Genomic DNA, 114,938 nt, shown 5'->3' with positions numbered 1-114,938 from the left:
ACTCCGGTACGCAGGTCGACACCCGCGGCACGCTGCATCCGTGCGGTGATATCGGCGACGACCCCGCCCAGCGGGCCGGCCAGCGGCCCGCCGCCGCGTTCGGTGACGGTGACCGGGAGCCCCAGCGCACAGCACACCGAGGCGATCTCCGAGCCGACGAATCCCGAGCCGACGACGAGCACCCGCTTCGGGCCCTGGCGCAACGCCGCCTGCAGCCGGGCGGCGTCATCGCAGGTGCGCAGGGTGAACACGCCCTGCAGGGCGCCCTCGGCCGGATCGGGCCACGGCCGGGCCCGGACACCGGTGGCGATCAGCAGCCGGTCGTAGGGCACCGTATCCCCGGTGGCCAGCAGAACCTGCCGGTTCACCCGGTCCAGACCGGTCGCGGCCACACCCAGCCGCCAGTCGGCATCGACGGCGCGCATCCGGGGTAGCTCGGTGTGGTCGGCGCGGACCCGGCCCCCGAGGACCTGTTTGGACAACGGCGGCCGGTCGTAGGGCGGGTGCGGTTCGGCACCTATGAGGGTCAGCGGCCCGCGAAAACCGCGCTCCCGCAGCGCTTCCGCGGCGCGGAGTCCGGCCAGTGAGGCCCCTACGATCACAATGCGCCCTTCGGCGCGGAACGCCCGGACCAGGTCTGTCAGCAATGACGCGGCGCTCACCTCGCGGGCCCCTGCCCTTCGGGGATGTAGTTTTCCACCAGGATCGCCTGGACCGGGCAGGCCGCGGCCGCCCGTAACACGCGCCGGCGCTGCGCGTCATCGGGATTGGGGTCGTAGGCCAGCCCCTCTTCGCCCAGCAGTTCGAGTACCTCCGGCGCCAGCGGAACACACTGCGCGTACCCCTGACACCGATTCAGATCGACAACGATGCGCATGATCGAGTTCTCATCCGAGGTGTGTTCCGATATGCCCCCGGCGAAACCACCGCGGGCAGCGACACACCGCCCGACGAGGTCGACGTGAACATCCGCTGGACGATCACGCCCGGATATCGTTGCCGGGGGCTACCGCGCCGCGGTTTCGGACACCCTGTACCGAGTTCTGTGCGCCACCGACGGCAACCACCCGCCTTCTACAGTCTCCCACACACCGCTGTTCGAAGCCGCTCTGTCTCGTGGCCGTACCGGCTGTCACGACACCGTCTACCGCTACCGGCAGGGTCAGCTGTTCATACCGCCTGCGAAGGGCATCGTCTGCCACAGTTCGAGAGCCGGCTCGAGGTACCCGATCAGCTCGGGCAACTGTGGGACCAGCGTGAGGGTGGCGACGACCCGGAGCATGCCCACCGCGTTGACGAAGCCCATGACCTCCCCGTCGAGCAGCCTTGTACCGTTACGCCGCGCACCGCGATTGTAGGCGGATTCGTGCTCCGGCCCGAGACCGGCGAGGTCCCACTCGACGGGTCCCAGCGTAACGAGTTCGAAGTCGGCGTAGCGGTCTCCGTCCAGCCCACGGAATATGTTCGCGGGGGGTGAGTCTCCGTGGATCGGCTGGAGGCCGACCCCCGGGAACCGGGCCTCGAAGACCGTGCGTGAGCATACGAGAGGTTCCAGGATCTGCCATTCACGGCGGGCACGGTCCAACGCGCCGGCATCGATCAGCGTGGGATGCCTGTCCAGCCGGTCCAGGCTTTCCGCGATGAACCGCGGTTCGGCCGCGGACAGGAACTCCAGCCGGCCCGGGTAGGCGCGCAGTACCGCGTGCAGATCGGCGACACTCTCGGCATTCGCCACGTAGTCGGGTTCCCGCGTCCGGTCCTCCGCGACGAAGGGCCAGAACGTCATCGAGAAACCACCCCGCTGAACGGGTTTGCGCGGCACGATCGGACTGGGCGCGATAACGGAGATCCCCTGGTCGGCGAGCCAGCGGGTCACATCCAGCTCATCCTGCTGGCGGCGCGCGAGGCCGGCCGGGTCGGCCGGACGGGGGATCACGGTGGGAATCCTGGCCACGACCGGCGCAGGTGCCAGGTGGACAACGACGGAGAAGACGTCGTGCAGCACCGTGGGGTCGCTGACAGTCAGTCCGACCTCGCGCCCCGCCGCGACGGCCGCGTCGACGGCGGCGGAGGTACGGCCGGCGCGCTGCTGCGGTGTCAGGAGGGTGGTCATGACTTCCATCGCTTCAGCATGATTTCCGAACCGCCCGCACAACCCGTCCCCAGGCCCCTCCGGCAGGTGGCTGTGCCCGTAACGGTCGACGGCCCGTCTTCCCGATATTGACAGCGCGGGACGGCGGGCGTGTACTGAAATTCCGACAGGTCGAGCTCGTTGCAGCTGGTGGTGGGTGTGGTGAGCAGTATGAGCAGTGCTTGTACCGTCGCCGGAGAAGCCACGGCGCACGGCGCGCGCAACACCGGGGTCATCGGATCTGCGTGTCGCGAACTCGGCCATCGCCATCTTGTAACAGACCGGCCCGAGGGCCGAGGGCCGCGGTATCCGGCAGCCGAAAAGCCGGCTACGGTCCGCACGTCCTTCCGGCCGCCGATTACCGTGGCTCGCAGCCGGACGAGACCGCATCGCTGTGGGGAAACCGGTGGATCACTACAGCCGATACGGACCACGGGGACGAACCGGAGCCGGCGGCCCCGCGAGTCCCATTACCGAATTCAGGTTCTGTCATGATCATTCTCGGAATCATCCTGCTCGTCGTCGGATTCGTTTTCGACATCCAGATTCTGTGGGTTCTCGGAGTAATCCTCCTCGTCATCGGGCTGGTGCTGTTCGTATTGGGCTCGATGGGCCGCGCGGTCGGCGGGCGACGCCACTACTACTGAAGCCGTCGGATCCGCGACCGCGGCCCCGCCGGCCGATGGCCGTCGTCGATCGCATCCGGGGCAGATCACGCTCGAGATGAGGAACAGGCATGGAAACCAGCACAGTTGTCATGATCGTTGTCATCGCGGTGGTCGTCGTCCTGATCATTGCCGCACTGATCTGGATGGTGACGAAACGCAGGGAGCAACGCCGTATCCAGGCGGAGCATATTCGCGCCGAAGCGGGAACGAGCGCTCACCGTGTCGGTCAGCGTGAAGCACTCGCCGACGAAACCGCGGCCAAGGCCCGGGCGGCAGCGGCCGAAGCCGACGCCGAGGAAGCCCGGGCGGCGGGCCTACGGCAACAGGCAGCCGAACATCGCGACGACGCGGCGGCATCCCGCGAAGAGTTGGATCACGCGTTCGAGCGCGCCGACGAGATCGATCCGGACAAGAAGCGACGCGGAAACCCCTAGGAATATCCCCTGGAACGCCGGGACGGCGCGGCGCATACCGCACCCGCCCCGGCGTCACCGGCTCACGAAGACAGCGCGCGGTTGTCGACCAGCTTCTTGAATTCGGAACCCTGGTCGATCAGGCCCCATTTGAGCAGCCAGCGGTAGGTCTGATCGAACTGTTCGGGCGCGTACGGCTGCGGGTCCGCGAAGCGCAGGCGCCACGGACTGATATCCGACTCGTCCAATGTGCCCAGATCCGCCGGAATCTCCTCGGTGAAGTAGTGCAGGTACGGCCGCACATCGGCATTGATATCGGCGACCGCCCGCCGGACACCGCGGTCGATCGCGGCGTAGACCTCGGGATCGACCTTCTCGTCCGCGATCTCGGCGCCGGTGTAGAACGCCTCCGCGATCAGCCGGTACCCCTGTTTCAGCGCGAGGCTGATGTAGGGCTCCATCAGCGCGACGGCTTCCACCGTGCCGTCGCGCAGGGCCTTGAACCGGTCGGCCGGACCACCCACGTGCACGACCTTCAGCTCGTCGGGTTCGACGAATCCCTCGAGTGTCTGGATGGCGAGGTAGTGTGAGCCGTGGTGGAAGTTGACGGCGACCTGCTTGTTGCGCAGGCTCTGCGGGTGGAAGACGTCGGAGTCGGGCCGGACGAAGATCGCCTGGCTGGCGATCGCCGCGCGCTGCGTCACGATCTGTCCGCCGCGGCCCGAATCCTGTGCTCGCCGTACCTGTCCCCATTCGCAGGCCCGGTACAGCGAGACTTCGCCGTCCTCGAAGCCGCGCGAGATTCCACCGAACGAGCTCACCAGGTGGTGGTCTTCGATCGGTTTGACGCTGACGTTGTAGGCGCCGGGCGCGACGAGCTCCAGATCAACGCCCTCGTCGAGGAAGTAGCCCTTCTCCAGGCCGACCAGGTAGGGGAGCGTGAAGATCGCTCCGGTCCGGACGCTGGTGATCTTCGGCAGGGGTGTCTTCGAATCCTCGGTGGTCATCGGATCGTTCCTTTCGTGGGGTGTTGTCGACCGAGGTGACGGCCGAGTTCGGGGTCGCCGGGAAACAGCGGTTCGCGGCGACGAGTGCGAGGACGGCGGCGACCGCCGTGGCGGCGTACGCGATACGCATTCCGGAGGTGAAGTCGGGCGCCGATACGGGTCCCGGCCGGGCGAGAACCCCCGCGACGGAGACGGTCACCGCGCCGAGCGCGGCCGTCCCCAGGTTCATCCCGACCTGCCGGGAGGTACTGGTGATCGCGCTGGCCGAACCGGCCCGTTCCGGTGGCAGCGCGGTCACCGCCGATGCTGTCGCGGGCGGGTTGGCCATGCCCATTCCGATCCCCAGGAGAGCGAAGGCCACCAGTACCCAGCCGATGGACGAGGTGGTCGACGCCACCAGCGCGAGCGACGCCATGGCGGCGACGAAGAAGAGATAGGCCAGCAGAATCGGTTTCCGCGGGCCGTACTGCCCGAGCAGTCGCCCGGAGACCTGCGCGGCGACAAGTGTTCCGGCCGTGAGCGGTAATGCCATCAGCCCTGCTTCCCACGGCGCGTACCCGCGTACCTGCTGGAGGTAGAGCGCGTTCACGAAATTCATCCCGGTGAGGCAGAAATAGGAGAAACCCGCTGTCAGCACCGCCCCGCGCAGTTGCGGCCGGGCGAATACCGTCAGATCCAGAACCGGATCGACCGCCCGGCGCTCCACCCGCACGACGATCACCGTCGACACCGCGGCCGCGATCAGCGCGAGAACCGTCGGGGCCGACAGCCAGCCGTCGCGGGCGCCACCGGACAGCGCGAAGGTCACGAAGAACAGTGTCGCGGCGATGGATATGTGACCGGCCGGATCGAACCGGCGCCGCAGCCGTGGCACCGGAGACTCCGGCACCCAGCGCAACCCCACCACGACCAGCGCCGCGAACGGCAGGCAGAGCAGGAAAACACTGCGCCACCCGGTGGCCGCGACCAGCACACCGCCGATAACGGGTCCGAGCGCTGTCGACACCCCGGCGGTCGCGCTCCAGGAACCCAGGGCCCTGCTGCGCGCGACCGGATCCTGGAATACCCCGGTGAGCAGCGAGATCGAGGCGGGAGTCATCAGCGAGCCGCCTATTCCCTGGACGACCCGCCAGAGGATCAGTTCGGCGAAGCCGGACGAGACGAAACACAGGAGCGAGGCCGCGCCGAACAGCAGGACACCGAGCCGGAATATCCGTCGCGGGCCGTAGCGGTCGGCCAGCGCACCCGCGAGGAACAGCGTGCTGCCCCGGGCCAGGGCATTGGCCACCACGACCCACTGCAACCCCGCCACGTCCAGACCGAGATCCGCCTGCAACGCGGGCAACGCGACCACGAGCGCCGAAGTGTCGAGCGAGGAGAGGAACAGACTCGCGCAGCACGCCAGCAACGCGGTTCGGGGATGCCGCACGGATTGCGGGGCCCGCGTGTTGCTCAACTCAGGCTTTCGTAGACCGGCCGCTCCGCGGTACGCGACAACAGACCGATATCCAGGGCGACCTGGATCTGCTTGTCCATATTCGCGAATACGCTCGGATCCCAGGCGGACGGATAGATACCGCGCAACCGTTCGGGCAGCAGATCGATGGCGGCCTCTTCGTCGGCCGGGATACCGAACGCCTCGTAGTGCGTCGCCAGTAGTGCGGGGTCGGCGCTGATGAGCGCGTTGGCCTCCGAACGCAGGGCGACGAACCTCGCCGCGGTATCGCGGTTGGCCGCCAGCCACGAGCGATTGAACGCCGCGCCGTTGAGGAACAACGGGTTCGCGTCGCCGGTACCCTGCTGCCACAGCTCCGATACCGTCGCCACCTGGCGGTTGCCCTGCGCGACGAGGCGGGTGGCGTTGGGTTCGATGGCGATGATCGCGTCGAGGTCGCCGCGCTCGTAGAGCGCCAGATTCGCGATCGGCTGTCCGGGGAAGATCTGGAATTCGCGTTCGAAATCGATTCCGTTGACCGCCAGCCCCAACGCGGCCGCCTTATAGGTATCCGAGCTCGCCGGTTGGACGCCGATCCGCTTGCCCCGCAGATCTTCGACCGAGCCGATATCGCTGTCGGCGGGCACGAGCCAACGTCCGTGATTCCAGAGTTGCGGGCCCACGATCACCACATCGTGACCGGAGATATTGGCTTCGGTGGCGCCCAGCGGCCCGAAGGCGAAAGTATCGAGCAGACCGGTCAGCAGGTTCTCCTGGCCGGTGCCCACCCCGCCGCCACCGTCCCGGAGCAGGTCCAGCCCGTGCTTCGCCTCGAGCCCGAATTGTTCGGTGATCGGATCGATCACCGAACCCGCGGTTCCGGGCTGTACGGCACCGACTTTGATCGGGCGCAGCGGGTTACCGTTCGCGTCGACGGCGGCGGTGGTCGCCTCACCGCAGGCGACCAGGAGCGCGCCCAGGCCGAGTCCGCCGAACAGCGCGGCACCGGCCCGGAGTGCCTGCCGGCGCGATACGGCCGGCCCCAGTGCGGATTCGCGAGTGAAGATGTTGCCACGTGGTGCGGACACGGGGTCTCCGTTTCTGGATCAGTACTGTCTCAGGCGATATGGGCGACGATGTCGCGATGCAGGTCGAACAGGGTGCCGTCTTCGGTGGACCGCGGGCGCGCGAGAGTGACGCGGATGTCCTGCACGATCCGCGCCGGGCGGTCGGCGAGCACGACGACCCGGTCGGACAGGAAGGCCGCTTCGAGCGCGTTGTGGGTGACCAGCAGTCCGGTGACCGAGCGTTCGACGAGCAGGGTCTGCAACAGCAGGCGGAGTTTGCGGCCGGTGAGTTCGTCGAGCGCGCTGAACGGTTCGTCGAACAGGACGATATCCGGGTCCACGGCGAACGCTCGGGCCACTGCCGCCCGCTGGCGCTGCCCACCGGACAGGACCGAGGGGTAGGCATCGGCGTAGTCCGTCAGGCCGACCGCTTCGATGAGCTCCGGGACGGCGGCCACGCTCCGGCCGGCCGCTTTCGCGGCGATCTCGATATTCGCGGCGACGCTGACCCAGTCCAGCAGGCGCGGCTGCTGGAAGACCATCCCCGTCCGGCCGGGCGCCGCGTCGGTGCCCACCCGGATCACACCCGCGTCCGCCGTCTCCAGTCCCGCGACCAGGTGCAGCAGCGTCGTTTTACCGGTGCCCGATGCACCCACCAGTGATACGAGCTCCCCCGGCGCCACCTCGAGCGAGAAATCGTCGAACACGGTCTGGACCGTGCCGTCCTTCTTGCTCACGAAGGATTTGGCGATATTACGAAGTTCGATTCCGGCGCTCATACCGCGGACTCCTTACGCCAGCGGGAGACCCGCCGTTCCAGTGTCTGGAGGACGCCGTATTCGATCGCCGTCATCACCAGCGCGAAGGCGATCGTCCAGGCGAGCACGCCCGCGACGTTGTGATTGGCGAACTCCAGGTTGAGTTGATATCCGACACCGCTGGCCAATCCGAAGATCTCGACCAGGACGATCACCTTCCAGGCCATCGCGATACCCAGCCGCGCGCCGGTGAACAGCGCGGGCGCGAGGGCCGGCAACCAGATCCGGCGCAGGCGGGTCCACGGGCTGAAGCGATACACATGAGCCATCTCGTGCAACTGCGGATCGACGCCGCGTACGCCCTGGGTGATGTTGACGATCAGGGCCGGCGCGGCCGCCAGGGCCACGGCCAGAATCGGATTGACGACGCTGATCCCGAACCAGATAACGCACAGCAGTGCCTTCACCAAACCCGGCGTCACCAGTCCCAGCAGCACCGCGGGTTCGAGGAAACGCTGCACATATTTGTTGCGTCCCATGGCGATTCCGAGCACGACGGCGACGACGAAGGCCACCGCGAATCCCAGGAGTACCCGCGTCAGCGTCACCTGGAGATTCGTCCACAACGCACCGTCGGCCGACAGCGCCACCAGCTCGTCGGCGATCGCGCCGAGCGAGGGCACCAGCGGACTGTCCATCCGGGCAGCCATGAGATTCCACCCCACCGCCAGCAGGATGATCAGCGCCAGTGGCGGAGCGATCACTTCGGCGAGTGAAGTGGCGCGCGAGACCGGGGTCGGTCGGCGGATCGGGGGTGTTCGGCCCGCCCGTTCGGCCGCGGGCTCGGCACTCAGCACGGTCATGAGAATCCGTTCGATCGGCCGGCGTCGCGGAGGGCGCCGGCGGAGCAGGGTGGGGATCATGGGTGGAGCCGGTCTCGGCTCCGGATGTCAACGAGTCGGATCGTGGCGGCGCACCGGGGTGGCGACGATCGGACAACCGGACGGGGTCGTCACGAGGAGCGCGGCTCCGTCGCCGATACCAGGAGTTCCAATCCGTCGCCGAGGGCGACGATCGTGGCCAGCTGCTCGGGCGACAGGGTCGAGATACGGTCCAGAATGATCTCGGTGAGCTGCCGGCGGCTGCGCAGGAAGAGCTCCCGGCCGGAATCGGTCACCTCGATCAGGTTGACCCGCCCATCGGCGTCCGAGGTACGGCGGACGACCTCCCCGGACTCCTCCAGCCTGCGCACCGTACGGGATACGCTGGCCGGGTCCACGCCCTCGTGCGCCGCGAGTTCGGACATCGACAGCGGCCCGAATTTGACGATCGCCGCGAGGGCGCTGCGCGCGGACTGATTGATACCCGCGCGGTCCATCGTCCGGAATTGGCGGGCCGCCTGGATGAGTGCGACCTGCACTCGCTCCACCGCTGCCACATACTCCTCGCTGGTTGTCGACGAGTCGGGCAGGGGCATCGGCAATCCCTTCGTGCGGCGGCGTCCCGGATGGGGTGACCTGACACATTGTCGCCATGGTGCAGGTTCCTTCGCTCGCAGGTGGCCGGTCGCCCGAGTGGAACCGACAGCAAAAGGTTAACAATGATCAAGTAATTGGCTCTCCGGATCGCGGGCGGTCCCCGCGCTCCCCTACCGGCGGACCCGGCCCCGGAATTCGGAAATCCCCAGTTCGGGAACACAATCCCCGTACCCGGCCCGGTCCGGCGCGACGTTCGGATCGCGGCGATCCGAATGTTCGTGCACTGCTCCGGCCCCACTCGAGATCGACCGCCGCGGCCCGTTTCGCGGGCGCCTTCGTACCCTGACTTCGTCCGTTCGGGCTCGTCAGCGCACCGTGCGGAGTGTTCGATCTCGTAATCCATCGGTCGTGGACTCGGGACCCCACCCGCTCAACAAGAGTAAGTCCAGTTCAGGGTGTTTTGCGCCCCGGCTGGGACGCAGTAGAACGGTCGTGGGACAGCAGTAGCCGAACTGCTGTCCCACCGGCCGTTTTTCGGGTCGGGCGGCCTACGCGGGCACTGCGCCGACCCGCTGGGCGAGCTTTCCGAGGTCGCCGGACGTGAGGTCGCGCCGGGCCGTGCGCATCATGTGTCCGACCAGCTCGCGAACCGGTGTCATGGTGCGTACGTGCTGCGGGGCCGCGTGTTCTGCTCGCAGCAGCGCATAGAGCGATTCCCGGTGGTTTCGCCGCATTGCGTGCGCACGGCCGATCTCGACGAAGTACTGAGCCCTGCGGCCCTCGTTGGGAAGTTCGGCCGGGTCGAGACCGGGCGCGAGTGCGAGCACTTGCCCCGGCTCACGCCGCTCGATTGCCGCCGACATCCGCCACAGGGCCACGTTCGCCGGGCCGAAAGACTCGTTTCGAGCCACGGACGTGCTCGGCCCGGCCGCTGCGAGCCTGCTCGCCTGTTCGGCCGCCTCGGCAAGGTGGGGTTCGGGGTCGGTGCCCATCGTGGCGGCCACAATCGACCCCTGCAGGTGGAGCATCCCGAACGTTTCGATTTCGCCGACCGTGCGGACGTCGGCGGCGATTTTCTCGGCGGTGCCGACGGTGGTCGCCAGTGCGGCCGAGAGCGCGCCGGGCCGGGACAGCATGATCTGCCCTTTGCTGAATGCCGCTGCCGCGAGTGGGGCCGGGGCGCCGACCTGCCCGGCGGCCCGCGCGGATTCCTGCGCGGCGTTCCACGCGAGGGCGTGGTATCCCCGGGCTCGCAGTGCGGAGGCGACGCCGTAGGTGACGGTGCCGAGTACGTCCCAAGCCCGTTCGGCGTCGGCGCTGTCCGCGTCGCGTACGTGCCGGTATGCGTCGGTGAGCATCGGGACCAGCATCGGGCCGAGCGTCGCGTAGTCGCAGTCGTTGCGTAGCCGCGTGGCGCGGCGCGCGTCGGTGGCGAGTTCGTCCAGGCTGCGTGGCGGCCGGGTGTCGGTCACGTTGCCCTCTGCCCACAGCACCGTTTCCAATTCCGGTACAGCCGCGTGGAACCCGGCGACGGCCGGGTTCCACTTCTCCTGCTCGTGCCCGGTGAGGTCGCCGACCGTGACGCCGAGCGCCCCCGCCAACGCGAGTAGCGTGCGGCGGCTGTCGATCGGCCGCAGTCCGGTCTCGAACTTCGCGACGGCGCTACGGGACAATCCGGCACGGTCGGCGAGCACCTGTTGCGAGATTCCGCGCCGCGCGCGGATGGTGCGCACCCGACGGCCGACATAGCGGTCGTCTTCTGGCTGGAAATCGCTCATACCTCCACTGTTCCACAGGGGAACAGTTTCCGGTGGTCGAGCTGTAAAGCTTCCCGATCACGCCCCGCCGCCGGGCGATCGAGTCCCCGGCGGCGGGTGCACACCAGCGACCGCAGGGGACAGGGGCACCGATGCGCAACCGGCCGACCGCACTCGGATATGTAGATCTGGACATCAGCACTTCGCCGGCGTGGGACCGGGCACAGGTCCGACGTCTGGCGCGCCATCTCGGCTACCTCGTGATCTGGCCCGGTGTGGCGTCGGTGCTCCCGCTGTTCGACCAGGTCCGCGCGGCCGAGGTGGATGCCGTCGTGATTCCCGGCCCGCACCACCTCGGCCCGCTGGAGTTGAACCGGGTAATGGACGTGGCCGACGTGGAAACGGTGCTGCCCCGCTTATCGTTCGCGCGCTGGTCGACCGTGCGAGCCGGGCGTTGATCGCGCTCGGGTTCGTGGTCGCGGTGGGTCTACCGCTCGCCGTGCTGGTCTGGGCGATCGTGTGGCCCGAATCGACCGTGAGCGAACAGCGCGACATCCACGGCGGCAGGGATTCGCGATCGCGTCGGCCGAGTGCCCCGGTTACCGAATGTAGAACGGGATACCGGGGAACGGCCCTACCTGCCCGACCCGATCGGCACCCCCGTTGCAGCTACCACCGGCCGTGGCCGAGAATCGGCTCATGGACGTACCCGGACTGCTCGGCAGAGCCGTCGGTATGGTCCCCGCGGCCCAGGAAAGCGGGATGGGCGCGACCAAGGTGGATATCGCCGGATATCTCCGCGACGACGACTGGGAGAGCGCCCTCGCGATCCTGCAGGAGTTCGACGGCCTCGAGTGGCAATCCGTCGAGTACTGGGACCTCCTGGCCGAAGTGGCACAGCAGTTGTGGCTCGGTGCCGACGCGCAATGGTGTCGCTGGCGTAGCGCCGAGACGCGATCCGGCCGCATCATCAGAGCCACTCTCGATCTCCTCGCCCCGGAAGCCGGCGGACGCCGAATTGCGATCCCCGGAAGCGGAGAACTCGGGCCGCTGTGGGATATCGGCGCGTACGCAGCCGGAGGCACCGATATGCGCATCGCCCGAATCCGGGTCGAGTCGGCGCCGGAGATAGTGCCGGGCGGACGCGGCCGGATCCGGTTACTGCCGCTCACCCCGGCAGCGTGGGAGCGCCTCGCGCCCGGTGATGTGATCACCATGCACGAACGGCGGCCGATCGCCGGTATCGCCGAGATCACCGAGATCCGGTCCGCGGACCGTTCCACCCGGCGGGCCTGAGCTTCCCCACCGGACATCCCGTGCCGAGCAGTGTGATCGAACGGAGCATCGGGGACGTCCACTACACAACGGCTTCCGCGCGATGAGTCCGCCGGTGACCGATATCGACTGTTTGTGAATACATCGCGCGGTGATCGAGCGGAACCTGTGGTTCATTGTCGAATTCCGTAGTACGGCACTACGGAAAACACCGCCGAGTAATGTATCGGCACCGATCTGTTCGGTGCCGCTCCGGTGCGGGATAACCTTTCGCTGCCAGCATCATCGAGCAGAAAGATGAAATCATGCGCGCAATTTCCGGAATTCTCGCCTCCGCGGCGGTCGTGGGCACCCTCGCCCTGGCCGCGACACCGGCCCAGGCCGCGCCGGTCCCGGCGCCCGCCGATGCCGGCGCCGGTCCCGCTGTCACCGATCCGGCACTGCTCCCTAGCACCGGCTCCGGCATCATCGACGCGGGAACGGGCGTGGTGGAAACTGGTCTCGACATGGCGCTCGACCTCGTATCGAGTCTGTCGGGCGGAATGTCCTGACCCATTCGGCCCGGTACGGCACAGCGCGTTTCCGCGGGGCGCGATACCGCCCGGACTCCGGCGTATGCAGTACGCAGGAGTACCGGGTACCGGCCGTCCGGACCGCACCGGGCGGAATTACGCACTGCCGATCCGTCCGGCGGACACGCAATTCTCCGCATACCGCCGAACGGATAGATTCGCTGTGAAAAACCCGAGTCCGGAAAAATCGAGAAAGGGCAGGCAATTGTCGAAGAAGTATCGCGTCGCGGTCACCGCGGCACTCGTCTGCGGTACCTGGTTCGCGCTGACGCCCGCGCAGGCGCAAACGCCCACCACACCGGAACCGCCGACCTCGACCGTCCGCCCGTCCACCGGGTCGCCGGTGCCACCGACGACCTCCGCCACCGGGGTTCCCGAGGCCGCAGCGGACGAATCGGCGGTGTCGGTGCTGACCCTCGCCGCTGTCGCACGGTCCGGGAAGCCCGAATTCCGCACGACCACCCTGCTGTGCGCACCGAAGCAGGCCGGTACCCATCCGCAGCCCGCCGAAGCGTGCGCCGAACTGACCGCGGCCGATGGCGATCTCGCGCAGCTCACGGGTGACCCCGCGGCCGCCTGCCCGATGATCTACGAGCCGGTATCCCTACTGGTGGTCGGCCTGTGGAACAGCCGGCCGGTGACCTATCAGCACGATTTCGCGAACTGGTGCGCACTGGCCGGTGCCGCCGAGCACGTGTACAAGTTCTGAGCAGGCCACCCGGTTTCCACCGCGGAGTTCACCGCCCACCCGGTGAACTCCGCGGTTCCGGCCGTTTCCCCGGGCTCAGGCCGTGTTTCATGAGCGGCAGCACGCCCGCCCGGACGAAGGCGCGTGCCGATTCCTCATCGTCGAATTCGGCACCGGCCGTAGGGGTGAGCATCAGCGAGTGCGCGAAGCGGGCCACCAGTTCGGCCACCGGTTCGGCGTCGTAGGTGTCGATCTCACCACGCCGCTGCGCCGCAACCAGAATACTGACGATGAAGGCGATGCCCTGCGAGACGAGTTCCTCGCCCCGCACGGTGTAGAAGCTCAGCGCTTCCTCCGGGGCGACCTCGAGCAGCTGGGTCACCAGCGGATGAGTTCTGGTGAGCCGCAGGATGAACAACACCGTCTCCACGATCTGATCGTCGATACCGGGTGTGGTGGTGGCAATCGCGGTGGCCTCGGCGAGCACGCGCTGGATCTCCCGGGACAGCACCGCGTCCACCAGATTGTCCTTACCGGCGAAGCGCCGATAGATGGTGATCCGGTTGAGCCCGGATCGGCGCGCGATATCGTCGAGGCTGCTCCGCCTGATCCCCACCTGCAGGATCCGCTGCAGTGCCGCGTCCAGGATCGTTTCCTCGACCTCGTCGAATGCGCGCAACATGTATCAAAATTATAGAACTTGTTTCATGGTGTCAAAGGTTGCGTGCACAACATCACGAGACCCTCAGCTCCGGGTACTACCCGTAAGTTCCGGCGCCAGTGGATATTCGAACACATCCGGCGGACCCACCACGCGGGTACCACCGCACAGGTTGTGTAACAAGGTATCGATACTTGATACGTAGGTCAACAATGAAAACGTTATTGATGCCCTGTTACATCCGCGTTATCGTATCTCTTGAACCCCTTGCCACCCAATATCATTCACCGCCCCGCACATACCGGTCCGGCGGTCGCCTCCGACCACCGCGTCCCGGATCGTCACGGTCCGTACGTTCACCCGGACCGTCCGCCGAACGGAGCTCGATATGGCCGTCACCGCCGACGTTCACCGAAGCAGCGATACCGTAGACCGATCCGCCGGGACCGGCCGGGACCGGTCGCCCATCGTCGCGGCCTGTACCCGAATTCTCGCCACGGAGCCGGCCACTGACCGCCCTCCGGAACCGACCGTATCCCCTGATCTCACCCTGCTCCACGATCTGGCGGCCGATTGGGTCCAGCGCGGCGGCACGGCCGAAACATTCCACCGCGCGGTGCGTTCGGCGGTCGACGTGGCATTCTCCCGAATCGCGGCCACCGGATCCGCCACGGCACTGGTCCCATCGCTGCGCCGGCTTGTCACCGCGCACGAGGTGATCACGCGGAGTATTTCCGCCGGACTCACCCGGCCGCTCGTGGCAGGCACCGGCAGTCCGATTCCGGCACTGCGCAACATCGCCGGGGCGGTCGCCGACGATCGCCCGGAGGCGCTACCGCCGGGGGCCCGGATCAGCACGTCCTACGCTGTCCTCGCACTGACGCTGCAACCCACCGAGCCGGGCGACCGATCCCCGCGCGAAGCGCTCTCCACCGCAACCGAACACGCATACGACGCCCCGCACCGCATCCGCCTGATGCTCGCCGCCGAACACGGCCCCTCGGCCCTCAGCGCGCTCGGCCCGCACGGGGGCACAATCCTGCTGCCCGCCGAATCCCGGGCGACCGCCGCCGAGTTGATGGCCGATCTCGTCGCCGCCGCCGGCTTTCCGGTCACCGCGATCCTCCTCGAAGCCCCCCGGACCGCCATCGTGACAGCCGCCGATATCGCGCACGAACTACTCGACCTGGTCCGGCGGTTGCGGTACGCCCCCGGGATCTATCGATTCCGCGATCTGGCGCTGGAGTACCAGCTGACCCGGCCCGGCGCGGCCCGCGCTGAGCTGGCGGCCCTCGTCGCACCGCTCTACGACCATCCGGAGTTGCTCGACACCCTGCGGCTCTATATCCGGACCCGGCTGCGGCGGCAGGCCACCGCCCATATCCTCGAACTACATCGCAATACCGTCGACTATCGCCTGCGGCGGATCCAGGAGCTGACCGGTTGCGATCCGGTCCAGCAGACGGGCCTGTGGTATCTGCAGTCGGGCCTCATCGCCCACAGCTACGAATCCGGCGCCACCGGACAGTGTCCGGGCAACCGCGTCGAATCGAGGTGTCCGGCCGGCTGCGACAGCGCCGCCGGATCGGAGTCCGAACAGAGCAGGTGACCCTCGATGCCCGTCGACGACAACACGCCCGCGCCGAGCCGCCGTCCCGGCACGACCGAGCCGACCGGAGCCGCCGGACCGGTACCGGACGCCGGGCGGGCCGGGCCGAGGACCCTGGCGGCCGCGCTGCTGGCGGGCCGCGGAGTCGCGGCGATCGCCCGCGCGTCCGGGACGGATATCGCGGATTCCTATCATGTGCTGACGCTGGAAACCCGGCACGACGGCGACCCGGCGGCCCGCCTCGCACCGGTCGACGCCCGGGCACTCGCCGATACTTTCGCCGCTGTCCTCCCGGGACCGGCGCTGGCGCATATCGATACGACCGGGCCGACGATCCTGGCCCCGGCGGATACCGTCACCCGTGGCGAATTGGATACCGCGATCGAGTGCCTGGGCCGGACACTCGGCGCGCGCCCGAGCGTACTGGTCGCGGTAGCGCCTCCGGCCGATATCCCGGAAGTCGCGGCGCATTCCCGGGAGTTGCTCACGATCGTGCGGCGGCTGGGTCTGCCACCCGGTTTCTACCACTCCGACGATCTGGCCCTGGAGTATCAGCTCACCCGTCCCGGACCGGCCCGGGACCAGCTGGTGACCCTGCTCGATCCGCTCGTCGCACATCCGGAACTGGTGCACACCCTGCGAACCCATATCGCCAACAATCTGAATCGCCAGCGCACCGCGCGGGCACTGCACATCCACCCCAATACGGTGGACTACCGGCTCAAGCGGATCGGCACGCTGACCGGATTCGACGCCAACGAGGCACCGGGCCTGTGGTATCTACGCTCGGCGCTGGTGGCCAGCGGCTACGCGGCCGGCGATGCGGACTAGCGCTGGGCCGGCCGCGGCCGGTCGATCAGCTGTCCTCGCGCAGCGCCGCCGATCGGGCAGCGGTGTGATGTCACAGTTTTTCTCGACCGATCCCCGTAATCCCCTCGGGCGCAGAAGAAAAAGCAGAGAATTCGGTATCCCGCATCCGCGGATCGCGTCGGAAAGAAAAGGGACTCCCGCCCGGCGGCCCCGGTCGGTGCCTGTTCCATTCGTTCGAAACCGCCGGGCGAGAAAGGCACCGGCCGCGCGTGCGGTGCCCGGTTCGAACGGTACCGATTTCGCGGCGATTCGCGAATACTGTGCGCCGCCGCCCGGATATTCACCTGCCGGGGAAGCCGTTCATTGCGGCGGGTTCACAAAAGGTCGCCGACTCGGCACGCCGCCGTAGCCGGGGGCGGCGGCGACGGAATACGAAAGCGGCGGTTCGGGAAGCCTGCTTCCCGAACCGCCGCCGCGCGGTGCACATCTCGCCGCACCGGCAATCGTTCACCGGCTGTCGTCACGTCCGAATCATCGGTGGGGCCTTCCCGTCAGGCCCCTTCGGTGGGGCCGGGACTTTCCCGGTACGTCGTTTCCCATGCCATCACCGAGACGACATAGGCAACCGAGTTGTTGTAGCGGAGAATCGCACGTTCACGCTGTTCCCGCTGTGTCAGATCGGAGCCGCCGTCGCAGAGATACCGTCCCGCGGCCACGGTGGCATCGAAGATGTTCTGTGGATCCACGACACCGTCCCCATTACCATCCGAGGCGTAATTTCCCCAGGTCTGCGGGATGAATTGCATCGGCCCCACGGCCCGATCATGGGACACCGTTCCGTCGACGATTCCGCCGTCGGTATCGGTGACGACCTCGTTACCCGCCACGCTGCCGTCCAGCACCGGTCCGTAGATCGGCCGGACCGGATTGCCGGCCGCATCCGCGAAAGCGCCGAAGGCGTGCCCGGATTCGATCCGGCCGATCCCGGCCAGTAGGGTCCACGGCAGGCCGCAGCCGGGAACCTCGGTGGCGAGTACCTGTTCGGCGTTCCGGTAGGCGGCGACCGCGACGGCCGGAATACCCGGCGATTCCGTGGTGTCCGGAACAACAGGTGGCGGGTCCGGCGGCGGCGCCTGTCTCGCCTCGCGGAGCGGCTCCAGTGGCGGCGGCGGGGCCGGCGGTACGAGCGGAGTGCGGGCCGGATTCCGCTGCTGCCCGAACATCTCCCGGGCGACGGGCCGGTCGATACCGCCCGCCGCCCGGTCCGGCGGCTGAGCGACCGCGAAGACCCCGGTAGGAACCAGGCTGGTCAGCGTGACCACCGAGATCCGCGGCAGCGCCCGCCGGCGCCGACGGCGATGCCTACCCATCACCGGTCCGATGCGGTGTGGGGCACTCCGGCCGCGCGGTGCCCGGACGGGCAGGTCGCCGGTAGCGGATATCCCGCTGTGCCGCAGGGCCGGGCACGCTCATCCGAACCCCTCGACCGCACCACCGATCACCGCCGACTCCGAACCGGTGAGTGTCCACATGAAACGCCGCTGGGCCCGGCGGCCGCGTACCGCCGCGCGATCGGCGCCGCCGGGTAGCCGGATCGAGGCCGAACGCAGGAGGTTCACCGGCAGCCGGGCCAGTGGATACCACGGCGGCATATAGGGAGGAAGGCCGAGTTTGCGCATGGCCTTCGGGCCCAGGAACGCACTGGCGACCGAGAGGTGGCGAGCCCGGGCGATCCGCCCGCGCAACCACGGGAAATTCTGGAAGTGCCAGTTCAGCGGATCGTCGGCCATGGGCACGGCCAACTGCGGCGTGGTCTCGTCCGGATCGGTGATAGCCGCCAGCGTGTGGTAGAGCACCCGTACCGCGCCGGCGAAGTCGGCGGGCAGGAAACTGTCCTGCACGCCGATGAGCCAGCCGACGTAGCGGACGAGATGAGCGGCCGCGTCCAGATCCCGGCGTGGCGGGACGATCCCCATCGGCACCGCACCGACAAGTGGCGCGATCAGCGCCCCGACCAGCGTGGCGGCCATATCGGTCTGATTGATCGGCAGACCCCACTCGGCGCCGCGCCAATCCGGCATCGCCGCCACCTGCCGCCGGACCAGTGCGTGGATGAGCCGGACCTGGACAGTGGACCGAAACCCCGGCCCCCCGGGCCGCATCCCGTTCTCCTCGGTGACATGCAACGCCCACTGCATCGTCTCGGCGAAACGTTTGGCCGGTCCCTTCTCCAGCGCACCGGTGCGCAGCAGGGTCTTGTTGAACCCCGAGGCCAGATAGCCGCCGAGGAAGGAGACGTCACGTGCCACGTAGAGCCCGTCCACCCCGCCCAGGCGGTACACGCGGGCACCGCGGCGCAGCAGGTCGTGATCGAGCCAGGCGGGCGGGGTCTCCACATGGACGAAGAAGTCGCGGAGCGCGCGGGGTGCGCCGCGCAGCTCGGCTATCCCGTCGCGGAGCGCCGACTCGAAGACGGGCCTGGTGGTCTCCAGTCCGTCGTGGTACATCCAGTCCACCACGGCGTCCATGAGCGGATCCCCGAGTGTGAGAGCTGCGCCGAGTTCGCGCCACTGCCCGGAGGTGGGCGCGGAGACGCCGAGAAGGGCGGCGAGGGCACGGATCGCCGGAACCCGGCGCGGTAGATCGGGGTGACGGACAGGAACGGTCACGGCCATACAGAAACTCCTTCGATCGGTCGGATGAGATATCGGTGGCGACGGCGCACACCGAAAGGCATCGGCCGCGGGCGGTCACCGGCCGCCGGCGAGCGCGTCCCGGAACAGCGGCCACGATCGGTACAGGTCCTGCTCCCAGTAACCCCAGGAGTGCGTACCGGTCGGCCGCAGATCGAAAACAGCCGGAATCCGCAGCTCGTTCAATCGATCCCGGAGGGCGTACGCGCACTGGTTCGTCACGGCCTCGAGCAGGCCGCCCACCACCGTCTGGTCCACGAGTTTGCCGATATCACCGCCGATTCCCGGGCCGTTCGGTGTATCGAACGGTCCCGGTAGACCGGTGCCGGTCGCGACGTACATCGTGGTCCCCCGCAGTTCCTCGGCGCGCAGATAGGGATCGTTGGACGCCCATGCCGGATCCGGCGGCGGACCCCACATATTGTTCGCGTCGCCGCCCCAGCGTCCGACCACCGCACCGACCATGACCCGGCCGACCGGATCCGAGGTGCGGATACAGCCGCTGTAGGAACCGATCGCCACATAGCGCCGCGGATCGGCCAGCGCGAGCTGGAACACCGAGGTGGCCGCCATGGAAATTCCCGCGACAGCGCTGAGCCCCGTCCCGTTGAACGCACGGTCGATCAATGGTGGCAGTTCGCGGGTCAGGAAGGTCGTCCACCGTTGCCGGCCGAGCACCGGATCGTCGAACCGCCAATCGGTGAAATAACTACCCGAACCGCCCAGCGGAATGACCACGGTGACCTGTTCGCCCGCGAAGAACCCGGCGATTCCGGTCCGCTGATGCCAGCTGCTGTTCCCACTCCCGCCGGCCGCACCGTTGAGCAGATACAGAGTCGGTGCCGCCACGGTGACATCCCGGGCCGGGATCACCGCGACCGAGAGCACGGTATCCATCGCCGCCGAGTACACGTGGACCGTGCGCAACCCGTCGGTACCGTCGTCGATTCCGATGATTCGAGCGGGTCCCGCACCGGGCGTGTCGTCCGCCGGTACCGCCGCCACGGGCCCGGCCACCGCCGTGCACCAGGTGATCGCGGACAACACCGCGGTGGCGACCCGGCTCCATCCTGTGCGGCGGCGCCGTACCGGAGGGTGTGCCGGGTGGGTCCGGGCGCTCACCCGCGCTGCCCCGTCGTACCGTGGGCCGGCCGGGCCGGGCCGAAGGACTGCGTCAACGCCGGTCGATCCGCCACCGAGACACCGCTGGTCACCCGTTGCCAGCCGGTATCGCCGGGTACGAACTGGACCAGGCCGAGTCCGGAATCCGCGATTCCCAACCGGTCGAACATGGTCGCGATGACCTGCCGGCTCATCACCGCCAGTTCCCGGGTCCGGCGATTGCGGTGGATCCGCGTCCCGAGATCCACCTGACCGATCGCCGACGGCCCGAATCGCGACCAGGTGTCCAGCAGGATGCCGATATCCACCCCGTAGCCGGGCGCGAACGGTATAGCGGTCAGCAGCTCCCGGGTCGCCGCGTACTCTCCGGCCAGCGGCTGTGCCAGGTCCGAGAGCGACGGCACCAGCGCGGCCAGCAGCGGACGTGCGACCAGCTGGGTCACCCGCCCGCCTTCGTCACCGCCGGCGGCCCGCAGCGGCCGCCGGTAATAACCCTTCACCAGCCGGAGTTCCGGATCGAGCAGTAGCGGCTCGAGCAGCGAGGGAACGATATCCGGATGCGGGTCGACCAGATCCGCGTCGACGAAGACCACCAGATCGCCCCGGGTCACCAGCAGCGAACGCCACAGTGCCTCGCCCTTGCCCGAACGGCAGGGCACCGCGGGCAGTGCCTCCGCCGCACTGCAGACGGTCGCGCCCGCGGTACGGGCCCTGCTCGCGGTGGCATCGGTGGAACCGGAATCCAGGACGACGAGTTCGTCCACCAGGCCGCCGAGCAGCCGGCGAATCGACGACACCACCGTCGCGACGGTGGCCTCTTCGTTCAGCGCGGGTATCACCACCGAAACGGTGCGTCCCTGTTTGAGTTCGAGTAGTTCGGCGAGTGGCCGACGTAGCAGATGGTCCGTGGTATCCGGTGCGTACCGGGTCATTGTCACTCCTTCGGGACGGGCACGCCGGTATCGCGCGGTCACGCGATACCCATGTCGAGAGCCAGTGATCGCAGCCGCGACCAGGTTTCGGGCCAGGGCCGTACCGGGTCGTCGCATCGCGCGACGACGACGAACCGGTCGATACCCGGAAAGCCCAGCGGATCGTCGGCGGCCGCCACCGGGACGACGGCGCGGAAATGCCCGCGCAGTCCGGTCGTCCGCTGCGGCGGGCCGATATAGAGGACGTTGCGCGCGGATTCCGGTGGTGTGCCGAAGTAGGCGTAGCCGCGATTCGGGCTGTAGACCGGTGGCAGATCCGCGGCGGCGAAATACTCGAGCGCGGCTGCCTGCCAGTACGAATCGGCGACCACGACAGTCCGGTCACGGACAGCGGGCGGTAGATCGCGGTAGGCCCGGGTCACCACCGCGACCAGATTCGGCCAGCCGCTGGTCCCGTACACCCGCATCCGGGCATACATCTGGCCGGCCGAGTCGCTGGGTTGCCGGGGCGCCGAAGCGAGCGGGAGCATCAGCACCAGCGCCATCGCGGCGGCCGTCGATACCGCGGCGAGCCCGAGCAGTACCCGGCGAGCGGACCGGTGCGAGCGGGACGCGAAAGCCACCGCCCCGGCCGCGAACAGCGCCGGCAGTAGCGCGGCCGTGTAGTAGGGGCGGGTCCCGGTGAGCAGGACGAAAACGATCGCGACCAAGGCCGCCACCGCCACGAAGCGGTAGCGGCGGAACTCCTCCGCACGCAGGAAGGCCCAGATTCCCGCACCGAGCAGAACGGTGCCGAGTACACCCGCCTGCAGCACCTGCTGACCCAGCAGTCCGGCCGGTCCCCCGGTGGCCAGTTGCTGCTCGGCCCGTATCACCGCACCCATCGACCACTGCGGCCAGCCGTGTCCCGCCTGCCAGACCAGACCGGGCACCACCGTCGCCACCGCCGCGACCGCGGCCGGCCGCAGCGCCCGGTTCCCGAAGAGTCCGCGGGGGCCGGCCAGCAGGAAACCCGCCACCATACCGAGCAGGACAAGAGCCGCGAGCCATTTGATCTGCAGGCCCACCGCCGCCACACCGGCCGCCACGGGTAACAGACGGTCGTCGTGGGTCCGGACCCAGCGCACCAGCAACCAGATGACTGCCGCCGAGCAGGTGCTTTCCAGCGCGAAGGTGGACAGCGAGGCCGCCTGCGATACGGCGAACGGTGTGGTCGCGTAGGCCACGGCCGCGAGCAGTTGAGCATAGGCGCCACCACCGAACTCGCGCGCCACCGCCGCGGTCAACGCGATGGCCACGACGGCCGCCACAACTGCCGGAAAGCGCAGTACCAGCACCGAGCCGGGCGCGAGCATATCGGCCGCGCGCGCGAGCAGCGCGACGACCGGGCCCTGATCGACATATCCCGGGCCGAGATGCCGGCCGGCGGCGAGGAAATACAGTTCGTCGCCGAAATATTCGTATCGATCGGCGCGCAGCAGCAGAATCAGCCCGGCCGTGAACATCAGCAGCGATACCGGGACCACCGCCGCGGGCGGAACCCGGTCGGCGCACGGCACGGAAGTGGAATCGGCCGGGGTGATCGGCGGCACGGCGCGCATCACCGTCCCCGCGGCAGTACGAGCGTCGCGGCGGCCAGCACGGCGGCCGCACCGACGACGGTCCACAGTGTGGTGACGCAGGCCGCGAGGTGTTCCGGAGCCGCGGCCTGTTCCCCACGCGCGGCCGCACCGCCGAGCAGCCCGAGCAGCACCATCGGCCCCAGCGCACCGCCCAATTGCTGGAGAGTCGGCACCAGGCCCGAGGCCGCACCGGTTTCGGCGCTCCCGGCACCGGCCATGAGCAACGCGGGCAGCGGCGCCACGAACCAGCCGAAACCGATTCCCGCGGCCGCCAGCGGAACCACGAGGGCGACCGGCTCCAGCCGCCCCGACCCCGGATCGATGAGCAGGGCCGCGAGTGCCAACGATATCGCGAACGCACTCGCTCCGGCGGTGAGGGACGCATTACCCCAGCGCCGCAACAGCATCGGCGCGGTGATCGCGCCCAGCACGGCGCCCACCGCGCTCGGCATCAGCAGCGCGCCGGCCTGCACCGCCGTATATCCGAGGCCGAGTTGCACTGTGGTGGAAACGGTGAGCGGAACCGCGGTGATGATCGCGGCACAGCCCAGCACCGACAGCGCGCCCACCGCGAAACCGGGGCGGCCGAGCAGACCCACCGGGAGTACCGACACCGTGCGTGCGCGGCGCCGGCGGCGAAGTAGGACCGCTACCGCCAGCACCGATACGCACGACCCCGCGACCACCGCGGCGACCGGATACCGCGACCACACCGGCGGTAGCGAACAGCCCAGCAGCGCACCGACCGCCAGCGCGCACAGCGCGACGCCGGGGATATCCGAGGGCGGCCGCGTCGCCGGCCGGGCCGGCGGGAGCACCCGCAGGATCACCACGACGGCGACCGCACCGGCGAATGCCTCCACCAGGAACACCGGCCGCCACGCACCGCCTGCCGAGCCGGCGTCCACCACGAACCCACCGAGCACGGGACCCACCGTGGCGGCGATCGCTCCGGTGGCGCTGTGGGCCGCGAACGCCGTCGCACGCCCGCGCGGCCCGGTGGCGGTGTCGATGATCGCCAGCGACTGCGCCGCGACCAGCGCCGCGCACAACCCTTGCGCGCCGCGCGCGACGAGCAACTCGATCCCGTTTCCGGCTGCCGCGCCGGCCAGCGCGAACACGACCGATCCCGACATCCCCGCGAGATACACCCGCCCCCGGCCGAACCTGTCACCCAGGTACGCGGCGGCGAGCAGCGAACAGCCCAGAAACAGGCTGTAGCCGGAGAGCACGAACGCCTGCTGGATCGCCGGCAACCGCAGGTCACGGGTGATCGCCGGGAGCGCCGCGGTCAGCATGCTCGTATCGAGCATGAGGACCGCCACCGCGCACAGGCAGGCGAGCACCGGACCCCGGAACGTCTCGCGCAATCGGTGCGGCGCCGGCGCGGCGACCGGTACGGCGGGCGCGTTCACGGTACGGCTTCCACGGCGAGCCGGTAATCGCCGGTGGCGCAGACGGTATCGACGATCCGGCGCAGGGTGGCCAGGTAGCGGTCCGCGGCCGCGCGGGCGTGTCCGGTATCCGGGAACAGCAGGGTGATCCGGGTGGCGTCGGCGAAACGGTTCACCCAGATATAGACATCGCTGGGGCTCAGCGGATTGGCGTAGATCCCCCCGTTCACGGCGGTGAACATGGCGGCACCCGGAATACGCCGGATATCCAGATAGGACAGCATCGGTGTCGAACACCCCGGTTCGGCGGTGATCACGGGATCGTCGGCAGCGAGTTCGAGCACCCGGTGCAGCGAGATATCGGTCAGTTCCCGGCCGCTGTCCGCGGCCCGCTGCGCGGCGGTGACGAGGGAACGGAAACCGTCGGCCGCCCCGACCGGGAACGATACCGGGATCAGATTGGTGTACCAGCCCACCGATGCCGCTTCACCGGCGTCACGCCGTGTGTTCACCGGTGTCAGGGCCAGATACCGTCGCCGGCCGCCGAGTTCGGCATCGGCGCAGGCCGCCACCGCGAAGATCCCGGCCAGGAACCGTCCGCCCTGGGCGGCGCACAATTCGTCGAAATCCGCGGCCCGCGGCTCGGTCATGAGTATCGCGGTCGTCTGCGCGCCACGGGTGTAGCCGCCGCGTGCGATACCGATATCGAGTGGGAATGCCGGAATATCGCCACCGTGCCGGTAGAGGATGTTCCGCCATTCGCGCACTCCCGGCGAGCCCGGGGTGAGCGCTCGGTTGGCGGCCCGGTCGCGGGCGCAGTACGCGATATGGCCGGTCACCGGTGGGAGTTCGGGAGTGTGGTCGGCGCATTCCGCGGAATAGATCGTCAGCAGGTCCACGAAGGTGAGCGCCTGCGCCACCCCGTCGGTGTGCAGATGGTCGACAGCGGCGTAGATGGTGAAAGAACCCGCGCGCTCGATGGTTCCGAAGGTGAAGCAGTTCCAGTGGAAAGGCCCGGGAGTCTGTGCCTGCACCAGCTCCCGCACCGCCGCGCTGTCGGTGATCTCGCCGTGCCGGACCGGGCGGAACTCGATGGTCCGGGGATCGGTGCGGTGGCGGGTGAAGGTACCGTCCGGCTCGCGGACGAAGGCACTGGCGAAGGTATCGTGCCGGCGCAGGAAGGTGCGCACCGTTCTGGTCATCGCGTCGTGGTCGGGCGTGCCGGGCAGGTCGAAGGCGATCATGCACAGGCGCGCGGCCCGGAATCCACTGCCGCCGTCCCGATGCGCGGCGCGCAGATAGACCTCCTGCTGATACGACGGCGGCGTGGGATGCGCCGGCGCGGATGCGGCCGCCGCGCGCGATCTCGGGGACGCGGTCCAGGTGGTGAGCTGGCCTCCTGCGGGATCCCAATCTTCGAAGAAGCCGTAATTGACCACCGTTGCCTCGATTCGTGGCGACTGGGACCGGCGACACGTCGGCGTCCGGCCGGTCCGGGAATCGGCGACCTGACCGGCCGCCGGGTCGGCGTCGCGGACGCCGGGGCCGCCGGTGACATCGCGTCGCCGGCGAACCCGTTCACGAGTTAACGACACGAATCCGGGCGCGGGGCGCGAGCCGTACGGATTCTGTGATCAACTCCAGGAGGTCGCGGCACCCCACTCGTTCGACTATCCAAATTGTGTTGCCGGAACGCCGTTCCCATTCGTTCCGCGTACCGCACGGCCATTGATATATACGTAGCTGTGACAGTGAACAAACATCCGTTACTTTGTAATCCCACTCGCGGAACCGCCGATATTCTCGGCCTGTGTTCAGCAGTATCGGATGGGGCGAAATACTGATCCTCCTCGTCGCGGCGCTCGTCGTTCTCGGCCCCGAACGGCTCCCCGAAGCCGCGCGCTGGACGGCGACGACCCTGCGCCGGGCCCGGGACCACGCCACCGGCACGGCCGCGGAACTGAAGCGGGAATTCGGCCCGGAGTTCGACGACCTCCGGGCACCCCTGGCCGAATTACGCCGGCTGCGCACCATCGATCCGCGCGCACTGGTCACCTGCCATCTACTGGACGGCGAACCGCTGGTACCCGACGAGGTCACCGCGTTCCTGGCCGGCCAGAACGCCGAGAAGATCGACCCGGGAAATTTCGGATCGTTCGACTTCCCCACGCCGGCGATCGATCTCACGAAAACCGCGGAGACCCGAATGCCGGACGACGCGGGGCCACCGGCCAACCTCGTGACCCCCGGGTGAGCCGAAACCCCTGGATCCCGCGACCGGCACGGTCCGGATCGCTGTCACCCGCCGAAGATCGGAGCCCGAATGACCGGACCGACGCGCCACGATTCCGCCGCCACCCGCGACCATCTGCGCCGTACCCGCCAACAGGATATCGGCGCGGAGGTGGCCCGGTCCCTGCTCGCGCCACCCCGATCGGCCGCGGCAGAGCGGCTCGCCGGATACGCCGGTATCGACCGGTACGGGATCGTGGCTCTGGCCGTACCCGATCCGAGGTCACCGCATCCGGCCACGGACGACGCGCTCGTCGCCGACCGGATCCGCGCCGAACTGCTGTTCGGCGGCCCCGGCGCGCTCCCGGCACAATGGGGGCCGGACCATGCCACGATCCTCGTACCCGGAATCGGCCGCCACAGCCGATACCCGGACGAACTGCTGTCCCAACTCTCCGATGCCGCGGACCGCGCACTGACCGCCACCGTGGTTTCCGCCGCACCAGGGCAGGTGCCCCCGGCCGCGGATCTGGCCCACGAACTGCTGGAAGTCGCGGTCCGCCTGAACTTCCCCCCGGGCGCGTACCGATGGGAGGATCTGGCGCTGCAGTATCACCTCACCCGCCCCGGGCCCGCCTTCGACCGGCTGTCCACACTGCTCGATCCACTCGCGTCCCACCCGCATCTGCTCGACACCCTCGGACACCATCTGGATACGGGCTTCCAGGCCCGGCGCACGGCCCGGCGGCTGGGTCTGCACGTGCTCACCGTGCGCCATCGTCTCGAACGCACCCATCAGCTCATCGGACTCGATCCGAGCTTGCCGGAGGACAGCTGGCTGCTGCGCTCCGCACTCATGGTCCGCAAATACCGTCTCGCCGCCGCGCGACCATACGGAGACCACTGAATCGACGGTTCTGTATCGGCATTATGACAATTACGTCTAACAATGAACCGAATGCTGATACATTGTTACATCAAGCTACCGAGGCATTATCCGAAGGCCGTCCGGCCTCAGTACACCGGAGCAGATGTGATCATGACCGCCGCAGCCCATTACCTGGTCGACACCCCGGTCCCGCGGAACACGCAGAACATCCCGGCCCCGGCCCGGGAGGTACGGCCGCCGTATCGCGACGACCGGCTCCACCGCGGTCCGTCCGGTTCTGCCGGCATCCATCCGGTACACAGACCGGTGATCGCCCTACTGCTGCACCTGCTCACCCCCGGCACGGGCGCGGGCGACAGATCCGAGGAGCTCATCGCCGACCTGCACCGGGCCGTGGAAGTAGCGGTCACGCGGGACGAAACGGCCGACGAGGTGGGTGGCGCGGTACGCGGGGCGATTGAGGCGACCGTGGCGGAACTGCGCGGCGCCGGAATATCCGCACCGCAGATCGCCTCCTACGCACGCCGTCTCGGCCGAATCCACGAGTTCATCGCCACCACCGCGACCAGCGCGTACCGCCGCGCCGCCCGCCGGGCGGAACAGCTGCCCGCGGACCCGGGGCACGGCCGGGCCGACGCGGCCGATCAGGAGATCGTCGCCGTCGTCGCGCTCGCATTCTGCCGCGCGCCCGGCACTTCCGAGACATCGATGCGCCGGCTACCCGGTGTACCGATCGAAACGTGTCTCACCCGCGAATCGGACGCGCGGGCGATATCCCCGCTCACCGAGCACGGCGGCACCCTCGCGATCGGCACCGCCACCGATATCGACAGCACGGTGGCGCGGATCGTCTCGTCGCTGAGCCGGGCGCTGCGCGCCGATATCAGCGCAACCGTGCTGCGCCGCCCGGCGAGCCGGATCGAGGAGTCGGTCGACGAAGCGCACGAGATGCTGGATGTGGTGCGGCGACTGGGCTATCCGCACGGGATCTACCCGTTCGAACAGATCGCACTGGAGTACCAGGTGACGCGGCCGGGGCCGGCGCGGGAGAGTCTCGCCAGGATCGCGGCGGCACTGGACGGTCACCCGGATCTGATCGACGCCCTCGTGCTCTACATCCGGTGCCGCGGTAGCCGGAAGAGCACCGCCCGCATGCTGCACGTACATCCGAACACGGTCGACTACCGCTTCCGGCGCATCCACCAGGTCACCGGGTACGACCCGGCCTCGGTATCGGGGCTCTCGAAATTACAGGCCGCGCTGGTGGTCGGCGCGTACACCGACGGCCGTTACCCGGGGCCGGCGGCATCGCTGCCGGTGACCGGGTCGCTCGCCCGGACCGCCGGGACCACCGGCCGGAAGGCCGTTTGACCAACGACGGCGGCCGGTCCCACCCGGGATCACGAGCCGTGCGGTCCGGCAGCGGCCCGAGTGGACCACGGAGGAAATATGACGCAGTTCGTCGACGACTGGCACCGGTCGGCGCGGTCGATCCCGCGGGCCGACTCGCTACCGCGACTTCGTGACGCGGCACGGCCGGCCGACCACTGCCGGGTCCGCGCCGACAGTCCCTATTTCGTCACGCGGGAACGTATCCGGACCTTCGCCGGCCTCACCCACAACGACCATCCGATCCACCGGCGCGATGCCGCGGCGCGCGATTACGGGTATCCGGCGCTCGCCGCGCCGCCCACCTTCGCCGCGCTGATCATGATCCGGGCCCAGCAGGACGCCGTGCGCATTCTCGCCCCGAGCATCCGCCACTGTCCGCTCCTGCATACGCGGCAGACCTTGGATATCCGCCGCCTGCTGGTCGCGGGCGATATCGTGACCACCGATATCCGCATCGATTCGGTACGTACGACCACCGACTACGCCTGTGTCGAAGCACATCTGATACTCACCGACCGCGCGGGGGAGATCGTGCAGTCCGGTTCCAGCTCCCTGCACATCTGTACCTCCGCCGCCGTCGCGAACCTGCCCTGGGCACGTCGCGACAGTGGCCGCGACGATACCGGGCCCACCCCACCCCGTGCCCGGATCACGACACCGGACAGCACGGGCCGGGGTCTGGCACTGCCGCGGCGCCTGTTCCGGGTGGAGCGGACCGCGATGGCGGATTTCGCCGCCCTCGGACACCCACCGCGCGCACCGCTCGGCCCCGATCCGGGCGGCTCCATGGGCCCGCCCACCGGGATGATGCGGCTCGCCCTCGCCGCCGGGTACCTCTCATCCGTTCTCGGCGACCCCGCCGCGGTATACCGCTACGAAGCGGAGTTCACCCATTTCGAGATGCGCGCCGGTCGCGCGTTCCAACCGGTGGAGATATCGGGACGGCTGGTGTCGGTCGACGAGACGGCCGGGGCCCGAGTGGAATTGGACGGTCGCTGCCTGGATCGCAGAATGTTCATCCGCGCGAGCGCGGCGCTGCGCCCACCGGGCCGCTGAAAGCCGCGCCGCCGAAGACCGGCGCCCGGAATCAGCGGGTGTAGGTCCGCTCCGTGGCGGATGTGTCCCCGCCCGGCCGGATCCCGGCCGTCGCACCGTATTTCACCAGCGGGACAACGGCCATTCGCACGAAGGCGGCAGCCTGCTCCCCGTCCCGGAAGTCGACACCGCCGAGCGGGGTCAGCAGTAGTGAATGCGCCAGCCGGGCCAGGAGTTCGGCGACCGGGCGGGGGTCGTACTCCTCGATCGCGCCCGTGGCCTGCGCCCGCTCCAGGATCGTCACGATATATCCGATCGCCGAGCTCACCATCTCCGCGCCGCGGACCGTGTAGAACTCCATGGCCTCCTCCGGCGAGACCTCGATCAACTGGGTGAGCAGCGGATGCGAACGCGCCTGGCGGAGCACGTACAGCGCGGTGCGTTCGATCTGATCGTCGACATCGGCACCTTCGGCGGCGATCCGGCCCACTTCGGCCAGCATGCGCTGGATCTCACGCATGATCACCGCCTCGATCAGATTGTCCTTGCCCGCGAAGCGGCGATAGATGGTGATCCGGTTCAGCCCGGAGCGCCGGGCGATATCGTCGAGGCTGGCCCGCCGGATACCGACCTGCAGCAAACGCACCAGCGCAGCATCCATGATCTTCTCGTCGACCGCGTCACCCTGCCTCACCATGATTTCAATCTACCAACGGAAACAGATCGAGAGGCGATACAATCCGGCCCGCTCGGGCACACCGTTGCACAGTCGATATCAACCGCTGGTAGATCCGGCCGCGCGGACGAGGTTCGATTTGTGCTCCGCCACAATCACACTCGATACCCCGAACGAAGGATACCGCACACCGCCCGGCGCCGGGCAGCCGAAATGCCGAACGGGCAAAGTAACGGCAATCCGGCATGATTCATACGGCACAGTGTCTTTCTACAAACTTATTGACCACATGTAACGTGATTCGTATGTTCGTTTCATGAATGCCGGGCTCCGTATTCCCTCCCGCCATCCCGCGGCACCCGGTGGCGTACCCGGGCTACGACCGTTCGCCCTCCTGCTGGGTATCCGGAAACCGGATACCGCGCGATGGCGGGATCTCGGCGAATCGCTACTTCGCGCCGACCCCGCCATGGACGCGCTCGCCGAGTGGATGTGCGCCCCGGGCAATTCCGTCGGGCGGATGCTGTTCGAGCAGGCGCTGGAATCGGGTATCGCGGCGGTACCCGATGCCCCGGAACCGCTGCGCACGTTCTTCGCCCATATCGAAACACCCCCGGGCTGGGTCGACGAGGAGACCCTGCGCCGTGGTGCGCAGATCTATCGCATGGGCGGTGCGGACGGGCTCTACCTCGCACGCGATGTCTCCTTCCTAGGCGGATACCTCGCTTCGGGGTTCAACCGGACACTGCTGCGCACCGGCGCACTGGAGAAGGGACCGGCCGCCCGGTTCGCCGAAACACTACGCTGGGCCATGGATGTATCCGGCACGGACGCCATGACCCGTTTCGGACCCGGATACCGCTCGACCGTGCGCGTACGACTGGTACACGCCATGGTCCGCAGACATCTGCTCGCCCGTCCGGATTGGCGCACCGAGGACTGGGGGCTGCCCATCAATCAAACCGATATGGCGGCCACCCTGGTAGGGGCACTCCTGGCACCCTTCGTCGGTGGTATGGCCATGGGCATGCTGCCCACCCGGGCCGATCTCGAAGCCGCCGCACACCTCACCCGCTATGTCGGCTGGCTCATCGGTGTGGAAGATCGCTGGCTGCCCACCGGATTCCGCGACGGCGTCCGGATCCTGTACCACTGCCTGACCGCGATCACCAACCCGGACGATACGAGCCGCCGGCTCGCGATTCCGCTGGCTCGGGATCCGCTCACCTGGGCATATCCGAATCTGCCCGGACTGCGTGGGCAGTTCGCCCGCGCCCAGCACCTGTCGATCGCCGCTGCCTTCCTGGGGCCCCGGTCACTCCACCGCCTGGGCCTGTGGCCGTATATGCCGCCCTGGTATCCGATCCTGCGGTTCCCGGTGAACATGGTCCGCAGCGGCAGCGCCCGCCTCGGCGCAGCCGGGCGGCCCCGGGCGGCCGCCCGGGGCCGCCGGCAGCAGGAACGTTTCCTGACGCTGCTCACCGGGCCCGCGTAGCGCACGGCGGGCGCGTGATCCGGGGCTTGTATCCTCGGTCTCCGGATCCGGCCGCGCGAATTGTGATATCGCCGAGGGACGATCCGGTCATCCGTATCATTCGCGGAAATTCCGCCGCGCCGGGGAAACTCGAAACCCGCCGCGACCGGTCGTCGAATTCATCGGATTGTGCAGGGGCCCAGCCGGTTCACCGAGAAATATGTCGATAGACCGGGAACCGACACGGCGAACTTTTCCGGACATACACTGCGAGTACCGATCGGTCATCGAGATCTCTTATTCTCCGTAGCACAACAGCAAGGATTCATGATGCCGATAACCTTCCGCAGGCTCGCCTCGTTCACGATCGCGGTCGCGGCCGCCGGTCTGGTGGCTCCCTTCGCCTCGGCCGAACCCCCGGCCGAGTCCACTCCGGCACCCGTACCGACCACCCAGGCGCCGGTCGAACCCGGCCCGGCCACCGGAAGCGAGGATCCGACGACACCGGTCGAACCCGCGAATCCCACAGAGGAATCGGAGATCGCGCCGACCACCGACCCGGCACCACCCACGGACGAGGAGCAGACGCCGCCGGCCGAGGAAGAGACGACGCCGCCGAGTACCGAACCCGCGCCGCCGGCCGACGATACCGATACGGCACCGCCGGCCGAGGGCGAGCAGACCACGCCGCCCGGAAGCCCCGCGGAGGGCACTCCCCCGACCGGGCTGGAGGGCCAGGTGGCCTGCATGTTCGACGATGCCTCGGTCGAGGTACTGCCCAGCGAAGAGGAGGCCGGGCAGGTCGCCCAGGACAAAGGCGTGAAGATCCTCGCGTGCGCCACCCATCCGGTGACCGAACCGGACGCCGAGGAGCAGCCCGCCGAGTAGGCAGTGCCCGCCCCGAGCGAATCGGGACGACGGCAGAAACCGGCCCCTATCGCCCATTCGGTGATAGGGGCCGCACCGTTGCCACCGGCACCTCGATCACAGACCGGCCCGGATCAGGGCGATCGCCCGATGCAGCGCGTGCGCGATCCGCGCCTGGTCCAGCGGCGGGCCCGGTCCACCACTGCTCGGCGACGGCGATCCGGCGCTCGGCACCGTTGTCCACCAACCGGATCAGCAGATCGTTCTTCCGCGGGAAATGGCGGTACACGGTCGACCGCGCCACCCCGGCCGCCGCTGCGATCCGGCGCACCGGCAGTCGGGTGAACCTTCTCCGGCGGCCGGCAGCCGATCCGTGGCCGCCAGAATGCGGTGTTCGGCCGGCGTGGCAGCCGGATTCATCGGGATCGGTCCCGGACAACCGCTACCGCACGGGATACCACCCGGTAGTTCTCGGCGTCGAATCGTCTGGTGCGCCGTCGATACCCGAGCATCGACCCCGGCCAATTGTTCGTATTGAGCGGTCCCGCGGCGGTATCGGCCACATACCAGCTGTGGCAGCCGCCGGTATTCCACACCGTGCCCGCGAGCCGTTCCCGGGTAGCGGTGTCGAACCGGTCCAGTGCCTCCGGGCGGATATCGACACAGCGAACCCGGGCGATCTCGTCGACGGCGGCCACGATGTAGTTCATCTGGCTTTCCAGCATGTGGACGATCGAGCCGGAGCCGACATTGGTGTTGGGACCGTACATGAGGAAGAAATTCGGGAAGCCCGGGACCGTGAGCCCGAGATACGCGCGCGGCCCGTCCTTCCAGGCGGCGGCGAGATCGCGGCCGGCGAGCCCGGTGACCCGCATCGGCGCGACGAAATCGTGGGACCGGAATCCGGTGGCGTAGATGATCGTGTCCACCTCGAAGCGGCGACCGTCCTCGGTGACGACGGCAGTGGGCTCCACCGATCGGATCGGCCGGGCCACCACCCGCGTGCGCTCGTGGTCGAGCGCCGTGTAGTACTCGTTGGAGGTGAGAATGCGATTGCAGCCCAGTTCGTAGTCGGGCAGCAGTGTCCGGCGCAGCGCGCGATCGCCGACCCGGCGTAGATTCCAGCGGCACCACAGCCGGATCGGAGCCGCCATGACACGGCGCCCCCGAGGCGAGACCAGCAGCGGGTTGAGCACGCATTCGAACCAGACGAAAACCGCCAGGCGGGCCAGTTTCTGCAGCGGTGGCAGCCAGCTGTTCGCCCGCCGGCGCAGTGCCGAATACTCGCCGTCCGGTTTGGGACTGATCCAGTGTGCCTGCCGTTGGAAGACGGTGACACTGCGCGCCGCGCCCACCAGATGCGGGACGAACTGTATCGCGCTGGCGCCGTTGCCGATCACCGCGATATCGCGGTCGCGGGGATCATAGTCGTGGTCCCAGCGGGCGGAGTGGAACTCGGCACCCGCGAAATCCGCCAGCCCCGGAATAGGCGGATACGCCGGCCGGCTCAGTTGCCCGCAGGCCGCGACGAGCACATCCGCGTAGGCGGTGGCACCGGAGGCGAGCTCGAGCTGCCAGCGGGCGCGCCGGTCGTCGAATACCGCGGCGACGACCTCACTGGAGGTGCGGATCCGCTCGAGGATTCCGTATTCGACGGCCACGCGGCGCAGATAGTCGAGGATTTCGGGTTGCGGAGCGAAGCGCCGGGACCAGTCGGGGTTCGGGGCGAAGGAGTACGAATACAGATGCGACGGCGCGTCGCACGCCGCCCCGGGATAGGTGTTGTCGCGCCAGACCCCACCGAGATCGGCGGCCCGTTCGTAGATCGTGAGATCGGTGAACCCGGCTTCGACGAGCCGGATCGCCAAGCCGATACCGCTGAACCCGGCGCCGATGACGGCGACGGTGGGACGATTCGATTCTTCGATACTCATATTCCGCTCCTGTCGGATCGAACTCGCTTCCGGAATCGCGGCGCGAAGCGCACGAGCCGCGACGCGGCTTCGCCCGGTCGCCGGGGCACGGCGGAACCCGGCCCGGAAACCGGGGATCCGTAGCCCGATTCGAATCGGAAACAACGCCGCGGGGAAGAGTTCATCCGCAGCTTCGTGACTATCTCCAACCGCGCCCGGCGTGATATCCGTTCTCCACGAACGGTTCTCCGGGCCGCGTACGTGCGGCTACAGGTCGAGGACGAGTCGCGCGACGGTACCCGCGCCGGTGACGCACAACCGGACCGGCTCGGCACCGGCACCGGCTCCCCGAGGGGCGGCGCCCGGGGCGGGTTCGACGGTCAGGGCACGGTGCTCGCAGACTCCGCATATGCCGGTCCGGCACAGCGAGGGCAGCTCGAAACCGCGGCGCTCCAGCGCCTCGAGGACCGTCGAGCCGGGTGGCACGGTGAACTCGGCCCCGGAGCGACGGAGTTCGACCACGAGCACGCGCTCCGCACCGGCGCGCGCCCGGCCACGCCTCCACCTCACCGCTGACGGCGGGTCGACCCGCCGCTGGCCGAATCGTCGTGCTGATCCCCGGTCGTGGCCACCGTGTGGCCGACCATCGTCATCCCCTCCACCGCGGAGTTCGCCGGCCGCGGCAGTGGTCGTACGGATGCCGGACGGGCGCTGCGGGTGCCGGTTCCGCATCGCCCGTTCGGTCGTTCCTGTGGCAGCATGGGCGAATGCTGACACGACTGTTTGCTCGCGTTCAATTCGCATTCTGACCGTGCCCGCCACTCCACGTGTCACCCTGCGCCGGACACCACGCCAGCAACGGTCCCGCGAGATGGTGCGGCGGATCATCGACGCCGGCCAGGCGGTTCTCATCTCCCACGGCTACGAGGGAGCTTCGACGAACCGCATCGCGGCGGCCGCCGGGATAAGCCCGGGCTCGCTCTATCAGTACTTCCCCGACAAGGACGCGGTGCTCGGGGCCGCGATCGACCGGTACAACACCCAGGTCGCCGACCAGGTCCGGGCCCGGGTCCTGGAGAGTATGCGGGAGCCTCCGGAGATCGCGCTGCGGCAGTCGCTGTCGGCTCTGCTCGACGCGCTGGGAAACCATCCGGAACTGCTGCGTGCGGTGATCGAGCAGACACCGCGGATCGGCATCGGACATACGGTGGCCGGCTTCGAGGAGCAGATCGGCGAACTCACCCGCGCGGCACTGACCCTGCGTGGCTACACCGACACCGAGATCCCGGCGGCCGCGTGGATGCTCGTGCGCACCGCCGAACACCTGACCGTCCGCTACATACTGGACCAACCGGCCATGGACCGGGATGTCTTCCTCACCAACGTCACCCGCATGATCGTCAACTACTTCCGCGGACCGTGACCGGCACGGTTCCCGATCGGAATCGAGTACGACGCGAGTACCCGGGAGGCCCTCCGGCCGCGGCCGCCCGGGGAGACGGTCGCGGACCGAGACGAAATCCGCGAAGGACACTCGCGTTCACGACATCGTGGGAACACGGACCCCGGCCGCGCATCCGGCACCGGATGCGCCGGCAGCGCCACCCGGGAACGAGTGACCGTGCCCGGTTCCCGTTCTCAGCCGCGGACCGGTTGGTCGATCAGCTCGGACGGAGCCTCCCCCGAAGCGAAAGCGGCCACCGCGGCCAGCTCTTCGCCGACCGACTCGTGGACCGCCTCGTCGGCCGGCTTCGCCTTCCCGTGTCCATCCGTGAAGAGTGAGAAGATCGCACCGAGAACGCAGCAGACGAGCGCGAAAGTGAAGGCGGCGCTGAGACCGTCGGCGAACGGGTCGCTGATCAGGTGCGGGAAGAACTCCAGCCCGGTCAGATGGTCGATACCGGCCTGCGACAGCCCGTGCAGGGCATCGCCACCGACCTGCTGGATCGGGTTGTAGCCGAGGAAGGCCGCGAAGAGGATGGCGACCGTCGGCAGCTGCGCGATGCCCTGGGCGGGCGCTTCCGCCATTCCGCCCCCGGTCAGGCCGGCGAACATCGCACCCGGCAGATGCGCGCTCAGGCCGGCGATCATCAGCGAGAAGAAAAGGCCGATCGACAGCACCATCGCCGCGTTCTGGAATGTCGTCATCATGCCGGCGCCCGAACCGCGAGAGGTGACGGGCAGCGAGTTCATCACCTGGGCGCGGTTCGGTGAGGAGAACAGACCCATACCGATACCGTTGATCAGCAGGATCAGCGCGAAAACCCAGTAGTCGAAGTCGACGGGTGTGGCGATGAGGGCGCCGAAGGTCCCCGCGGTGATGAACATTCCGGTGGTCGTGAACCCCTTGGCACCGAACCGGTCCGACAGCGCGCCGGAGAGCGGGGCGCTGAGCAGGAACCCGATCGTCATGGGCAGCATGTAGATACCGGCCCACAGCGGAGTGCGGGAGTAGTCGAAGCCGTGCTGCGGCAACCAGATGCCCTGTAACCAGATGATCAGGGTGAACTGCAGGCCACCGCGACCGATCGATCCCATCAGGTTGGCCGCGTTACCGAACGCGAACGACCGGTTCCGGAACAGCGAGAGTTCGAAGAGCGGGCTCTCGACCTTCGTCTCGATGTACACGAACGCCCCCAGGACGACGGCACCACCGATGATCGCCGTCAGCACCCAGGGGTTCGCCCAGCCCATATCGGAGTCGCCGTAGGGCTGGATGCCGTAGGTGATACCGACCAGGATCGCGATGAGACCCACGGCGAAGGTCGCATTGCCCCACCAGTCCATCGTCGCCCGTGTACGAACCCCGGTGTCGCGTAGTTTCAGATAGGCCCAGACGGTGCCGACGACCCCGAACGGGACGGATACGAGAAATATGTAGTGCCACTGGATGGGCGCCAGTACACCGCCGACGAGCAGGCCCAGGAACGAACCGGCGATAGCGGCCACACCGTTGATACCCATGGCGAGTCCGCGCTGGTCGGCCGGGAACGCGTCGGTGAGAATGGCGGAGCTGTTGGCCATGAGGAAGGCACCGCCGACCCCCTGGACGATCCGCCAGGCGATCAGCCAGATCGCCGCCGGGGCGCCGTCGAACCAGGTGACCGCCAGGAAGATCGAGGAGACCGTGAAGACGGCGAAGCCCAGGTTGTACATCCGGGCCCGGCCGAACATATCACCGAGGCGGCCGAAACTGACCACGAGTACGGCGGTGACGACCAGGAATCCCATCATCATCCACAGCAGGTAGCTGGTGTTCCCGGACTCCAGGGGATCGAGGCCGATACCTTTGAAGATATCGGGCAGGGCGATCAGCACGATGGAGGAGTTGATCGTGGCGATCAGCATGCCGAGGGTGGTGTTGGAGAGCGCGATCCACTTGTAGTGCGGACCGGGATCTGCCGATACCGCGGTGGATGCTCGTGTGGTGGTCATGGACAGGTCCTCTGCGCGATGGTCCGGAGCGGAGCCGGCGGCCGCGTGGTATCGCCGGCCCGGTTCGGACGGGCTAGTTCATTCCGAGCGCCGCGGCCAGGATCGTGATCCCGCGGCCGACCGTCACGCGATCGGCCGCGTCGAGACCGTCGATGGCCTCGGCGAGCAACTGCGCTCGCCTGGTCCGGGCGTCGGCGATCAGGTCGATTCCGGCCGGTGTCGGATTCAGCAGGCGGGCGCGGCCGTCGTCGGGGTCCGGGGTGCGTTCGATGTACCCCCGGTCCGCGAGCACGGCCACGATCCGCGACATCGTCGGCGCGGAGACGGATTCCCGTTCGGCCAGGGCGGACAGCCGGATCGGGGCGTGGTTGACGATGGTCCACAGCGCCGAGGCGACACCCGCGCTGAGATTCCGGCGCTGATCGCGGGTGCGCAGCGTCCGGTTGATTCGGGTGAGTAGGTGATAGAGGGTCGCTACCTCGTCGGAGGTACCGGACGCGTCGGTGGCCGGTATCGCCTCCATCACGCCCCGTCCTTCGAATTCGATCACAAGGGTTGGTTGGTTTACGCCGGTAGAATAGTTGCTTCTGCTAAACAAGTAAATCGTAGCCGGTGGAGAACCCGGGACCGCGGGGTCGCGCCGGTCGCCGGATACCTCCCCGCTACGCCGGGCACCCGGGATTCCCCGGCGCAGTCGCTACGGCGGATATCGCGGCTCGCGGCCGAGGCCGCAGACTGTTCGGTGATGAAAACGCCCGAACTTCCCGACCTGCCGATCCGCGGCGCTCTCGGCCATATCGTCGAGACGCTCGCCGAGCACGGGGCTGCCGTCCTGATCGCGCCGCCGGGTACCGGCAAAACGACCCTGGTGCCCTTGGCCCTGGCGGAATCGGTCGCCGGGCGGGTCGTCGTAGCCGAGCCCCGGCGGCTGGCGGCGCGGGCCGCGGCCGCACGCATGGCCGCACTACTGGGCGAGCAGGTGGGCGGAACCGTCGGCTACTCGGTCCGGGGAGATCGACGGGTGGGCCGGGCGACCCGGATCGAGATCGTCACATCGGGACTGCTGGTCCGGCGGTTACAGGAGGATCCCGAGCTGGCGGGGGTCGATACGGTCCTGCTCGACGAATGCCACGAACGGCATCTGGACGCGGATCTGCTGCTGGCGTTGCTGCTCGACGCGCGGGCCGGATTGCGGCCGGATCTGCGGGTGCTCGCCACCTCGGCCACCGTCGCCGCCGAACGTCTCTCGGCGCTCCTGGGCGGGGCGCACCCGGCACCGATCGTGCAGGTCGAGGGCCGGACCTATCCCGTGGACACCGCATATGTCCCGCCGCTGCCACGGGAGCGGACCGAAGCGCAGGTCGCCCGCGCCGTCCGCACCGCCCTCGCCGGAACCGAGGGCGATGTACTGGTCTTCCTCCCCGGCGCGGCCGAGATCCGGCGGACGACCGCGCTGCTGTCGGATCCGGCGGACGTGGATATCGTCCCGTTGCACGGCAGACTCTCCGCCGCACACCAGGACACCGCGTTGCGGCCCGGCCCCCGCCGGCGCGTGGTGCTGTCCACGGCGGTGGCGGAGTCGAGCCTGACGGTGCCCGGCGTACGGGCGGTGGTGGATTCGGGGCTCGCCCGTGTCCCCCGGATCGACCGGGCACGGGGGCTGTCCGGTCTCGCCACTGTCCGGGTCTCCGCGGCGGTGGCCGAGCAGCGGGCCGGGCGAGCCGGGCGGGAGGCCCCCGGTCGGGTGTGGCGGTGCTGGCCCGAATACGAGCACAGCACGCTGCCCGCCTATCCGGAGCCGGAGATCCGGACCGCGGACCTGACCCGGCTGGCATTGGAACTGGCGTGCTGGGGCACCGCCGATGGCCGGGCGCTCCGCTGGTGGGATGCTCCGCCGGCCGGCGGGCTGGCCGCCGGGCGGGAGGTACTGCGCGTACTGGGCGCCGTGGACGGAGAAGGCGCGGTAACCGACCGTGGCCGGCGCATCGCGCGGATCGGGCTGCACCCGCGACTGGCCCGCGCGCTTCTCGACGGAGCGGCAGTGGTCGGCGCGCGCACGGCCGCGGAGGTCGTCGCCGTCCTCGACGACGACACCTATATCTCAGGCGTAGATCTCACCGCCGGCCTGCGGGCGCTGCGCCGCGAGCGTCCGGCGCGCTGGGAACGGGAGGTGGTGCGGCTGGCTCGCACGGTCGAGGGCCCCGGCGAGGCGACCGATGATCCGGCTCTCGTTGTCGCGCTCGCCCATCCGGAACGATTGGCCCGGCGCCGCGGTCCGGGTTCGATGAGCTATCTCATGGTCGGCGGCACCGCGGTGACGCTGCCGCCCGGTGCCGGGACGGGTGATCCGGAATGGCTGGCAGTAGGCGTAGCGACCCGCGATCCGGGTCGTTCCGACGGATACATCCGGCTGGCCGCGGTCGCCGATGAACAGCTGGCCCGCCGCACTGCGTCGAATCTGCTGACCACCGCCGAAGAAATCGAGTGGATCGACGGTGATGTGGTCGCTCGGCGGATCGAACGACTGGGCGCGATCACACTGTCGGAGAAACCGATTTCCGACCCCGAGCGCCGTATGCTCGGTGCCGCGCTGCGCCGCGGATTGAGGTCGGCCGGTCTCGGCGTCCTGTCCTGGAGCCCCGGCGCGATCGCCCTACGCCGGCGTCTCGATTTCCTGCACCGTACCCTCGGCGCCCCGTGGCCGCCGGTCGACGACGAGTCGCTCCTCACCGCCGCCGACACCTGGCTCGGTCCCGAACTCGCCACCGCCCGCCGGCGCGCCGATCTCGAACGCATCGACGCCGGACAGGCACTGCGCCGCCTGCTGCCCTGGCCCGAGGCCGCCCGTTTGGACGAACTGGCACCGGAACGCACCACGGTCCCCTCCGGCAGCCGGCCCCAGCTCGACTATTCGGCCGACCCGCCGGTACTCGCGGTCAAGGTGCAGGAGGTCTTCGGCTGGACGGATACGCCGCGACTGGCAGACGGTCGCGTCCCGATCGTGCTGCACCTGCTCTCCCCCGCCGGCCGCCCGGTAGCGGTCACCGCGGACCTCCCGTCCTTCTGGCGGACCGGCTGGCCGCAGGTCCGCGCCGATCTCCGCGGCCGCTACCCCAAACATGCCTGGCCGGAGGACCCCACCACGGTGCCGGCCCACCGCGGCACGGCCCGCAACGCCCGGACGAACCCGCCCCGCTGATCAGCCGACCCCGCTCCTCGACCGGCACCGCACGGGAACGTTCCGCCTCGGGCCGCTCGCGAGTCGCGCATCCCGCCGATCGATCCCCGTCGATCGTCGCCGCGGGCCCGCCCGCGCACCCGGATGATCGGTTCCCCGGTGTCCGTTACCGCCCGACCGGCCGACACCATCGGGATAATTGCGCTGTGGTTGCCCGTACGCGCAGACTCGATGCCGGGCAACGATCCGGCTCAGCACGCCACCGAGAGGTCAGAGGTGATGATGTATCGCACGCTCGCGCTCGTCGCAGCCGTGTTGCTCGCCGCGGTGGGCTGCGGTGACGATACCGGCACGGCTACCGACGGCACACGATCACCGGCCGCCGCCCCCGGCCCACCGCCGGAATTCTGGTCGGTGGTCGCCGACACCCCGCAGCAGCACGCGGCCGTGGCCCAGGCGACCCGCGAGATCGATGTCTGCGCGCTGCTGCCCCGCGAAACCCTCGACGACCTCGGCCTCGGCGATATCCGGGACGTAACGGTCGGCCTGGACACCTGCCGGGCCGCCCTCGGCGCCGCGGCCGACCCCGCCACACTCACCTGGCATACGACCCTGCTGCCCACTCTCACCCCGAGCCGGGGGATCAGCAAACAGCTGGGCGATGTGAACATCGCGCTGATCCCCGGCCGCGACGGCGATCCGCGCGCCTGTGGCGCCACCGCCCGTTTCCCGGCCGGCGCCGCGTTCTACCTCGGCATCTCGGTCCCGGACCGCGATTCGTGCGCAGTTGCCGATGGTTTGCTACCGGGGATGATCGATCGCTGGCGGCAATCGCCCGGCCAGGGCACATCACCCGATACCGTCATCACTGTGCTGCTCGGCGCCGACCCGTGCGCGGTACGCGCGAAACTGACCGGGACCGCCGATACCGATCAGCGCCGGTTGACCCAATGCCTGTTCGGGTACCGGAACGAAACCGTCACAGTGGGCTACGAGTACCGCGTTCCGGAACAGCTGCGGGCCCGCAGCACCGAGGAGAAGATCGGCGACCGTGCCGTCTTACGCTCGACATCGCTGTACGACCCCAGCATCCCGATCTACAACGCTGTCGTCGGACCCGAATTGCCCTCCGGTAGTACTGCTTTCGTCCCCCGCATTCCCGTTGTCGAGGTCACCTCGGCCACCGATGACGTCGCGCGGCAGGTGATGTCGGAAGTTCTCACCCTTTTCCCGCAGTGAGGGTGATCGCACACCGCGGACAGCCGGCCGTCGAGTGGGGTCACCGTGTTCCCCGCGATGCGCCGAGTTCCGTCTTCTCCGCCGAGAAGAGTGGCGCCCGACGATGGCTTCCCGATCAGGTCTCCGACGGCCGTGGAGGGCTCAGATGAGTTCGGCGAGCTGGTCACGATCGGTGGCGTCGAGTTTGATACAGGCGCGGTAGATATGACCTTCGACCGTGCGGATCGAGACGCAGAGGCGCTCGGCGATCGCGCGATTGGACAGTCCCCGGGCGATGAGGGCCGCGATCTCACGTTCTCGTTCGGTGATCGGCAAGGGGTGGGCGGCGGCGGTCAGGGCGGGAGTGGTCGCGCCGCCGCACTGCGCGGCCAGCGCCGTGGCGCGGGCGGCGGCGCGGGCGCTGGGCCGGCGTTGTCCGGCGTGGTCGTAGATCGGAACCGTCTGTGCCACCGCGTCGGCGGCCGACAAGAGCAGACCGGCGGATTCGAATTCCCGGCTGACCGCGGCGAGGGCGGAGGGGTCGGCATGCGCGAGAGCGGCGGCGTGGCGGGCGTAGCTCGCGGCGACCGTGCCCTGGACGCGAGCGGCGACCGCCGCCAGCCGGGCGGCGAGGGTGCGATCGCCGAACCGGGTCGCGTGGTGGAGCGCTTCGGCTTCCAGCGCGAACTGGCCCGCACGGTGCGCCGTATCGGCGGCACTGCGCGCCATATCCACCGCCGCGTGCGGATTGTGTTCGGCGGCGGCGAGCCAGGCGCGCGCGATCATGCGCTGTGGTTCGTGCAGGGCCATATAGGGACCGCGGTGTTCGTCGGCATCGGCGAGGACGCGTTCGGCGTGCTCGACTTCGCCCAGTGCCGCGTAGGCCCGGGCCAGCAGCAGCCGCGCGGGCAGTTTCCACGGCAGCGAGGTATCGGCGTTCAGTGCTGCCAGCGCCTGCTCGAAATCGGTGATCGCCGCGGGGAACCGGCCGCGGTAGGTGGCCACGACGCCGAGCGCGATATGGGCGATCGCCCAGCCGACGAACTGCCCGGCCGAGGAGAAATCCCGGTATTCGGCCGCGCGCCGCTCGGCGGGACCGAAGTCGCCGAGGGTGGTCAGGGCGAGTACATCGCCGTAGCCGACCATCACCCGGATGATGCCGTCGGTGGATTTGCGCTGGGCCCGGCTGCGGGCGGCGATCGGCGCGAAATCGGCGCCGCGTCCGGCGACCGGCATGGCCAGGCCGAGTGCGAAGGCGGCGAAATCGATGGCCTGGCGTGGTGAATTCGGATCGGCGAGTACCCGCTCGGCGGCCTCGATACCGGCGGCGATGTGGTTCTCGTGCACCGCCATGGCCGCCGCGGCGGCGTCGACCGTCAGCCGCAGGGCGGGATATTGGACCCGGGTGCGGAGTACCTCGACCAGTTCGTGGGCATGCGCCACATCGCCCAGCGACCAGAATTGCAGGCTGGCCCGCACCACACCCCACTGAACGAGTTGCAGCGGGTCGAGGCCGTCGGGGTCGAAGCGGGCCAGGATCTCGTCGGCCTGCTGGGGTCTGCCCTGCCACAGCAGCGCGCGGGAGAGCAGTTCGGCCGCGCGCAGTCCACCGCCGCGCTCGTACGCGGCCCGCGCGAGCTGTTCACCCAACGGCAGGTTGGACAGGAACACAGCGTCTTTGGCGGCATCGATCAGCAGGGCGGTATCGATCGGCCGATCGCTGTCGACGCACAGCTGTGCCAGCCGGATCCGGTGCGCCGGGGTGCTCAGATCCCGGTTCTGCAATGTATCGACGAGGCGTCCGCGCCGGTGGCGGGCGGCGGCGGTGCCGACCCGGCGGCGGATCACCTCACCGAGCAGTGAATGACCGAACCGGACATCGACAGCGCCGTTGTGCCGGGTGATCCGGATCAGGCCGGTCGCCTCGGCCGCGTCCACGGCGCCCACACCGACCAGTTCGCTGAGCACATCGATATCGAGGGGTTCGTACACGGCCAGCGTTTCGAGCACCTCCAGTGCCGCGCCGCCCGACCTGATCAACCGCTCGTCGAGGAGGGAGACCAGGCCCGCGGGCACCGCGGTGGGCCCGCGCAGTTGCCAGACACCGTCGACAGCGGTCAGGGTCCCCGCCTCGACGGCGCCTTCGACCAGGTTGCGCAGGAACAGCGGGTTGCCGCCGGAGGACTCCCACATCACGTCGGCGCTGAGCCCCTCCAGCGCTCCGCCCAGCACGGCCTCGACGAGCTGCGTGCACTGCTGTTCGGTGAACGGTGCCAGCTCGATACGTTCGAGGTAGCCGTCTTTCCACAGTGAGGTGACCGCGTCGGGCACGGTTTCCCCGGCGCGGACAGTGGTCACGATGCGAGCGCTGCGGTCGACGGCGATCTGATGCACAAGCGTCGCGGAGAGTTTGTCCAGCAGATGCGCGTCGTCGACGCCGAGCACCGTACCGGGCCGGGCGAGCAGATTCTCCCGGGCGGAGTGCAGCAGTGCGAGCGGGTCGCGCGATGCCGAAGCGGCGATCCACGGTGCGAACGCACCCAGCGGAATGGACTGGGACGAGGCGGTGCAGGCCGCCCAGCGCACCGGATCGGACAGGTCCGCGGTGACCAGGCGCGCCAATGTGGTCTTGCCGACACCCGCAGCGCCGACCAACACCACACCGCCGGTATCGCCGTCGGTCAAAGCCCCATGGACGATGTCGTATTCGGCGGGGCGATCGAGCAGCTGCCAGAGTCCGCCCATGTAGGGAAATTGTAGTTCTCGTCCGGCGCCGTCACAACGAGTCGAAACCCGCCCACAACAGCTGCCGGGGACCGGTGACGCGGCACATACGCGCTGGTGACGCGGCGGTCAAGGCGGTAGCTCGGTGGCATCACGCGGTTCGATACGGGGCGCGTTGTTGACGTCGTGGCGATAGTTGCTCGACGCTTCGTACACCCTCCGCTTCAACCGGTTGATCGATCCCAGCGGGCGGTGCGCGTCCAGGCCGCGCCAGGAGTTGAACGAGAGCACATCGTCACCGTAGGCGCGGCGTTGCGGAGTGTAGGGGTCCTGCGGATCGAAACGGACGGTCGCCACTGTGCGGTGCGGCGACTCGTCCTCGGGCCACGACACGGTCGCGTCTTCGATGGGCATGGTCTCGGTCCCGGTGCACAGTTGGGCACGCAGCTCGTAGGTGGCGCCGTGTGTGGCGAAGAAATCGACGATCAGATTCTGGTGGACGTTCACGCCGCCGTCCGCGCCGACCGGTTGCCCGTGCAGGGCGACGACTTCCGCGGATACCGGTGCGTAGAGCAGTTTGGCGATGTAGTCGCCGTGGCGCAGGGGCGCCGAAGTGTAGAAGGTATCGCCCAGGATATGAGTATTGGGCGCGATGAAGACGCCCAGGTTCGGTGGCACGCTGCGGCCGATCCGGCGCAGCACGTGCTCGTTCACCGCGGCGACCCCGGCGCTGCCGAGACGTAGGGCGGCATCGGGCAGGCGGGCCAGCGCCCAGGCCGTGGGCATACCTTTCGTGAGGTAGGCGTACGCGTCGGCGAAGAGGAACTCGCGATGGGTGACCATGATGAAGTCCTGCGTGGTGGCCTCGTCGTCGGCCAGCGCCCGCCGCCCGGATACACCGAGCACTTTGATCCCGAGTCCGCGTACACCGCGCAGCTGATCGCTGCGGATCACCCCGGAGGTACTCGACAACCGGGCGATCACGGGATAGGTGGCCGGGGTGGCGAACATACCCTGGGCCAGTTCCGGCGGCAGGCCGGCAGGTACGGTCAGTTCGCCGCGCAGGATGCCGTGGCTCTTCGCGTGGGCATCGCGTAATCCGTGCTTGTACCTGCCGAGGGAGCGTTCGTTGTTGTCGCGCAAGACCGCGATGATCTTGTCGATTATCTGTTCTTCGTCGGCGCGCGGCTCTTCCAGATCGTCGCGGTAGCGCAGATAGCTCATCGCCGACTCCGCCACGGAGCGAACGGATTCGCGACACCGTCGAGCGCGGGCGCCAGCGTCGGGAAATGGCGCAGCAGCACGCTGCGCATGGAGTTGTCGCGTATCCAGGCCATCCCCGATTCGGTGTAGATCTCGGGCCGGAAATCGGTGGTGAGGAAGCGGTCGGCGGACAGTCGGCGCGACGCCATGAGCACGAATACCCGGAAGGCGGTATCGCTGAAACCGAAACCGGGTGGTTTCGGTTCGGCGTAGAGGCCGATCATCAGATCGACCTCCTCCACATCGCCGTAGACCTGTTCGAGTTCGCGCGCCCACCGCGGATTGCCGGTGAGTTCGTCGAACGAGCTGACGGGCGGGAGACGTAGCTGTCGCCGGAACTCGTTGTAGCGCGGTACCCCGCGTTCGCGGACCCGCAGGATATCCACGGTCGCGAGATCGAGCAGCGGGCGACCGGGCCGGACGAGGTTCTGCAGATGTACCGGGTAGTTGTGCAGCGTCAGCGCACCGGGATGGGTGCGGCCGAACGAGTAGAGCAGGGTGTCCATCGGCGTCTCGGCGAGGCGTTCACGGATATGGGCGACACCGAGTTCCGGGAAAGGATGCTCGGCCAGGACCGTATCGTCGGCGATACCGCGGACGACCAGTTCGTCCGGGATCAGCGGGTGCATCCGGTACACGGAGACGAACTCCTCGGTCAGCGAGTACGGCACCCCGCTGTCGTCGCGGGCGGAACCCGGTATGCCGCAGAGTACTTCGCTGTCGCCGAACCTGCCGAACCGGCGCGCCACCCGCTCCCCCAGCACCCCGAACCAGTTGGCCCGCATGGCGGCGACGGTCGTGGGATGCGCGATGACGGCCGGTGTCCAGTCGACGGTATGGATCTTCGCGATCAGTGCGGAATTGACCAGTCGCGCGGTGTCGTAGAGCTGTTGATCGTCCAGGTCGGGGTAACGCCTGGCCAGCCGCACGCAGATCGCGTTGTGTTCGCGCAGGAACAGCGAATGCAACAGTGCGAGACCCACCCAGGCATTGGCCGCCGGCTCCGAGAGCGCCAGCAGCCGTTCCGCGTCCAGCGGTGGGAGCCCCAGCTCGTCGATCACGAGCCGGCCCTGTTTGCGGGATCGCAGCGATGCGGCGAATTCCGGTGTACTGCCGTAGATCTGGGACGCGTCCCACCAGTGGGTCTCCGCGGTCGGGTAGGTCGGCGGGGCAGCCGGATCGGGCGCGGGGACCGTCGCTGTTCGAGGAATCGTCATCGGCCGGCGCGGCCACGGATCTGTATCGTCCAGCGTCAGCGTGAAGGGTTCCGTCTCGGCCGCGTTATGGCTGAACCAGTCGTGGACCTCGAATTGGATCCACGCCGCGGCCAGCAGATTGAGGGTCGTCGCCGGTACGAAACGCTCGCGGGTGAGCAGTTGTCTGCTGATCGTGCGGGGGTCGGGCCGCAGGATTCGCGCGGCGTCTTCGGGATAGGTGCGGTCGAGCGGGATATTGCGCCCGAATCGGCACCCGATCGAACCGGTTCTCGGATCGTCGGGGCTGTTGTAGGTGCCGTCCACGGTGCGTGCGTACCGGTGTGCGCCGGTCACGTCGGGGGGCAGCGGTCCGGCGGGATGCGCACCGGTGTCGAAGAGGTTCTCCGCGCGCAGTCTGCCGCGCAGTCCGACCAGTACGGCCAGCCCCAGCGGCCTGGGCAGCCGGAACCAGCCGACGCGCCGGTCCAGCGCTTCGGCTGCCGCGATCAGTACCCGTTCGACCAGCGTTTTCTGCGGTGCGTCGACCATCGAGAACCTCCACGGGTTGGCGCTCACCTCGGCACGTACCGGACCGGATCGGGTTCAGTTTCCGGCACCGGGGCGGGCCGGTCACGAGTAGTCGACTACTCCAGGGACCCGGATGTCCGATGGGCCGCCGGCTTACGGCGCAAGTCGTACCGCACTCCGGAGATGCGATCGGATCGCGTAGCGCACTACGCACGCAGCGCGGGCGGGTTTGCGCGAGCCTGACTACAGGGCGTCCCGCGCACCGTGGGACGCGCCGTGACGACGATCGAAAGGCCCCCGGGTGAGTACGCCGATCCAGATCAAGGTGAACCTCGACAGGGATGTCGCGGCCGCGCTGCACCGGCTCGGTTGCGACGATATCGCGCCGCTCCGGCGCGATATCTGGTTCGCCGAGCCTTTATCCCCGGGTTCTCCGCGAGCCCCCGCCCTGTTGTCGGGTCATATCGTCATCCGGCTGCGCAGCGGCACCGCGGACGATGTGACCGTCGAATTGCGACCGTGTGAGCGCGCCCGGCTGGTGGGACGCTGGGCCGCGCCCTTCACCGACCCCGCGCTGCACTACCGGATCGAGGAAGAGTGGTGCGCGGGGCGGCGGATGCTGTCGGCTTCGGCGATCAGCAGGCGTCCTCCCGGTTCCCTCCGTAAGGCCGTAGCCGCCGGCGGAGATATCACCGCCGTGCTGGACTCGGCCCAGCGGCAGTTCCTGGTGAACTGCACTCCGCCCGGCGTCGCGGTCGATCATCTGCGCGCACTGGGCCCGGTCGCCGCGGCGCGGTGGGTCGGGGTCGCGGTGGGAGAAGTACACGCCGACATCGAGCGCTGGACCGTCGCCGGCCTCGACCTGCTCGAATTCTCCCTGCGGATCACTCCCCGACCCGATGGGCCGACCACCGATCCGGAGCGGGGCGCCCTCGATACGCAACGCGCACTGCACAACGCCCTGCGTGCGCTCGGCCTGGCACCCGCGACCGGCAGAACCAAGACCGAGCGGGTACTCATCGCGTTGACGGAGACACACTCGGGGGATACCGAGTAGGCGGAAATCCGGCCATCCCGATTCAGCGGCTATCCCGCTGTGGTGGGCGGTTCGCCGGACCCACCATCGGTACCCGAGATCGCGCCGCCCGGCAGCCGCCCCGATTCCCCCCGTCGGCCTCCGGTCCCGCCGGAGCCGTCGCCGTATCGGTCCGGTGATCGAATTTCTGCGGAATCGCGGCGCATTCCGGATCGGCCGGCGCGCGCTCGGTCAGGATCGTGCCCGAGTGCCCGACCGGCTTCGAAAGCCCATGCACTGTCGGCGAATCGGCCGCCGGCCGGTCCGGATCGACCACGTTGTCGACGAGGACCGGCGCTGCGACTGCCGCGGGGCGGCCGGTGCGGATCGACCACGTTGTCGGTCCGCACCGGGCACTCGGTGTACCCGCGGCACTGCCCCGGCCGGGCAGGGGACCTCGATTCACGATGACGAAGTCGAACAGCACCCTGCCCAGGCCACGACCGCGTCTTCTGTTCGATCAGCGCCTGTGCACGCCACCGGGCCCGAGGGTGCGGGGTATGGCGGGCCGTACCCCGCGCCCTCGTCCCGTCCGGTGCCGGGTGCTGGTCGGGAGGACACCGGCGCCGGAGACCTTGTGCGAGAGAAGATCCGCGGTAGTTCACCTGTGCTCGTCACTCAGGTGGACAATTTCTGCCCGATAGCGGCGGCCACCGCTGCGTGGGCGAGGTATTCGGCGATATCGTGCGCCCGCTCCCCGGGGTTCTCGACCGGCAGCTCGCGCAGGTCTGGCCCCCAGGCCCGGCGCAGCGGGCAGCCGATGGCGATCGGGTCACCGGCGTACCAGGTGTTGAGCCATGCACCGACGCGTTCGGGCCGGTTCGCGCCACCGCTCAACAGTTTGCTGTACACCCCGTCCAGACCGAGCGGGCTGCCCGCGGTCACCAGCAGGCTCACCGTCACTTCACGCGGCAACTGGGTGAGCAGATCCATCGCGACCACGGTGCCGAGGCTGTGGCTGACGAGGATCAGCTCACCACCGGTGGGCATATCGGTGAGGACAGTGTCCAGCACGTCCTTGCGGACCCGTTCGTCGTCGAGGTAGGCGGCGACATCCTTGAATATCGCTCCGATGAGCGCCGAGTCGAGTCCGCTGCGGGCGGCGATCCAGCTGAGCTGATCGTGGAGCCGGCCCAGTACGACCGCACCGATTCCGCCGAAGAGCTCGTCTGCCTCCGGATCGGCGGGCAGTTCGCCGGCACCGGGCATCCCGGCGCGGTGTGCCGCCTCGGCGACCAGATTCTGGTAGCCCGCCGAGCCCGTATCGACGGCTTCGCGTGTATCCATACTCGCGACGAGCTGGTTGCCGTAGAAGGGGAAATACACATCACCGGGGTCGATCGTGCCCAGGCCGGCGAGGGTGAGTCCTTTGTTCAGGCCGGCCGTCCAGAGACGGCGCAACTCCCCGGGAACCCGGTTCTGCTGCCCGCGGCCGTGCAGGAACACCATGCTGCGGCGACCACCGAACGCGGTCGGTCTACCGCGCAGACCGCGTACTAGGCTCTCGGTCGCCGGGACACCCGGCGGCGCCGGTGCTGTCATCCCGGCGCCGCCGGTATCGGCGGCGGTGAGTTTCGCCGCCGGGCCGAGCTCGTCGAGTAGCGCGCGCTGCGCCGGATCGAGCTGTCGCGATCCCAGATCGCGCAGCAGCACACTCACCCGCACGCCTTCGTTGGCGATCCAGTCGATCGCGTCGTCGCCGTCGCCGGACTGCCACAGTGCGCCGTCCTTGCGCAGGACCCGGCCCTGGTCATCCTTCTTCGGAACCCCGGCGTGGTGCAGTGCGACGATCTCCCACTGGTCGTTGAAGACCGGCGAGCCGGAGTTTCCGGGCTCGGTATCGGAGCTGTAGTGCAGGAACTCGTCGAGTTGCAGATCGAGCCGGTTGTCGCGGATCGAGATCTCCTTGCACCGTCCCGAGGGATGGCCGATCACATTCATCGCCTCGCCGATCACGATCTTGCCCGGGTCGGCGATCAGCCGGTTCCAGCCGAATGTCATACCGGGGGCGGCGGCGCCTGGAACCGGCGCCACCCGTACCAGGGTGTAGTCGAGATGTTCGTCGGTGACGAAGAAGTCGCCCGGCGCCAGCCGGCACGGTACGGGCGTATTCGGCACATTGTCGATACCGACCTCGGCCGAGAACTCGGCCTCGACGCGGGCTGCCGCGTCGGGTGTGGGTAGCACATGGTTGTTGGTGAGCAGCAGTTGCGGCGAGACCAGTGAACCGGTGCCCATCGGCACGCGACGGCTGTTGTCGGCCAGCGTGATACGAGCGACCGCTCCCGCGGCGCGAGTACCGCGGGTCAGGAAGTTGACGGCCTGGAGTTCGTTGGCGAAACCGATGACCCGCTCGAGCGAGCGGATGCTGGCGATCGGATCCTGTCGGCCCAGTGCGATCACCGCCCGGGCGGGTACCTCGCCGGTGACGAGCAGGCGATCGGCGCGGGCGAGGATCTGTTCTGTCGAATCGACGACATCGGACTCGGTCGCTTCCCGGCGGCGAGTCACCGCGTCACGTTGTGCGGTGGTCTCGGCGAAGCGCCGCGCCGCGGCGTTCACCTGTTCGTGCCATGCGGCGGTGCGTCCGTCACTCGCGATATCCATGGGTCACCTCGCCCGGAGAGTGTCTGCTGGTGCCCTCAGCCTGGGCGCGAAACCTGTGCCGATCACGAGTAGTCGACTACTGGCATCTCCCGGGCAGCGGCTATCGCCCCACTGGTTGATTTTTAGCGACACTCTGTCGTAATCTTCCCGACAGAGTGTCGCATAAACAGCTCGCAGCGACCACGAACGACCTCCACCGCGGCAGACGCACGTTCCGATGCCGCCACAGTGAACGGACAGACATATGAATGCGCTCATCGATCGCGCCGAACTCATCGAACTGATGAGCCGCTACGCCGATATCGCGGATACGAAGGATTTCACCGAGCTGCCCGGCCTCGTCTTCACCGATCCGCTCACGCTCGACTTCGAATCCGTAGCCGGTATCCCGCCGACGACCACACCGCTCGCCGATTACCGCGAGATCCTGCGCGCCTCCTTCGCGCCGTACACGGCCACCCACCACGCCGTCACCGGCCATATCGTCCATATCGACGGCGACAACGCGACGATCCGCGCGCACGTCCGGGCCGAACACTGGCTTCCGGAAGAGCTCACCGGCGGCGGGCCCGACCGCTGGCTGGTGGCCGGCTTCTACGACAACGAGGCGGTCCGCACCGCGGACGGCTGGCGCCTCACCCGGGTGAAGCTCACCGCGAGCCACCAGGAGAACCCCGAACTGGCGGGCGCCGCGCTGGGCGCCCGCCAGGCACGCTAGCGGCACCGGCCCGAGCCGCCACACACGATTCCCGACCCGCTCGGCGCGGTGGCGAAGACCCTCGATCCAGGACACCGGCGACCCCTGCTCCGCGCAACAGCCGAACCGGGGAAGCGCCCAGGCCACGGAGCGTGGGGGCACCCGCGACAGGAACACGGCCGCGGTGGAGGGAGGATGATCGGATGCCGCGGATCCGGGGAGCCAGCATCGAGGAGCACCACGAGATGGTGTGGGCCGATCTCGCCGAGGCGATGCGGCAACTCCTGCTCGAACGCTCCTACGATTCGATCACGATGGGCCATATCGCGGCTCGGGCCGGACTCGCGCGCAACACGCTCTACAACTACGCCCGCGATAAGAGCACGCTGGTCCTGGCACTCACCCGGCGGGCGAGCCGGCCCGCGGTCGAGCGGGTGGCCGCGATCGCCGCGCGGTCCGCCGACCCGGCCGCGGCACGTATCCGTGAGATCGTCGCGGCGGTCCTGGAGGCGTCCACGGACCAGGCCATGCAGCTGATGTTCCGGCCGGGATCCGGCCCGCTGGTCGACGAGTTGCCGAAGGGGCCGGACAGCCCGTTCCACGCGATCGTGGTCGAAGTGGAGAACGTCGTCCGGGACGGTATCGCACGCGGGGAGTTCCGCGATATCGGCGATGTGCACCTCGCGGTGGAACTGCTGTCCGGTGCCATGCGCGCGGGCGCCGAACGCGTCGGCCGGGACCCGGCCGACTTCGCGGCTACGGTCCACGCGGCGCAGGAGGTCGTCCTCGTATTCCTGGCCCGCCACCCGGCAACGCCCGGATGAACACGCTTCGGGCTGTCCCGCGCGAACTCCGAGTGCTCCGCGAAGCGCGACGACACGGTCAGCCCTGGTTCGTTTCGTCCACTATCCAAGCCGCTATCTGGGCACGGGAGGTGAAACCCAGTTTGGTCAGGATATTTTCGACATGACCCTGCGCGGTACGGGGTGAGACCACCAGTTCGGTGGCGATCTGTTTGTTGCTGAGTCCCCGGGCCACCAGGGCGGCGACCTCGCGTTCACGTCTGGTCAGCGCGGCGGTCGTACCCGCGGCGGATGCCGAGCCGGAGGGCTGTTCGCCGAGTGCGTAGGTTCTCGCCTCGGCGGCATCCATCTTCCGGCCATGCTCGAATGCCGCCTCGAATCCGGCGGGACCGAGCGTCGTCCGCGCGGATTGCTCGCATTGCTCGTGGAAACGCGACAGGTTGTCGAAGACACTACTGAGACTGCTTCTGGCCGGCCAGAGCTGACGAGCGGCCCCCATGAGAACGGCCACCCGCTCGGCTTCGCCGCGGGTACAGGCGATCCAGGCCATCGCTTCCAGACCGAATGCCAGGACTATCGAACTACCGAGTGGCCGATCGACCCGCAGGGCCTGTTCGACGAGTTCCTGCGCACGATCTGTTTCGCCCCGACGCCACGCGGCGATACCTCTGCCCCGCAGGGCCAGCGAACGATAGAACACCTCGCCGCACTGTTCGGTGATGGCGATCAATTCTTCCTGGACGGGAATGGCTTTCGCGAAATCGCCCCGCAGTTCATACGTCCAGCCGAGCAGATTCAGCGCATGGATATGGAGATGCCCTGTTCGGTCCGAGGCGTAGACACCGATGGCGGACTCGAGCAGCCGGGCAGCCTGCGAAGGTTCGCCGCCGGCCAGGGCCAGAGCACCCGCGGCATGGTCCATCTGCGCCTGCAATATCGGCGCCGTCTCGTGTCCGACCAGCGCCCGGCCTTCCCGCAGTAGTCGCTCCGCGGACTCGAAATCGCCCTGCGTCGTCGCCAACTGGACAGCGACCCGGAGCGCTTTCACCCGATCGGATACCGCTCGGGCGGGCCCCCTGAGCGCACGTTCGATCCAGGATCGCGCCTCGCCGTACAGACCACGGAACACCCAGAATTCCCATAGCGCGGAAGCGGTCTGCAGAGCGGTCGCGGCCGCTTCCTCGGTACTCCGGGAAAGCGCATCGTCGAGCGCCTCCCGCAGATTGGGCTGTTCGCGCTCCAGCCGGGCGATCCAACCGGGCTGCCGGCCGCTGATCCAGCCGGCCTCCGCGTCCAGCGCGAGCCGTCGATACCAGGCCCGGTGCCGCCGGTGTATCTCTTCGTACTCGCCGGATTCCCGTAGCTCGGCCCGGCCGTAGTCCCGCAGGATCTCCAGCATCCGGAACCGTACGACGGCGCCCGACTGCTCCCGGATCAAGATCGACTTGTCCACCAGGCCGGCCAACACGTCGACGATCTCGGCCGGCGCCGAGTCGACATTGCAGATCTGTTCCACCGCATCCAGTCCGCAGCTCCCCGCGAACACCGACAGGTGCGCCCACGCCCGCTGTTCGGCCGGCGAACACAGGTCGTAGCTCCAGTCGAGGCACAGCTTCAGCGATTGTTGCCGGGCCGGCGCGTTACGGTAGGCACTGGTGAGCAGCTCGTACCGATCCGTCAGCCGGTGCAGGATCTGCTGCGGCGACATCGTGCGCGTCCGCGCCGCGGCGAGTTCGATGGCCAGCGGCAATCCGTCCAATCGGGCACAGATGCTGGTCACCGCGGCTTTGTTGTCCTCGTCGAGCACGAATCCCGGGACCGCCGCCGCGGCCCGCTCGGCGAACAGCGTCACCGCGTCGAAGCGGGGCAACGCCTGCAAGGACGGTTGGTGGTCCGGATCCGGGATCGCCAAGGGCATCACCCGCACAATCGCCTCGCCCGCGATATTCAGCGGTTCGCGGGCGGTGACTATGGTCCGCATTCCCGGGCAGGAGACCAGCAGCGTTTCGGTCAGTTCCGCGACGGCCTCCACGATCTGCTCGCAGTTGTCCAGCACGAGCAGCATGTCGCGCGAACCCAGACAGTGCACCAGAACCTCGAACAGTGGCCGCGTCGAATCGTCACGTACCCCCAGAGTCGCCGCCACGGTATCGACGAGCAGTCCGCCGTCGGATACCTCGGCCAGATCGACCAGCCACACCCCATCGGCGAAATCACGCTGGACCTGGGCGGCGACCTTCAGCGCCACCCGGGACTTGCCCACCCCACCGAGACCGACGAGTGTTACCGAACGCGATCTCGACAGATGGTTCTTGACCTCGGTCAGCTCGGTACGCCGGCCGACGAGACCGGTCATTTCCAACGGCAGATTGCCCCCGGCGCTCCCACCGAGCGCCGCGGATTTCCGTCGTCCCCGCCCCGGCGGCTCAGAGATATCGTGTTCGGGCCCGGGATGGGTCAGCAGGGCCAGCTCACCCGTGGAGACACCGCGCCGCCGCTGCGCCCGCCGAATGGCTTCGCCCAGCTCGGCCGCGGAGGGACGGGCGCGGGCGTCCCGGCTCATCGCCGCCTCGACCAACGCCGCCACATCATCGGGGATACCGCGCTCCCGCAGGTCCGGTGCGGGCTGGGTAGTGATCCGCAGGAACTGTGTCAGCATGCTCTCGCCACTACGGCGTTCGAAAGCGGCATGGCCGGTCAGCGCGCAGAACAGAGTGGCCCCGAGCCCGTAGACATCCGCCTCCGGGGTCGAGGACCGGCCCTCCAGCACCTCGGGTGCGGTGAACGCGGGCGACCCGGTCACCGTCCCCGCGGCGGTTTCGAACCCGCCCCCGATATGCGCGATACCGAAATCGGTCAGCGCCGGTTCACCGAAATCGGTCAGCAGGATATTTCCCGGTTTCACATCCCGGTGCACGATCCCGAGCAGATGGGCCGCCGCGAGCGCACCGGCGATCTTCGACCCGATCCGCAGCGCGTTCTCCGCGGAGAGCGGACCGTGCCGGCCGATCCAGGTATCGAGGGAGCCCGCGGGGTGATAGGGCATCACCAGATACGGGCGCCCGTCGGCGAGGGTGCCGGCCTGCAGCACGGTGACGATATTCGGGTGACCGGTGGAGCGGCCCATCGCCTGCTGCTCACGAAGGAATCGGGCCTTGTTGTCCGCGTCCAATTCCGCGGTCAGGACCTTGACGGCTACGGTCCGGTCCAGAGCGGGCTGGGTACACCGGTAGACCACACCGAAGCCACCCCGCCCGATCTCCACGGCATCCGGATAGCCGGCCGCGGCCAATTCCGTGCGGAATACCGCTGTCTCGTGTTGTGTACGCAGTCCACCGTCGGCACTCATCGCCCGATACGCCTTCGATGAGCGTCACGCGAAGCCATAGGAACCATGGGCTCACCTCTTACCTGTACTCACTATATCGCCGCGGCGTTTCAGCAGGTCGACGAACGTTCTAGTCCGTACCCGCGGGGATCGGCCGGGGGAAGTCGGCGCTCCGGCTCACCGCGGTCCAGCGCCTGGTTTCCGCATCGCGCTCGGCGCCGGCGGCCAGCGCTTGTTCGACCGCGCCGCGACCCAGCAGCAGCCGCCGAGGTGGCTCGGGCGCGCCGACGACATCGACAATGATCGCCGCGGCCCGAGCCGGGTCGCCGGGTTGCTTCCCGTCGGTGGCGCGGCGCATCTCGTGGACGCGGCCGACGGATTCACGATAGTCCGGGCCCGGTTCGCGCATCCGCATCGATGAACCCTGCCAATCGGTCCGGAAGGCACCGGGCTCCACAATGACCACCTGCACCCCGAACGGCCGCACTTCACCGGCCAGGACCTCGGAGAAACCCTCGACCGCGAACTTCGCCGTCTGATACGCGCCCATGCCCGGGGTACCGCCCACGCGTCCTCCGACGGACGAGAACTGGACGAAAGTGCCCGAGCGCTGCGCACGCAATACCGGCAGGGCGGCGCGGGTGACATTGACGACCCCGAACAGGTTGGCTTCGATCTGGGCGCGGAAATCGGCGAGATCCATTTCCTCGATAGCGGCGCTGTTCGCGTAGCCGGCATTGTTGACGACTACGTCGATACGGCCGAACTCGGCTACCGCGAATTCGACGGCGGCCACAGCCGCGGCCGGATCGGTGACGTCGAGCGGGAAGGCCCGGGCCCGGCCGTCACTGTTGTCGACCACCGCCTGAAGTTGTTCCGGGTGCCGCGCTGTCGCGACGACCCGGTCCCCGTGCGCCAGCACCGCGCGGACCAGTTCCGCGCCGAACCCCCGGGAACTGCCGGTGACGAACCAGACCTTCGAAGTGTCCGACATCGTGTACTCCTTTCGGTGAGAATGCGTTTGCCGGCGCCGTTCGCCGCCGAACGGCGCCGCTGATCTTCGAGGCATCGGACGAGAGGGAGACCACGGTGGCTCCGATATCGGATGCCGGTACTGATCCGGGCGGATACGCGGCCGGTGGATTCCGGGAACACGGTCACCGGTGCTGATCACGATAGGCCTCGAGCAGGCGCAGCCATATCTCGCTGATGGTCGGGAACGGCGGTACCGCGTGCCAGAGTCGATCGATCGGAATCTCCGCGGTGACGGCGAGGGTGGCCGAATACAGGAGTTCGGCCACGCCCGGTCCGGCGAAGGTGGCACCGACGATCACGTGACGGCCCGGATCGACGAGGACCCGGGCGTGACCGCGATAGTCCGGGAGGTGCTGTAACGCGCCCGCGACCCGGCCGATGTCGTAGTCGACCACGTCGACCGGCCGCCCGGCCTGTTGCGCGGCCGCGGTCGTGAGGCCGACCGTGGCGATCTCCGGATCGGTGAACACCACCTGCGGGACCGCCACCAGGTCGGCTGTGCCCGTATGCCTGCTCCACGGCTCGGTGCCCACCAGTGCTCCGCGGGTCCGGTCGGCGATGACGGTACCCGCGATACGCGCCTGGTATTTGCCCTGATGGGTGAGCAGTGCGCGGCGGTTGACATCGCCGACCGCGTACAGCCACTCCCCGGGAGCCGCCGGCACGGTGTAGGTGTCGTCGGTGTCGAGCCACTGGCCGGGGGCCAGGCCCACCGTCGCCAACCCGATATCGTCGGTACGCGGTGCGCGCCCGGTCGCCAGCAGTAGTTCGTCGGCGACGACGCGACTGCCGTCGGAGAGCGTGAGGTGCACCGTATCGTCCGGCCCGCCCGCGCGTTCGGCGTGGGTGACAGTGGTACCGAACCGGAGCTCGGCGCCCGCCCGGCGCAGCTGCTCGGTGACCAGCTCCGCGGCGAACGGCTCGGTGCCCGGTAGCAGCCGGCTCTCCCGCGCGATCAAGGTGACCCGCGATCCGAGCGCTTGCCAGGCCGTGGCCATCTCGGCGGCGACCACCCCCGCCCCGACCACGGCCAGCCGAGCCGGCACCGCGCGGGCACTGGTGGCCTCCCGGCTCGTCCAGGCACGCACCGAGTCCAGCCCGGACAGCGGTGGCAGCGCTGCCCGGCTGCCCGTGCACACGGCCACCGCGTGCCGGGCGGTGAGGTGCACGACCGGCCCGTCGGGTGTCTGCACCTCGACGCGCCGGGTACCGGTGATCCGGCCGTGCCCGCGGATCAGCGTGATACCCGCCGATTCCAACCAGGCCACCTGGTCCCGGTCGTCCCAGTCGGCCGACATCCGGTCCCGGTGTGCAAGTACGGCCGCGGCGTCGATCGGGCCGGTGAGCGCCGCACCGACGCCCGGCATCCGGGCGGCCTCGGCGTAGAGCAGGGCAGGTCGTAGCAGGGCCTTACTGGGTTCGCAGGCCCAGTAGGAGCATTCGCCGCCGGCCAGTTCGGATTCGACGATCACCGTGCGCAGTCCGGCGGCGCTGGTGCGGTCGGCGACGTTCTCACCGGCCGGGCCGGCGCCGAGAACCACGACGTCGTAGATCGCGGAGCTGTCGGCTGTCATCGTGGTCTCGTTTCCAGGAAGTCTCGAATATGACGGGTCTGCCGGACCGGTGGTCAGCGGCCGGGGAGCCGCTGGACCACTTCCTGCAGGAACAAACCGTTGCCGTCCGGGCCGGCGAAGGCGGCGAACGACCCCGGCGCGACGGAGATGGTCGCCGGATACCGGGCGGTCACTTCGTCCGCCCCGGGCCGGACCGACGCAGACCGTCGCCGAAGAAATCGGCGAGTTCGCCGACGACCGGCCCGATATAGCGCTCGTCGTCGTAGAGATCGACATGACTCGCACCCTCCACCCAGTGGATACGTTTGGGGCCCACCGCTTTACCGAACGCTTCGACTGCCATCCACGCCGTGATCGCACGGCGGCCGACGACCAGCAACAGCGGTCGCTTACCGATCAGCGGCACCGCGGCGAACGCGTCGAACGACGCCATCCGGTCCACACTGGTCCAGTCGAAGAAACGGGCGGCTCGGGGATGCTCGCCGCGCGGGGTGCGGTAATAGTCGTAGCCCTCCGCGCCGTGCTCGCCGCCGATCGCGTAGGCCTGTTCGGCGGATTCGGCGAACAGATACAGCGGTTCGGGCGTATCGCCCGCCGCGGCCACCGTCCGGGCATGCGCCGCAGCGTCGAGCATGCCCTGGAAAACGGCCGGGTCCTGAGCACCGTCGGCGCCCAGCCGGAACTGGCGGGCGATATCCACGCCGCTGACGGTGGCGACCGCCTTGACCCGGTGGTCGCCCGCCGTGGCGCTGAGGGCGTACCCACCGGAAGCGCAGATACCGAGCACACCGATACGGTCACTGTCCACCTCTGGACGGGTGGTCAGGTAGGAGACGGCCGCCTTGATGTCCTCGACGCGCTGCGCCGGATCCTCCAGGCCCCGTGGCTCGCCACCGCTCTCCCCCTGACAGGCGGCGTCGAACGCGAGTGTGACGAAGCCGCGGTCGGCGAGCCGGGCGGCGTACAGCCCGGCCGACTGCTCCTTGACGGCGGTACCGGGGTGGCCGACCACGATCGCGGGCAGTGCTGTCTCCGCGGTATCCGGTGAATAGAGATGGCCGGCGAGAGTGATTCCGGCGCTGATGAATTCGACATCTGTTCGGGTCATGGGAGTTTCCGTTCGGGATTCGTGTGGCGGTGGTCCGGGCGTCTCACGGACCTCACGCGGCGCGCAGCGGGCCCGCGAAGGACTTGCGTAGCGAGGAAGCACCGAGGAGGGACAGCAGCGCGGCCAGGAGCCGGCCTTTCACCGTGCTCGGGGTGCGGACCAGTTCGACCTCGACACGGGAACCCGCGCCCGCGGGAACGGCACGGAAAGTCCAGCCGCCGCCCGCGCCGAAGAGCTTGGAGTCCAGCGTGCGGACGGTGACGGTATCGCCGGCCGGTGCCCAGTCGTAGCGGGCCCGCTCCCAGGCCGCCGCGGTACCTTCGGTGACCTCGGCCCAGGTCTCACCGCGTTCGTGCACCACGAAATGCTCGGCGTCGATGGTCGGCCACAGCTCGGGGCGGGTGGGCCCGAAATCGGTGAGCACCCGGACGACCTCGGCGGGGGTCAGCGCGGACTGCAGATCGAAACGGACGGTGGTCATGGTGGAACTCCTCGATGCTGATGGACGGACCGGGCAGGTCCGTGGGTGGTGCGTCCGGCTCCGGCGGCGGTTCCGGCTGCCTGTCGAGCATCGCCGGGTGGGGTGGTCGCGCGAATCCGTCGGATGACGCTGCGGTGACGTATTCCGGTTGCCCGGCCGGGCGCTCACAGGTGGGCGGCGTCGATAACGGCCCGGGCGAAGGGCTGCGGGGCCTCCTGCGGCACGTTGTGCCCGATCCCGTCGAGTACCCGGTGCTCGTACCGACCGGTGAACCGGGCACGATACGCGGCCCCGTTCCTGGCCGGGCCGTCGAAATCGCTGGCCACGGTGATGGCGGGCACGGTGATGGCGGGCGCGGCCGCGAGCTGCCGCTCGTAGTCGTCGTACTGCGGCTCGCCGGACGCCAGGCCCAGCCGCCAGCGGTAGTTGTGGACGACGAGGTCGACGTGGTCGGGATTGTCGAACGCGGCGGCGCTGCGGTCGTAGGTGGCATCGTCGAAATCCCACTGCGGGGACGCGGTACGCCAGATCAGCTTGTTGAAATCGTGCCGGTTACGGTCGTATCCGAGCCGGCCCCGCTCGGTGGCGAAGTAGTACTGGTACCACCAGCCGAGTTCGGCCTGCGGCGGGAGCGGTTGCTGATTGGCGGTGAGCGAGGTGACCAGGTATCCGCTCACCGATACCAGTGCCCGGCAGCGGTGCGGCCACAGTGCGGCGACGATGGCGGCGGTGCGGGAGCCCCAGTCGAAACCGCCGAGGATCGCCGCGTCGATCCGCAGCGCGTCCATGAGATCGACGACGTCGCGGGCGATCGCGGACTGCTGGGCGTTACGGACCGTGCGGTCGGACAGGAACCGGGTCGGCCCGTATCCACGCAGGTAGGGCACGATCACCCGGTATCCGGCCGTGGCCAGTAGCGGGCCCACATCGGCATAGCTGTACGGATCGTAGGGCCAGCCGTGCAGCAGCAGCACGGGAGCACCGGTGGCCGGGCCGTATTCGACGTAGCCGATATTCAGCAGTCCGGCCCGGATCTGCTGGACCGGGGGCAGCGCGGTGTGTGCACCCGACCCCACCCGCAGCGCGGCCCCCGGCACGGTGGCCGGTGGCACGGCCTGTTCGGCCGCGCAGGCGCCGAGCGAGGTCACCGCGACTCCCGCGGCGCCCACCGCGAGGGCTCCGCCGAACAGGCGTCGTCTGTTGATGGTCATCGCGGCTCCCTCGTCGAACTATCGGTTCGTGACCGCATCCGGCCACCTCGACGACGCTAGGGAGACGAGGGTGTGTTCCGCGTCCGTCGGATGACGTAATCGGTGACGGTGCTCGCGGCTACGACTGTCCGCCGAGCGGGCTCACCCGGCGGTATCGGGTGCGGTCGGCAGCACCGCGGCGAGTTCGGTGCGGGCGCTGACACCCAGTTTGGGGAAGATCCGGTGCAGATGGGTGCTGACGGTGCGGTGCGAGAGGTAGAGCCGCTGCCCGATCTCGCGATTGGTCAGCCCCTGTGCGGCCAGCCGCGCGATAGCGAGTTCGTGCGGGGTGAGCTGTTCGCCGGTGGCCCGGCCGCGCTCCGGACTCGCCTCGCCCGCACCGCGCAATTCCAGCCGGGCCCGTTCGCTCCAGGCGGTGAAACCGAGCGCGTCGAAGGTTTCCCGGGCGGCGCGCAACGGGGCCCGGGAGTCGACCATGCGGCGCTGCCTGCGCAGCCATTCGCCATAGGCCAGCTGCGCCCGCGCGCGTTCGGCCGGCCACCCGGTGAGATCGGCGGTCAGCATTTCGGCGAACCGGTCCGCGGCGGTCTCGGTGGCGAGCAGCGCACGGGCGTAGCGCAGACCGATGTGCAGGGCGGGCGAATCGGTGCGCGCCGCGGCGGGTGCCAATGCGTCCAGCAGGTCCCGCAGGGCATCGCCGCGGCCGGAGCGGACGGCCGCGTCGGCGAGATCGGCCAGGAAGTACGCGCGCAACGCCGGAGTGTGGGCCGGATCGCCGGGATCGTGCATCCGGGCGAGGTCGGTGTAGGCGTCATCGGCACGGCCCTCGCCGAGCGCCACGAGACCGCGGGCCAGCGCGACCGTCGCCAGCACCGGCCGAGCTCCGGACGCCAGCCCGATCCGCTCCGCGTCCGCGGCCAGCGCCGCGGCCCGCGGACAGTCCCCGCGCAAGGCGGCGATCTCGGCCTGCACGGCGACAGCCAGCCCACCCATGAACGGTTGGCCGGTCTCGGCGGCGAGCGCCGCGGCCTCGGCCGCGACCGGTTCCGCGGTACTGACATCGCCGAGCCGGGTCAGGCACCAGGCCTGGACCGCGAGCGCGCGGGGCAGCAACCCCAGCTGCCCCGCGGCGCGCAGCCCGGGGGCGGCCGCGGCGGCGAACCGAGCGGCCAGATCGAAGGCACCCACCTGGAGGGCGGCACTGCCGAGGAACCGGTCGACCTCGGGGTCGCGCCCGGTATCCGCCACCAGTTCGCGCAGCTGCCCGAGGACGGCGGTCCCGCATTCGACGGGCGCGACGTAGGCGGTGATCGCGACCCGGCGCGGATCGTCCGCGGCCACCGGCAGATCACGTGTCACGGCGAGCAGGGTGCTGCGGACTTCCGGGCCCGGCTCGGACCAGAAGCACCGCATGGCCGCGCCCCACAGGATGCGCAGCGCCGCGTCGTCGTGCCCGCCGGCGGCGACCCGCGCCGCCAACGCCGCCAGTTCGCCGATGCGCGCAGGGTCTTCACGCACGCCGTCCTCGAATCCGCTGAGCAGCCGATGCGCGGTGACGTCCTGGCCGGGCGTCAGATCGAGGGCGCGCGCGGTACGCACCAGACGTTCGGCGGTATCCCTGCGGCCGGAGTCCACCGATAGTTCGGCGGCGCGCAGGAGCCGGTCGGCGCGGCGCGCGGTGGCACCGACGACGGCCGCGCGTTCCAGCGCCGCGGCCGCCGCACCCCGGTGCCGGGCGCGGCCCGCGACCTCTTCCAGCTCGCCGGCGACCTCTTCGTCCAGACCTGCTACACCCGCCGCCCGCTGCCAGGCGCGACGGTCCGGGGCGTCGCGCAGGATCTCGGCGAGCGCCCGGTGCGCGCGACCGCGTTCTTCGGCAGTGGCGGAGGCGATCAGCGCGGACCGGATCAGCGGATGCCGGAACGCCACCGTGCCGGAACCGCTGTCGATCAGCCGCGCCTCGACCGCCGGGTCGAGCAGGCCGGGTGCGGGTTCGCCGCCCAGCAGGAGGCCGGTGGCGGCGTGGATCTCGGAGCGGTCACCGCCGTCGTCCAGCGCCGCGACCAGCAGAGCGGTCGCGGTGGCTGCGGGCAATGCCTGTGCCCGGGCGGCGAAGGCGCGGCGCAGCCGTTCGGTCATCGGCAGCGTCGCCGGGAGTTCGTCGAGACCGGCGACCCGCGTGGCGAGTTCGGTCAGGGCGAGCGGATTACCGTCCGCTTCGGCGAGTATCCGTTCACGCACGGGCGCGGCCAGCTCCGGTGCGGCCACCCTCAGCAGCGCCGCCGCGTGGGCCGTGGACAGTGCGGTGAGGCGCATCGGGGTCAGCCCGGCGTCGGTGAGCGGGGAGGCGGCACCTTCGCGCAGGGTCGCCAGCACCGTGATCGGTTCGGCATGGACGCGGCGTGCCAGGAAGGCGAGAACTTCGGCGCTGGCCGGGTCGAGCCAGTGCACATCCTCGGCGACGACGAGCAGGGTCTGCTCCGCGGCGGTATCGGACAGCAGGGTGAGCGCGGCCAACCCGACCAGGTGCACACTCGGTTCGCCCTCGGTATCGGACAGTCCGAACGCGGCCGCGAGCGCGTCGTACTGACGGACCGGCAGCTGCGCGAACCCCGCGCGTAAGGGATAGAGCAGCCGGTGCAGCCCGGCGTAGCCGAAATGCTGTTCGGCTTCGGTCCCCGCGGTACGCAGCACCCGCACGGCCGCGCCGGTCGCCGCGGCGACCATCTCCCCCACCAGCGCCGATTTCCCGATCCCTGTCTCACCCTCGATCAGCACGCCCGTGCGGTCCTGCGGATCGAACAGGAGTGTGTCCAGATCCTTGCGCTCGGTATCTCGTCCGAACAGCGACACAGCGGACACTCCTGTTCCGGTCCGCACCCGGCGGGCCCGTCCGCGACCCTACTCGAGCGGGCCGGGCGGAAATCCCGGGCCCGGCGATCGGCAACGCCGCACGATGCCGATCCATCCACCTCGACGTGCGCGCCGAGTGGATCCTGCTGCTGCTCGACGGTTCCGCCGTCGAAGTCGTCACCCGCGACGACTTCGACGCCGAACCGGAAAGTCGCCGAACAGGGAAACCCGGTGCACAGGCCGCCCTGCTGCTCACCGGCCGGTCGGCTGGCAGCTCTGGCGCCCGGAGCCGACCCGTATCCGTATCAGCCGGGAACCGGGTGGCGGTGATCGCGCGGCGGCGAGAGGTCGTCGATCTCCACCATGTTCCCGCCGGACTGTTTGGCCCGGTACATGGCGGCATCAGCGGATTGCAGCAACCGTTCCGGGGTCGGCTGCGGGCACCGGGGACAGACCGTCGCGTCGAAGACCGCGACGCCGACGCTCGCGGTGACCTCCACCGAAGTCTCCGGCGGGTCGGCGACCGCACGGCGCAGGTATTCGCCTTCGGTGCGCGCGGCAGCGGTGTCCAGCGGCGCGGCCACCACGAACTCCTCCCCGCCCGTACGCGCCACCACCGCCTCCGGCCCCGCGGCGTCGTGCAGCCGCCGGGCGGTCCGCACCAGGACGGTATCGCCGACGCGGTGCCCCCAGGTGTCGTTGACGCTCTTGAACCGGTCGAGATCGAAAGTCATGACGCAGATCGCGGGATACCGGTCGATCAGCAGCGGCAGCCGGATCTCCAGGCCCCGCCGGTTCAGTAGTTCGGTCAGCGGGTCCGACAGCGATTCGGTGCGCAGCAGCCAGTAGAGCAGCTGCAATGCGGGTAGCGCGCTGACCACGGATACGAACAGCAGCAGTCCGACCGCGACGGCCAACCGGATATCACCACCGCCGGTGGCGATCCGCGCCGAGAAAACGATCACCGAGAGCAGCGACCACACCGAATGCGCCGCGAGAGCCCGCGCGCTGTGGAAAAAGCCCAGGTAACTACCGGTGACCACGAGCAGCACCGCGCCCATCGCCCCGAACAGCCGGTCCGGCAGCTGGAGGAACTCCAGTGTGAAGAGCACATCTGCGCAGCCGATCAGTACCAGCGATTCGGTCCGGCTCGGCCACGGCAGCAGCCACCAGCGCAAGGCCCACAGCGTCCCGGTCAGCACCCCGATCGTCGAGGGGATACCGGGATTGCCGACCGGCCCCACCGGAGTCCCCGCGATCACCGCGCCCATTACCGCGATCGCCGCACCGGCGACGCCGATCAGCACTTTCAGCGGCCCCAGCGCCGATCGCGCCGCCAGTGTGCGCACCAGCCAGCGGTAGTCGACCGGATCGTTCCACCAGTCCCGCAATGTCCTGCCGTCATTCATCGACTCACCCTTGGTCCCGACCGCGTCGGCCACCGCCGTTCGTACCGACTTCGAGAATTCCAGGAATCTCACCAGCTGATCCGGAGCAGTCTAGACCGGACACATTCATACCCGATTCGCGAGGATGTGTCCCAACCCACAGATGCCGTGTCGGGCGCATACGGCTCGAACCAGTGCGGGAGACCGGCGACCCGAGTGGCGACGACGCCTGCTTGTCCACATCCGCGCCTGGGCAGCGAGGGCGTGACAGCTCACTGGATCGCGGCGCCACGGTTCGAGTCGTGACACGGGTTCCCGGCACCTCGCGACCGCGAGGTGCCGGGAACCGGCTCGCGGTGCGGGATTACAGCCGGTGCCATCCGGTCCGGTAGAAGGGAACGCGTGGTCTATATCGATATCCCGCTGACCGGAGACATCCGGGACGCGGTCGCGGCATCGTGGGGATACCGAGGTGACAGCGAACGACTCTTCGGCGGCGAGGAATCGGCCGCGTACCGGATCGGCGAGGTGGTCGTCCGGATCGGGTCCCGGCAGCGCGACCCGCGCGAAACGGAATGGTGTCACACCATCGCCGCCGCGGCCCGGGCCGTCCCGGAGGTCGTGGCACCCTTGCCGCGCGCCGACGGGACAACGGTGGAGATGGTGGCCGGACGTCCCGTCACCGTCTGGCCACTGATCGACGGGCAGTGGACCGACAGTACGGATCCGGTGCAGCGCACCGAGGCAGCGGGCCTGCTCGCCCGGGTCCATCGGGCCCTGGCCGGGCACCGGCCCCCACCACGACCGCATCCCGCTTTTCTGGAGATCGGCCTGGACGGCACGCCCTCGGACGTACTACCCGACCCCGGACTGGACCGCTGGCTCGCCGCCTTCACCGCGACGGCCCGCGCGCAACCGCTGCACGGGGACTACTACGAGGGCAATGTGCTGTCCCGCGACGGACACGTCGTGGCGGTGATCGATTGGGACGAGGCATTGGTCGGCCCGCCGGAACTCGAAGTGGCTTCGGCCGCACTGGAGTTCGCCGACGAATTCGGTCGCGATCCGGCAGCCGTCCGGAGCTTCGTCGACGCTTATCGCGCCGCGGGCGGTACCGCGGGAGAACTCGACGACACCGCCCTCGCTCAGCTGATGCGGCACCGGTTACGCCGCGAAGCCGTCTATTTCGGCAGAGCTGTCGCCCGCGGCGTCGTACACGACGAGGACGCTCTCGAATACCACCGGCAGCGACTGGCCGCATTCCACCGGCTCCGCCCCGGCCGTGCACCGGCCGCGTGACAACCGGCCCACGACGCGGAGCCCGGTGCGGACCGGAGCCGCGGGTGCAATCATCACGACGGTGAGGGCGGTGTCACCGAGCGTTCCGGCCCCGGCGCCGCGACGGCGAAGCCGAAGAGCGGTGGACTCGGCCGGCATCGATGCCGGCGGACGAACGCCGAGCCCGCGAGGCAGGCCCACAACACTGCCCGGACGAGTCCACAGATCACTGCCGGGACGACGGAGATCCGGGCGCGGATCAGGACGAGACAGCCACTGAATATCGGTGATCGATCGAGCCCGGGCGTCGGAAGTGTTGAACGGCAGCACAACCGGCCGCCCGAACGCGGAGCGGGCGCCCGCCGCGCCGCCGGGAATACACAGCCGTGCCGGGCTGGTTGCGGCGAAGTATGAAAGCTGTCGGTATCCATGAATTCGGTGGCCCGGATGTGCTGCGGGTCCTCGACCTGCCCGAACCACAGGCCGGCCCCGGTGAGGTCCGTATCAGGGTGCACGCTGCCGCGGTGAATCCGACCGATGTGCTGCTGCGTACCGGCGGCCACGCGTCCCGGATGCCCGGCCGCCGCCCACCGTTCGTACCCGGCATGGATGCCGCCGGTGTGATCGATCAAGTCGGCGCCGGTACCGGCGACCGGCTCGCGGTGGGGCAACGCGTGGTGGCCATGGTGCTGTTCACCGCTCCGTCGGGCGGAGCCTATGCCGAGCACGTCGTGGTACCGGCCGCCTCGGTGGTCCCGGCACCCGCGGGAGTGGATTTCCCGGCCGCGTCCACGCTGCTGATGAATGCCATGACCGCACGTCTGGCCCTGGACGCGCTGGCCGTGCCGCGGGGCGGCACCGTCGCGGTGACGGGCGCGGCCGGCGCTGTCGGCGGCTACGCGGTCCAGCTGGCCAAGGCCGACGGGCTGACTGTCGTCGCGGACGCCGCGGCGCACGATATCGACCGGGTGCGCGGGTTCGGGGCCGATCACATCGTCGAACGCGGTCCCGATATCGCCGCGCGTATCCGGCGGTCGGTACCCGGCGGCGTCACCGGCCTCGTGGACGGCTCGATGCAGACCTCCGAAACAGTGCCCGCCGTCGCCGACGGTGGGACCCTGGCCGAATTGCGCGGCTGGACCGGACCGGCCGAACGCGGTATCCGCGTGATCCCGGTGATGGTGACGGACGGCATCACCGATACCGAACGACTCGACGCGCTACGGCGCGGGGCCGAGGACGGCATCCTGACACTGCACGTCGCCGAGGTACTGCCCGCCGACAAGGCCGCCGAAGCCCACCGATTGCTCGAGGCCGGCGGTCTGCGCGGCCGGTTGGTGCTCGACTTCTCCTGAATCGCGGGGCGCGGTCGTCGTACCGGCCGCGCCGCGGGCCGCCGCGGCTCCGGAATCGTTGTCGCCAGGTGTTACGGACGCCCGGCCGGATGTGGCCGATCGCGAAATCGGCCCCGCCACCGGCGCACGATCCATTTCCCTTTGAAATCAGGCGCTTTCGCGGGTGACGATCCGGTAGCCCACGTTCACGGTGGCCGATTCGATCGCGGTCCCGGCCAGCCGGGCCAGCAGCAGATCCGCCGCTGTGGTGCCGATGGCATCGATATCCACGCTCACCGTGGTCAGCGCGGGGTTGATATGCCGGGACATCTCGAAATCGCCGAAACCGGTGATGGCCAACCGATCCGGGACCGCGATACCGCGACGGCCGGCGGCGAGCACGGCGGCGACGGCCAGGACATCGGTGGCGAACACGATGGCAGTCGCTTCGGGAAACCGCTCCAGTGCGGTATCGAGCAGGGCGACACCGGTATCCATGGAGATATCGCGATCGGGCAGATCGACGATGCGGACCGGTTCGCCGGGCAGCAGTTCGCCGACGGCGCGGGTGAATCCGTTGCGGCGCCGGATCGCGCGGGCGTCACCGGGGTCGAGGGTGCCGGCGAAGACGAGTTTCCGATGACCCCGCGATACGAGATGGCGGACCAGATCACCTGTGGCCGATTCGTTGGAGAAACCGACCAGCGTATCCATGGGGTCGTCGATCCAGTCCCAGGTTTCGACGACGGGCGCACCGTAGGCGCGTAGCAGGCGCAGCGTTTCCGGAGTGTGCAGCGTACCGACGATGAAGAACCCGTCGGGCCGACGCTGGATGAAGCCGCGTACCAGGTCTTCTTCGCGTTCCGGGTGGTAGTCGGTGTAGCCGACGATCAGCTGGTATCCGGCCGGCGTCAGGCGGGTGGCGGCGGCGCGCAGCGTATCGGAGAAGATGGACGTGGAGATGACCGGCAGGATCGCGGCGATCGTGCGGCTGCGATTGGATGCCAGGCTGCTGGCGGCCAGGTTCGGCAGGTACCCGGTATCGGCGATGGCGCGTTCGACCCGGCGCCGCGTTTCCTCCGACACCTGATCCGGGAAGCTCAGCGCACGCGAGACGGTCTGCGCCGAGACACCGGCCGCACGCCCGACGTCCTGCATCGTGACCGATTTCGTGGACGACTTGGCGCGTACGCGCCGCCGCCGCTCCACTTCGGCCACGCCACCTCCCGAAACCCGCTGTCGCTGTGTGGCGAGCATACCGGCCGGGTCTCCCCACTCCCTGGACGGAGTATTCGCCACATCATTGCCGGCTCGTCTCCGAATACGAGAAACCATTGCGTTACCGCTAACGTTACCGCTAACATTCGTGGCGCAGAACACTATGTGACTACTCGTACAGTGGTCCGGGACAGGGAGTAGCAGGATGAACGTGCTGGACGGTATACGGGTGCTGGATCTATCGATCGCCATGGCCGGTCCGTTCGCCGCGCAGAAGCTGGCCGATCTCGGCGCCGATGTGATCAAAGTCGAGCCGGTGGGCGGTGAATGGCAGCGGCACGTCTCGGCGGGCGGCGCCCGCGGCAACGAGGTGAACGCGTCGTTCCTCTCGCTCAACCGCAACAAACGTTCGCTATCGATGAATCTCAAGGACCCGGAAGCGCGCGAACTGCTGTACGAACTGGTGCGCGGCGCGGACGTCTTCCTGCAGAACTACCGGCCGGGCGTGGCGGGTCGGCTCGGCGTGGACTACGAGACCCTCCACGCGATCAAACCGGATCTGGTCTACGTCTCGATGTCGGGCTACGGCACCACCGGCCCCTACTCCGACCGCCCCGGTCAGGATGTCCTGCTACAGGCGATGAGCGGCGGCCTGGCCAGTGCCCGACGCCGCGGTGAGGCGCCGCGGCCGGCGCCCTTCTTCCTGGCGGACGCCATCACCGCCTACTCCGCGTTCGAAGGGGCCATGGCGGCACTGTTCCACCGGGAACGCACCGGTGAGGGCCAGCTGGTGGAGATCAATATGCTGGACTCGATCATCGCCGCGCAGATGCAGGAGATCAGCGTCGCGACGGTCGGCGGAATCCGGCAGGAACCCTCCGAACAGATCCACGCGCACTCCTACATCCGCGCGCCGTACGGAATCTTCCCCACCTCGGACGGTCATATCGCGCTCTCCTTCGCCGAAATGGACGCCCTGGCAGAGGTGTTCGGCGACGACCGGTTCCTGCGGTACGACGCCGAACGCGACGGGTTCACCCATCGGGACGAGATCTCCGGACTCGTCACCGAGAACCTGGCGAAGAACAGCACCGCGCACTGGCTGGACGCGCTCGGTACCGCGGGCGTCTGGGTGGGCCCGGTCTACGACTACACCCAGCTACAAGCGGACCCGCAGGTCCGCCACAATCGATCCTTCGTCGAATACGACCACCCGACCGAGGGCACCGTGGTGACCCCCGGATTCGCGTTCCGGCTGAGCAAACAGACCCAAGAGGTCTACCGACCGGCACCCCTGAACGGTGAGCACACCGACGAAGTCCTGGGTGAGCTCGGTCTGAGCCCCGACCGGATCGACGAACTCGAATCCGCCGGCACCGTCCACCGCTACCGCTCCCCCGCTGTATCCCGTATCTCCTGATCACGCTTCACCGAAAGATTTCTCCATGACTACAACCGCCCCACCGGTTCAGCAGGCACGCCGCGCGGCCGCCGCCTCCGCGGTCGGCAGCCTCGTCGAGTGGTACGACTTCGCGCTCTACGGCGCGGCCGCGGCGCTGGTGTTCAACACCTATTTCTTCGTCGACGCCAGCCCCACCACCGGCCTGCTCGCCTCGTTCGCCACCTTCGCGGTCGGATACTTCGCCCGGCCCTTCGGCGGCGTGGTGTTCGGGCATCTCGGCGACAAGATCGGCCGTAAACCGGTCATGATCGTCACGCTCGGCATCATGGGTGTATCGACGGCGCTCATCGGCCTGCTGCCCAGCTATCACACGATCGGGATGGCCGCCCCGATCCTGCTGGTCCTGCTCCGCATCATCCAGGGTCTCGGGGCCGGCGCGGAATACGCCGGGGCCGTCGTCCTGTCCTCGGAGGCGGCACCACGGGGGCATCGCGGCTTCTACGCCTCGTGGTCGGGCGCGGGTGTCTGGCTGGGTTCGGCGCTGGGACTGGGCACCTTCCAGGTCGTGCTCTGGCTGACCGGAGACAATTTCGACCAATGGGGCTGGCGTGTTCCGTTCCTGCTCAGTCTGGTCATGCTGACCATCAGCCTGTACATCCGGCGCCGGGTCGCCGAAACCGAGAGCTTCGAACAGGCCGCGACCGAGGAGACGAAGATTCCGCTCTTCGAGCTGTTCCGGACGGCCAAGGGCCGGCTCGCGGTCAGCCTGGGATCGAATTTCATGCTCTCCGGGTTCTCCTACATCCCGCAGGTCTGGGCGCTGAGCTATCTGACCAACGATATCGGTCTCGCTGCCATGGCCGGGCTCGGTATCAATGCCGTGGTTCTGGTCGCGGGTGCGGCGTTCATGCCGATTTTCGGCAGGATCGGTGACCGGTTCGGCCGCCGCCGGCTGTTCCTGTTCGGCTCCGCTTTCGGCATCGTCTGGGCCTTCCCGATGTTCGCCCTCATCGACACCCGTGTACCCGCCCTGATCATCCTCGCGCTCGTGGTCTGCTTCGTCGGTGCGGTGGCCACCTGCTACGCGGCCCAGGCCGCGTTCCTGGCCGAGATGTTCCCGCCCGCGATGCGGTATTCCGGTGTCGCCTTCGCCCGCGAAGTGAGCGGTGCCCTACTGGGTGGCACCACCCCGCTCATCGCCACCGCGATGTTCGCCGGTTTCGGGCACTGGTGGCCGGTCGCGGTGTGGATGGTGGTCATGGCGACTGTCGCCTTCATCTCGGTCCACCTCTCCGCGCGCTACCGCAGCGACGCCGATCAGAGCAGCGACGACCATTTCAACCATGTGACCGATCGCCCGAGCGGCGCGGTGCCGGCAGGAGCGCAGTGATGACGGACGCACCCGAATTCCACGACCGCTGGTACGACGACTACACGCTGGGCGAAACCGGGACCGGCGGGGTCCGGGTCCTGGATGCCGCCGATATCGCCCGGTTCGCCGACCTCACCGGCGACCACCACCCCGCCCATACCGATCGCGGCTACGCCGAGCCGAAATTCGGCGATGTGATCGCGCACGGTGTACTCACCTTCGGAGTGGTCGTCGGACTCACCGTCGAATACAACGGCCGCGCCGTCGCCTACGGCTACGACCGGATCCGATTCCCGCGTCCGGTTCTTCCCGGCGACACCATCCGCGCCACCTCCGAAGTCGTCGACCTGACCGAACACCGCAATCCGCGAATCGGCCTGGTCACCAAGCAGTACACCGGGATCAACCAGCGCGGCGACACCGTGCTCGTATGCAAGCACGTGCTCGCCGTGGACCGCGCACCGCAACTCGAGGAGCCGAACAAGTGACCGAGACCGCCGCCGTCGAAACCGTTCTCACCGCAGCTCATCTGGCCCGCCGTCCGGCGCGGCGCGCGTCGGCGGCCGCCCGCGCGGAATGGTTGCGCGCGCTCGCCGCGGGCCTCGATACCGCCGCCGGTGAACTGGTCGAGATCGCCCACCGGGAGACGGCCCTGCCACTACCCCGGTTACGTAACGAACTGGTACGTACCACCTTCCAGGCGCGCCTGTTCGCCGACCGGCTGGTACAGGGCACACTGTTCGAGACCCGTGTCGACCCAGCCGATCCCGACTGGCCGATGGGCCCGCGCCCGGATATCCGGCGTACTCATCTGGCGATCGGCCCCGTGCTGGTCTTCGCGGCCAGTAATTTCCCGTTCGCCTTCTCCGTCGCCGGCGGTGACAGTGTGAGCGCATTGGCGGCGGGCTGCCCGGTGGTGGTGAAGGCGCACGAGGGGCATCCCGAGCTGTCCCGCGCCACCGCGCGGATCGTCACCGAGAGCCTGCGCGAGGCCGGTGCGCCGGAGGGGATATTCGGCCTGATCGAAGGACAGGACGCGGGTATCACCGCGGTGCGCGATACGCGTATCCGCGCGGTCGGCTTCACCGGTTCAGCCACCGGTGGGCGCGCCCTCTTCGACCTGGCGGTATCCCGGCCCGACCCGATTCCGTTCTACGGGGAACTCGGTAGCACCAACCCGGTCCTGGTGACCGAGGCCGGATGGAAACACCGCGCTGCCGATATCGTCACCGGATTCAGCGAGTCCAGCACACTGGGATCGGGGCAGTTCTGCACCCAGCCGGGGGTGGTGCTGGTCCCGGACCTCGCCGGTTTCCTGGACCGGCTCACTCTGCCCGCCGTCGGGCCCATGCTCAACCAGCGCATCGCGGACGGCTACCGGCGCGCGCTCGAGCTGGTCTCGAATCACCCGGACGTCGAGGCGGCGGTCACCGGTCCGGCCGCCCCGGACGCACCCAGCGCATGCATCCTGAACAGCACCGCTCGCGCAGTACTGGCCGATCCGGCGATCGTGAACACCGAGATCTTCGGGCCCGCCTCGGTACTGGTGCAGTACGACGATCCACAGCAGGCGCTGGACGTACTGGAACTGATGGAAGGCACCCTGACCGCGACCGTGCAGGGCGCCGCGGAACCCGATGAGCAGGCCGTCGAAGCCATCGACATCCTGGCCGAGCGGACGGGCCGGATCATCTGGAACCAGTGGCCCACCGGGGTCACGGTCAGCGATGCCCAGCAGCACGGCGGTCCCTGGCCCGCCACCACGGCACCTGTTTCCACTTCGGTCGGCACCGCGGCCGCGCTACGTTTCGCGCGCCCGGTCGCCTACCAGAACCTGCCCGCCGCAGCGCTTCCCGAGGAGTTGCGCCGATGACGACGTGGTCGGGCCTGACCTGGGACCATCCACGCGGCTACCGGGCCCTGCGCGCGGCTGTCCGGCACCCACACGCTCCGGCCTGTGATATCCGCTGGGACGTCCAGTCGCTCGAAGGTTTCGAATCCGCGCCGATCGCCGAAACCGCGCAACGCTACGACCTGGTGGTACTGGACCATCCGCATATCGGCGAGGCGATCGAGGCCGCGGCGCTGCAACCGCTCGACGGGCTGTTCGCCCCCACCGAGCTGGCGTCCTGGCGGGCCGGGAGTATCGGCCCGTCGTTGCGGTCCTACGAGATGGCCGATCACCTCTGGGCCGTTCCACTGGATGCCGCCACTCAGGTCTGCGTGCGCCGCGACCACGGTATGCCGGTCCCGGACACCTGGGAGCAGGCCGTCGAACTGTCCGGCGAGGTCACCGCGGCCCTACCGACCTCCGGGCCGCACCTCTTCCTCACCCTGTGCGCGATAGCGGTGGCCGACGGCGCATCCCCCGGTACGGGCGCGGCCTTTCTCGGTGAAGCCGAGATCGGCGCGGCCGTCGAAACACTCCGGCATTTCGTTCCCGACCGGCCTGCCGACGGTAACGACAACCCGATCGCCCTGCTGGAACGGATGACCGCCGGTGCGGGACCGGACTACTGTCCCCACGTCTACGGTTACGTGAACTACAGCCGTGGATCGCGCCCGCTGCTGTTCGGGAATGCGCCGCGCGGGCGGGCGGGTCGGCGTGGATCGGTTCTCGGCGGCACCGGTATCGCGTTCAGCAGCCGCTGCGTCCCGGATACCGCGCTGCTCGACCACATGCGCTGGCTCATGTCCGCCGGCACCCAGCGCCGTTTCATCACGGCCGAACAAGGACAACCCGGCCTGGCCGCAGCCTGGGACGACGACACCGTCAACGCCGATGCGCACGATTTCTACCGCACGACCCGGGCAACCATCGAGGACGCCTGGATCCGGCCCCGGCACGCCGGCGCCATCGCCTTCCAGAACGCGGGCGCCGCGGCGGTGCGTGCCTGTCTGTTCGGCCATCGCGATATCGGCCGGCTCACCCGCGAAGTGAACGACAGCTTCGAAATCGGGCTCCGGCCCGCCACGACCTCGAGGACCCTATCGTGACCATCTCCTGGCCACCGTCCGCCGCGAGCCTGCTCCCGGCCGATCACGACCGCGCCGTTCTGGTCGGGCGGGTGATGGGCGCCGACGGACCCAGCGTGGTCACGGTGCGCGAGAACCGTCTGATCGATATCACCGCACGCGTCGCGACCGTCCGCGATCTGGGCGAGCACGACGATCCCGCGGCGTTCGTCCGCGCCTGCGACGGCCCGGACCTCGGATCGGTCGCACAGGCGGTTTCGCATACCCCGGCGGAATTCCGCCGACCCGGTGTCCCGCGGCTGCTCAGCCCGATCGACCTGCAACCGGTCAAGGCGGCGGGTGTCACTTTCGTGGTCTCCCTCATGGAACGCGTTATCGAGGAACGCTGCCGCGGCGATGCCTCGCTCGCGGACCGGGTGCGCGAACAGATCACCGAACATGTCGGCGCCGATCTGTCTGTGCTGGAACCGGGTTCGCCCGAAACCGCGCGGCTCAAAGAGCTGCTGGTGGCCCAGGGCTGGTGGAGCCAGTATCTCGAGGTCGGGCTGGGCCCGGATGCCGAGATCTTCACCAAATCCGCGCCGATGGCCAGTGTGGGGACCGCTACCGATATCGGCGTGCACCCGCGCTCCACCTGGAACAATCCGGAACCCGAAGTGGTGCTGCTGATCTCGTCGGCCGGCCGGGCCGTCGGCGCCTGTCTCGGCAACGATGTGAATCTGCGGGACTTCGAGGGCAGATCGGCGCTACTGCTCACCGCCGCCAAGGACAACAACGCCTCGGCGGCCGTCGGCCCGTTCATCCGGCTCTTCGACAGCGCTTTCGATCTCGATACGGTCCGTGCGCTGACCGTGACACTGCGGGTCCAGGGCAGCGACGATTTCACCCTCCGCGCCGAATCGTCGATGGCCGAGATCAGCCGCGATCCCGAAGACCTCATCCGTCAGCTCATGGGGCGCCACCACCAGTACCCCGACGGCGTGGTGCTGTTCCTCGGCACCATGTTCGCCCCGGTTCAGGACCGCACCGAACCCGGACTAGGCTTCACCCACCGCCTCGACGACCTGGTCGCCATCGAAACGCCCGCCCTGGGCAGCCTGATCAACCGGGTGCGGACCAGCGACAACTGCGAACCCTGGCAGTTCGGGACAGCCGACCTGTTCCGCAGCCTGGCCGCCCGTGGGGTGCTGTAGTACGCGACAGCACGGGGCACCGCCACGCACCGAACGCCTGGTTCCGCCGGCCCCGGGACCAGCGCAGGAGCACGCCGGGCCGGTCGACCGGCCTCACCGTGGATCGACCCGGCCGCGCGTAGGGTCGCGCCATGGCGACTGTTGCTCAACACATGATTTCTGCGTTGCAGGTCAGCGGGGTCAGCCGTGTGTACGGGTTACCCGGTGACAGTCTGAACGGATTCACCGACGCGATACGGCGATCGGACGGCATCACCTGGGAGCATGTCCGGCACGAGGAGGCCGCGGCCTTCGCCGCGACCGCGGACGCCGCGCTGACGGGCCGGCTCGCCGTATGCGCCGGCAGCTGCGGGCCCGGTAACCTCCATCTCGTCAACGGACTCTACGACGCGCAGCGGACGAGGGTTCCGGTGCTGGCCGTCGCGGCGCATATCCCGATCGGCGAGATCGGCTCCGGATATTTCCAGGAGACGCACCCCGAGAACCTGTTCCGCGAGTGCAGTGTGTACTGCGAGCTCATCAGCAGCCCGGAGTCGGCCCCCCGTGTCGTGGAGATGGCGATGCGGGCCGCGGTCGAGGAAAACGGCGTCGCCGTCGTGGTCGTCCCCGGTGAGGTGTTCCAGAGCCGGCTGTCCGAGGACCGCTGGAGCAGCCGGGCGGTGCTGCCCTCCCGATCGGTGCTGCGACCCGACGACTCCACGCTGCGCCGGGCAGCGGATATCCTGAACGCCGGCTCGAAGGTGACGATTCTCGGCGGGGCCGGCACCGCCGGTGCCCACACCGAGGTCGTGAATCTGGCCGCCACCCTGCAATCTCCGATCGTGCACGCGTTCCGCGGCAAGGAACATCTGGAGTACGACAACCCGTACGACGTGGGAATGACGGGACTGCTCGGGTACGCCTCGGGATACAAGGCGATCAAAGAGGCCGATGTGCTGCTGATGCTGGGCACCGACTTTCCGTATACGCAGTTCTATCCCGAGGACGCCGCGATCGTCCAGGTCGATATCCGCGGTAGCCACCTCGGGCGGCGCACCCCGATCGATGTGGGCATGGTCGGCGATGTGCGGGACACGATCGACGCGCTGCGGCCGCTACTGTCACGGAAAACCGACAGCACGCATCTGGACAGGTCGCGCAGGCATTATCAGCGCACCCGTAGATCACTGGACGCGCTGGCCGCCAACGACCGCGACCGCACCCCGATCCGGCCGGAATACGTGGCCGGCGTAGTGAATCGATTGGCCGCCGACGACGCGGTGTTCACCTTCGACGTCGGATCACCGACGATCTGGGCGGCGCGCTACCTGACGATGAACGGCCGGCGACAGCTGACCGGCTCCTTCACCCACGGCACGATGGCCTGCGCCGTGCCCCACGCGATCGGCGCGCAGACCGCGCACCGGGGACGCCAGGTCATCGCGCTCGCCGGGGACGGCGGATTGACGATGCTGTTCGGCGAGCTGATCACACTGCTGCAGAACGACCTACCGGTGAAGGTGATCGTATTCGACAACTCGTCGCTGAACTTCGTCGAGCTGGAGATGAAGGCAGCCGGGGTGGTCAACTTCGGCACCGATCTGGCGAACCCCGATTTCGGTGCCGTCGCGCGGGCGATGGGTATGTGGGGGCGGCGCGTAGAGCAGCCCGCCGACCTGGAGCCGGCCATCGCGGAAGCCCTGGCGCACGACGGGCCCGCACTCGTCGATGTCACCGTGGCCCGGCAGGAACTGTCGATTCCGCCGGCCATCACAGCCGAACAGGCCAAGGGCTTCAGCCTCTACGCCATCCGTACCATCCTCGCCGGGCGTGCCGACGAACTGCTCGACCTGGTCACCACCAACGTCGCCCGGCGCATTCTGGACTAGCCGCCACCCGGCTACTTCGCGTCCCCGTAGCAGTCCACCACCGCCGTCGTGAAGGGGAATCGCACCGGTGTCGGCCCGAAAACCAGCCGGCCCGCCGCATCGGCCGCAGTGTCGATCATCTCGGCGACCGTCGCCGCCTCCGCGGAAGGGCAGTGCACGATCACCTCGTCGTGCTGGAAGAAGACCAACTCGCCGCGGAGCCCGGCCCGGGCCATCGTCTGCCGCAGGCCCGCGAGAACCAGCAGGGCCCAGTCCGCGGCGCTACCCTGCACCACGAAGTTACGGGTGAAGCGGCCACGGGCACGCACCGCCGAAGCGCTGCCGTAGGCACCGGAATCCTCCGGTGGCGGGCCCTCCGGATCCGGCGCCGCGACCGATACCGGCGGGCAGGTCCGCCCCAGCCAGGTGCGTACCAGACGGCCCTCCTCACCGGCCCGCGCCGCATCGTCGACATAGGCCACCGCGGCCGGATAACGCCGGCGGAGACCGGCCAGGTGTGTCAGGGCATCACCGGAGGTCTGACCGTAGATGGCGCCCAGTAGCGCGAGTTTGGCCTGCGCGCGATCGCCGCCGAAGCCACGAGCCGCCAGATCCGCGTACAGGTCCACGCCCCGCCCGGCCGCCTCCATCAATCCCCGATCGCGGGAGACGGCGGCGAGTATCCGCGGCTCCAGCTGGTCGGCATCGGCGACCACCAGCGACCAGCCGGGATCGGCACGGATCGCGCGGCGGATCACCTTCGGAATCTGCAGGGCACCACCACCATTGGTGGTCCAGCGACCGGACACCGTACCGCCGGGCAGATATTCGGGACGGAATCGGCCCCCGTGCACCCATTGTTCGAGCCAGGACCAGCCGTGGGCGGTATGCAGGCGGTAGAGCGATTTGTAGGCCAGTAGCGGCGCGACCGCGGGATGGTCGATTCGTTGCAGCTCCCATTTCCGCGTGGAGGACAGCTCGATCCCGGCCCGGGCGAATGCCTTGACGATGTCGTTGGGCAGATCGGGACGGACCCGCACCCCGTCTCCGAAAGCCCGGGACACCTCATCGGCCAGCTCCGCCATCCGGCGCGGCTCCGACGCACCCGGAAAACGGCCGCCCAGCAACGTATCCAGTAGTTCGCGGTGGATATCGGCACGCCACGGGATACCGGACCGCGACATCTCCGCGGCGACGAGCATCCCCGCCGATTCCGCGGCGAGCAGCAGCCGCATCCGTTCCGGATGCGCGGTGGCCGCCGTCCGGGCGACCTGATCCGCGTACACCTCCAGCAGGGCGGTGAATTCGTCGGTGCCGGGCGGCAGCGGCACCGGGCCCGATTCGAACAAGGACGGCTGGGTCTCGGCGGCCCGCGCGGGGGCATCCGAGGGAACCGGCAGGTTGTGCAGGCGAGCCCACGCGGCCGCCAGTGAACGGGGCTGGCCCGACTGCCCCTGTTCGTACCCGATCAGCAGAGCCTCCGCGGCCTCTACATCGTAGCAGCGCTCGACCCGCACGCCCGCGGCCAGCAGGAGCCGGTAGATATCGGTGGTGGACCGCCACACCCACCGCTCGACCTCGGGGCGCGAGCGGACCGCCTCGACGAGCGACGGTTCGCGGACCACTGCTCCGGGCCGGCCGTCCGGATCGAGCGGACACAGATACGCGCCCCCGTCACCCGACTCCGCCACCGCCCACCGCACGGGGTGAGTCTGGCACCGGGGTCCGACACCGATGGCAGCTGGTATACCTCCGACCGGCCGATACACCACCTTTCCCGCCCTCACCGAAAGCCCCCGGCTCCGAAGCCCCCTTCGTCCGGCCGGTTCCCCGGCCGCGCCGACACCGCCGCGCGTCGGCGAAACGGGCCCGCGGAGCTCCTCAGCCGCGGGCGTATTCGGTGAGGGCCGCGTGACCGCGTTCCACCAGTGCGGGGACCATCGCGCCGAGACGGTCGAAACCTTCTCCCACGGTGAGCCCCTGCTGCGCCCGATAGTGGATACCCTCGAAAATCGCCGCGATCTTGTAGTAGGCGAACCCCAGATACCAGCCGAATTCCGCCAGATCGCGCCCGGTGGTCGCGGCATACTGTTCGACCAGGGTGTCGCCGCCGGGGAATCCCGGAACGTCACCGGGAACCGCCGCGACGGGACTCGCCAACCCGCGGATACCGTCCCACCAGACGACCATCGACGCGAGATCGGTCAGCGGGTCACCGACCGTGGCCATCTCCCAGTCCAGTACACCGGCGACCCGGCCGTCCGCCGGATCCACCACCACGTTGTCCAGGCGGTAGTCCCCGTGGACGAGCGCCGGTGCCTGCCCCGCGGGCAGGGCATTCCCCAGCCGCTCCCCCAGCCCGCCGAGCTCCGGCAGATCACGGCTGCGGGACGCGTCCAGCTGGGCGGCCCAACGGCGTAACTGCCGTTCGAGATATCCGGCCGGGCGCCCCAGCCCGCCGAGGCCCACCGCGTCGGGGTCGAGTTCGTGCAGGCGGCCCAGCGTCGCCACCAACTCCGCGGCGAGCTGATCGGCCGCGCCGCCGAAACCCTCCAGTTGTTCGCGTTCGCGGAGCACGACCCCGCGCGTGAACTCCATGACGTAGAAAGGCGCGCCGATGACCTCGGGCCCCGCGCTGACGATCGGCTCCGGTACCGGTACCGCCGTGGGATGCAACGCCCGCAGCACCCGGTATTCACGGTCCATATCGTGCGCAGTGGCGAGCACGTGACCGAGCGGTGGCCGGCGCAGCACCCATCGATGGGTCCCGTCGGTGAGCAGATAGGTCAGGTTGGACCGGCCGCCGGAGAGCAGTTCGACACGCAACGGACCGTCGAGCAATCCGGGTACCTCGGCGCGCAGAAATGTCTCGAGCGGCGGAACCGAAACCCCCGGCGGAGTCGAATCGGACATGATCAATCTCCTGAACCGAGCGATCGAACGGTAACTTTGAACAAGACGGAAGCTAGTCCACACCGCGCGGCACTGTCAACGGCGACTACGCTCATCGCACCGCGGAAGGAGTACACGGATTGTCCGGACAGCAGAACGACCCTCAGCTCGCCGAGCGCGAGGCCCTGGGCCGGCGCCTGCGCGCGGCGCGCCGGCGCAGCGGACTCACGATCCGCGCGGTCATACCCGAGATCGGCGTCAGCGTCGGCACCTGGAGCGCGATCGAGAACGGACTCGCGCGTATCAGCGATGATCGGCTCGCGATCGCGGCACAGCTGTTCGGCACCGATTCCGAGACCCTCCGCGCGGCACCACCGGCCGAGCCCGGAACCGAGCCGCAGTGGCGGGACTTCCCGCCACTGCGGCTCGCCCCACCGATCGCCGGCGCGTTGAACGCCTTCGTCGAACTCGGCTACCACGGGTCGTCGATCCGCGATATCGCCGACCGGGCCGGACTCTCGGTCGCGGGCGTCTACCACCACTGGCCGACCAAGCAGCATCTGCTCGTCGCACTCCTGGACCTGACGATGGACGATCTCCAGCAGCGTTGCCGCGCGGCGCGCGTGGAGGGGGACGGCCCGGTCGAACGGCTCGAGCGGTTGGTCGAATGCCTGGCCCTGTTCCACACCCATCGGCGCGAACTGGGTTTCATCGGCGCGAGCGAAATGCGCAGCCTGGACGAACCCCATCGCACCAGGATCGTGGCGGCCAGGCGCGACGTGCAGCGCATGATCGAGGACGAAGTCGTCGAAGGGTGCCGGCGCGGCGCGATGCGGACGCCGCTGCCCCGCGAAGCGGCCCGGGCCGTGGCGACGCTGTGCACCGCACTACCGCAGTGGTGGTCCCCCACCGGCGGACTCTCCCCCGACGCGATCGCCCGGCAGTACATCGACTTCGCCCTCGACATCGTCCGCGTTCCCCGCTGACGCCTGGGACGCCCCGGCCGCCGTTGACGCCGCGCCCGGAACCCGCCTATAGTTCGCCACTGATCAATCGATCGGTTCTGTTCAGGAGGTGTTCATGGCCGGGTACGAGGTCCCCGCTCCCACACCGCGGGCGCTCGAGCTGCACGAGCGAATGGCCCGGTTCATGCGCGACCGGGTGTTCCCGGCCGAGGCGGAGTACCTCGCGCACCGCCGCGCGGCCGGACCCGACGACCACGCCCTCCCGCCGGTCGTGGCGGAGCTGAAGCGGTACGCGCGGGCCGAAGGACTCTGGAACCTGTTCCTGCCCGCCGAATCGGGACTGACCCAGCTCGAATACGCGCCGATCGCCGAACTGTCCGGCTGGAGTATCGAGATCGCGCCGGAAGCGATCAACGGGCAGGCACCCGACAGCGGCAATATGGAACTGCTCCATCTACTGGGCACCGAACAGCAGCGGCGCGACTGGCTGGAACCATTGCTCGCGGGCGAGATCCGGTCTGCCTTCGCCATGACCGAACCCGACGTCGCCAGCAGTGACGCGACGAATATCGCCACCCGCATAGAGCGCGACGGCGACGATTTCGTCATCGACGGGCGCAAATGGTGGACCAGCGGAGCCATGGATCCGCGCTGCGCTTTCTTCGTCGTCATGGGCAAGACCGACCCCACCGCCGCGGTGCACCGGCAACAGACGATGGTGCTGGTGCCGCAGGACACCCCGGGTATCGAGGTGGTGCGCGACTATCCGGTCTTCGGCCACCACGACCAGCACGGCCACGCCGAGGTGCGGTTCACCGACGTACGCGTTCCGCGTACCAATGTCATCGGTACGGAGGGCGGCGGATTCGCCGCCGCGCAGGCCCGGCTCGGCCCCGGCCGGATCCACCACTGTATGCGCGCCCTCGGCGCCGCGGAACGGGCACTGTCATTGCTGGTGGCACGGGCGCAGGCGCGTACGGCCTTCGGCAAACCGCTCGCCGACCAGGGTGTCGTACGGCAGCAGATCGCCGAATCACGTATCGAGATCGAGCAGGCGCGACTGCTGTGCCATCGGGCCGCCCACGTCATCGACACCGAGGGCAACAAAGCGGCGAAAGATCTGGTGGCCATGGCGAAAGTCGCCGTCCCCCGGGCCGCGCTGAACGTCATCGATCGGGCGATCCAGGTCCACGGCGGCGCCGGCGTCACCGACACCACTCCGCTGGCCACGATGTACGGCTGGCATCGAGCGATGCGCCTCTTCGACGGCCCCGACGAGGTACACCTCGCGGCGATCGCGAAGAGCGAGCTCTATCGCGAACCACTGTTCTGATCCCGCGCCGCCGCCCCGATTCGTGGAGCGGCGGAACAACGGAGCCGAGCGAACGGTCCGCTCGACCGTCCCCGCCGGTGCGGTGAGCGGACCGACCGGCGCAATCCGCGATCTCGAGGAGTACGTATGGCCCTGCCATCGATTTTGCACGACCGGCTCCGCCTCCCCGTGGTGGCCTCGCCGATGTTCATCGTGTCGAACCCGGACCTGGTCGTCGCGCAGTGCACTGCCGGAGTCGTCGGATCCTTCCCCAGTCTCAACGCGCGCCCCCAGTCGCAGTTGCGGGAATGGCTGACCGTGATCACCGGGCAGCTGGCCGAATACGATGCCCACCACCCGGACGCTCCGGCCGCGCCCTTCGCGGTGAACCTGATCGTGCACAAGTCCAATGACCGCCTCGAACAAGACCTCGCCACGATCGCCGAATTCGAGGTGCCGATCGTCATCACCTCGCTGGGCGCCCGTGCGGACGTCAACGACGCCGTCCACGCCTACGGGGGAATCGTCCTGCACGACGTCGTGAACAACCGGTTCGCGCGCAAGGCGGTCGACAAGGGCGCCGACGGTCTCGTCGCCGTCGCGGCCGGTGCCGGCGGTCATGCGGGCACACAGTCCCCGTTCGCGCTGGTGCAGGAGATCCGCGAGTGGTTCGACGGACCGCTGCTGCTGTCGGGAGCGATCGCCCACGGGCGGTCGATCTTCGCCGCGCAGGTCGCCGGAGCCGATCTCGCCTATATCGGCTCCGCGTTCATCGCCACCCGGGAGGCCGGCGCCGCCGACGCCTACAAGCAGATGATCGTGGACTCCGGCGCCGAGGACATCGTGTACTCGAACCTGTTCACCGGCGTGCACGGCAACTATCTCCGCGGCAGCATCATCGCCGCCGGAATGGACCCGGACGATCTGGCCACCTCCGATCCGTCGGCCATGAGTTTCGGTACCGGCGACGGGTCCGCCGGCGACACCGCCAAGCCCTGGCGGGATATCTGGGGTGCGGGTCAGGGTATCGGCCCGGTCCGGGCCGTCACACCCACCGCGGCCCTCGTCGAGCGGCTGTCCGGCGAATACGTCTCGGCGCGAGCCGGTCTGCGCGCCGCGCTGGTGTCGCCGACGTAACCGGATCCCGGATCAGCGGCGACGTCCCTCGGGGCGGCGCCGCTCGGCCACCACCGCCCTACTGTCCACAGGCGGCCCGGTTCGGGGACGAGTTGTCATCCGGCCCGCGGAACGCATATCCGACCCCGCACCGGGCCGACGCTTACTCAGCCGGCGAGATCGCGGCTGATGACCAGGCGCTGGATCTGGTTGGTGCCCTCGAAGATCTGGGTGATCTTGGCTTCGCGCATATAGCGTTCGACCCGGAAATCACGGGTGTAGCCGTAACCACCGAGCACCTGGACGGCGTCGGTGGTGACCTTCATCGCGGCATCGGTGGCGACCAGTTTGGCCACCGACGCATTACGCGAATAGGGCAACCCGGCGTCACGACGGCGTGCCGCGTCGAGATAGGTGGCGCGAGCGGAGTCCACGGCCGCGGCCATATCGGCGAGCAGGAACCCGAGCCCCTGATGATCGATGATCCGGCGACCGAAGGCTGTCCGCTCCCGGGCGTAGGCGGTGGCCTCGTCGAGCGCGGCCTGCGCGAGCCCGACCGCGACAGCGGCGATGCCGAGCCGGCCCGAATCCAGTGCACTGAAGGCGATCTGCAGTCCCTGCCCCTCGGCCCCGATACGCCGCTCCGTCGCGACGAAGGCGTCGTCGTAGTGGGCCGAGGTCGTCGGGACGGCGTGCAGGCCCATCTTCTCCTCAGGTTTTCCGAAGGTCAGCCCCTCGGTGCCGCCCGGCACCAGGAAGCAGGAGATACCCTTCGAGCCTTCACCGGTGCGCGCGAAAAGATTGTAGAAGTCGGCGATCCCGCCGTGGGTGATCCAGGCCTTGGCTCCGTTGATCCGGTATCCGCCGTCGGCGGCATTCGCCCGGCAGACGAGGGCGGCGGCGTCGGAACCCGCCTGCGGCTCGGACAGGCTGTAGGCACCGATGGTGTCGCCGCCCAGCATTTCCGGTAACCACTGCTGCTTCTGTTCTTCGGTACCGAAGGCCAGCAGCGGATGACAGGCGAGGCTGTGCACGCTGACCGCGACGGCCACCGCCGCCCAGCGGGCGGCGATCTCCTCCAACACCTGCAGATACACCTCGTAGGGCTGGCCACCGCCGCCCCACTCCTCCGGATACGGCAGGCTCAGCAACCCCGCCGCTCCGAGCGTGGCGAAGACACCCTCGGGATATGTCTCGGCCTTCTCGTGTTCGTCGACGATCGGAGCCAGCACCTTATCGGCGAGATCGCGGGTGAGCTGGATGAGGTCCCGGGCCTCCTCGGTGGGCAGAAGTCGGTCGACGGCCACGGGTCCTCCTCGGATCGTACGGTCACCAGTACTCGGTAGTCGCGCACAGTACCGGCGTTGGTCATGCCATTCGCAACAACGACACCTATGACAGTACTGCAATAAGTCCTGCAGTACTATCTCACGTATGGAGCAACCCTCGGCCTTCGCGACCGCCCGCCGCAGCGAACTGTTCGACGCCCTGGTCGACCTCTTCCTCGCCGAAGGTTTCGCACAGCTGACCCTCGACGCCATCGCGGCCCGGCTCAAATGCTCCAAATCCACCCTCTACACCCTGGCCGGAAGCAAGGAACAGCTGGTCACCGCCGCCACGGTGCACTTCTTCAAACGCGCCACCGCGGATGTCGAGGCTCAGGTCGCCGAGGCCACCGGTCCACGCGAACGCATCGCCGCCTATCTGAGCGCGGTCGGGCGGGCGCTGGCCGCCGCCTCGGCCGGGTTCATGGCCGACCTGGACGCATTCGCACCCGCCCGCGAGGTCTACGAACGCAATACCCGGATCGCCGCCCGCCGGGTCCACGCACTGATCACCGAGGGCGTGGCCGCCGGAGAATTCCGCGGCGTCCACGCCGCGTTCGCCGCCGACCTCGCGGCGACCATGATGGTGCGGATCCAGCAGGGCGGCGTCCGTAGGGATACCGGCCTGGACGACGCGGGCGCCTATCGTGAACTGGCCTCGATCCTGACCGCGGGCATCAGCGCCTGACGCCGCTCCCCGCGCGCGGAACACCGGCCGGGATATCGAGGTGGCAGGTCACGGGCGCTACTTCGCCGTGAACTCGGCGGCCGCGGTGACGACATCGGTGGCGAAGGTCCCGAGAGTGACCGCCGAAGCGCCGCCGTCCACCGGGAGAACCGCACCGGTGATGTAACGCGCCATATCGCTGGCCAGGAAGGTCGCCGCGTCCGCGATATCCTCGGCCGTCCCCAACCGGCGCAGTGGCTGACCGGCCCCGAGTCGCTGCTCGAGATGGGCGACGAAGGCATCGGACTGTTCGGCGGGTACGCCGAAGGTTTTCGCCATCAGCGGGGTCATGATGATTCCCGGTGCGATGGCATTGGACCGGATCCCCCAGGGACCGAGTTCGGCGACGGCTTGGCGTACCAGCCCCACCACCGCGTGTTTGGCAATGGTGTAGCCGGCGGTGCTCCAACCGCCCTCCAGCGCGGCGAGGCTGGCGGTGGTCACGATCGCACCCGGACCACCCTGGGCCCGGAAGGTATTGGCGGCGACCTTGTGGCCGAGCACCGCGGAACGGGCGAGCAACCGGAACGTCCGGTCGAATCCGTCGGCGGACAATTCGGTGATCGGCGCCGGATCACCCTGCGCCCCCGCGTTGTTCACGAATACGTCCAACCGGCCGAAGCGTTCCGTGGCGAGCCGGGCGAGCCCCTCGAGCGCCTCCTCGTCGGTCACATCGGCGCGCTGGTACGCGGCACGCGCACCCAGTGCGGCCGCCGCCTCCCGACCCTGCTCGTCCTGGATATCGCCGAGCACCACCGACGCGCCCTCGGCGATATATCGCCGGGCCGTGGCCAACCCGATCCCACTGGCCGCACCGGTGATCACCGCGACCTTGTCCTGCAGCAATCCGCCCACGATGGCATCTCCTCCGCGCTCCGGCCCCCTGATCCATCGACGGTAGGGCACGATCCCCGATCACCACAGTCCACCAAAGTGGACATTGCCGCCGGTTCTCCATCGCGGCCACCCCGGCCCGTCCCCGGCCGACTGTCTACTTTCGCGGACTGTCGGCGACAGTGATCCGGCTCATAACGTTACGGCCGTTGTTTCCTCCATCACACAAAGGAGTGGTTTGATGAGCCGCCTGAAATTCGGCACTTTCCTGGCGCCGATTCACCGGCCCGGCCAGAACCCGACGCTCTTGTTGCAACGAGATCTCGAACTGGTCGAGCACCTGGAGCAGCTCGGTTACGACGAAGCCTGGTTCGGGGAGCACCATTCCGCCGGCGCCGAGATCTACGCATCGCCGGAGATCATGATCGCCGCGGCCGGGGCGCGGACGAGCCGGATCGCGCTGGGCACCGGGGTGACCTCGGTTTCCTATCACAATCCGTTGTGGGCGGCCGAACGCATGGTCATGCTGGATCATCTGACCCACGGCCGGGTGCTGTTCGGACTGGGGCCGGGGTCGCTGCCGACCGATGCCGCGATGCTGGGGCTGTCCCAGATCGATACGCGGGAACTGCTCGCGGAGAACACCGAGATCATCATGCGGTTGCTGCGTGGTGAGACGGTTTCGGCCCGGACCCGCACCCATACCCTGATCGACGCGAAGATCCAGATGGCACCGTATTCGGATCCGCTCTTCGATGTGGTGGTCGCGGCGATCGCCTCACCGACGGGTGCCCGACTCGCGGGCAAACACGGGCTCGGTCTCCTATCGATCGCGGCGACACTCACCGCCGACGGTTTCAGTGCGCTGCAACATCACTGGGGCATGCTCGAGCAGTTCGCGGAGCAGGCGGGGCGTTCGGCCGAGGTGGATCGTTCCACCTGGCGTCTGGTCGGTCCGTTCCATATCGCGGAGACCAAGGAGCAGGCCTACCGCGATGTCGAGCACGGTATCGAATACTGGTTCGACTATCTCCAGCATGTGGCCGCGTTCCCGCAGATGGATGTGCGGGGCGAGAACAAGCGCGAGATGATCGATTTCATCAACACCTCCGGTATCGGTGTGATCGGTACAGCGGACGAGGCGCGTGCCCAGGTGCAGCGTCTGGTCGACCAATCGGGCGGTTTCGGCACCCTCCTCGTCCAGGGACACGACTGGGCGAATCCGGCCGCCACCAAACGCTCCTACGAACTGTTCGCGCAGGACGTCATGCCGTGGTTCCAGGGCCAGGCCCAGCCGATGCTCGACGCGGCCGCCCGCGCCGAAGCGGTCCGTGACGGCCAGGCCGCCGAACACAGCCGCGCGGTCGAACATATGACGAAGAAGTACGAAGCCGAACTGGGCAGGGCGTGACGAGATGGCCGAGATCGACGTAGTACAGCAGTTCCCCGTATCGGCCGCGCAGCTCTGGGCCCGGGTAGGAGATCCCGGCGCCGTCGCGGACTGGATACCCGCGATCAGCGAATCACGGATGGACGGGGATATCCGGCATGTGGTGTTCACCGACGGAAATCCGGCGCGCGAACGTATCGTCGAGCACCGGGACGCCGACCGTCGCTACACCTACCGGTACATCGACGGACCCCTGGCACTCGACTTCTACGAGTCGACCATCGAGGTAGCCGAGTCCGCCGACGGAACGTCCGAGATCCGCTGGTGGGCAGAGTTCTCCGCGGAGACCGAGGCGGTCGAATCGGCACTCGCCACGGCCATCGAATCGATCTACACCGGGGCGCTGGCCGAGCTCGCCGGCCTGCTGGCCCGCTCCTGATCGCACCCCGACCGCGGAGCCGGTGTCGCGCACCGATGTGCCGGCACCGTTCCCGGTCGATCCGAACAGTCAGAGGAGAACAGGAGCCACAGTGTCCGATAACGCCGGACCGGCCCTCCGGTCCATGACAGTCGCGAACTCCGCCGGTGTGCGGGATTCGTTCCGTGAAGTGCTGGCGCACTTCTGCTCCGGGGTCGTCGTCATCACCGCACGCGACGAATCCGCGCTTCCGGTCGGGATGACCGTGGGCTCGTTCACGTCCATCTCACTCGATCCACCGCTGGTCGGCTTCTACGCGGGCCGGACGTCCACCACCCTCCCGCATATCGCCGGCCACGGCCGGTTCTGCGTAAACGTTCTCGCCGACGATCAGGATCGGATCGCCCGCGGCTTCGCGGCGAGCGGTACCGATAAATTCGCGGGAATCAGCTGGACCCCAGGTGATTCGGGAGTGCCGCGTATCGCCGGAGCACATGCGTGGATCGAATGTTCGATCACGATGCGCCGGCCGATCGGCGATCACGATCTGGTGGTCGGTGCGGTCGAGGCGCTCGCCGTGACGGAGAGCAGCGATCCGCTCGTCTTCCATCGCTCGATATTCCGCAGTTTGAAGGTTCACTCATGACTCTCGACAGCACAGCAGGGCCCGGCGATACCGTTCGACGGTGTCTCGAGGAGCTGCGGGCGGGCCGGCCGGTGGTCGTCATCGATGACGAAACCCGCGAGAACGAAGCCGATCTAATCCTCGCCGCCGAACACGCCACCGTCGACTCCGTCGCGTTCTTCCTCGAATACACCTCCGGATTCCTCTGCGTGGCGATGGACGAATCCCGGCTCGCCGAACTCGATCTGCCGCAGATGGTGCCCGACCCCACCGACCCGTTGCGCACCGCGTTCACAGTGAGCGTCGACGCGGCCGACGGGGTCGGCACGGGTATCAGCGCGGCCGACCGGGCCCGGACGACGCGACTACTGGCCGCGCCCGCGACCGGGCCGGCGGATCTCACCCGGCCCGGGCATATGATGCCGCTGCGCGCACGGTCCGGTGGAGTTCTCGAACGGCGCGGACATACCGAGGCCGCGGTGGATCTGTGCCGTGCCGCGGGTCTGCGGCCCGCGGGCCTGCTCTGCGAACTGATCAGCGGCGACCGCCGGACGATGATGTCACGTGACGAAGCCCGCGAGTTCGCCGTACACCATCGGCTCGCGGTGGCGACCATCGATGATCTCGTGGCGTACCGCCGAGATATCGGCAATGCGGCGGTGATACGACGATCGCAGGCCCGATTGCCCACGGAATACGGCATTTTCGATATCGTCGTCTACGAGTCGGCATACGACGGTACCGAGCACGCGGCACTGATCAAGGGTGATCCCGGCGCCACCGTACCGCTGGTGCGGATCCACAGTGAATGCCTGACCGGTGACACCTTCGGTTCCCGGCGCTGTGATTGCGGCGCCCAGTTGCGGACGGCCATGCGCGAGGTGACGGCCGCGGACGCCGGTGCGATCATCTACCTCGGCGGCCACGAGGGACGCGGTATCGGACTGGCGGCCAAGATCGCCGCCTACCGGTTGCAGGACACCGAGGGGCTGGACACCGTCGACGCGAATCTGCGGTTGGGTCTTCCCGCGGATGCGCGTGACTACCGCACAGCGGCGGCGATCCTGGCCGATCTGGATATCGGGGAGGCCCGGCTGTTGACCAACAACCCGGACAAGGTCGCCGCACTGTCCGCGGCGGGTATCCGGGTGCGCCAGACGGTCGGGCTGGAAACTGAGCTCACACCCGAGAACAGCGCCTATCTGACGGCGAAGCGGACCCGGATGGGGCACCGCTTGGCTGATACCGCGGTCGCGACGATGCGGATGGTGGCGCGATGACCGACAACACCCGCCCGGCCGGATTCGGTGAACTGATCGAACGGGTCACGGTCCTGCACAACAGCTCGAACTGGTCGGCCCGGTATCGCGATATGGCCGCCGTATGCGGGTCGCCGTCGTTCACCGACGACCGGTCCTGGGCGGCATTCGCATCGGTGAGCCTCGGCGACGAAAGCGATCTGCCCGCGTGGTGCCTGCTCGCCCGCACTCCCGATCTGGATCGGCTGATCGCGCGGGCGATCGAGTTCGGCTGGAGCGCCGCGCCGCCGGTCGCCGGCGGTCACGAGATCCGTGCTGTGCTCGGCGCGCCCTCGGGCCTGACCGTGATCGCCTACACTCCGTTGCCGCGATGACCGGGCCCGCCCGGCCGGCCGCGCCAGAGGACGGCGGTGGCCAGTTCGGCCCGGTTGCGGTGGCCGGTGATATCGAAGATCCGACTGACGTATTTCTTGACCGACAGCTCCGAGAGGCACAGCGCCGTGGCGATCTCCTGATTGCTCAGTCCGTCGCTGACCAGCTCGGCGACCTCGATCTGGCGGGGCGAGAGTCCGGCCAGCGGATCGGCGGCGGGCCCCGGCTCGGCGGCGCTGATCGTGACCGTCCGGACGCGCAACTGATGAGCAAGCAGCCTTATCGCGAGCAGATCGGTCTCGTCCCACGGCCTGATGCGGTCGAACATACCGACCAGGGCCTCCCCGTCCGCGAGCCGCAGATGCATGGCCGTGGCGGAGTGCATATCGTTGGGCGCGAGATAGTCGACCACATACGACCGTTGCGGACGCGGCAGGCGCGCGAGTTCGTCCATGGTGACGAAACCGTTGTCGGTGACCAGCCGCCGGGCCTGCGGGAGCGTGAAGATGTCCTTGTCCCGCCAGCTCTCGCGATAGACCGGGAGCAGCCGCGAGGTCGCGCCGCCGAGCAGCGGTTCGGGGTCCGCGAAGATCTCGGGGTAGGTCCGGCCGTGGAAGAACGTCACGTCCCGGACGCCGAAATGCCGGGATATCGCCTCGGTGAGGGTTTGTTTGAACCCGGCTCCGCCCCCGGAGTCCGTACAGGAGTCGAGCACGGAGAGTACGCCGAGCAGCTGTTTACGAGACAGCGCCTGCTGCCAAGTCTGTGCGGACACGATCACCACCTTGTCGGTGGCGAGACAATACGTCACCCTGCGGTGCACCGGCCACCCTCTAGCAATCGAATAGTACGTGCGAGCGACGGCGCCGCGCCACCACCGCGCACGATCCACCGATCTCCGAAAGGTATCTCGTGACAATTCCGTCTTCGGCCGCCGATATCGGTATCGCGCGCTCGCAGGCGCTCGGAGACATCCCGCGCCGATCGGCCGCCCGTGACCCGGAAAAGGTCGCGATCGTCCACCGTGACACCCGGCTGACCTTCCGGGAACTCGCGGATATGGTCGACCGGGTGGCGGGCGCGCTGTACCGCGGTGGCCTGCGTAAAGGCGATACGCTCGCCATCCTTTCGCACAACTGCTGGCAGTACCCGGTGCTCTCCTTCGCGACGGCACGTATCGGGGTCGTATTCGTCCCGGTCAACTTCATGCTGACCGCCCGCGAGGTGGCCTACATCCTGGACGACTGCGACGCCGATGCCCTGGTGGTCGAAGACGATCTCGTCGGTACCGCGGAGGCGGCCCTGGAACAGATCTCGGCGACCGTCTCCGTACGGGCCTCGATACCGCTGAACGGCCTCGACAGGGCCGGCTGGCCGTCGATCACCGAGTGGACCGACTCCGGCCATCCGTCGCCGCCCCCGATCCGGGTCGAGGACGACGACGTCCTACGCATCATGTACACCTCGGGGACCGAATCACGCCCGAAAGGCGCGATGCACACCAGCAGAACGCTGATGTGGCAGTACACGAGTTGCGCTGTGACCGGCGGAATGTCCGGTGACGATATCGAAGTCCACTCGCTACCGCTGTATCACTGCGCCCAGCTCGACAATTTCCTGCACACCGATATCCTGCTGGGCGCCACCAGCATTGTGCTCGACCGTCCCGAACCCGGCGCCATTCTCCGCGCCGTCGCCGCCGCACGGGCGACCAAACTGTTCTGTCCACCGACAGTCTGGATCTCGCTGCTGAGCCATCCGGAATTCTCGGCCCGGGATATGAGCAGTTTGCGCAAGGGCTACTACGGAGCGTCCGCGCTGCCCACCGAGGTGTTGCGCGAAATCACCACCCAATTGCCGGACCTGCGATTGTGGAACTTCTACGGTCAGACCGAGATGGCCTCGCTGGCGACCGCGCTCCCCCCGGAGGATCAGGCCGCCCGGCCGGGGTCCGCGGGGCGGGCGGCGCTGAACGTGCTCACCCGGATCGTCGACGACGAGGGCCGGTCGCTTCCGGCCGGAGCGGTCGGTGAGATCGTGCACCGCAGTCCGCAGGCCACGATCGGGTATCTCAACCGGCCGGACCAGACCGCCGAAGCCTTCCGCGGCGGCTGGTTCCACTCGGGTGACCTGGGGTTCCTGGACGAAGATGGTTATCTGTGGGTGGTGGACCGCGCCAAGGACATGATCAAGACCGGTGGCGAGAACGTGGCCGGGCGGGAGGTCGAGGAGGTGCTGTTCGAGATCGATGCCGTCGAAGAAGCCGCGGTGGTGGGGGTACCACATCCGCGGTGGATCGAAGCGGTGGTCGCCGTCCTCGTCGCCCGGCCCGGTACCTCGGTCGACGAGGCGCAGGTACTCGCGCACTGCCGGAACCGGCTGGCCGGTTACAAGGTCCCCAAATACGTCGTCGTCACACCGCGGCTGCCCAAGAATCCGAGCGGCAAGATCCTGAAACGCGAACTCCGCGAGCAGTACCGGGATATCGCCGCAACCGGTTGAACCGGTGGCCGTCGTATCCGTCGCTCCAGCAGAAAGAATCCGACAATGAAAGCAGCACGTTTCCACGGCCGATGCGATGTGCGCATCGAAGATATCGACGATCCGGTCCCCGCACCCGGTGAAATCAAGATCCGCAACGCCTATGCCGGCATCTGCGGTTCGGATCTGCACGTGTACTTCGATCCGGACCGGTCGGGACTGGATTTCTCGACACCGCATCCGATCACCGGGGCCCGGCCGCCCCAGGTACTCGGGCACGAATTCTCCGGAACAGTGGTCGAACTCGGCGAAGGGGTCGATGATATCGCGGTCGGCGACCGGGTGGCGGTCTGTCCGGTCTACAGCTGTGGTTCCTGCGCGGCGTGCCGGGCCGGGATGGTGAACGTGTGCCGGTACATCGGATTCCACGGGCTCACCAGTCACGGTGGCGGTCTGGCCGAGTACACGACCGTGCCCCGGTCGATGGCTCACCGCCTGCCGGAATCGGTGGACCTGCGACTCGGGGCACTGGTGGAGCCGATGGCCGTCGCCTGGCATGCCGTCGGCGCCGGCGGAGTACAGCCGGGACAGACCGCCCTGATCGCGGGTGCGGGACCCATCGGTATCGGCCTGTGGTTCGCGCTGCGGGCCCGCGGCGTCGAGCAGGTCGTCCTGTCCGATCCCAATCCGGAGCGCCGGCTCGTCGCCGCGCAACTGGGCGTCCCGCATGTCCTCGACCCGGCCCACGCCGATATCGCCGCCGTATGCGCGGACCTGACCGGCGGTGCCGGTGCGCAGGTGGCATTCGACGCCGCGGGAGTCGGGAGCGCGGCGACGCAGGCACTGGCCGCCCTGGCACCGGGCGGCCGTCTGGTCGTGGTCGCGGTCCACCAGACGAGTTTCGATCTCGATTCCACCCGGCTCGTCTTCGGTGAGCAATCCATCACCGGAGTGCTGGCCTATCTACCGAGCGACTTCGACGAGGTCATCGCCACCATGTCGACCGGTGGGTACAGTACGGCGGGCTGGGTCGAGGACAGCGATATGGACGATGTCGTCGATGCGTTCCATCGGCTCCGTACCGGTGCGGGCACGAAATTGCTGATCCGGATCTGACGCGGCCCGACACACGGCCCCGGCGGTACTTCCCGCCCGCCCCGGCGCGATATCTGTTCCAATGGCTCGGTGATGTATCGAATCTCGAAAGGAACCATGACGTCGATGAAGTGGCGGGCCGCGGGAGCGGCCGGCGCGGTGCTGGCATCGCTGGCCGCGGTCATGATCCCGGCGGCGACCAGTTCGGCCGCGCCGGTCTTGTGCACCGCGGAGACGCTGAACCCGAGCACCCGCGAGCGGCCGTCCGATTCGCCCGGTCAGAGCACGCTGGAGATCGTGCTGACCAACACTTCCACGCAGGCCTGCGCGGTGCAGGGCTTCCCGGGCGTCGATCTGGCGGGCCCGGACGATCCGACCTTCGGCCCGACCTACTCGTTGCCCCGCCAAGAGGTCGATTTCGCACCGGTGGTGGTGGAGCCCGGCTCCGCGGTGAGCAGCGTGCTCACCTACCTGCCGGCGGGCCCGGACGGCTGGGTCCCGGCGACGATCGTCATCACCCCGCCGGATACCACCACCCAGCTGCAGGCCCCGTGGCCGGCGGGGGTGAGCGTGCAGCGCCAGGACGCCGCCACTCATCCGGGCACCTATATCGGTCCGCTGCAACCCGCGTCCTGACCACCCGCTCCGCCGCCGCGCCGACACCGATCGGCGCGGCGGCCCGCCGTTCCGGACCGACCCGGCCACCATCACAAGCACCGCAGCCGTGTGCGGGTTCGTGGAGCCGTTCGGGGACCCCGCGCCCGTAGCGCATCGGAGGGGTCGCCACATCGCCTCGGGAATCGTGCCGGACAGCCCGCCCGGCACCGTCGTATCGTTGCCCGATGCGCGCACGCCCTATCGATCGCCCGGCCGATCTCGACACCGTCCGTGAGTCCTATGACAAGGTCGCCGACAACTACGCCGAGATGGTGGTGACGACGGGAATCGGCGATATTCGCAGCTATCCGTGGCACGAGGCGTCCATCGGTGTCTTCGCCGACAAGGTGCGCGAATCGGGCCCGTGCTCGACATCGGCTGCGGCCCCGGCACAGTGACCGCCTATCTCACCGAACTCGGACTCGACGTAACCGGAGTCGATCTCTCACCCCGGATGATCGAAAACGCGCGCCGGCTCCATCCACAGTGCCGCTTCAGCGTCGGCTCTGCCACCGAGCTCGACCTCGGCGAGGCGTCGCTCGGCGGCGTGCTCGGATGGTGGTCGTTGTTCAACCTCCCGCGCGATATCCTGCCCCAGGTCCTCGCTGTATTCGCGCGGGCCCTGAAGCCGGGTGGGCATTTCATCACCGCTACCCACGTCGGTGACGGAGAGGTGGTCCGCACCGAGGCGTACGGCGGTGTGCCCGTTCACTGGATGACCCACCGATGGCAACCGGAACAGCTCCTGGGCCTGATCGAGCAGGCCGGCCTGCGCCCGGTCGCCGAACTTCGGCTGCCGGCGGACGAACACAGCGGACCCGGGCTGATCGTCATGGCCGAGCGCCACATCCGACAGCTCCCCGGCCGCGCCGGAACCTCGGGCCACCGGTTCGCGGAGTCCGTAGCCGCGATGTGATGCCGTATGTTCGGTCTGGACATGATGACTCTATTGCTGGCAATGGCGGGGCTGGCGTTCCTCGACTCGCTCGACGTGCTGCTGATCGGAGTCACCACCGCGGTCATCATCGACAGTCGGCTGGCCCGCCGCTCGCCGCTGCCGGGCGGACTGGCTTTCCTCGGTGGCGTCTTCGTCCTCACCACTGCCTTCGGCCTGGCGACGGTACTGGGGCTGAACTGGCTCACCGAACTCCTGGACTTCCAGCTGACCCCTACTCTCCGCTTCTGGGGTGAACTCGCCGCCGGCACAGTGCTGCTCGCCCTGGCCTGTGTACGCACCACCGGAACAGCCGCCCCACCGGAGTGGACGATCACCCTGCGCCGGCGGCCCGCCATGCTCGCGCTGGCCGGAATGGCGATCGGCTTCGCCCAGGCCCCGACCGCCATCCCCTACCTCACCGCGCTCGCGATGCTGTCGTCACACCGGCCACCGCCCTCGGGCTGGCCGATCATCGTGGTCGTCTACTGCGCACTCGCCCTGGTCCCGCCACTGGTCGTACTCGCGCTGGCATTGCGTCGCACCTCCCGGGCGCAGCGGACATACCGGTGGGTGGTGCGAACCCTGGCCCGCTTCGGCCCGGTCACCGTCCGGATCCTGTTCGCCGCGCTCGGCGCCGCACTGATCGTCTATGCCCTCGTCTACGCCAGAGCGGAACTGCCTCACTGATCGTCATTGCCCATCACGAGCCGGGCCCCACGTGCCGGCAGCGTAGCCGGGCTCCGCACCTGAAATTTCCGGTGGGACCGGCTCGGTCCGGACGCGCGGACTCGCCGATCCCGGATTCGATCGGGCCCGCCGGCGATATCCGTGCGCTCGCAGCCGGCCGGGATTCAACTCTCCCCCCGGCCACCGCCCCGGCCGCCCACCGTCGACTGCCCGAAGAAGAACCCGAGGATCAGCAGGATCATATTCAGCACCACCGCCGGGACCTCTGTATCGGTGAACATCGCCACCACCATCACCGCGCTGAACCCGATGAGCAGGAACGCGCCGATGAGCACTGCCATCGATTCACGCTGGAGCACTGACCACATATTCGAGCGGCGCTCTTTCAGATCCTGGACCACCTTCCGCAACTCGACCTCGAGCGCGGCATCCCGCGCATCCTCGGCCACCGAAGCCTTCGTCACCACATCGCCCGCCCGCTGGATCTGATCCGCGACCATCTGCCTCGCGACCGGGTCGTGGATCGCGGAATCGGCCACGTGCTGGATCCGGTCGAGTTCACGCCGCGCCGTCGCGTTCCGGAGCCTCGCGCGCAGTTCCTTGCGGATATCCGCGAGCCGGCGCAGCATATAGGTCTCCCCGACCACATCGGTGACGCCGTTGCTGTCGGTGATGTCGAAAGGTCGGCGGTTCTGCCGCGGAATGATCTCCATCATGTTCTCGACCCGGGACAGCCACGCCGCGAGGTCGTCCGGCGGGGCACCGTCCAAGGAGCGGGGGATCCCGAGTTCTTTCTCGATATTGCTACGGACGGCCTCGCGGTTCTCCGGCGAAACGTCTCGTTCTTCCCGCGACTCTCTGCGACCCAATGGATTCCTCCCACACCAACCCGTGCTTGCCGGACCAGAGTACGGGTCCCGGCGCCGATCGGGTGTATCAGATCGGCACTCGCGCAACAAATCCCGGGATGGGCCGCGAGGCGATGCGGGACGGCGCCGGTCCGCCGCCGAATCCGAGGCAGACCCAGGAGACGAGCGGCACGATCAGTAGTGCCGCCGCGCGTTCGCGGAGCCGAGCTCAGTCGGTGAACCCGAAGAACACGATCCATCGCGACGCCGCCCGCAGGTCGTCGACCATCCGGCAGGCGGCTGCCCTCCATCCGGGAAACAGGCGAGTGCGCAAACCGAAGCCGGCCCGGAACCGCGGGAGTTCGGGTGCTCCGGTGCTGAGCACGCGCCGCGACCCGACTCGTGTGTGAGCCGGGCCGCGGTCCGGTCGCCTGGGCGGATGGGTCTACATCTGAGCCCAGACGTACTTGTTCTGCAGGTAGGTTTCGATGCCGGCGCGACCGGATTCGTGGCCCCACCCGGACTGCTTGTATCCCCCGAACGGCACCGAGTGGTCGAACACCATCTGGCAGTTCAACGAGACTGTTCCGGCCTGGAGCTTTTTGGCGAGCCGGTGCGCGCGGCCGAGGTCCTTGGTCCACACGGTGGCGGCCAGGCCGTAGGTGCTGTTGTTGGCCAGCGCGACGGCTTCCTCTTCGGTGTCGAACGGCAGGATCGTCACGACGGGGCCGAAGATCTCTTCCTGGAACAGCCGGCTGGTATCGGGGTTCACGTTGGTGGCGACGGTCGGGTGGACGAAGTATCCGGTCCGGTCGACGCGTTGGCCGCCGGTGACGTACTCGACGCCGTCGGCTTTGCCCTGGTCGATGTAGCCCAGTACCCGGTTGAGTTGTTTGGCGCTGATCAGCGGGCCGATCATGCTGCCGGCTTCCTTGGGCCCGCCCAGTTCGAGATTGTTGCCGAGCTGGGCGATTCCCTCGACGACGCGTTCGTAGACCGCGCGCTGGGCGAAGATCCGCGAACCACAGACGCAGGCCTGTCCGGAGTGGATGAAGGTGCCGAATCCGGCCATGGTGACGGCCATGTCGAGATCGGCGTCGTCGAAGATGACCACCGGTGATTTGCCGCCGAGTTCGAGGGTGACCTTGTTGAGATTGCTCAATGCCGAGGCCTTCACGATCTCCCGCCCCACCTCGGTGGATCCGGTGAAGGCGACCTTGTCCACGTCGGGGTGGGCGGTGATGGCCGCGCCGGTGGTGTGCCCGTAGCCGGTGAGCAGGTTCACCACTCCATCCGGAACGCCGGCCTCGGTGAGGATCCGATCCAGCACCAGCGCGGACAGCGGGGTCTCTTCGGCCGGTTTGACCACGCTGCTGCAGCCCGCGGCCAGGGCAGGGGCGAGTTTGGCGCAGAAATTGAACACCGGCCCGTTCCACGGGAAGATCAGCCCGACCACGTCATAGGGTTCTTTGATGCTGTAGGCGTGCATATGGGAGGGCACGCCGGTGAGACCGCCGGTGTTCACGTCATGGGCGATTCCGTCGATCTTGGTGCACCAGCCGGCGTAATAGCGGAACCACTCCGAGCCCACACCGACGATGATCTGCGCCTGGGCCTCGGGGATGCCTGCGTTGAGTGATTCGAGTTCGGCGAGCAGGCCCGCGTTCTCGTCGATGAGATCGGCGACCTTCCACAGCACCTTGGCACGCTGGTAACCGGCCAGGCCCTTCCACACCTCGGAGGCGGTCGCTTCCTTGGCCCGGGCGACCGCGGCGTCGACGGCTTCGGGTCCGCAGTCGGTGAACTCGGTGATCTGCTGCTCGGTGACGGGATCGATGATCGGGATCACCTCACCGGTCCCGGGGCGCTCCCTGATCTCGTCCAACACTTTCTGCACCGACATCGTTCATCGCTCCTCGCGCTCGCGCGGCGTCGCCCGGGACCCCGTTCCATCCGGAATCCCGAATGTGCGGCAATCAACACGATATCGACCCGCATCCACGGACTATCAATGTCTGTAGTCCCGCATACGCGGAACCACATCAGCGAGAATAACACTCTCCATAAAAGAAAACGACAGTTCCGGATACACTCCTTCGCGAGGCCGAAGGGAGAGGCAAGTCAATGGGTGATCCAGACCGGGACAAACGGCGGCCGGGCCGGCAGCGATCGGGCTCGGATGACCGCACCCGATCGGGCGCAACCTGCCGGTCAACAGCTTCGGGCCCGGCTGCACCCGCTGCGGATGCCACCGTGATGATCCCGACGGCGGCCACGAACTCGCCTCGAGCAGCGCGCCGACAGGTTTCTCGCCGATCTATCTGGTCGGCGTCGGCGCCGACGGGCAGCCACCAGCAGTGACGGTGCCGGCCCGGGTGCGGCGAAACACGCTGCTCATCGGGCGTATCGGGGCCGGCCCCGCCGCGGTATCGAGGCCTGTCCGGCAGTCACGGTGCCAGGGCTCACGGGTGGGCGATCGGTATCGGACCTCGGTGTGTGTACCGGCCGAACGCTTCGATGCTGTCCGGTACGAACCGGTGCCGGCGGATCAGATCGGGCAACCGCGTGTCCGGTACCCAATCGTGCCAGGCGATCTCGGAGGGATCCGGGGTGATGTCGCCGCCGATGACGATTTCGTGCAGCCCCAGCCAATAGGGCGCGATCGCGCCCCGGCACCGGAATTTGAACAGGAACCGCGGCCGGCCGGTGATCGTGAGCTCCTCGGCCAATTCGCGGGCGGCAGCTTGCTCGTAGGACTCGCCGACCGCCGGTGGCGGTGGCCATGGCCGCCACCGCCCCGTACAAATCCGAATGCTGCGCGTATGGCAGGAACCGTTCGATCGGTTCGCCCGAGCGATCGATCATCGCCAGTGCTTGCTCGAACGCGAGCAGCCCGGAGAGGAACACGGAGAGGACGGCCTGGTAATACAGCTGCGCAATCCGCACATCCCCGCCCAGGTACTCGGGTCGGCCGAGCGGGCGCAAGCAGCGAACCCACGCCCCCACGGGCAGCGCCGAATTCCTCCATGGCGATGACCTTTTCCGGGCTGCGGTTCCAGACGGTGACCACGGGGTCCGAAGCACGCAACCGCTCGACCATCGCCTGCGCCATCGGGCCCAGACGATGACCGTTACCGAACGGGCTGCTAGAGACATGAATGTGTGTCCTCAAAGTGGGGTTGGGGATCGGCTCGGCGCCGAACCCGATGCCTGCCGCCGCGGACAACATCGGGCAACACCACACTTCGAGATTCGGTTACTTACCCCGAGGTTCGGAACAAGCTCAGAAAGACGCGAATCCGGAGTAAGTGGTGTGAATCACCCACTCGACCGCAGTCTCCACAACTCGTCTCGCCCAACAGGTGACAACCCGTCGTCCCGCACCGAACCATCCACGCCGACATGTTCATCCGCGCGGCGGTGCAGTGACCGGTTGAGCTCGAGATCAATTTGTGAACAGCGCGAGCGGAAGGTGCTTCGCTCGGTTGCGGGCGCGCGGTCGGCCGGACCTCGCGCCGCGCGCGAAACTAGGCCTTCTCCAGGTGGAGTGAGACGTAATGGCCGAAGCCCGCACGGCGCGCGAAGCGGACGGGTCGTCGCTGGTATTCGGCGAAGCCGAACTTGCGGTAGAGGCTGAGCGCGGGCGCATTGGTGTCTTTGATCTCGCGCAGGATGAACTCGTCGTAGCCGGGAAGGGCGATGATGTGCCGTATCAGTGCGGTACCCACCCCACGTCCCTGGTGGGCCGGGACGGTGGTGACGAAGGCGATCTCGGCCAGTCCCTCCCGCGCCTCATCGGGTGCGCCGAGGAATTGCGAGCGCACGATCGGATAGCTGATGGTTCCGTGAAGGAGCCCGAGGTGGCGGCGGAACTCTCGCGGTCGGGGTGCGAAGCACTCTTGATCACCGGTGGTGACCGAGGCGACGGCAGCGGGTTCACCGTCGACCGAAGCGACGACGAATCGCTCCAGCAGGAGCATGTGCTCGAACGCCGCGGCCAATTTCTCCGGGTCGGAGGAGAAGAAGGCGAAGTCTTCGGCGAATCCCCGCACCAGCACCTCGGTGATCCGGCGGCGGTAGCTCTCGCCCAGCGTGTCACCGTGTTCGATCTCGATCATCCAGTTCGTCCTTCTGTCAGCAGTTTGAGTACGACGCCGGCATCCGGGGCTGTGAACCCTGCACCGAGGGCGATCCGAATCGAGGTGAGGCCGCCGAGCATCGCGAAGTAGCAGGTCGTGAGTTGAGCCGGATCACCGCGACCGAACTCGCCGGCCGCTTGGCCTCGACGGATCAGATCTTCGAAAGCGCGCCACATCGAGCGGTGGGCGGCGTGGAGTCGAGCAATCGATGCGGCCGGGGTACCGGCGGTGACGCCTTGGTTGATGACGATCATGAATTCCGCGGCGCCGTCGTCGGCACTGAGACCGGACAGGTACCGGACGGTGAATTGCCGGATCGTCTCGACCGGTCCGGCTGGGCCGGACAGCTCCTGGGTCAGGGCGACGAGACCGGTCAGCGCCTGGTCGAGCAGGTCGGCGTACAGCGCCTCTTTGGTCGGATAGTGGCGGTAGATCGTGCCGATACCGACGCCGGCTTCGACCGCGATATCGCGGATGGCCGATGCGGCGTACCCGCGCCGGGCGAAGACCCGCACGGCCGCGGTCTGCACCGCGCTCCGTGTCGCCGCGGTCAGGGCCGCACTCTGCTCAGCGGTGCGTGCCACGTCTCCCCATCTATGTAATGAACAAATGTTCATTACATAGTAGCGCACAGGGCATCAACGGCCGGACTACCCATCGCTGAACAGCGATGATCGCGACGCCGGATGTCCGAGAATGCGTCAATTGACGAAGAGTGCTGGAGCTCAGGGCCGTCCAGAGTGTCGGCGTGGTGACTACCGACTACGAGCCTGGTGATGTCGTCCTTTCCCGGGCGGCCCGTTCTCGGGCCTGTGCGGCGTCGTGCGCGAAGTCGACGCCCGGATTCGGAGCTCCGCCCGGCCTTCTACGAGGGGCCCGCTCATCGGGCAGGCGGCGTGCTACGAACTCGCCGGCACGCCATGACCGTCGGGTTCGACGAGGTCGAACTGATCCAGATGCCCCAGCAGGTCTGTTCGGCGATCATCGAAGAGTAGTCAAGCGTGAAGGATGTCCCGAACGGCAATGCCAGAATTCGATACAGGCGCTGGACATCGGCTTCGGTGTAGCGCACCAACTCGATGTGGTCGTAATGATGCAACGTCCGGACCGTCGATCCGGCCGCGGTCGCGAGCGGCCACGCCGAACCGAACAAGCCGAGTGGGGATGCCCGCACCCGGTTTCCGCTGGGGCGCGGCGGGTTCCGAAGTCAGGCGGGCAGGTTCGGTTCGGCGGCGATTTCGTTGATATCGGCGGTTTCCAGGACTCGCCGGTGTGCGCCGGCGCGGGTGACCTCGAGCATGGCTTCGCCGATGCGCAGGCTGGAGGTGACATATCGTGGCGCTACTCGCCGGAGCAGCGGGGCCAGCGGTGTGACGATCCGGTAGAGCAGCACGTATGGCTTGGTTTTCGCCGTGGTGCCGGGAAGCGGCAGAATGAACGCCGGCCGGAACATGTATGCCCGGGAGGTGAGGTCGAGCAGGGCGTTCTCGACTTCTCCTTTGATCCGGGCCCACATCATGCGCGAGGTGCCCGTACCGTCGGTGCCGGCACCGGAGACGTAGCAGAAGGCGAGGTCGGGATCGGCGGCCAGTAGCGTGCGAGCGGCGGCGAGGGTGAAGTCGTAGGTGATAGTGCGGTAGTCGGTTTCGCTCATGCCCAGCGCCGAGGTGCCCAGACAGAAAAAGCAGGCGTCGTAGCCGGTGAGCCGGGTCTGCAGGGCGGTGAAATCGGTGAAGTCCTGGTGATCGATCTCGTGCAGTTTCGGATGGGTGCGGCCGGTCGGTGTGCGGCCGATGGCGAGGACTTCGGTGACCGCGTCCTCGCGCAGGCATGCTTCCAGGACTCCTTGGCCCACCATGCCGGTGGCGCCGAAGATGATGATGCGCACTGTGTTCCTCTTGCTCGTGGGGTCGTGTAGTTCGTGGCGCCGAGGTCAGTCGATGGAGTAGGTGACGCCGGTCAGTTCTTCGGAGACCTGCCACAGCCGCCGAGCCAGATCGGTGTCGTGGGACTGCTTGCTCGATTCGACGCGGATGGGATGGCCCTGGATACCACCGGAGCCACTCGGCCCGTAGTACTGCCCGCCCCGCACCTCGGGGTCCGTCGCGGCGCGCAGCGTGGCCAGGGCGCCCATGCGCGCGGACTGCGATATCAGTTTGATGGCCGGCACCCGCAGCACGGCGGGCAGGTGGCGGCCCAGCTCGGTGTTCGCCCCGCCCGGGTGGGCGGCGACGGCGAGCGTATCCCGCCCGGCGGCGGTCAGGCGGCGCTGCAGTTCATAGGTGAACAGTAGATTCGCGAGCTTGGATTGGCCGTAGGCGCCGACGCGGCTGTATCCGTTGTCCCAGTTCAGATCGTCGAAGTGGATCGCGGCCCGGATACGGTGCCCGATACTGCTGACGGTGACCACCCGCGACCCGGCCACGGCCGTCAGCCGGTCGAGCAGCAGGCCGGTCAGGGCGAAATGCCCGAGGTGGTTGGTACCGAACTGCAGCTCGAAACCGTCGCTGGTCTTCTCCTTCGGCGGATACATCACCCCGGCGTTGTTGATCAGCAGATCGATACGCGGATACACGGCCTTCAGCTCCGCTGCCGCAGTGCGGACCCCGGCCAACGATCCCAGGTCCAGCTGTTGCAGTTCGAGGTGTGCGCCCGGGATCGCCGCGGCGATCCGGTCCACCGCGGCCTTGCCCTTGTCGAGGTTGCGCACGGCCAGCACCACACGGGCGCCCTCGGCCGCCAGCGCGGAAGCCGTTTCGAAGCCGAGCCCGGAGTTCGCGCCGGTCACGATCGCGGTGCGACCGGTTTGGTCGGGGATATCGATGGTGCTCCATTTACCCATGACCGCTCCTCGATAGAATCGAACCGGGGCGAGCGCCCCGCTTATGTTCGACTATACGGAACGCGCGCCCCGTTTGCCGGTGGGGTGGCGCACAGGAGGTGACTTCGATGGGCGACCCCGCCAAACCGCTACGCGCCGACGCGGCCCGCAATCGGGAACTGGTGCTCGAAACCGCGTACGCGACCTTCGCCGCCGAAGGGCTGTCGGTCCCCATCGACGAGATCGCCCGCCGGGCCGGTCTCGGTGCGGGCACCATCTACCGGCACTTCCCCACCAAGACCGCCCTGTTCGCCGCGGTGATCGAACACCGCCTTCAGCAAATCGTCACCGCGGGCCGCACTCTGCTCGACGCCGGCGAACCCGCGCAAGCCCTGTTCGGGTTCATCCGGGCCATGGCCCTGGACTGGGGTGCCGCCGATCAAGGCCTGACCCAGGTCATCGCAGGCGACGGTATCGACCTCGACGAACTCGCCCCCGACGCCGAAGCCCAATTCCTGACCCTGCTCGGCGAACTCCTCACCGCCGCACAACAGGCCGGCACCGCCCGACCCGACCTCACGGTCCGGGAGGTCAAAGCGATCACTGTCGGCTGCCAAGCCGTGCAGAGCCACACCCCCGACGTCGCCGACCGCGTCATCGACCTCATCCTCACCGGACTCCGCGCAGAGTCCTGAGCCGCAAACCGGGCGGCGTTCGGCGAAGGCCGGCTGCGGACAAGTACGAGATCGTCGAGGAGGCGGAGACGAAGCGGTATTTCGATCGGGTCCAGTTCTTCACGCCCGAACGACTCACTGCGGAGTCGAACGAGGCCGGACCAGCTCCCGTCGAGATACTCGGCGACGTCGCCGGCGCTCCGTATGACTCTGCTGCGCGCCAGTTCGCTTCCGTCTCCGGATTCGCGCGCTGAAGGAGATCGGTTCAGCTGCTCGGGAAATACTTCTCCAGATCCGCGGCATGGCGGCGGATCCGCGCACATCCCTCGGCCGGGTCGATCGGTGAACGCAGGATGGGCTTGAACGTAGTCGCGCTCCCAGCGGATATCTCGACAATGGTGTCGCAGCCACCGCGGGTGCCCGGTTGCTCGAAAGCGCGGCGGGTGCAGATGGACAGCGGGGTGACCGGACCCGCCTCGGAGCGTCTCGAGTACGTGTCGTCATAGGTGTAGCCGGTGGATATGACGACGACGCGGTACCCCGGTGGGTCCGATTCCCATGAGCATGCCTGAATATCCTCGTAGTCGAGAAAGTGGTCTCCGGTCTTCGAATTCAGATCGGTGCCGGAGAGCGCGGCATCGGACAGGGCGCAGGGAAGCCACGCGGGTTCCGGGATGATTGTGCTGGTAGGGGTCGGCGGCTCGGCCGGCTCGAGCTCCGATGCCGGGACCACGCATCCGGTGGTACACAGAGCCACGCCGGTCGCCAGGCACACGCCGCGCAGCTTCTTCGTCAGGTTCATCCCGACCCCCGCGACCTACTCCGTCGATGACCAGTTCTTCGTAGCAGATCGCGGTGCGCGTCGCACTCCGATTCGATTGCGTAACAAGCAACCACGCGCGATCCCGGTTGCCTGCGTCCAGGAGTCGGCGAGTCATTCCGGGTATGCGCCGGGCGCGGTGCGCCAGTGTTGCGCGGACCGGATGATGTCGGTGCCGATGTGCTCGAGAAACCGGGCTGCTGCCGCGAGGCGGTTTCCGGCAGGGGTGTCGGTGCCGAGCGCGTTCGCGCCACGGAGCGCGGTGGCGGCGAGACGCTGGTTGGCGTGGGCGCTGGCCAGGACGGTGCGGTATCCCGCGTCGTCGTCTATGAAATAGCGCTGGCGTCTGCTGGTGGCGTCGCGGCCGCGCTGGAGCAGGCCTTGCTCTTCCAAGAGTTTGACAGCGTGCGACACCGTGGCGGCACTGATTCGAAGGTGCTGTGCCAGTTCAGCGGCGGTGCGGCTACCGGTCTCCGAGGTGTACAGGCAGGCCATGACGGCGGCGGCGGTGCGTGGTACGCCCGTCTGGACCAGGGCGGCAGCCAGGTCGTCGGCGACTGCGGTCGTCGTTTCGGGGTCGGGTCCGGCGCGCCCACTGTTCGGTTGCGACGCGCCGGTACTCGGCCGGCGCCGCGCACGGTGGGTCGTGGCCAGCTGTGCCAGGTCCGCGCGATAGCGGCCCGGACCGCCGTTGCGCGCGACTTCGCGGCTGATCGTGGAGGTGGGGCGGCCGAGTCGCCGGGCGATTTCGGCGTGATCCAGTCCCCGTATCAACCCGGCGGCGATCTGCTGCCGGTCTGTTCCGGTCAGTCTGCGTCCCGGCATTGCCCGCCCTCTTGTCCCGGTGGTCCACGCGAGTATGCGCGGGAGCCTGAGTAGTTGCAACACCGATCGGTTCGTACGGCATTAATCGGCATGGTCATTGCAACTCTCAACAGGGCATTGAGCAGCGTAGATATTATCAATCGCCCGTGCTGTGGCTGGTTTCTGTTTTTCCTTCTGCTTAATTTCGAAGTGCCGGACACCGCGTTCGGCAGACAAGTGAGGAACGCAGCCGTGCGAGCACGAGGTATCACCTATGACACAGGTTTCTCTCCCGGCGGGCGGAGTACCCGGCCGGCTTTCGATCCCGGCGCGGCGCGGCGGGAGCTACGCGTCATCGCCGATGAGCTGCACTGCGACGCGGTCCGGATCACCGGCGATGACCCCGAACGCCTGAGCGTCGCGGCACGGCACGCCGCCGACGCCGGGTTGGAGGTCTGGTTCTCCCCCTTCCCCTGTGAACTGTCCGCCGCGCAGCTGCTGCCGTATTTCGCCGACTGCGCGGATCGGGCCCGATCGGTAGGAGCCGAGGTCTTCGTCGCCGGCTGCGAATGGAGCCTGTTCGCTGCGGGCTTCCTGCCGGGGCTCGACACCTTCGCCCGGATCGAGTCCTTCACCAGCGGTGAACCGGCGGCCCTGACTGCCCTCGCCGAGGCGAACATCCGGATCAACGCCGCGCTGGCCGAGACCGCGTCCACGGTGCGCGAGCGTTTCAGCGGCGAACTCACCTACGCCGCCGGCACCTGGGAAGATATCGACTGGTCCCCTTTCGACATCATCGGCGTGGACGCCTACGGCGACCCCGCGGACCCCGCCTACCGGGCGGGCCTACGAACACTGCGCGAACAGGGCAAACCGATCGCCGTGACCGAGGTCGGCTGCTGCACCTACCAGGGTGCGGCCGAACGCGGCGGAATGGGCTGGGCGATCGTCGACCACGACGCCGATCCACCCCACATCGACGGTGACTACGTCCGCGACGAAGACGAACCGGCCCGCTATATGCGCGACCTGTTCCGACTCTTCGAAGAAGAATCGGTGGACTCTGCGTTCTGGTACACCTTCGCCGGCTTCGACCTTCCCCATCACCCGGACCCGCATCTCGACCTCGACCTGGCCTCTTTCGGCGTATGCAAGGTCATGCCCGACGGCACCCTCGCCCCGAAGCGCTCCTTCCGGACACTCGCCGAGATCTGTCGGCGACCGGCAACGCCGTCCAGCGCGCCACCGGAGCAGGAACAGAGGACCGTTCGATGACCGGACGGCACGCGCCGGCGATCCGGGTACAGGGCCTGGAGAAGGCCTACAACAAGTTGGAAGTGCTGCGTGGCGTGGACTTCGAGGTCGAGCGAGGCAGCATTTTCGCCTTGCTCGGCTCGAACGGCGCCGGCAAGACCACGATCGTGCGAATCCTGTCCACATTGCTCAGAGCCGATGCGGGCACAGCCGCAGTGAACGGGTTCGACGTCGCCACCCGACCGGGCGATGTGCGCAAATCCATCAGTCTCACCGGGCAATTCGCCGCCGTCGACGAAATCCTCACCGGCCGCGAGAATCTCGTACTGATCGCGAAATTGCGACACGTGTCCGGCGCGGACACGGTCGCCGGCGATCTGCTCGAACGTTTCTCGCTCACCGAGGCGGCTTCGCGGAAGGTGGCGACATACTCCGGAGGCATGCGCCGCCGCCTCGACATCGCCATGAGCCTCATCGGCGACCCACCGGTCATCTTCCTGGACGAGCCCACCACCGGGCTCGACCCCCGGGCACGCGTCGAGGTGTGGCAGGCGGTCCGGGAGCTCGCGGAGAGCGGCACCACAGTACTACTCACCACCCAATACCTGGACGAGGCCGAACAACTCGCCGACCGGATAGCGATCCTGCACCGGGGTCGCGTCATCGTCGACGGCACTCTCGCCGAGCTCACACAACTCCTTCCGCCCGTCGAGGTCCGATACGTCGAGAAGCAGCCGAGCCTCGAAGACGTCTACTTCGCCCTCGTCGGCGACGGAGATATCGAGGGCGCCCCCGGTAACGACCGCCGCGCGGCGGAGACGAAGTAGGGAATCGATATGACCACGCGTTTCTTCGCCGATACCGTGCTGCTTCTGGGGCGATCCCTGCGCCACATCACGCGCAGCGCCGACACCATCATCACCACGACGATCATGCCGATCGCTTTCATGCTGCTGTTCGTCTACGTCTTCGGCGGCGCGATCGAGTCGGGATCGGAGCCGTACGTGCAGTATCTGTTACCAGGCATTCTGCTCATCACTGTCGCTTCGGGCATCGCCTACACCGCGTTCCGGCTGTTTCAGGATATGAAAAGCGGCATCTTCGAGCGGTTCCAGTCCATGCCCATCGCACGATCGTCCCTCCTGTGGGCCCACGTGCTGACTTCGCTGGCCGCCAACCTGATTTCGCTGGTGGTCGTAGTACTCGTCGCCGTGCTCATGGGTTTCAGGTCAGGCGCCGGAGTACTGGCCTGGCTCGCGGTCGCCGGCCTCCTGGTCCTGTTCACCCTCACGCTGACCTGGATCGCGGTCATCCCCGGTTTGACCGCGAAGACCCCCGACGGCGCGAGCGCATTCTCCTATCCACTGATCTTCCTGCCGTTTCTCAGCTCGGCTTTCGTACCCACCGAAACCATGCCGGGACCCCTCCGCGCCTTCGCCGAGAACCAGCCGGTGACCTCCATCATCGACGCCATCCGTAACCTGCTCAGCGGGCAGCCGGTCGGCCGCGATATCTGGATCGCCACCGGCTGGTGTGTCGCTGCCCTCCTCCTCGCCTACCTCTTCGCCACGGCCATCTATCGCCGCAAGATCTCCTGAGGTCGATATGCGGGCACAAGGCCTCAGCAGACTGATGTCGAGGATCCGTGACACGCTGGCAAGAGACTTCCTGGGTCTCGGGAGATCCCCATCTCTTCCCGAGCGCACCACCGCGAGCACCCTCCGGAGGGCGGAGCGTCGCCACAGCGACAGCGAGCGATCCGCGGCAGGACAGATCGACCACCGAGAGGACGGCCCATGGACGGGCGGCCTTCTCGATATCCGTTCCAGAACAAGGCAGAGCGATTCCGACGTGTACGGAAACAACACAGCGGCGATGTGGGCCGCAACCCTCTTTCCAGCCGTACCAGCGCGGACAGAAGTTACCTCCGTCGCTGGTGCAGTTGCCGGCCTGGCGAATATGGCTGGCACGCATCGATCGCGAGCCGGTCGGAGCGGCCTGCATCTACTATGACGGCAAAGTCCTCGGTGCCTACTGGGTGGCGACTCTTCGCGAGCAACGGTTCAAAGGCATTGCCCGCGGACTCATGAGCACGGCGTTGGCGGCGTACCCGGACAGTCCGGCGACCTTGCTCGCCACCGCGGCCGGACGGCCGTTGTACGAGTCGATGCATTTCGGGACCGTTCGCGAGGTGACCTGGGTCCGCGGCAAAGCCTCCTGACGTGCATGTGGCCGCTGGTGGTAACAGACGGTCCGGGTAGCCGGGGGCCGCTCCGGACGGTTATGGAACCGGAACCATTTCCGGATGCAGCAAGGTGCCCGGTTCCTGGATGAGCTGGTCGTATCGACCCAGGGCCGTGTCGAAGAAGCCGCGTAGGTAGGCGTTCTGCAGGCCGAGGGAGAGATTCGGATCGATGGTGCCGACCACCTGGGACGCGATATCGGCGGGGAGGAGATGTGCGGCCACCAGTGGCGCGGCGATGAGTTGGTTGTCGCAGAACGAATGATGCTGCGCGCCTTCGAGCCGAAAATGGACCTTCGGTCCGCGCCCGGTGGCCCAGAGCTGTTGCCAACTCGGTACATCGTCTCGGTTTCCGCCGTCACCGCTGATCAGCATGAACGGGCGGTCCAACCCGTCCGCTACGGCCGAACCCCACAGGTGGCCGTCGAGATCGGCTGCGGCCGCGATCCGGGGGTCGTCGTGCATTGCCTGGGCCGCGGTAGCGCCGCCCAGGGAATGTCCGAACATCACGACCTTCGACATATCGAGTATCCCGGGGAGGTCCACGGGCAGCGGGGGCCCGCCGACGGCCGGGTTGTTCCCCGCGGCGATATCGGCGACCTTGTCGAGCACGAACCGGGTGTCGGCCACCCGCGTCGTCAACGCGGTGATGATCTGGGCCTCGGCCGCGGCGGGGTCGGCTGCCGGCGGCAGCACGCTCTGTTCGATCCGGCCGCCGGGGAATTCCGTCGCGGCTGCTTCGTACGTATGGCTCATGGTGACGACGACGAAACCGTGGCCGGCGAGATCTTCGGCCTGCGCGGTGCTGATTTCACGCGGCATGCCCAGCCCCGGTGAGAACACCACGACCGGGCGGCGCCCGCGGGACACCTCCGCGGCCGCACCGATATGCCCGTGACCGGGCGCCCACGTCCATCGCTTCTCCGGCGAGGCACCGATCTCGACCAGGCCGGCGTCATATATCCGGGCGACGCCGGGCGAGAGCCACGGCCGCACCGGAACATCCGCCGTATCGGTGGCGGGATACCAGACACTGACCATCAGCTCACGCGGATCGGCCGGGCTGTACGGATCGGGCCGCGCGGTATCGACCAGGTGCAGATCCACCACGCCGACCGCTTCGGCGCCGGCCGGCTCCGGCAGGGTCAGGAGCACCGAACCCGGCGGCGGCGAATCCGGTTCGGCTCGGGCGACGACACCCATCGGCACGGATACCAGTACGACCAGAACACACGCGAATCGAAAAAGAATCTTCCACACAACGCTTCCCCTCCCCAGCGCCTCGAAGTGCCCACCTTCGGCCGTCGCAGTCTAACCCCGGCCCGAGGCGGAAGCCGCGCGAACGAACACCGTGATCCGACCGGCGGGGAGCGAATCCGCCGAACCCGCGCGGCAATCGGCCCCCCGGACGCTGCGGGTCACCGTTGTGGTTGTCCCGGCAACCGAGCTCGCGAAGTGGTTCAGGGCCAACGGAACTCGTGGGGCCGATCGGTCCAGATTTCCGACCAGTTCCACAGCGGTTGCAGGGCTTCCCCGAGGCGAACTCCGGCGATGGTCAACTCGTACGAGCCTTTCGGGCCGTGCTTTTCCAGCAGCCCGGCCGCCTGGAGCTGCTGGAGCCGGTTGGACAGCATGCTCGACGAGCAGTTGCCCATCCGCCGACGTAGTTCCAGGAACCCCAGCGGGCCGGGTTCGAGCTCCCACACCACTCGCAGCATCCACCGCTGCCCCAGCAGGTCGACGGCCGCCAGGATCGGTGCGTTACCGGACTCGTCGGCCGGCCCGCGATCAGTTGCGCTTCTCATTTCGAAGCACCATAGTTGCTTCTCGATCAGAAGCATCACGGCCGAGCGAGGGGAACACCCGATGGACCGAGCGGACACGTCGACCCGAAGAATCGTGCTGGTAACAGGCGCCTCACGCGGTATCGGAGCCACCACCGCCCAGCAATTGGCCGCCCCGGACACCCATGTCCTGGTGAACTACCGCGAGAAGATCAAACGAGCGCAGACGGTGGTCGACGCGATCAACGGTGCCGGCGGCAGCGCGTCGGCGGTCGGCGCGGACCTGTCCGACGACACCGCGGTCACCGAGATGATCGACCACATCCGCGACCGGTACGGCCGACTCGACGCACTCGTACTCAACGCCTCGGGGGGACTCGAACGCGGCGCCGACCCCGGTTACGCCCTTCGCCTGAACCGCGACGCCCAGGTCCGGCTCGCCACCCTCGCCCTGCCGCTCATACCGCCCGGCGGGCGGATCGTATTCGTCACCAGCCACCAGGCGCACTTCCACCTCGGCGGCGGTCCGCTGCCCGACGGGTACGAGCCGATCGCCGCGAGCAAACGCGCCGGCGAGGACGCCCTGCGCGCCCTCATCCCCGAATTCACCAACCGCGGAGTCGGGTTCGTCGTGGTCTCCGGCGATATGATCGACGGGACGATCATCATCCGGCTGCTGGAACGCCGGGATCCCGACGCGGTCGCCGCCCGCCGAACGCACGGGCCACTCCCCACCATCGACGATTTCGCCGCCGCCATCGTCACCGCGATCGACACCCCCGCGACCAGCGGGCACACCTTCCTCGTCGGCGGGCAGGACTACCGCACCGCGCTGCGCTGAACCGCCGCGGTGAGGCGCACGAACCTGCGAGTCGACCCGCGCCGTGGGCACGGCAGCTGCGCGACGGAAGCCGTCGGCGTACCGTCGAGTTTGTGAGCAGGGACGCCGTGCCGGCGGCAGCGGTGGAGGGCTCGGGCCGGTGGGCCCGGGTGTTCGCCGTGCTGTACGACCCGCTGCTGTGGCTGGGCGAGAAGTCGGGTATGGGTGCGCGTCGGCGGGATCTGCTCGGGCGGGCGCGGGGGCGCACTGTCGAACTCGGCAGCGGTACCGGCCTCAACCTGCAGTACTACCCCGACAGCGTCGACGACTTGACCCTGACCGAACCGGAGGCCGCGATGCGGGTGCGGTTGGCGCGACGGCTGCGCGGTAACGGGCGCGGGGCGCGTGTTCTCGACGCCCCGGCGGAACGACTGCCGTTCCCGGACGAATCCGTGGATACGGTCGTGTCGACGCTCGTATTGTGCACCGTCGACGACCCCGGCCCCGTGTTACGGGAGGTCGAGCGCGTATTACGCCCCGGCGGCCGGCTGCTGTTCCTCGAGCACGTACGTTCGCGGTCGCCGCGGCTCGCCGCGTGGCAGGACCGCCTCGCCGGCCCCTGGCAGCGGTTCGCGGAGGGTTGCCACTGCAACCGAGCCACCCTCGAGCTGATCCGGGCGCACGGGCTGGCAGTCGGCGACGTGCAGGAAGGCACGTGGCGACGTATGCCGCCGATCGTGCGGCCGCT

At 68.5% G+C, this 114,938-nt stretch carries 103 protein-coding genes and 2 pseudogenes (1 of these 105 running past the window's edge); 51 read left to right on the top strand and 54 right to left on the bottom strand.

Going from position 1 to position 114,938, the window contains the following annotated elements; all coding sequences use genetic code 11:
* The 3 genes from ACWEWT_RS22365 to ACWEWT_RS22355 form a co-directional block, all read right to left on the bottom strand.
* Positions 1–662: the 5' portion of an NAD(P)/FAD-dependent oxidoreductase gene (locus tag ACWEWT_RS22365; RefSeq protein WP_452561623.1), read on the bottom strand. It extends 730 nt beyond the left edge of the window; only the first 662 of its 1,392 coding nucleotides appear in the window; the start codon lies at positions 660–662; its stop codon lies beyond the left edge, outside the window.
* Positions 659–877 (bottom strand): ferredoxin, encoded by a 219-nt coding sequence (locus ACWEWT_RS22360; RefSeq protein WP_452561621.1) that lies wholly within the window; start codon positions 875–877, stop codon positions 659–661. Before ACWEWT_RS22360 ends, ACWEWT_RS22365 begins: the two co-directional genes overlap by 4 nt.
* A 285-nt stretch (positions 878–1,162) precedes the next feature.
* A complete protein-coding gene (locus ACWEWT_RS22355; RefSeq protein ID WP_452561620.1) occupies positions 1,163–2,113 on the bottom strand; it encodes a phosphotransferase in 951 nt (316 codons plus the stop codon).
* A gap of 509 nt (positions 2,114–2,622) precedes the next feature.
* Between ACWEWT_RS22355 and ACWEWT_RS22350 the strand changes: the two genes are divergently transcribed.
* Both ACWEWT_RS22350 and ACWEWT_RS22345 read left to right on the top strand, forming a co-directional pair.
* Positions 2,623–2,778: a DUF6131 family protein gene (locus ACWEWT_RS22350; RefSeq protein WP_452561618.1), complete on the top strand. Its 156-nt coding sequence runs from the start codon at positions 2,623–2,625 to the stop codon at positions 2,776–2,778.
* An 89-nt stretch (positions 2,779–2,867) separates the two neighbouring features.
* Positions 2,868–3,233, top strand: a complete 366-nt coding sequence (locus ACWEWT_RS22345; protein ID WP_452561617.1) for a hypothetical protein — start codon at positions 2,868–2,870, stop codon at positions 3,231–3,233.
* Between the two features lie 864 nt (positions 3,234–4,097).
* Here ACWEWT_RS22345 and ACWEWT_RS22340 read toward each other — a convergent pair.
* From ACWEWT_RS22340 to ACWEWT_RS22315, 6 genes are all read right to left on the bottom strand, one after another.
* Positions 4,098–5,675 (bottom strand): MFS transporter, encoded by a 1,578-nt coding sequence (locus tag ACWEWT_RS22340; RefSeq protein WP_452561616.1) that lies wholly within the window; start codon positions 5,673–5,675, stop codon positions 4,098–4,100.
* Positions 5,672–6,742: an ABC transporter substrate-binding protein gene (locus tag ACWEWT_RS22335; RefSeq protein ID WP_452561614.1), complete on the bottom strand. Its 1,071-nt coding sequence runs from the start codon at positions 6,740–6,742 to the stop codon at positions 5,672–5,674. Before ACWEWT_RS22335 ends, ACWEWT_RS22340 begins: the two co-directional genes overlap by 4 nt.
* Before the next feature lie 29 nt (positions 6,743–6,771).
* Positions 6,772–7,500, bottom strand: a complete 729-nt coding sequence (locus ACWEWT_RS22330) for an ABC transporter ATP-binding protein (protein ID WP_452561613.1) — start codon at positions 7,498–7,500, stop codon at positions 6,772–6,774.
* A complete protein-coding gene (locus ACWEWT_RS22325; protein ID WP_452561611.1) occupies positions 7,497–8,342 on the bottom strand; it encodes an ABC transporter permease in 846 nt (281 codons plus the stop codon). Before ACWEWT_RS22325 ends, ACWEWT_RS22330 begins: the two co-directional genes overlap by 4 nt.
* A 149-nt stretch (positions 8,343–8,491) precedes the next feature.
* Entirely contained in the window at positions 8,492–8,956 is a 465-nt protein-coding gene (locus tag ACWEWT_RS22320) for a MarR family winged helix-turn-helix transcriptional regulator (RefSeq protein ID WP_452561610.1), read from the bottom strand.
* Positions 8,957–9,505: 549 nt separating this feature from the next.
* Positions 9,506–10,735, bottom strand: coding sequence for a helix-turn-helix domain-containing protein (locus tag ACWEWT_RS22315; protein ID WP_452561608.1), 1,230 nt, complete (start codon positions 10,733–10,735; stop codon positions 9,506–9,508).
* A gap of 131 nt (positions 10,736–10,866) precedes the next feature.
* Here ACWEWT_RS22315 and ACWEWT_RS22310 point away from each other — a divergent pair, with 131 nt between their 5' ends.
* The 4 genes from ACWEWT_RS22310 (at position 10,867) to ACWEWT_RS22295 (ending at position 13,270) form a co-directional block, all read left to right on the top strand.
* The gene (locus ACWEWT_RS22310; protein ID WP_452561606.1) at positions 10,867–11,172 is read left to right on the top strand and encodes a hypothetical protein; all 306 of its coding nucleotides are present in this window, start codon (positions 10,867–10,869) and stop codon (positions 11,170–11,172) included.
* 241 nt (positions 11,173–11,413) lie between these two features.
* Positions 11,414–12,010, top strand: a complete 597-nt coding sequence (locus ACWEWT_RS22305; RefSeq protein WP_452561605.1) for a hypothetical protein — start codon at positions 11,414–11,416, stop codon at positions 12,008–12,010.
* Positions 12,011–12,294: 284 nt separating this feature from the next.
* The gene (locus ACWEWT_RS22300; protein WP_452561604.1) at positions 12,295–12,540 is read left to right on the top strand and encodes a hypothetical protein; all 246 of its coding nucleotides are present in this window, start codon (positions 12,295–12,297) and stop codon (positions 12,538–12,540) included.
* Positions 12,541–12,766: 226 nt separating this feature from the next.
* Positions 12,767–13,270, top strand: a complete 504-nt coding sequence (locus tag ACWEWT_RS22295; protein WP_452561602.1) for an SSI family serine proteinase inhibitor — start codon at positions 12,767–12,769, stop codon at positions 13,268–13,270.
* 28 nt (positions 13,271–13,298) lie between these two features.
* Here the strand turns inward: ACWEWT_RS22295 and ACWEWT_RS22290 are convergent, their stop codons facing one another.
* Entirely contained in the window at positions 13,299–13,931 is a 633-nt protein-coding gene (locus tag ACWEWT_RS22290) for a TetR/AcrR family transcriptional regulator (protein ID WP_452561600.1), read from the bottom strand.
* A gap of 367 nt (positions 13,932–14,298) precedes the next feature.
* Between ACWEWT_RS22290 and ACWEWT_RS22285 the strand changes: the two genes are divergently transcribed.
* Together ACWEWT_RS22285 and ACWEWT_RS22280 are read left to right on the top strand one after the other, a co-directional pair.
* Entirely contained in the window at positions 14,299–15,519 is a 1,221-nt protein-coding gene (locus tag ACWEWT_RS22285; RefSeq protein ID WP_452561598.1) for a PucR family transcriptional regulator, read from the top strand.
* A gap of 6 nt (positions 15,520–15,525) precedes the next feature.
* On the top strand, positions 15,526–16,350 hold the full coding sequence (locus ACWEWT_RS22280; protein ID WP_452561596.1) for a PucR family transcriptional regulator: 825 nt from the start codon (positions 15,526–15,528) through the stop codon (positions 16,348–16,350).
* A 530-nt stretch (positions 16,351–16,880) separates the two neighbouring features.
* On the opposite strand, the gene ACWEWT_RS22275 is transcribed toward ACWEWT_RS22280, so the two are convergent.
* From ACWEWT_RS22275 to ACWEWT_RS22245, 7 genes are all read right to left on the bottom strand, one after another.
* The gene (locus ACWEWT_RS22275; RefSeq protein WP_452561594.1) at positions 16,881–17,699 is read right to left on the bottom strand and encodes a lytic transglycosylase domain-containing protein; all 819 of its coding nucleotides are present in this window, start codon (positions 17,697–17,699) and stop codon (positions 16,881–16,883) included.
* A 99-nt stretch (positions 17,700–17,798) separates the two neighbouring features.
* The gene (locus tag ACWEWT_RS22270; protein WP_452561592.1) at positions 17,799–19,004 is read right to left on the bottom strand and encodes an oxygenase MpaB family protein; all 1,206 of its coding nucleotides are present in this window, start codon (positions 19,002–19,004) and stop codon (positions 17,799–17,801) included.
* A 75-nt stretch (positions 19,005–19,079) separates the two neighbouring features.
* On the bottom strand, positions 19,080–20,039 hold the full coding sequence (locus tag ACWEWT_RS22265; protein ID WP_452561590.1) for an alpha/beta hydrolase: 960 nt from the start codon (positions 20,037–20,039) through the stop codon (positions 19,080–19,082).
* Between the two features lie 101 nt (positions 20,040–20,140).
* Positions 20,141–21,076 (bottom strand): glucosyl-3-phosphoglycerate synthase, encoded by a 936-nt coding sequence (locus tag ACWEWT_RS22260; RefSeq protein ID WP_452561588.1) that lies wholly within the window; start codon positions 21,074–21,076, stop codon positions 20,141–20,143.
* Between the two features lie 38 nt (positions 21,077–21,114).
* Positions 21,115–22,677, bottom strand: a complete 1,563-nt coding sequence (locus tag ACWEWT_RS22255) for an ArnT family glycosyltransferase (RefSeq protein WP_452561587.1) — start codon at positions 22,675–22,677, stop codon at positions 21,115–21,117.
* Positions 22,677–24,113, bottom strand: coding sequence for an MFS transporter (locus ACWEWT_RS22250; protein WP_452561586.1), 1,437 nt, complete (start codon positions 24,111–24,113; stop codon positions 22,677–22,679). The genes ACWEWT_RS22255 and ACWEWT_RS22250 overlap by 1 nt, the downstream gene beginning before the upstream one ends.
* Positions 24,110–25,531: a condensation domain-containing protein gene (locus tag ACWEWT_RS22245; RefSeq protein WP_452561584.1), complete on the bottom strand. Its 1,422-nt coding sequence runs from the start codon at positions 25,529–25,531 to the stop codon at positions 24,110–24,112. The genes ACWEWT_RS22250 and ACWEWT_RS22245 overlap by 4 nt, the downstream gene beginning before the upstream one ends.
* Before the next feature lie 371 nt (positions 25,532–25,902).
* On the opposite strand from ACWEWT_RS22245, the gene tatB reads away from it, so the two are divergent.
* From tatB to ACWEWT_RS22225, 4 genes are all read left to right on the top strand, one after another.
* Complete coding sequence (gene tatB, locus ACWEWT_RS22240; protein ID WP_452561583.1) at positions 25,903–26,346, top strand: Sec-independent protein translocase protein TatB; 444 nt, start codon at positions 25,903–25,905, stop codon at positions 26,344–26,346.
* 69 nt (positions 26,347–26,415) lie between these two features.
* Entirely contained in the window at positions 26,416–27,231 is an 816-nt protein-coding gene (locus ACWEWT_RS22235; protein ID WP_452561581.1) for a PucR family transcriptional regulator, read from the top strand.
* Between the two features lie 132 nt (positions 27,232–27,363).
* On the top strand, positions 27,364–28,584 hold the full coding sequence (locus tag ACWEWT_RS22230) for a PucR family transcriptional regulator (RefSeq protein WP_452561579.1): 1,221 nt from the start codon (positions 27,364–27,366) through the stop codon (positions 28,582–28,584).
* A gap of 78 nt (positions 28,585–28,662) precedes the next feature.
* Positions 28,663–29,661, top strand: coding sequence for an FAS1-like dehydratase domain-containing protein (locus ACWEWT_RS22225; RefSeq protein ID WP_452561577.1), 999 nt, complete (start codon positions 28,663–28,665; stop codon positions 29,659–29,661).
* 31 nt (positions 29,662–29,692) lie between these two features.
* Here ACWEWT_RS22225 and ACWEWT_RS22220 read toward each other — a convergent pair whose 3' ends face one another.
* Entirely contained in the window at positions 29,693–30,337 is a 645-nt protein-coding gene (locus tag ACWEWT_RS22220) for a TetR/AcrR family transcriptional regulator (protein WP_452561576.1), read from the bottom strand.
* Between the two features lie 295 nt (positions 30,338–30,632).
* Here ACWEWT_RS22220 and ACWEWT_RS22215 point away from each other — a divergent pair, with 295 nt between their 5' ends.
* Together ACWEWT_RS22215 and ACWEWT_RS22210 are read left to right on the top strand one after the other, a co-directional pair.
* Positions 30,633–31,811: an oxygenase MpaB family protein gene (locus tag ACWEWT_RS22215; protein WP_452561575.1), complete on the top strand. Its 1,179-nt coding sequence runs from the start codon at positions 30,633–30,635 to the stop codon at positions 31,809–31,811.
* Between the two features lie 306 nt (positions 31,812–32,117).
* Entirely contained in the window at positions 32,118–32,678 is a 561-nt protein-coding gene (locus ACWEWT_RS22210; RefSeq protein WP_452561574.1) for a hypothetical protein, read from the top strand.
* A 238-nt stretch (positions 32,679–32,916) separates the two neighbouring features.
* Here ACWEWT_RS22210 and ACWEWT_RS22205 read toward each other — a convergent pair.
* The 3 genes and pseudogenes from ACWEWT_RS22205 to ACWEWT_RS22195 form a co-directional block, all read right to left on the bottom strand.
* A pseudogene (locus ACWEWT_RS22205) lies at positions 32,917–32,988 on the bottom strand (TetR family transcriptional regulator); the annotation flags it as partial.
* A gap of 85 nt (positions 32,989–33,073) precedes the next feature.
* Positions 33,074–34,591, bottom strand: coding sequence for a flavin-containing monooxygenase (locus ACWEWT_RS22200; protein ID WP_452561572.1), 1,518 nt, complete (start codon positions 34,589–34,591; stop codon positions 33,074–33,076).
* 246 nt (positions 34,592–34,837) lie between these two features.
* Positions 34,838–35,092 carry a 2Fe-2S iron-sulfur cluster-binding protein gene (locus tag ACWEWT_RS22195; protein WP_452561571.1) on the bottom strand — a complete coding sequence of 85 codons (255 nt, stop codon included), beginning with the start codon at positions 35,090–35,092 and terminating at the stop codon, positions 34,838–34,840.
* Between the two features lie 289 nt (positions 35,093–35,381).
* Here ACWEWT_RS22195 and ACWEWT_RS22190 point away from each other — a divergent pair, with 289 nt between their 5' ends.
* The gene (locus ACWEWT_RS22190; RefSeq protein ID WP_452561569.1) at positions 35,382–35,993 is read left to right on the top strand and encodes a TetR/AcrR family transcriptional regulator; all 612 of its coding nucleotides are present in this window, start codon (positions 35,382–35,384) and stop codon (positions 35,991–35,993) included.
* 215 nt (positions 35,994–36,208) lie between these two features.
* Here ACWEWT_RS22190 and ACWEWT_RS22185 read toward each other — a convergent pair whose 3' ends face one another.
* On the bottom strand, positions 36,209–38,005 hold the full coding sequence (locus tag ACWEWT_RS22185) for an MFS transporter (RefSeq protein WP_452561567.1): 1,797 nt from the start codon (positions 38,003–38,005) through the stop codon (positions 36,209–36,211).
* Positions 38,006–38,078: 73 nt separating this feature from the next.
* Positions 38,079–38,528, bottom strand: a complete 450-nt coding sequence (locus ACWEWT_RS22180; protein WP_452561665.1) for a MarR family winged helix-turn-helix transcriptional regulator — start codon at positions 38,526–38,528, stop codon at positions 38,079–38,081.
* Between the two features lie 222 nt (positions 38,529–38,750).
* Here ACWEWT_RS22180 and hrpB point away from each other — a divergent pair, with 222 nt between their 5' ends.
* Positions 38,751–41,204, top strand: coding sequence for an ATP-dependent helicase HrpB (gene hrpB / locus ACWEWT_RS22175; protein WP_452561565.1), 2,454 nt, complete (start codon positions 38,751–38,753; stop codon positions 41,202–41,204).
* A 258-nt stretch (positions 41,205–41,462) separates the two neighbouring features.
* A complete protein-coding gene (locus tag ACWEWT_RS22170) occupies positions 41,463–42,422 on the top strand; it encodes a peptidase (protein WP_452561563.1) in 960 nt (319 codons plus the stop codon).
* 141 nt (positions 42,423–42,563) lie between these two features.
* Here ACWEWT_RS22170 and ACWEWT_RS22165 read toward each other — a convergent pair whose 3' ends face one another.
* The 3 genes from ACWEWT_RS22165 to ACWEWT_RS22155 form a co-directional block, all read right to left on the bottom strand.
* On the bottom strand, positions 42,564–45,146 hold the full coding sequence (locus ACWEWT_RS22165; protein WP_452561561.1) for a LuxR C-terminal-related transcriptional regulator: 2,583 nt from the start codon (positions 45,144–45,146) through the stop codon (positions 42,564–42,566).
* A gap of 108 nt (positions 45,147–45,254) precedes the next feature.
* Entirely contained in the window at positions 45,255–46,349 is a 1,095-nt protein-coding gene (locus ACWEWT_RS22160) for a catalase family protein (protein WP_452561559.1), read from the bottom strand.
* Positions 46,346–48,133, bottom strand: coding sequence for a peroxidase family protein (locus tag ACWEWT_RS22155; protein WP_452561557.1), 1,788 nt, complete (start codon positions 48,131–48,133; stop codon positions 46,346–46,348). The genes ACWEWT_RS22160 and ACWEWT_RS22155 overlap by 4 nt, the downstream gene beginning before the upstream one ends.
* Positions 48,134–48,413: 280 nt before the next feature.
* Here ACWEWT_RS22155 and ACWEWT_RS22150 point away from each other — a divergent pair, with 280 nt between their 5' ends.
* A complete protein-coding gene (locus ACWEWT_RS22150) occupies positions 48,414–49,169 on the top strand; it encodes a hypothetical protein (RefSeq protein WP_452561555.1) in 756 nt (251 codons plus the stop codon).
* Positions 49,170–49,805: 636 nt separating this feature from the next.
* Here the strand turns inward: ACWEWT_RS22150 and ACWEWT_RS22145 are convergent.
* Entirely contained in the window at positions 49,806–51,794 is a 1,989-nt protein-coding gene (locus tag ACWEWT_RS22145) for a trypsin-like serine peptidase (protein ID WP_452561553.1), read from the bottom strand.
* A gap of 244 nt (positions 51,795–52,038) precedes the next feature.
* Here ACWEWT_RS22145 and ACWEWT_RS22140 point away from each other — a divergent pair, with 244 nt between their 5' ends.
* Together ACWEWT_RS22140 and ACWEWT_RS22135 are read left to right on the top strand one after the other, a co-directional pair.
* Complete coding sequence (locus tag ACWEWT_RS22140) at positions 52,039–52,512, top strand: nuclear transport factor 2 family protein (RefSeq protein ID WP_452561551.1); 474 nt, start codon at positions 52,039–52,041, stop codon at positions 52,510–52,512.
* A 182-nt stretch (positions 52,513–52,694) separates the two neighbouring features.
* A complete protein-coding gene (locus ACWEWT_RS22135) occupies positions 52,695–53,315 on the top strand; it encodes a TetR/AcrR family transcriptional regulator (protein ID WP_452561549.1) in 621 nt (206 codons plus the stop codon).
* Positions 53,316–53,373: 58 nt separating this feature from the next.
* On the opposite strand, the gene ACWEWT_RS22130 is transcribed toward ACWEWT_RS22135, so the two are convergent.
* The 8 genes from ACWEWT_RS22130 to ACWEWT_RS22095 all read right to left on the bottom strand — a co-directional run bounded on the left by ACWEWT_RS22130 (position 53,374) and on the right by ACWEWT_RS22095 (position 66,365).
* Positions 53,374–56,643 carry a protein kinase domain-containing protein gene (locus ACWEWT_RS22130; RefSeq protein ID WP_452561547.1) on the bottom strand — a complete coding sequence of 1,090 codons (3,270 nt, stop codon included), beginning with the start codon at positions 56,641–56,643 and terminating at the stop codon, positions 53,374–53,376.
* Between the two features lie 109 nt (positions 56,644–56,752).
* A complete protein-coding gene (locus tag ACWEWT_RS22125) occupies positions 56,753–57,616 on the bottom strand; it encodes an oxidoreductase (RefSeq protein WP_452561546.1) in 864 nt (287 codons plus the stop codon).
* Positions 57,617–57,779: 163 nt separating this feature from the next.
* Positions 57,780–59,288, bottom strand: coding sequence for a dihydrolipoyl dehydrogenase family protein (locus ACWEWT_RS22120; RefSeq protein ID WP_452561663.1), 1,509 nt, complete (start codon positions 59,286–59,288; stop codon positions 57,780–57,782).
* Positions 59,289–59,400: 112 nt separating this feature from the next.
* On the bottom strand, positions 59,401–60,339 hold the full coding sequence (locus ACWEWT_RS22115) for an alpha/beta hydrolase (protein ID WP_452561544.1): 939 nt from the start codon (positions 60,337–60,339) through the stop codon (positions 59,401–59,403).
* A 52-nt stretch (positions 60,340–60,391) separates the two neighbouring features.
* Complete coding sequence (locus ACWEWT_RS22110) at positions 60,392–60,820, bottom strand: hypothetical protein (protein ID WP_452561542.1); 429 nt, start codon at positions 60,818–60,820, stop codon at positions 60,392–60,394.
* Positions 60,821–60,984: 164 nt separating this feature from the next.
* The gene (locus ACWEWT_RS22105) at positions 60,985–62,031 is read right to left on the bottom strand and encodes an alpha/beta fold hydrolase (RefSeq protein WP_452561540.1); all 1,047 of its coding nucleotides are present in this window, start codon (positions 62,029–62,031) and stop codon (positions 60,985–60,987) included.
* Between the two features lie 141 nt (positions 62,032–62,172).
* Entirely contained in the window at positions 62,173–64,884 is a 2,712-nt protein-coding gene (locus ACWEWT_RS22100; RefSeq protein ID WP_452561538.1) for an AAA family ATPase, read from the bottom strand.
* Positions 64,885–65,189: 305 nt separating this feature from the next.
* Positions 65,190–66,365: a GGDEF domain-containing protein gene (locus ACWEWT_RS22095; protein WP_452561536.1), complete on the bottom strand. Its 1,176-nt coding sequence runs from the start codon at positions 66,363–66,365 to the stop codon at positions 65,190–65,192.
* 309 nt (positions 66,366–66,674) lie between these two features.
* Here ACWEWT_RS22095 and ACWEWT_RS22090 point away from each other — a divergent pair, with 309 nt between their 5' ends.
* Together ACWEWT_RS22090 and ACWEWT_RS22085 are read left to right on the top strand one after the other, a co-directional pair.
* On the top strand, positions 66,675–67,571 hold the full coding sequence (locus ACWEWT_RS22090) for a phosphotransferase enzyme family protein (protein ID WP_452561534.1): 897 nt from the start codon (positions 66,675–66,677) through the stop codon (positions 67,569–67,571).
* A gap of 389 nt (positions 67,572–67,960) precedes the next feature.
* Complete coding sequence (locus ACWEWT_RS22085; RefSeq protein WP_452561532.1) at positions 67,961–68,905, top strand: NADP-dependent oxidoreductase; 945 nt, start codon at positions 67,961–67,963, stop codon at positions 68,903–68,905.
* Between the two features lie 147 nt (positions 68,906–69,052).
* Here ACWEWT_RS22085 and ACWEWT_RS22080 read toward each other — a convergent pair whose 3' ends face one another.
* Positions 69,053–70,102, bottom strand: coding sequence for a LacI family DNA-binding transcriptional regulator (locus ACWEWT_RS22080; protein ID WP_452561531.1), 1,050 nt, complete (start codon positions 70,100–70,102; stop codon positions 69,053–69,055).
* A gap of 205 nt (positions 70,103–70,307) precedes the next feature.
* Here ACWEWT_RS22080 and ACWEWT_RS22075 point away from each other — a divergent pair, with 205 nt between their 5' ends.
* The 7 genes from ACWEWT_RS22075 (at position 70,308) to poxB (ending at position 78,913) form a co-directional block, all read left to right on the top strand.
* Positions 70,308–71,522: a CaiB/BaiF CoA transferase family protein gene (locus tag ACWEWT_RS22075; protein ID WP_452561529.1), complete on the top strand. Its 1,215-nt coding sequence runs from the start codon at positions 70,308–70,310 to the stop codon at positions 71,520–71,522.
* A 25-nt stretch (positions 71,523–71,547) separates the two neighbouring features.
* Positions 71,548–72,894, top strand: a complete 1,347-nt coding sequence (locus ACWEWT_RS22070) for an MFS transporter (protein WP_452561527.1) — start codon at positions 71,548–71,550, stop codon at positions 72,892–72,894.
* Complete coding sequence (locus tag ACWEWT_RS22065; protein WP_452561525.1) at positions 72,894–73,364, top strand: MaoC family dehydratase; 471 nt, start codon at positions 72,894–72,896, stop codon at positions 73,362–73,364. Before ACWEWT_RS22070 ends, ACWEWT_RS22065 begins: the two co-directional genes overlap by 1 nt.
* Positions 73,361–74,749, top strand: coding sequence for an aldehyde dehydrogenase (NADP(+)) (locus ACWEWT_RS22060; protein WP_452561523.1), 1,389 nt, complete (start codon positions 73,361–73,363; stop codon positions 74,747–74,749). The genes ACWEWT_RS22065 and ACWEWT_RS22060 overlap by 4 nt, the downstream gene beginning before the upstream one ends.
* The gene (locus tag ACWEWT_RS22055) at positions 74,746–75,873 is read left to right on the top strand and encodes a hypothetical protein (protein WP_452561521.1); all 1,128 of its coding nucleotides are present in this window, start codon (positions 74,746–74,748) and stop codon (positions 75,871–75,873) included. Before ACWEWT_RS22060 ends, ACWEWT_RS22055 begins: the two co-directional genes overlap by 4 nt.
* Positions 75,870–77,045 (top strand): fumarylacetoacetate hydrolase family protein, encoded by a 1,176-nt coding sequence (locus tag ACWEWT_RS22050; protein WP_452561519.1) that lies wholly within the window; start codon positions 75,870–75,872, stop codon positions 77,043–77,045. The genes ACWEWT_RS22055 and ACWEWT_RS22050 overlap by 4 nt, the downstream gene beginning before the upstream one ends.
* A gap of 131 nt (positions 77,046–77,176) precedes the next feature.
* A complete protein-coding gene (gene poxB / locus ACWEWT_RS22045; protein WP_452561518.1) occupies positions 77,177–78,913 on the top strand; it encodes a ubiquinone-dependent pyruvate dehydrogenase in 1,737 nt (578 codons plus the stop codon).
* A gap of 11 nt (positions 78,914–78,924) precedes the next feature.
* On the opposite strand, the gene ACWEWT_RS22040 is transcribed toward poxB, so the two are convergent.
* Both ACWEWT_RS22040 and ACWEWT_RS22035 read right to left on the bottom strand, forming a co-directional pair.
* On the bottom strand, positions 78,925–80,595 hold the full coding sequence (locus tag ACWEWT_RS22040; RefSeq protein ID WP_452561517.1) for a bifunctional 3'-5' exonuclease/DNA polymerase: 1,671 nt from the start codon (positions 80,593–80,595) through the stop codon (positions 78,925–78,927).
* Between the two features lie 178 nt (positions 80,596–80,773).
* Positions 80,774–81,805 carry a phosphotransferase family protein gene (locus ACWEWT_RS22035; RefSeq protein WP_452561515.1) on the bottom strand — a complete coding sequence of 344 codons (1,032 nt, stop codon included), beginning with the start codon at positions 81,803–81,805 and terminating at the stop codon, positions 80,774–80,776.
* 119 nt (positions 81,806–81,924) lie between these two features.
* On the opposite strand from ACWEWT_RS22035, the gene ACWEWT_RS22030 reads away from it, so the two are divergent.
* The 3 genes from ACWEWT_RS22030 to ACWEWT_RS22020 all read left to right on the top strand — a co-directional run bounded on the left by ACWEWT_RS22030 (position 81,925) and on the right by ACWEWT_RS22020 (position 85,198).
* The gene (locus tag ACWEWT_RS22030; protein WP_452561513.1) at positions 81,925–82,770 is read left to right on the top strand and encodes a TetR family transcriptional regulator; all 846 of its coding nucleotides are present in this window, start codon (positions 81,925–81,927) and stop codon (positions 82,768–82,770) included.
* A gap of 94 nt (positions 82,771–82,864) precedes the next feature.
* The gene (locus ACWEWT_RS22025) at positions 82,865–84,082 is read left to right on the top strand and encodes an acyl-CoA dehydrogenase family protein (protein ID WP_452561511.1); all 1,218 of its coding nucleotides are present in this window, start codon (positions 82,865–82,867) and stop codon (positions 84,080–84,082) included.
* A 126-nt stretch (positions 84,083–84,208) separates the two neighbouring features.
* A complete protein-coding gene (locus ACWEWT_RS22020) occupies positions 84,209–85,198 on the top strand; it encodes an NAD(P)H-dependent flavin oxidoreductase (RefSeq protein ID WP_452561509.1) in 990 nt (329 codons plus the stop codon).
* 146 nt (positions 85,199–85,344) lie between these two features.
* Here the strand turns inward: ACWEWT_RS22020 and ACWEWT_RS22015 are convergent, their stop codons facing one another.
* Positions 85,345–86,484 (bottom strand): acyl-CoA dehydrogenase family protein, encoded by a 1,140-nt coding sequence (locus ACWEWT_RS22015; protein ID WP_452561507.1) that lies wholly within the window; start codon positions 86,482–86,484, stop codon positions 85,345–85,347.
* A gap of 127 nt (positions 86,485–86,611) precedes the next feature.
* Here ACWEWT_RS22015 and ACWEWT_RS22010 point away from each other — a divergent pair, with 127 nt between their 5' ends.
* Positions 86,612–87,190, top strand: a complete 579-nt coding sequence (locus tag ACWEWT_RS22010; RefSeq protein ID WP_452561505.1) for a TetR/AcrR family transcriptional regulator — start codon at positions 86,612–86,614, stop codon at positions 87,188–87,190.
* Positions 87,191–87,247: 57 nt separating this feature from the next.
* Here ACWEWT_RS22010 and ACWEWT_RS22005 read toward each other — a convergent pair whose 3' ends face one another.
* Complete coding sequence (locus ACWEWT_RS22005) at positions 87,248–88,084, bottom strand: SDR family NAD(P)-dependent oxidoreductase (RefSeq protein WP_452561503.1); 837 nt, start codon at positions 88,082–88,084, stop codon at positions 87,248–87,250.
* 220 nt (positions 88,085–88,304) lie between these two features.
* Here ACWEWT_RS22005 and ACWEWT_RS22000 point away from each other — a divergent pair, with 220 nt between their 5' ends.
* From ACWEWT_RS22000 to ACWEWT_RS21980, 5 genes are all read left to right on the top strand, one after another.
* Positions 88,305–89,474: an LLM class flavin-dependent oxidoreductase gene (locus tag ACWEWT_RS22000; RefSeq protein WP_452561501.1), complete on the top strand. Its 1,170-nt coding sequence runs from the start codon at positions 88,305–88,307 to the stop codon at positions 89,472–89,474.
* 4 nt (positions 89,475–89,478) lie between these two features.
* Positions 89,479–89,892 (top strand): SRPBCC family protein, encoded by a 414-nt coding sequence (locus ACWEWT_RS21995; protein WP_452561499.1) that lies wholly within the window; start codon positions 89,479–89,481, stop codon positions 89,890–89,892.
* A gap of 91 nt (positions 89,893–89,983) precedes the next feature.
* Positions 89,984–90,517, top strand: a complete 534-nt coding sequence (locus ACWEWT_RS21990; RefSeq protein ID WP_452561497.1) for a flavin reductase family protein — start codon at positions 89,984–89,986, stop codon at positions 90,515–90,517.
* Positions 90,514–91,776 carry a GTP cyclohydrolase II gene (gene ribA / locus ACWEWT_RS21985; RefSeq protein WP_452561495.1) on the top strand — a complete coding sequence of 421 codons (1,263 nt, stop codon included), beginning with the start codon at positions 90,514–90,516 and terminating at the stop codon, positions 91,774–91,776. Before ACWEWT_RS21990 ends, ribA begins: the two co-directional genes overlap by 4 nt.
* Entirely contained in the window at positions 91,773–92,129 is a 357-nt protein-coding gene (locus tag ACWEWT_RS21980) for a hypothetical protein (protein ID WP_452561493.1), read from the top strand. The genes ribA and ACWEWT_RS21980 overlap by 4 nt, the downstream gene beginning before the upstream one ends.
* On the opposite strand, the gene ACWEWT_RS21975 is transcribed toward ACWEWT_RS21980, so the two are convergent.
* Positions 92,108–92,902 carry a helix-turn-helix transcriptional regulator gene (locus tag ACWEWT_RS21975; protein ID WP_452561491.1) on the bottom strand — a complete coding sequence of 265 codons (795 nt, stop codon included), beginning with the start codon at positions 92,900–92,902 and terminating at the stop codon, positions 92,108–92,110. The genes ACWEWT_RS21980 and ACWEWT_RS21975 overlap by 22 nt on opposite strands.
* A gap of 137 nt (positions 92,903–93,039) precedes the next feature.
* Here ACWEWT_RS21975 and ACWEWT_RS21970 point away from each other — a divergent pair, with 137 nt between their 5' ends.
* The 6 genes from ACWEWT_RS21970 to ACWEWT_RS21945 all read left to right on the top strand — a co-directional run bounded on the left by ACWEWT_RS21970 (position 93,040) and on the right by ACWEWT_RS21945 (position 97,984).
* A complete protein-coding gene (locus ACWEWT_RS21970) occupies positions 93,040–94,629 on the top strand; it encodes a fatty acyl-CoA synthetase (RefSeq protein ID WP_452561489.1) in 1,590 nt (529 codons plus the stop codon).
* Between the two features lie 45 nt (positions 94,630–94,674).
* A complete protein-coding gene (locus ACWEWT_RS21965) occupies positions 94,675–95,724 on the top strand; it encodes a 2,3-butanediol dehydrogenase (RefSeq protein WP_452561487.1) in 1,050 nt (349 codons plus the stop codon).
* Between the two features lie 96 nt (positions 95,725–95,820).
* Positions 95,821–96,339: a DUF4232 domain-containing protein gene (locus ACWEWT_RS21960; RefSeq protein WP_452561485.1), complete on the top strand. Its 519-nt coding sequence runs from the start codon at positions 95,821–95,823 to the stop codon at positions 96,337–96,339.
* 206 nt (positions 96,340–96,545) lie between these two features.
* Positions 96,546–96,758: a hypothetical protein gene (locus ACWEWT_RS21955; protein WP_452561483.1), complete on the top strand. Its 213-nt coding sequence runs from the start codon at positions 96,546–96,548 to the stop codon at positions 96,756–96,758.
* A complete protein-coding gene (locus ACWEWT_RS21950; protein ID WP_452561482.1) occupies positions 96,671–97,276 on the top strand; it encodes a methyltransferase domain-containing protein in 606 nt (201 codons plus the stop codon). The genes ACWEWT_RS21955 and ACWEWT_RS21950 overlap by 88 nt, the downstream gene beginning before the upstream one ends.
* A gap of 21 nt (positions 97,277–97,297) precedes the next feature.
* Positions 97,298–97,984: a GAP family protein gene (locus ACWEWT_RS21945; RefSeq protein WP_452561481.1), complete on the top strand. Its 687-nt coding sequence runs from the start codon at positions 97,298–97,300 to the stop codon at positions 97,982–97,984.
* Positions 97,985–98,148: 164 nt separating this feature from the next.
* Here ACWEWT_RS21945 and ACWEWT_RS21940 read toward each other — a convergent pair whose 3' ends face one another.
* The 9 genes and pseudogenes from ACWEWT_RS21940 to ACWEWT_RS21900 form a co-directional block, all read right to left on the bottom strand.
* A complete protein-coding gene (locus tag ACWEWT_RS21940) occupies positions 98,149–98,853 on the bottom strand; it encodes a hypothetical protein (protein WP_452561480.1) in 705 nt (234 codons plus the stop codon).
* A gap of 424 nt (positions 98,854–99,277) precedes the next feature.
* Positions 99,278–100,735: an aldehyde dehydrogenase family protein gene (locus tag ACWEWT_RS21935; protein ID WP_452561478.1), complete on the bottom strand. Its 1,458-nt coding sequence runs from the start codon at positions 100,733–100,735 to the stop codon at positions 99,278–99,280.
* A gap of 559 nt (positions 100,736–101,294) precedes the next feature.
* Complete coding sequence (locus tag ACWEWT_RS21930; RefSeq protein WP_452561661.1) at positions 101,295–101,639, bottom strand: NUDIX domain-containing protein; 345 nt, start codon at positions 101,637–101,639, stop codon at positions 101,295–101,297.
* Positions 101,640–101,652: 13 nt separating this feature from the next.
* Positions 101,653–101,988, bottom strand: a pseudogene (locus tag ACWEWT_RS21925) (imine reductase family protein); the annotation flags it as partial.
* Positions 101,989–102,359: 371 nt separating this feature from the next.
* Positions 102,360–102,950: a GNAT family N-acetyltransferase gene (locus ACWEWT_RS21920; RefSeq protein WP_452561476.1), complete on the bottom strand. Its 591-nt coding sequence runs from the start codon at positions 102,948–102,950 to the stop codon at positions 102,360–102,362.
* Complete coding sequence (locus ACWEWT_RS21915) at positions 102,947–103,555, bottom strand: TetR/AcrR family transcriptional regulator (RefSeq protein ID WP_452561475.1); 609 nt, start codon at positions 103,553–103,555, stop codon at positions 102,947–102,949. The genes ACWEWT_RS21920 and ACWEWT_RS21915 overlap by 4 nt, the downstream gene beginning before the upstream one ends.
* A gap of 296 nt (positions 103,556–103,851) precedes the next feature.
* Positions 103,852–104,070 carry a hypothetical protein gene (locus ACWEWT_RS21910; protein ID WP_452561474.1) on the bottom strand — a complete coding sequence of 73 codons (219 nt, stop codon included), beginning with the start codon at positions 104,068–104,070 and terminating at the stop codon, positions 103,852–103,854.
* 108 nt (positions 104,071–104,178) lie between these two features.
* A complete protein-coding gene (locus ACWEWT_RS21905; protein WP_452561472.1) occupies positions 104,179–104,859 on the bottom strand; it encodes an NAD-dependent epimerase/dehydratase family protein in 681 nt (226 codons plus the stop codon).
* Positions 104,860–104,904: 45 nt separating this feature from the next.
* Positions 104,905–105,813, bottom strand: a complete 909-nt coding sequence (locus ACWEWT_RS21900) for an SDR family NAD(P)-dependent oxidoreductase (protein ID WP_452561470.1) — start codon at positions 105,811–105,813, stop codon at positions 104,905–104,907.
* A gap of 107 nt (positions 105,814–105,920) precedes the next feature.
* Here ACWEWT_RS21900 and ACWEWT_RS21895 point away from each other — a divergent pair, with 107 nt between their 5' ends.
* Positions 105,921–106,487: a TetR/AcrR family transcriptional regulator gene (locus tag ACWEWT_RS21895; RefSeq protein WP_452561468.1), complete on the top strand. Its 567-nt coding sequence runs from the start codon at positions 105,921–105,923 to the stop codon at positions 106,485–106,487.
* 244 nt (positions 106,488–106,731) lie between these two features.
* On the opposite strand, the gene ACWEWT_RS21890 is transcribed toward ACWEWT_RS21895, so the two are convergent.
* Positions 106,732–107,268: a DUF3558 family protein gene (locus tag ACWEWT_RS21890; RefSeq protein WP_452561467.1), complete on the bottom strand. Its 537-nt coding sequence runs from the start codon at positions 107,266–107,268 to the stop codon at positions 106,732–106,734.
* Positions 107,269–107,400: 132 nt separating this feature from the next.
* A complete protein-coding gene (locus tag ACWEWT_RS21885) occupies positions 107,401–108,111 on the bottom strand; it encodes a MarR family transcriptional regulator (RefSeq protein ID WP_452561465.1) in 711 nt (236 codons plus the stop codon).
* A 231-nt stretch (positions 108,112–108,342) separates the two neighbouring features.
* Between ACWEWT_RS21885 and ACWEWT_RS21880 the strand changes: the two genes are divergently transcribed.
* The 4 genes from ACWEWT_RS21880 (at position 108,343) to ACWEWT_RS21865 (ending at position 111,565) form a co-directional block, all read left to right on the top strand.
* On the top strand, positions 108,343–109,365 hold the full coding sequence (locus ACWEWT_RS21880; protein WP_452561463.1) for a hypothetical protein: 1,023 nt from the start codon (positions 108,343–108,345) through the stop codon (positions 109,363–109,365).
* Complete coding sequence (locus ACWEWT_RS21875) at positions 109,362–110,171, top strand: ABC transporter ATP-binding protein (RefSeq protein ID WP_452561461.1); 810 nt, start codon at positions 109,362–109,364, stop codon at positions 110,169–110,171. The genes ACWEWT_RS21880 and ACWEWT_RS21875 overlap by 4 nt, the downstream gene beginning before the upstream one ends.
* A 9-nt stretch (positions 110,172–110,180) precedes the next feature.
* A complete protein-coding gene (locus ACWEWT_RS21870; protein WP_452561459.1) occupies positions 110,181–110,942 on the top strand; it encodes an ABC transporter permease in 762 nt (253 codons plus the stop codon).
* Positions 110,943–111,280: 338 nt separating this feature from the next.
* A complete protein-coding gene (locus ACWEWT_RS21865; protein ID WP_452561457.1) occupies positions 111,281–111,565 on the top strand; it encodes a GNAT family N-acetyltransferase in 285 nt (94 codons plus the stop codon).
* 60 nt (positions 111,566–111,625) lie between these two features.
* Here ACWEWT_RS21865 and ACWEWT_RS21860 read toward each other — a convergent pair whose 3' ends face one another.
* Complete coding sequence (locus ACWEWT_RS21860; protein WP_452561455.1) at positions 111,626–112,789, bottom strand: alpha/beta hydrolase family protein; 1,164 nt, start codon at positions 112,787–112,789, stop codon at positions 111,626–111,628.
* 257 nt (positions 112,790–113,046) lie between these two features.
* A complete protein-coding gene (locus ACWEWT_RS21855) occupies positions 113,047–113,391 on the bottom strand; it encodes a winged helix-turn-helix transcriptional regulator (protein WP_452561454.1) in 345 nt (114 codons plus the stop codon).
* Positions 113,392–113,452: 61 nt separating this feature from the next.
* On the opposite strand from ACWEWT_RS21855, the gene ACWEWT_RS21850 reads away from it, so the two are divergent.
* Positions 113,453–114,211 (top strand): SDR family oxidoreductase, encoded by a 759-nt coding sequence (locus tag ACWEWT_RS21850; protein ID WP_452561452.1) that lies wholly within the window; start codon positions 113,453–113,455, stop codon positions 114,209–114,211.
* A 92-nt stretch (positions 114,212–114,303) separates the two neighbouring features.
* Positions 114,304–114,938 (top strand): class I SAM-dependent methyltransferase (locus ACWEWT_RS21845; protein ID WP_452561451.1); only part of this gene is annotated, 635 nt, incomplete at its 3' end.

This window comes from Nocardia sp. NPDC003963 (genome assembly GCF_053605105.1).
Note: the sequence above shows the minus strand (reverse complement) of the source record. Positions and strands in the feature narration are given on the sequence as shown.

What these genes read in the sequence shown, in the direction of transcription:
- ACWEWT_RS22360 (WP_452561621.1), bottom strand. Translation starts at nt 877, where the DNA reads ATGCGCATCGTTGTCGATCTGAATCGGTGTCAGGGGTACGCGCAGTGT.
- ACWEWT_RS22355 (WP_452561620.1), bottom strand. Translation starts at nt 2,113, where the DNA reads ATGACCACCCTCCTGACACCGCAGCAGCGCGCCGGCCGTACCTCCGCC.
- ACWEWT_RS22350 (WP_452561618.1), top strand. Translation starts at nt 2,623, where the DNA reads ATGATCATTCTCGGAATCATCCTGCTCGTCGTCGGATTCGTTTTCGAC.
- ACWEWT_RS22345 (WP_452561617.1), top strand. Translation starts at nt 2,868, where the DNA reads ATGGAAACCAGCACAGTTGTCATGATCGTTGTCATCGCGGTGGTCGTC.
- ACWEWT_RS22330 (WP_452561613.1), bottom strand. Translation starts at nt 7,500, where the DNA reads ATGAGCGCCGGAATCGAACTTCGTAATATCGCCAAATCCTTCGTGAGC.
- ACWEWT_RS22325 (WP_452561611.1), bottom strand. Translation starts at nt 8,342, where the DNA reads ATGACCGTGCTGAGTGCCGAGCCCGCGGCCGAACGGGCGGGCCGAACA.
- ACWEWT_RS22320 (WP_452561610.1), bottom strand. Translation starts at nt 8,956, where the DNA reads ATGCCCCTGCCCGACTCGTCGACAACCAGCGAGGAGTATGTGGCAGCG.
- ACWEWT_RS22315 (WP_452561608.1), bottom strand. Translation starts at nt 10,735, where the DNA reads ATGAGCGATTTCCAGCCAGAAGACGACCGCTATGTCGGCCGTCGGGTG.
- ACWEWT_RS22310 (WP_452561606.1), top strand. Translation starts at nt 10,867, where the DNA reads ATGCGCAACCGGCCGACCGCACTCGGATATGTAGATCTGGACATCAGC.
- ACWEWT_RS22305 (WP_452561605.1), top strand. Translation starts at nt 11,414, where the DNA reads ATGGACGTACCCGGACTGCTCGGCAGAGCCGTCGGTATGGTCCCCGCG.
- ACWEWT_RS22300 (WP_452561604.1), top strand. Translation starts at nt 12,295, where the DNA reads ATGCGCGCAATTTCCGGAATTCTCGCCTCCGCGGCGGTCGTGGGCACC.
- ACWEWT_RS22290 (WP_452561600.1), bottom strand. Translation starts at nt 13,931, where the DNA reads ATGTTGCGCGCATTCGACGAGGTCGAGGAAACGATCCTGGACGCGGCA.
- ACWEWT_RS22285 (WP_452561598.1), top strand. Translation starts at nt 14,299, where the DNA reads ATGGCCGTCACCGCCGACGTTCACCGAAGCAGCGATACCGTAGACCGA.
- ACWEWT_RS22280 (WP_452561596.1), top strand. Translation starts at nt 15,526, where the DNA reads ATGCCCGTCGACGACAACACGCCCGCGCCGAGCCGCCGTCCCGGCACG.
- ACWEWT_RS22275 (WP_452561594.1), bottom strand. Translation starts at nt 17,699, where the DNA reads ATGGGTAGGCATCGCCGTCGGCGCCGGCGGGCGCTGCCGCGGATCTCG.
- ACWEWT_RS22270 (WP_452561592.1), bottom strand. Translation starts at nt 19,004, where the DNA reads ATGGCCGTGACCGTTCCTGTCCGTCACCCCGATCTACCGCGCCGGGTT.
- ACWEWT_RS22260 (WP_452561588.1), bottom strand. Translation starts at nt 21,076, where the DNA reads ATGACCCGGTACGCACCGGATACCACGGACCATCTGCTACGTCGGCCA.
- ACWEWT_RS22255 (WP_452561587.1), bottom strand. Translation starts at nt 22,677, where the DNA reads ATGCGCGCCGTGCCGCCGATCACCCCGGCCGATTCCACTTCCGTGCCG.
- ACWEWT_RS22235 (WP_452561581.1), top strand. Translation starts at nt 26,416, where the DNA reads ATGACCGGACCGACGCGCCACGATTCCGCCGCCACCCGCGACCATCTG.
- ACWEWT_RS22230 (WP_452561579.1), top strand. Translation starts at nt 27,364, where the DNA reads ATGACCGCCGCAGCCCATTACCTGGTCGACACCCCGGTCCCGCGGAAC.
- ACWEWT_RS22225 (WP_452561577.1), top strand. Translation starts at nt 28,663, where the DNA reads ATGACGCAGTTCGTCGACGACTGGCACCGGTCGGCGCGGTCGATCCCG.
- ACWEWT_RS22220 (WP_452561576.1), bottom strand. Translation starts at nt 30,337, where the DNA reads ATGGTGAGGCAGGGTGACGCGGTCGACGAGAAGATCATGGATGCTGCG.
- ACWEWT_RS22215 (WP_452561575.1), top strand. Translation starts at nt 30,633, where the DNA reads ATGAATGCCGGGCTCCGTATTCCCTCCCGCCATCCCGCGGCACCCGGT.
- ACWEWT_RS22210 (WP_452561574.1), top strand. Translation starts at nt 32,118, where the DNA reads ATGATGCCGATAACCTTCCGCAGGCTCGCCTCGTTCACGATCGCGGTC.
- ACWEWT_RS22200 (WP_452561572.1), bottom strand. Translation starts at nt 34,591, where the DNA reads ATGAGTATCGAAGAATCGAATCGTCCCACCGTCGCCGTCATCGGCGCC.
- ACWEWT_RS22185 (WP_452561567.1), bottom strand. Translation starts at nt 38,005, where the DNA reads ATGACCACCACACGAGCATCCACCGCGGTATCGGCAGATCCCGGTCCG.
- ACWEWT_RS22180 (WP_452561665.1), bottom strand. Translation starts at nt 38,528, where the DNA reads ATGGAGGCGATACCGGCCACCGACGCGTCCGGTACCTCCGACGAGGTA.
- hrpB (WP_452561565.1), top strand. Translation starts at nt 38,751, where the DNA reads ATGAAAACGCCCGAACTTCCCGACCTGCCGATCCGCGGCGCTCTCGGC.
- ACWEWT_RS22170 (WP_452561563.1), top strand. Translation starts at nt 41,463, where the DNA reads ATGATGTATCGCACGCTCGCGCTCGTCGCAGCCGTGTTGCTCGCCGCG.
- ACWEWT_RS22165 (WP_452561561.1), bottom strand. Translation starts at nt 45,146, where the DNA reads ATGGGCGGACTCTGGCAGCTGCTCGATCGCCCCGCCGAATACGACATC.
- ACWEWT_RS22160 (WP_452561559.1), bottom strand. Translation starts at nt 46,349, where the DNA reads ATGAGCTATCTGCGCTACCGCGACGATCTGGAAGAGCCGCGCGCCGAC.
- ACWEWT_RS22155 (WP_452561557.1), bottom strand. Translation starts at nt 48,133, where the DNA reads ATGGTCGACGCACCGCAGAAAACGCTGGTCGAACGGGTACTGATCGCG.
- ACWEWT_RS22145 (WP_452561553.1), bottom strand. Translation starts at nt 51,794, where the DNA reads ATGGATATCGCGAGTGACGGACGCACCGCCGCATGGCACGAACAGGTG.
- ACWEWT_RS22140 (WP_452561551.1), top strand. Translation starts at nt 52,039, where the DNA reads ATGAATGCGCTCATCGATCGCGCCGAACTCATCGAACTGATGAGCCGC.
- ACWEWT_RS22135 (WP_452561549.1), top strand. Translation starts at nt 52,695, where the DNA reads ATGCCGCGGATCCGGGGAGCCAGCATCGAGGAGCACCACGAGATGGTG.
- ACWEWT_RS22130 (WP_452561547.1), bottom strand. Translation starts at nt 56,643, where the DNA reads ATGAGTGCCGACGGTGGACTGCGTACACAACACGAGACAGCGGTATTC.
- ACWEWT_RS22125 (WP_452561546.1), bottom strand. Translation starts at nt 57,616, where the DNA reads ATGTCGGACACTTCGAAGGTCTGGTTCGTCACCGGCAGTTCCCGGGGG.
- ACWEWT_RS22115 (WP_452561544.1), bottom strand. Translation starts at nt 60,339, where the DNA reads ATGACCCGAACAGATGTCGAATTCATCAGCGCCGGAATCACTCTCGCC.
- ACWEWT_RS22110 (WP_452561542.1), bottom strand. Translation starts at nt 60,820, where the DNA reads ATGACCACCGTCCGTTTCGATCTGCAGTCCGCGCTGACCCCCGCCGAG.
- ACWEWT_RS22105 (WP_452561540.1), bottom strand. Translation starts at nt 62,031, where the DNA reads ATGACCATCAACAGACGACGCCTGTTCGGCGGAGCCCTCGCGGTGGGC.
- ACWEWT_RS22085 (WP_452561532.1), top strand. Translation starts at nt 67,961, where the DNA reads ATGAAAGCTGTCGGTATCCATGAATTCGGTGGCCCGGATGTGCTGCGG.
- ACWEWT_RS22075 (WP_452561529.1), top strand. Translation starts at nt 70,308, where the DNA reads ATGAACGTGCTGGACGGTATACGGGTGCTGGATCTATCGATCGCCATG.
- ACWEWT_RS22070 (WP_452561527.1), top strand. Translation starts at nt 71,548, where the DNA reads ATGACTACAACCGCCCCACCGGTTCAGCAGGCACGCCGCGCGGCCGCC.
- ACWEWT_RS22065 (WP_452561525.1), top strand. Translation starts at nt 72,894, where the DNA reads ATGACGGACGCACCCGAATTCCACGACCGCTGGTACGACGACTACACG.
- ACWEWT_RS22055 (WP_452561521.1), top strand. Translation starts at nt 74,746, where the DNA reads ATGACGACGTGGTCGGGCCTGACCTGGGACCATCCACGCGGCTACCGG.
- poxB (WP_452561518.1), top strand. Translation starts at nt 77,177, where the DNA reads ATGGCGACTGTTGCTCAACACATGATTTCTGCGTTGCAGGTCAGCGGG.
- ACWEWT_RS22035 (WP_452561515.1), bottom strand. Translation starts at nt 81,805, where the DNA reads ATGTCCGATTCGACTCCGCCGGGGGTTTCGGTTCCGCCGCTCGAGACA.
- ACWEWT_RS22025 (WP_452561511.1), top strand. Translation starts at nt 82,865, where the DNA reads ATGGCCGGGTACGAGGTCCCCGCTCCCACACCGCGGGCGCTCGAGCTG.
- ACWEWT_RS22020 (WP_452561509.1), top strand. Translation starts at nt 84,209, where the DNA reads ATGGCCCTGCCATCGATTTTGCACGACCGGCTCCGCCTCCCCGTGGTG.
- ACWEWT_RS22010 (WP_452561505.1), top strand. Translation starts at nt 86,612, where the DNA reads ATGGAGCAACCCTCGGCCTTCGCGACCGCCCGCCGCAGCGAACTGTTC.
- ACWEWT_RS22000 (WP_452561501.1), top strand. Translation starts at nt 88,305, where the DNA reads ATGAGCCGCCTGAAATTCGGCACTTTCCTGGCGCCGATTCACCGGCCC.
- ACWEWT_RS21995 (WP_452561499.1), top strand. Translation starts at nt 89,479, where the DNA reads ATGGCCGAGATCGACGTAGTACAGCAGTTCCCCGTATCGGCCGCGCAG.
- ribA (WP_452561495.1), top strand. Translation starts at nt 90,514, where the DNA reads ATGACTCTCGACAGCACAGCAGGGCCCGGCGATACCGTTCGACGGTGT.
- ACWEWT_RS21980 (WP_452561493.1), top strand. Translation starts at nt 91,773, where the DNA reads ATGACCGACAACACCCGCCCGGCCGGATTCGGTGAACTGATCGAACGG.
- ACWEWT_RS21965 (WP_452561487.1), top strand. Translation starts at nt 94,675, where the DNA reads ATGAAAGCAGCACGTTTCCACGGCCGATGCGATGTGCGCATCGAAGAT.
- ACWEWT_RS21960 (WP_452561485.1), top strand. Translation starts at nt 95,821, where the DNA reads ATGACGTCGATGAAGTGGCGGGCCGCGGGAGCGGCCGGCGCGGTGCTG.
- ACWEWT_RS21955 (WP_452561483.1), top strand. Translation starts at nt 96,546, where the DNA reads ATGCGCGCACGCCCTATCGATCGCCCGGCCGATCTCGACACCGTCCGT.
- ACWEWT_RS21945 (WP_452561481.1), top strand. Translation starts at nt 97,298, where the DNA reads ATGATGACTCTATTGCTGGCAATGGCGGGGCTGGCGTTCCTCGACTCG.
- ACWEWT_RS21935 (WP_452561478.1), bottom strand. Translation starts at nt 100,735, where the DNA reads ATGTCGGTGCAGAAAGTGTTGGACGAGATCAGGGAGCGCCCCGGGACC.
- ACWEWT_RS21920 (WP_452561476.1), bottom strand. Translation starts at nt 102,950, where the DNA reads ATGATCGAGATCGAACACGGTGACACGCTGGGCGAGAGCTACCGCCGC.
- ACWEWT_RS21900 (WP_452561470.1), bottom strand. Translation starts at nt 105,813, where the DNA reads ATGGGTAAATGGAGCACCATCGATATCCCCGACCAAACCGGTCGCACC.
- ACWEWT_RS21895 (WP_452561468.1), top strand. Translation starts at nt 105,921, where the DNA reads ATGGGCGACCCCGCCAAACCGCTACGCGCCGACGCGGCCCGCAATCGG.
- ACWEWT_RS21890 (WP_452561467.1), bottom strand. Translation starts at nt 107,268, where the DNA reads ATGAACCTGACGAAGAAGCTGCGCGGCGTGTGCCTGGCGACCGGCGTG.
- ACWEWT_RS21885 (WP_452561465.1), bottom strand. Translation starts at nt 108,111, where the DNA reads ATGCCGGGACGCAGACTGACCGGAACAGACCGGCAGCAGATCGCCGCC.
- ACWEWT_RS21875 (WP_452561461.1), top strand. Translation starts at nt 109,362, where the DNA reads ATGACCGGACGGCACGCGCCGGCGATCCGGGTACAGGGCCTGGAGAAG.
- ACWEWT_RS21870 (WP_452561459.1), top strand. Translation starts at nt 110,181, where the DNA reads ATGACCACGCGTTTCTTCGCCGATACCGTGCTGCTTCTGGGGCGATCC.
- ACWEWT_RS21860 (WP_452561455.1), bottom strand. Translation starts at nt 112,789, where the DNA reads ATGGGTGTCGTCGCCCGAGCCGAACCGGATTCGCCGCCGCCGGGTTCG.
- ACWEWT_RS21855 (WP_452561454.1), bottom strand. Translation starts at nt 113,391, where the DNA reads ATGAGAAGCGCAACTGATCGCGGGCCGGCCGACGAGTCCGGTAACGCA.
- ACWEWT_RS21850 (WP_452561452.1), top strand. Translation starts at nt 113,453, where the DNA reads ATGGACCGAGCGGACACGTCGACCCGAAGAATCGTGCTGGTAACAGGC.